General features: G+C 64.1%; 99 protein-coding genes, 1 tRNA gene and 3 pseudogenes (1 of these 103 cut by a window edge). 48 read left to right on the forward strand and 55 right to left on the reverse strand.

Going from position 1 to position 111,987, the window contains the following annotated elements:
* Positions 1-110: 110 nt before the first annotated feature.
* Both nikR and IVB29_RS04250 read right to left on the reverse strand, forming a co-directional pair.
* A complete protein-coding gene (gene nikR, locus IVB29_RS04245) occupies positions 111-557 on the reverse strand; it encodes a nickel-responsive transcriptional regulator NikR (protein WP_247502130.1) in 447 nt (148 codons plus the stop codon).
* A gap of 188 nt (positions 558-745) precedes the next feature.
* Positions 746-3,205 carry a heavy metal translocating P-type ATPase gene (locus IVB29_RS04250; protein ID WP_247502131.1) on the reverse strand — a complete coding sequence of 820 codons (2,460 nt, stop codon included), beginning with the start codon at positions 3,203-3,205 and terminating at the stop codon, positions 746-748.
* Positions 3,206-3,269: 64 nt separating this feature from the next.
* On the opposite strand from IVB29_RS04250, the gene IVB29_RS04255 reads away from it, so the two are divergent.
* Positions 3,270-3,545, forward strand: coding sequence for a metal-sensitive transcriptional regulator (locus tag IVB29_RS04255; RefSeq protein WP_247502132.1), 276 nt, complete (start codon positions 3,270-3,272; stop codon positions 3,543-3,545).
* A 50-nt stretch (positions 3,546-3,595) separates the two neighbouring features.
* Here IVB29_RS04255 and IVB29_RS04260 read toward each other — a convergent pair whose 3' ends face one another.
* A complete protein-coding gene (locus IVB29_RS04260) occupies positions 3,596-4,570 on the reverse strand; it encodes a YiiX/YebB-like N1pC/P60 family cysteine hydrolase (protein ID WP_247502133.1) in 975 nt (324 codons plus the stop codon).
* A gap of 190 nt (positions 4,571-4,760) precedes the next feature.
* Between IVB29_RS04260 and IVB29_RS04265 the strand changes: the two genes are divergently transcribed.
* Entirely contained in the window at positions 4,761-6,149 is a 1,389-nt protein-coding gene (locus IVB29_RS04265) for an NAD(P)/FAD-dependent oxidoreductase (RefSeq protein ID WP_247502134.1), read from the forward strand.
* Between the two features lie 4 nt (positions 6,150-6,153).
* Here the strand turns inward: IVB29_RS04265 and IVB29_RS04270 are convergent, their stop codons facing one another.
* From IVB29_RS04270 to pheS, 4 genes are all read right to left on the reverse strand, one after another.
* Positions 6,154-6,924 (reverse strand): sulfite exporter TauE/SafE family protein, encoded by a 771-nt coding sequence (locus IVB29_RS04270; RefSeq protein ID WP_247502135.1) that lies wholly within the window; start codon positions 6,922-6,924, stop codon positions 6,154-6,156.
* Positions 6,925-6,978: 54 nt separating this feature from the next.
* A complete protein-coding gene (pheT, locus tag IVB29_RS04275) occupies positions 6,979-9,387 on the reverse strand; it encodes a phenylalanine--tRNA ligase subunit beta (RefSeq protein ID WP_247502136.1) in 2,409 nt (802 codons plus the stop codon).
* Positions 9,384-9,854, reverse strand: a complete 471-nt coding sequence (locus tag IVB29_RS04280; RefSeq protein WP_247502137.1) for an endonuclease domain-containing protein — start codon at positions 9,852-9,854, stop codon at positions 9,384-9,386. Before IVB29_RS04280 ends, pheT begins: the two co-directional genes overlap by 4 nt.
* Positions 9,855-9,940: 86 nt before the next feature.
* The gene (pheS, locus tag IVB29_RS04285) at positions 9,941-11,023 is read right to left on the reverse strand and encodes a phenylalanine--tRNA ligase subunit alpha (RefSeq protein ID WP_247502138.1); all 1,083 of its coding nucleotides are present in this window, start codon (positions 11,021-11,023) and stop codon (positions 9,941-9,943) included.
* A 150-nt stretch (positions 11,024-11,173) separates the two neighbouring features.
* Between pheS and IVB29_RS04290 the strand changes: the two genes are divergently transcribed.
* A complete protein-coding gene (locus IVB29_RS04290; RefSeq protein WP_247502139.1) occupies positions 11,174-11,599 on the forward strand; it encodes a hypothetical protein in 426 nt (141 codons plus the stop codon).
* Between the two features lie 8 nt (positions 11,600-11,607).
* On the opposite strand, the gene rplT is transcribed toward IVB29_RS04290, so the two are convergent.
* Both rplT and rpmI read right to left on the reverse strand, forming a co-directional pair.
* A complete protein-coding gene (gene rplT, locus IVB29_RS04295; RefSeq protein ID WP_092027554.1) occupies positions 11,608-11,967 on the reverse strand; it encodes a 50S ribosomal protein L20 in 360 nt (119 codons plus the stop codon).
* Positions 11,968-12,057: 90 nt separating this feature from the next.
* Positions 12,058-12,258 (reverse strand): 50S ribosomal protein L35, encoded by a 201-nt coding sequence (rpmI, locus tag IVB29_RS04300; protein WP_007598540.1) that lies wholly within the window; start codon positions 12,256-12,258, stop codon positions 12,058-12,060.
* Between the two features lie 276 nt (positions 12,259-12,534).
* On the opposite strand from rpmI, the gene IVB29_RS04305 reads away from it, so the two are divergent.
* Positions 12,535-12,951, forward strand: coding sequence for a hypothetical protein (locus IVB29_RS04305; RefSeq protein ID WP_247502140.1), 417 nt, complete (start codon positions 12,535-12,537; stop codon positions 12,949-12,951).
* A gap of 90 nt (positions 12,952-13,041) precedes the next feature.
* On the opposite strand, the gene infC is transcribed toward IVB29_RS04305, so the two are convergent.
* Positions 13,042-13,581 carry a translation initiation factor IF-3 gene (infC, locus tag IVB29_RS04310; protein WP_247502351.1) on the reverse strand — a complete coding sequence of 180 codons (540 nt, stop codon included), beginning with the start codon at positions 13,579-13,581 and terminating at the stop codon, positions 13,042-13,044.
* Positions 13,582-13,831: 250 nt separating this feature from the next.
* Here infC and IVB29_RS04315 point away from each other — a divergent pair, with 250 nt between their 5' ends.
* Both IVB29_RS04315 and IVB29_RS04320 read left to right on the forward strand, forming a co-directional pair.
* Complete coding sequence (locus IVB29_RS04315; RefSeq protein WP_247502141.1) at positions 13,832-14,644, forward strand: alpha/beta hydrolase; 813 nt, start codon at positions 13,832-13,834, stop codon at positions 14,642-14,644.
* Positions 14,645-14,810: 166 nt separating this feature from the next.
* Positions 14,811-15,278, forward strand: coding sequence for a nuclear transport factor 2 family protein (locus IVB29_RS04320; protein WP_247502142.1), 468 nt, complete (start codon positions 14,811-14,813; stop codon positions 15,276-15,278).
* An 11-nt stretch (positions 15,279-15,289) separates the two neighbouring features.
* Here the strand turns inward: IVB29_RS04320 and IVB29_RS04325 are convergent, their stop codons facing one another.
* From IVB29_RS04325 to IVB29_RS04335, 3 genes are all read right to left on the reverse strand, one after another.
* Positions 15,290-16,087 (reverse strand): acyl-CoA thioesterase domain-containing protein, encoded by a 798-nt coding sequence (locus IVB29_RS04325; protein ID WP_247502143.1) that lies wholly within the window; start codon positions 16,085-16,087, stop codon positions 15,290-15,292.
* A gap of 193 nt (positions 16,088-16,280) precedes the next feature.
* Positions 16,281-17,456 carry a tRNA epoxyqueuosine(34) reductase QueG gene (gene queG, locus IVB29_RS04330; protein WP_247502144.1) on the reverse strand — a complete coding sequence of 392 codons (1,176 nt, stop codon included), beginning with the start codon at positions 17,454-17,456 and terminating at the stop codon, positions 16,281-16,283.
* Positions 17,405-18,097 carry a glutathione S-transferase family protein gene (locus IVB29_RS04335; protein ID WP_247502145.1) on the reverse strand — a complete coding sequence of 231 codons (693 nt, stop codon included), beginning with the start codon at positions 18,095-18,097 and terminating at the stop codon, positions 17,405-17,407. The genes queG and IVB29_RS04335 overlap by 52 nt, the downstream gene beginning before the upstream one ends.
* 169 nt (positions 18,098-18,266) lie before the next feature.
* Here IVB29_RS04335 and IVB29_RS04340 point away from each other — a divergent pair, with 169 nt between their 5' ends.
* The 3 genes from IVB29_RS04340 to IVB29_RS04350 all read left to right on the forward strand — a co-directional run bounded on the left by IVB29_RS04340 (position 18,267) and on the right by IVB29_RS04350 (position 21,244).
* Positions 18,267-19,073: an undecaprenyl-diphosphate phosphatase gene (locus IVB29_RS04340; RefSeq protein WP_247502146.1), complete on the forward strand. Its 807-nt coding sequence runs from the start codon at positions 18,267-18,269 to the stop codon at positions 19,071-19,073.
* Between the two features lie 101 nt (positions 19,074-19,174).
* Complete coding sequence (locus IVB29_RS04345; RefSeq protein WP_247502147.1) at positions 19,175-20,500, forward strand: FAD-binding oxidoreductase; 1,326 nt, start codon at positions 19,175-19,177, stop codon at positions 20,498-20,500.
* Positions 20,501-20,503: 3 nt separating this feature from the next.
* Positions 20,504-21,244 carry an SDR family oxidoreductase gene (locus IVB29_RS04350; protein ID WP_247502148.1) on the forward strand — a complete coding sequence of 247 codons (741 nt, stop codon included), beginning with the start codon at positions 20,504-20,506 and terminating at the stop codon, positions 21,242-21,244.
* 168 nt (positions 21,245-21,412) lie between these two features.
* Here the strand turns inward: IVB29_RS04350 and IVB29_RS04355 are convergent, their stop codons facing one another.
* Positions 21,413-24,220, reverse strand: a complete 2,808-nt coding sequence (locus IVB29_RS04355; protein ID WP_247502149.1) for a di-heme-cytochrome C peroxidase — start codon at positions 24,218-24,220, stop codon at positions 21,413-21,415.
* A gap of 179 nt (positions 24,221-24,399) precedes the next feature.
* The gene (locus tag IVB29_RS04360; RefSeq protein WP_247502150.1) at positions 24,400-26,196 is read right to left on the reverse strand and encodes a tetratricopeptide repeat protein; all 1,797 of its coding nucleotides are present in this window, start codon (positions 26,194-26,196) and stop codon (positions 24,400-24,402) included.
* 225 nt (positions 26,197-26,421) lie between these two features.
* On the opposite strand from IVB29_RS04360, the pseudogene IVB29_RS04365 reads away from it, so the two are divergent.
* Positions 26,422-27,053, forward strand: a pseudogene (locus IVB29_RS04365) (LysE family translocator).
* A 37-nt stretch (positions 27,054-27,090) separates the two neighbouring features.
* Here IVB29_RS04365 and IVB29_RS04370 read toward each other — a convergent pair.
* Entirely contained in the window at positions 27,091-27,843 is a 753-nt protein-coding gene (locus tag IVB29_RS04370; RefSeq protein ID WP_247502151.1) for a sulfite exporter TauE/SafE family protein, read from the reverse strand.
* A gap of 90 nt (positions 27,844-27,933) precedes the next feature.
* Here IVB29_RS04370 and IVB29_RS04375 point away from each other — a divergent pair, with 90 nt between their 5' ends.
* Positions 27,934-28,824 (forward strand): LysR substrate-binding domain-containing protein, encoded by an 891-nt coding sequence (locus tag IVB29_RS04375; protein WP_247502152.1) that lies wholly within the window; start codon positions 27,934-27,936, stop codon positions 28,822-28,824.
* Between the two features lie 20 nt (positions 28,825-28,844).
* On the opposite strand, the gene IVB29_RS04380 is transcribed toward IVB29_RS04375, so the two are convergent.
* The 3 genes from IVB29_RS04380 to IVB29_RS04390 all read right to left on the reverse strand — a co-directional run bounded on the left by IVB29_RS04380 (position 28,845) and on the right by IVB29_RS04390 (position 32,089).
* A complete protein-coding gene (locus IVB29_RS04380) occupies positions 28,845-29,810 on the reverse strand; it encodes a tripartite tricarboxylate transporter substrate binding protein (RefSeq protein ID WP_247502153.1) in 966 nt (321 codons plus the stop codon).
* 76 nt (positions 29,811-29,886) lie between these two features.
* A complete protein-coding gene (gene hisN, locus IVB29_RS04385) occupies positions 29,887-30,669 on the reverse strand; it encodes a histidinol-phosphatase (RefSeq protein WP_247502154.1) in 783 nt (260 codons plus the stop codon).
* A gap of 529 nt (positions 30,670-31,198) precedes the next feature.
* Positions 31,199-32,089, reverse strand: coding sequence for an N-formylglutamate amidohydrolase (locus IVB29_RS04390; protein WP_247502155.1), 891 nt, complete (start codon positions 32,087-32,089; stop codon positions 31,199-31,201).
* Between the two features lie 331 nt (positions 32,090-32,420).
* Here IVB29_RS04390 and IVB29_RS04395 point away from each other — a divergent pair, with 331 nt between their 5' ends.
* Positions 32,421-32,780 (forward strand): response regulator, encoded by a 360-nt coding sequence (locus IVB29_RS04395; RefSeq protein WP_028179810.1) that lies wholly within the window; start codon positions 32,421-32,423, stop codon positions 32,778-32,780.
* A 74-nt stretch (positions 32,781-32,854) separates the two neighbouring features.
* Positions 32,855-32,929: transfer RNA gene (locus tag IVB29_RS04400), tRNA-Val, on the forward strand.
* A gap of 207 nt (positions 32,930-33,136) precedes the next feature.
* Here IVB29_RS04400 and IVB29_RS04405 read toward each other — a convergent pair.
* On the reverse strand, positions 33,137-33,658 hold the full coding sequence (locus IVB29_RS04405) for a DUF4440 domain-containing protein (RefSeq protein WP_247502156.1): 522 nt from the start codon (positions 33,656-33,658) through the stop codon (positions 33,137-33,139).
* A 238-nt stretch (positions 33,659-33,896) separates the two neighbouring features.
* On the opposite strand from IVB29_RS04405, the gene IVB29_RS04410 reads away from it, so the two are divergent.
* Positions 33,897-34,148 (forward strand): hypothetical protein, encoded by a 252-nt coding sequence (locus IVB29_RS04410; protein WP_247502157.1) that lies wholly within the window; start codon positions 33,897-33,899, stop codon positions 34,146-34,148.
* Positions 34,149-34,173: 25 nt separating this feature from the next.
* Here IVB29_RS04410 and hisC read toward each other — a convergent pair whose 3' ends face one another.
* Positions 34,174-35,226 (reverse strand): histidinol-phosphate transaminase, encoded by a 1,053-nt coding sequence (gene hisC / locus IVB29_RS04415; RefSeq protein ID WP_247502158.1) that lies wholly within the window; start codon positions 35,224-35,226, stop codon positions 34,174-34,176.
* A 43-nt stretch (positions 35,227-35,269) separates the two neighbouring features.
* Positions 35,270-36,361 carry an enolase C-terminal domain-like protein gene (locus IVB29_RS04420; protein WP_247502159.1) on the reverse strand — a complete coding sequence of 364 codons (1,092 nt, stop codon included), beginning with the start codon at positions 36,359-36,361 and terminating at the stop codon, positions 35,270-35,272.
* A gap of 189 nt (positions 36,362-36,550) precedes the next feature.
* On the opposite strand from IVB29_RS04420, the gene IVB29_RS04425 reads away from it, so the two are divergent.
* A complete protein-coding gene (locus IVB29_RS04425) occupies positions 36,551-38,113 on the forward strand; it encodes an adenylate/guanylate cyclase domain-containing protein (RefSeq protein WP_247502160.1) in 1,563 nt (520 codons plus the stop codon).
* Positions 38,114-38,359: 246 nt separating this feature from the next.
* On the opposite strand, the gene IVB29_RS04430 is transcribed toward IVB29_RS04425, so the two are convergent.
* From IVB29_RS04430 to IVB29_RS04440, 3 genes are all read right to left on the reverse strand, one after another.
* Positions 38,360-39,586, reverse strand: a complete 1,227-nt coding sequence (locus IVB29_RS04430) for an ABC transporter substrate-binding protein (protein ID WP_247502161.1) — start codon at positions 39,584-39,586, stop codon at positions 38,360-38,362.
* 376 nt (positions 39,587-39,962) lie between these two features.
* Complete coding sequence (locus IVB29_RS04435) at positions 39,963-40,892, reverse strand: carboxylesterase family protein (protein WP_346731266.1); 930 nt, start codon at positions 40,890-40,892, stop codon at positions 39,963-39,965.
* Positions 40,893-41,033: 141 nt separating this feature from the next.
* Positions 41,034-41,525, reverse strand: a complete 492-nt coding sequence (locus IVB29_RS04440; protein WP_247502163.1) for a hypothetical protein — start codon at positions 41,523-41,525, stop codon at positions 41,034-41,036.
* Between the two features lie 289 nt (positions 41,526-41,814).
* On the opposite strand from IVB29_RS04440, the gene IVB29_RS04445 reads away from it, so the two are divergent.
* Positions 41,815-41,955, forward strand: a complete 141-nt coding sequence (locus tag IVB29_RS04445; protein ID WP_018321489.1) for a hypothetical protein — start codon at positions 41,815-41,817, stop codon at positions 41,953-41,955.
* Here the strand turns inward: IVB29_RS04445 and IVB29_RS04450 are convergent.
* Genes IVB29_RS04450 through IVB29_RS04460 form a run of 3 tightly spaced genes read right to left on the reverse strand, consistent with a single transcriptional unit; the run spans position 41,952 to position 45,751 of the window.
* Positions 41,952-43,538 (reverse strand): ATP-binding protein, encoded by a 1,587-nt coding sequence (locus IVB29_RS04450; RefSeq protein WP_247502164.1) that lies wholly within the window; start codon positions 43,536-43,538, stop codon positions 41,952-41,954. The two genes, IVB29_RS04445 and IVB29_RS04450, sit on opposite strands and share 4 nt — an antisense overlap.
* Entirely contained in the window at positions 43,535-44,239 is a 705-nt protein-coding gene (locus IVB29_RS04455; RefSeq protein ID WP_247502165.1) for a response regulator transcription factor, read from the reverse strand. Before IVB29_RS04455 ends, IVB29_RS04450 begins: the two co-directional genes overlap by 4 nt.
* A gap of 18 nt (positions 44,240-44,257) precedes the next feature.
* Positions 44,258-45,751: a DUF4173 domain-containing protein gene (locus tag IVB29_RS04460; protein WP_247502166.1), complete on the reverse strand. Its 1,494-nt coding sequence runs from the start codon at positions 45,749-45,751 to the stop codon at positions 44,258-44,260.
* Between the two features lie 187 nt (positions 45,752-45,938).
* Here IVB29_RS04460 and IVB29_RS04465 point away from each other — a divergent pair, with 187 nt between their 5' ends.
* On the forward strand, positions 45,939-47,282 hold the full coding sequence (locus tag IVB29_RS04465; protein WP_247502167.1) for a glycoside hydrolase family 3 N-terminal domain-containing protein: 1,344 nt from the start codon (positions 45,939-45,941) through the stop codon (positions 47,280-47,282).
* Here the strand turns inward: IVB29_RS04465 and IVB29_RS04470 are convergent.
* Together IVB29_RS04470 and IVB29_RS04475 are read right to left on the reverse strand one after the other, a co-directional pair.
* Positions 47,279-48,901, reverse strand: a pseudogene (locus tag IVB29_RS04470) (ABC transporter substrate-binding protein). The gene IVB29_RS04465 and the pseudogene IVB29_RS04470 sit on opposite strands and share 4 nt — an antisense overlap.
* 90 nt (positions 48,902-48,991) lie before the next feature.
* Positions 48,992-49,873, reverse strand: a complete 882-nt coding sequence (locus IVB29_RS04475) for a LysR family transcriptional regulator (RefSeq protein WP_247502168.1) — start codon at positions 49,871-49,873, stop codon at positions 48,992-48,994.
* Between the two features lie 321 nt (positions 49,874-50,194).
* On the opposite strand from IVB29_RS04475, the gene IVB29_RS04480 reads away from it, so the two are divergent.
* Positions 50,195-50,944, forward strand: a complete 750-nt coding sequence (locus IVB29_RS04480) for an SDR family oxidoreductase (protein ID WP_247502169.1) — start codon at positions 50,195-50,197, stop codon at positions 50,942-50,944.
* A gap of 8 nt (positions 50,945-50,952) precedes the next feature.
* On the opposite strand, the gene hydA is transcribed toward IVB29_RS04480, so the two are convergent.
* Positions 50,953-52,407: a dihydropyrimidinase gene (gene hydA / locus IVB29_RS04485; protein ID WP_247502170.1), complete on the reverse strand. Its 1,455-nt coding sequence runs from the start codon at positions 52,405-52,407 to the stop codon at positions 50,953-50,955.
* Between the two features lie 72 nt (positions 52,408-52,479).
* Positions 52,480-53,103 (reverse strand): TetR/AcrR family transcriptional regulator, encoded by a 624-nt coding sequence (locus IVB29_RS04490; RefSeq protein ID WP_247502171.1) that lies wholly within the window; start codon positions 53,101-53,103, stop codon positions 52,480-52,482.
* Between the two features lie 103 nt (positions 53,104-53,206).
* Between IVB29_RS04490 and IVB29_RS04495 the strand changes: the two genes are divergently transcribed.
* The 6 genes from IVB29_RS04495 (at position 53,207) to IVB29_RS04520 (ending at position 57,334) form a co-directional block, all read left to right on the forward strand.
* On the forward strand, positions 53,207-53,902 hold the full coding sequence (locus IVB29_RS04495) for a PspA/IM30 family protein (RefSeq protein WP_247502172.1): 696 nt from the start codon (positions 53,207-53,209) through the stop codon (positions 53,900-53,902).
* Between the two features lie 40 nt (positions 53,903-53,942).
* The gene (locus IVB29_RS04500; RefSeq protein WP_247502173.1) at positions 53,943-54,218 is read left to right on the forward strand and encodes a YiaA/YiaB family inner membrane protein; all 276 of its coding nucleotides are present in this window, start codon (positions 53,943-53,945) and stop codon (positions 54,216-54,218) included.
* A 214-nt stretch (positions 54,219-54,432) separates the two neighbouring features.
* Entirely contained in the window at positions 54,433-55,494 is a 1,062-nt protein-coding gene (locus tag IVB29_RS04505; RefSeq protein ID WP_247502174.1) for an amidohydrolase family protein, read from the forward strand.
* 14 nt (positions 55,495-55,508) lie between these two features.
* Complete coding sequence (locus tag IVB29_RS04510) at positions 55,509-56,621, forward strand: amidohydrolase family protein (protein ID WP_247502175.1); 1,113 nt, start codon at positions 55,509-55,511, stop codon at positions 56,619-56,621.
* Between the two features lie 21 nt (positions 56,622-56,642).
* The gene (locus IVB29_RS04515; protein WP_247502176.1) at positions 56,643-57,056 is read left to right on the forward strand and encodes a Rieske (2Fe-2S) protein; all 414 of its coding nucleotides are present in this window, start codon (positions 56,643-56,645) and stop codon (positions 57,054-57,056) included.
* A gap of 71 nt (positions 57,057-57,127) precedes the next feature.
* Positions 57,128-57,334, forward strand: coding sequence for a hypothetical protein (locus IVB29_RS04520; protein ID WP_092029370.1), 207 nt, complete (start codon positions 57,128-57,130; stop codon positions 57,332-57,334).
* 48 nt (positions 57,335-57,382) lie between these two features.
* Here the strand turns inward: IVB29_RS04520 and IVB29_RS04525 are convergent, their stop codons facing one another.
* On the reverse strand, positions 57,383-58,228 hold the full coding sequence (locus tag IVB29_RS04525) for an SDR family NAD(P)-dependent oxidoreductase (protein ID WP_247502177.1): 846 nt from the start codon (positions 58,226-58,228) through the stop codon (positions 57,383-57,385).
* A gap of 185 nt (positions 58,229-58,413) precedes the next feature.
* Here IVB29_RS04525 and IVB29_RS04530 point away from each other — a divergent pair, with 185 nt between their 5' ends.
* The 5 genes from IVB29_RS04530 to IVB29_RS04550 all read left to right on the forward strand — a co-directional run bounded on the left by IVB29_RS04530 (position 58,414) and on the right by IVB29_RS04550 (position 64,848).
* The gene (locus tag IVB29_RS04530) at positions 58,414-59,910 is read left to right on the forward strand and encodes an aldehyde dehydrogenase family protein (RefSeq protein ID WP_247502178.1); all 1,497 of its coding nucleotides are present in this window, start codon (positions 58,414-58,416) and stop codon (positions 59,908-59,910) included.
* A 203-nt stretch (positions 59,911-60,113) separates the two neighbouring features.
* Positions 60,114-60,977: an outer membrane protein gene (locus tag IVB29_RS04535; RefSeq protein ID WP_247502179.1), complete on the forward strand. Its 864-nt coding sequence runs from the start codon at positions 60,114-60,116 to the stop codon at positions 60,975-60,977.
* Positions 60,978-61,135: 158 nt separating this feature from the next.
* Positions 61,136-62,263 (forward strand): alkene reductase, encoded by a 1,128-nt coding sequence (locus IVB29_RS04540; protein WP_247502180.1) that lies wholly within the window; start codon positions 61,136-61,138, stop codon positions 62,261-62,263.
* Between the two features lie 157 nt (positions 62,264-62,420).
* Positions 62,421-62,924: a GFA family protein gene (locus IVB29_RS04545; protein ID WP_247502181.1), complete on the forward strand. Its 504-nt coding sequence runs from the start codon at positions 62,421-62,423 to the stop codon at positions 62,922-62,924.
* Between the two features lie 262 nt (positions 62,925-63,186).
* The gene (locus tag IVB29_RS04550; protein WP_247502182.1) at positions 63,187-64,848 is read left to right on the forward strand and encodes a thiamine pyrophosphate-binding protein; all 1,662 of its coding nucleotides are present in this window, start codon (positions 63,187-63,189) and stop codon (positions 64,846-64,848) included.
* Between the two features lie 114 nt (positions 64,849-64,962).
* On the opposite strand, the gene IVB29_RS04555 is transcribed toward IVB29_RS04550, so the two are convergent.
* Entirely contained in the window at positions 64,963-66,342 is a 1,380-nt protein-coding gene (locus IVB29_RS04555) for an LLM class flavin-dependent oxidoreductase (protein ID WP_247502183.1), read from the reverse strand.
* Between the two features lie 241 nt (positions 66,343-66,583).
* Here IVB29_RS04555 and IVB29_RS04560 point away from each other — a divergent pair, with 241 nt between their 5' ends.
* The 6 genes from IVB29_RS04560 to IVB29_RS04585 all read left to right on the forward strand — a co-directional run bounded on the left by IVB29_RS04560 (position 66,584) and on the right by IVB29_RS04585 (position 72,269).
* Positions 66,584-67,969 carry a M20 family metallopeptidase gene (locus IVB29_RS04560; RefSeq protein WP_247502184.1) on the forward strand — a complete coding sequence of 462 codons (1,386 nt, stop codon included), beginning with the start codon at positions 66,584-66,586 and terminating at the stop codon, positions 67,967-67,969.
* Between the two features lie 98 nt (positions 67,970-68,067).
* Positions 68,068-68,979 carry an amino acid ABC transporter substrate-binding protein gene (locus IVB29_RS04565; protein ID WP_247502185.1) on the forward strand — a complete coding sequence of 304 codons (912 nt, stop codon included), beginning with the start codon at positions 68,068-68,070 and terminating at the stop codon, positions 68,977-68,979.
* Positions 68,980-69,108: 129 nt separating this feature from the next.
* Entirely contained in the window at positions 69,109-69,840 is a 732-nt protein-coding gene (locus IVB29_RS04570; RefSeq protein WP_247502186.1) for an amino acid ABC transporter permease, read from the forward strand.
* 4 nt (positions 69,841-69,844) lie between these two features.
* Positions 69,845-70,537, forward strand: a complete 693-nt coding sequence (locus IVB29_RS04575; RefSeq protein ID WP_247502187.1) for an ABC transporter permease subunit — start codon at positions 69,845-69,847, stop codon at positions 70,535-70,537.
* 12 nt (positions 70,538-70,549) lie between these two features.
* A complete protein-coding gene (locus IVB29_RS04580) occupies positions 70,550-71,281 on the forward strand; it encodes an amino acid ABC transporter ATP-binding protein (RefSeq protein WP_247502188.1) in 732 nt (243 codons plus the stop codon).
* A gap of 127 nt (positions 71,282-71,408) precedes the next feature.
* Entirely contained in the window at positions 71,409-72,269 is an 861-nt protein-coding gene (locus tag IVB29_RS04585; RefSeq protein WP_247502189.1) for a D-amino-acid transaminase, read from the forward strand.
* 136 nt (positions 72,270-72,405) lie between these two features.
* Here the strand turns inward: IVB29_RS04585 and IVB29_RS04590 are convergent, their stop codons facing one another.
* The 3 genes from IVB29_RS04590 to IVB29_RS04600 form a co-directional block, all read right to left on the reverse strand.
* Positions 72,406-72,867: a carboxymuconolactone decarboxylase family protein gene (locus IVB29_RS04590; protein ID WP_247502190.1), complete on the reverse strand. Its 462-nt coding sequence runs from the start codon at positions 72,865-72,867 to the stop codon at positions 72,406-72,408.
* A gap of 29 nt (positions 72,868-72,896) precedes the next feature.
* Positions 72,897-74,507 carry an MDR family MFS transporter gene (locus IVB29_RS04595; RefSeq protein WP_247502191.1) on the reverse strand — a complete coding sequence of 537 codons (1,611 nt, stop codon included), beginning with the start codon at positions 74,505-74,507 and terminating at the stop codon, positions 72,897-72,899.
* A gap of 115 nt (positions 74,508-74,622) precedes the next feature.
* Entirely contained in the window at positions 74,623-75,804 is a 1,182-nt protein-coding gene (locus IVB29_RS04600; RefSeq protein WP_247502192.1) for an HlyD family secretion protein, read from the reverse strand.
* 297 nt (positions 75,805-76,101) lie between these two features.
* Between IVB29_RS04600 and IVB29_RS04605 the strand changes: the two genes are divergently transcribed.
* Complete coding sequence (locus IVB29_RS04605) at positions 76,102-77,013, forward strand: LysR family transcriptional regulator (protein WP_247502193.1); 912 nt, start codon at positions 76,102-76,104, stop codon at positions 77,011-77,013.
* On the opposite strand, the pseudogene iaaH reads toward IVB29_RS04605, so the two are convergent.
* Together iaaH and IVB29_RS04620 are read right to left on the reverse strand one after the other, a co-directional pair.
* Positions 77,008-78,432, reverse strand: a pseudogene (iaaH, locus tag IVB29_RS38520) (indoleacetamide hydrolase). The gene IVB29_RS04605 and the pseudogene iaaH sit on opposite strands and share 6 nt — an antisense overlap.
* Before the next feature lie 76 nt (positions 78,433-78,508).
* Positions 78,509-81,958, reverse strand: coding sequence for an indolepyruvate ferredoxin oxidoreductase family protein (locus tag IVB29_RS04620; protein ID WP_247502196.1), 3,450 nt, complete (start codon positions 81,956-81,958; stop codon positions 78,509-78,511).
* A gap of 154 nt (positions 81,959-82,112) precedes the next feature.
* Between IVB29_RS04620 and IVB29_RS04625 the strand changes: the two genes are divergently transcribed.
* Complete coding sequence (locus IVB29_RS04625; protein WP_247502197.1) at positions 82,113-82,568, forward strand: Lrp/AsnC family transcriptional regulator; 456 nt, start codon at positions 82,113-82,115, stop codon at positions 82,566-82,568.
* Between the two features lie 88 nt (positions 82,569-82,656).
* On the opposite strand, the gene IVB29_RS04630 is transcribed toward IVB29_RS04625, so the two are convergent.
* From IVB29_RS04630 to IVB29_RS04640, 3 genes are read right to left on the reverse strand one after another with little or no spacing between them, the layout of a single operon-like run.
* Complete coding sequence (locus IVB29_RS04630; protein ID WP_247502198.1) at positions 82,657-83,496, reverse strand: MFS transporter; 840 nt, start codon at positions 83,494-83,496, stop codon at positions 82,657-82,659.
* A complete protein-coding gene (locus IVB29_RS04635) occupies positions 83,493-84,026 on the reverse strand; it encodes a hypothetical protein (protein WP_247502199.1) in 534 nt (177 codons plus the stop codon). The genes IVB29_RS04630 and IVB29_RS04635 overlap by 4 nt, the downstream gene beginning before the upstream one ends.
* 46 nt (positions 84,027-84,072) lie before the next feature.
* A complete protein-coding gene (locus IVB29_RS04640) occupies positions 84,073-84,471 on the reverse strand; it encodes a hypothetical protein (protein ID WP_247502200.1) in 399 nt (132 codons plus the stop codon).
* Between the two features lie 87 nt (positions 84,472-84,558).
* On the opposite strand from IVB29_RS04640, the gene IVB29_RS04645 reads away from it, so the two are divergent.
* On the forward strand, positions 84,559-85,473 hold the full coding sequence (locus IVB29_RS04645; protein WP_247502201.1) for a LysR family transcriptional regulator: 915 nt from the start codon (positions 84,559-84,561) through the stop codon (positions 85,471-85,473).
* A 4-nt stretch (positions 85,474-85,477) separates the two neighbouring features.
* On the opposite strand, the gene IVB29_RS04650 is transcribed toward IVB29_RS04645, so the two are convergent.
* The 3 genes from IVB29_RS04650 to IVB29_RS04660 are packed head-to-tail and all read right to left on the reverse strand — an operon-like array spanning position 85,478 to position 88,718.
* Complete coding sequence (locus tag IVB29_RS04650; RefSeq protein ID WP_247502202.1) at positions 85,478-86,263, reverse strand: fumarylacetoacetate hydrolase family protein; 786 nt, start codon at positions 86,261-86,263, stop codon at positions 85,478-85,480.
* A gap of 15 nt (positions 86,264-86,278) precedes the next feature.
* On the reverse strand, positions 86,279-87,646 hold the full coding sequence (locus IVB29_RS04655; RefSeq protein ID WP_247502203.1) for an LLM class flavin-dependent oxidoreductase: 1,368 nt from the start codon (positions 87,644-87,646) through the stop codon (positions 86,279-86,281).
* A 19-nt stretch (positions 87,647-87,665) separates the two neighbouring features.
* On the reverse strand, positions 87,666-88,718 hold the full coding sequence (locus tag IVB29_RS04660; RefSeq protein ID WP_247502204.1) for an Ldh family oxidoreductase: 1,053 nt from the start codon (positions 88,716-88,718) through the stop codon (positions 87,666-87,668).
* 306 nt (positions 88,719-89,024) lie between these two features.
* Here IVB29_RS04660 and IVB29_RS04665 point away from each other — a divergent pair, with 306 nt between their 5' ends.
* The gene (locus IVB29_RS04665; RefSeq protein ID WP_247502205.1) at positions 89,025-93,146 is read left to right on the forward strand and encodes a GAF domain-containing protein; all 4,122 of its coding nucleotides are present in this window, start codon (positions 89,025-89,027) and stop codon (positions 93,144-93,146) included.
* On the opposite strand, the gene IVB29_RS04670 is transcribed toward IVB29_RS04665, so the two are convergent.
* The 5 genes from IVB29_RS04670 to IVB29_RS04690 form a co-directional block, all read right to left on the reverse strand.
* Positions 93,120-93,461 (reverse strand): hypothetical protein, encoded by a 342-nt coding sequence (locus IVB29_RS04670; RefSeq protein WP_247502206.1) that lies wholly within the window; start codon positions 93,459-93,461, stop codon positions 93,120-93,122. The two genes, IVB29_RS04665 and IVB29_RS04670, sit on opposite strands and share 27 nt — an antisense overlap.
* 230 nt (positions 93,462-93,691) lie before the next feature.
* Positions 93,692-94,684 carry a UDP-glucose 4-epimerase GalE gene (gene galE, locus IVB29_RS04675; protein WP_247502207.1) on the reverse strand — a complete coding sequence of 331 codons (993 nt, stop codon included), beginning with the start codon at positions 94,682-94,684 and terminating at the stop codon, positions 93,692-93,694.
* A 19-nt stretch (positions 94,685-94,703) separates the two neighbouring features.
* On the reverse strand, positions 94,704-95,510 hold the full coding sequence (locus IVB29_RS04680) for a WecB/TagA/CpsF family glycosyltransferase (RefSeq protein ID WP_247502208.1): 807 nt from the start codon (positions 95,508-95,510) through the stop codon (positions 94,704-94,706).
* Positions 95,503-97,812 carry an exopolysaccharide transport family protein gene (locus IVB29_RS04685; protein ID WP_247502209.1) on the reverse strand — a complete coding sequence of 770 codons (2,310 nt, stop codon included), beginning with the start codon at positions 97,810-97,812 and terminating at the stop codon, positions 95,503-95,505. Before IVB29_RS04685 ends, IVB29_RS04680 begins: the two co-directional genes overlap by 8 nt.
* 276 nt (positions 97,813-98,088) lie before the next feature.
* Positions 98,089-98,889, reverse strand: coding sequence for a class I SAM-dependent methyltransferase (locus IVB29_RS04690; protein WP_247502210.1), 801 nt, complete (start codon positions 98,887-98,889; stop codon positions 98,089-98,091).
* Positions 98,890-99,285: 396 nt separating this feature from the next.
* Between IVB29_RS04690 and IVB29_RS04695 the strand changes: the two genes are divergently transcribed.
* Positions 99,286-100,314: a glycosyltransferase family 2 protein gene (locus IVB29_RS04695; RefSeq protein WP_247502211.1), complete on the forward strand. Its 1,029-nt coding sequence runs from the start codon at positions 99,286-99,288 to the stop codon at positions 100,312-100,314.
* A gap of 18 nt (positions 100,315-100,332) precedes the next feature.
* Here IVB29_RS04695 and IVB29_RS04700 read toward each other — a convergent pair whose 3' ends face one another.
* Positions 100,333-101,319: a glycosyltransferase gene (locus tag IVB29_RS04700; RefSeq protein ID WP_247502212.1), complete on the reverse strand. Its 987-nt coding sequence runs from the start codon at positions 101,317-101,319 to the stop codon at positions 100,333-100,335.
* A 236-nt stretch (positions 101,320-101,555) separates the two neighbouring features.
* On the opposite strand from IVB29_RS04700, the gene IVB29_RS04705 reads away from it, so the two are divergent.
* From IVB29_RS04705 to IVB29_RS04720, 4 genes are all read left to right on the forward strand, one after another.
* Complete coding sequence (locus tag IVB29_RS04705; protein WP_247502213.1) at positions 101,556-102,623, forward strand: glycosyltransferase family 1 protein; 1,068 nt, start codon at positions 101,556-101,558, stop codon at positions 102,621-102,623.
* A gap of 54 nt (positions 102,624-102,677) precedes the next feature.
* On the forward strand, positions 102,678-104,030 hold the full coding sequence (locus IVB29_RS04710; RefSeq protein ID WP_247502214.1) for an O-antigen ligase: 1,353 nt from the start codon (positions 102,678-102,680) through the stop codon (positions 104,028-104,030).
* Positions 104,031-104,164: 134 nt separating this feature from the next.
* Positions 104,165-105,310, forward strand: a complete 1,146-nt coding sequence (locus IVB29_RS04715; protein WP_247502215.1) for a GNAT family N-acetyltransferase — start codon at positions 104,165-104,167, stop codon at positions 105,308-105,310.
* An 82-nt stretch (positions 105,311-105,392) separates the two neighbouring features.
* Complete coding sequence (locus IVB29_RS04720; protein ID WP_247502216.1) at positions 105,393-106,277, forward strand: methyltransferase; 885 nt, start codon at positions 105,393-105,395, stop codon at positions 106,275-106,277.
* Between the two features lie 106 nt (positions 106,278-106,383).
* Here the strand turns inward: IVB29_RS04720 and wrbA are convergent, their stop codons facing one another.
* The 3 genes from wrbA to IVB29_RS04735 all read right to left on the reverse strand — a co-directional run bounded on the left by wrbA (position 106,384) and on the right by IVB29_RS04735 (position 108,555).
* Positions 106,384-106,983, reverse strand: coding sequence for an NAD(P)H:quinone oxidoreductase (gene wrbA, locus IVB29_RS04725; RefSeq protein ID WP_247502217.1), 600 nt, complete (start codon positions 106,981-106,983; stop codon positions 106,384-106,386).
* 85 nt (positions 106,984-107,068) lie between these two features.
* A complete protein-coding gene (locus tag IVB29_RS04730; RefSeq protein ID WP_247502218.1) occupies positions 107,069-107,767 on the reverse strand; it encodes a pirin family protein in 699 nt (232 codons plus the stop codon).
* A gap of 35 nt (positions 107,768-107,802) precedes the next feature.
* The gene (locus IVB29_RS04735; protein ID WP_247502219.1) at positions 107,803-108,555 is read right to left on the reverse strand and encodes an SDR family oxidoreductase; all 753 of its coding nucleotides are present in this window, start codon (positions 108,553-108,555) and stop codon (positions 107,803-107,805) included.
* Between the two features lie 117 nt (positions 108,556-108,672).
* On the opposite strand from IVB29_RS04735, the gene IVB29_RS04740 reads away from it, so the two are divergent.
* Both IVB29_RS04740 and IVB29_RS04745 read left to right on the forward strand, forming a co-directional pair.
* Positions 108,673-109,608, forward strand: coding sequence for a LysR family transcriptional regulator (locus IVB29_RS04740; protein WP_247502220.1), 936 nt, complete (start codon positions 108,673-108,675; stop codon positions 109,606-109,608).
* Between the two features lie 57 nt (positions 109,609-109,665).
* Positions 109,666-110,187 (forward strand): transposase, encoded by a 522-nt coding sequence (locus IVB29_RS04745; protein ID WP_247502221.1) that lies wholly within the window; start codon positions 109,666-109,668, stop codon positions 110,185-110,187.
* Between the two features lie 114 nt (positions 110,188-110,301).
* On the opposite strand, the gene IVB29_RS04750 is transcribed toward IVB29_RS04745, so the two are convergent.
* Complete coding sequence (locus IVB29_RS04750; RefSeq protein WP_247502222.1) at positions 110,302-110,559, reverse strand: hypothetical protein; 258 nt, start codon at positions 110,557-110,559, stop codon at positions 110,302-110,304.
* A 148-nt stretch (positions 110,560-110,707) separates the two neighbouring features.
* Between IVB29_RS04750 and IVB29_RS04755 the strand changes: the two genes are divergently transcribed.
* Positions 110,708-111,694 (forward strand): tripartite tricarboxylate transporter substrate binding protein, encoded by a 987-nt coding sequence (locus IVB29_RS04755; RefSeq protein ID WP_247502352.1) that lies wholly within the window; start codon positions 110,708-110,710, stop codon positions 111,692-111,694.
* A 100-nt stretch (positions 111,695-111,794) separates the two neighbouring features.
* On the forward strand, positions 111,795-111,987 hold the 5' portion of the coding sequence (locus IVB29_RS04760; RefSeq protein WP_247502223.1) for a hypothetical protein. Its footprint extends 149 nt past the window's final position; 193 of the gene's 342 nt are visible here — the first part of the coding sequence; its start codon is at positions 111,795-111,797; its stop codon lies off the right edge, out of view.

Below are 111,987 nucleotides of genomic sequence, written 5' to 3' on the forward strand. Positions count from 1 at the left end.
AGCTCGAAGAGGAGTAGTTGCGGAGAGATACCCCTCACCCGTCTCGCCGCTATGCGGCGAGCCACCCTCTCCCACAAGGGGCGAGGGTTTGCACCGTCTGCGCGGCAAGCCTACTCATGTCGATGCCCATGCTTCCGGGCCTTGGTCGGCTTGCCTTCCCCCGTTGGAATCATCACCACGCGCCCATACCGCACACCGCGTTCGGCGATGATGTGATCGGCAAAGTGCTTGACCTCGTCGGCCGAGCCCTTCAGCGCCGTCATTTCCATGCAATTGTTCTCGTCGAGATGCACATGCAGCGTGGCGAGGGCGAGGTCGTGGTGGCCGTGGAATTCCTGCACCAGGCGCTTCGAGAGGTCGCGGGCGGCGTGGTCGTAGACATAGACCAGGCCGGCGACGCATTGGCCGGTCTGCGCGGTGTCCTCGGTGGACTGCTGCAGCCCGGCGCGGGCGAGGTCACGGATGATCTCGGAGCGGTTCTGATAGCCGCGTGCTTCGGCCGCGGCATCGATTTCCGCCAGAAGATCGTCCTCGATCGTGATCGTAATCCGCTGCATCAGGCCCTCTCCGCGTGCCGCTCTTTCTTACCTCGCCCCGCTTGCGGGGAGAGGTCGGAATTCAAGCGTAGCTTGAATTCCGGGTGAGGGGGACTCTCCGCATGTCCAACTGTCACCAGTTATGTGGAGACGCCCCTCACCCCAACCCTCTCCCCGCGAAGAGCGGGGCGAGGGAGCACACCTATGTCTCACAGCCACGTCGCGCGAAGCCGCAGCGCGTTGCCGACCACGCTCACCGAGGACAGCGCCATCGCCGCAGCGGCGATGATCGGCGACAGCAACACGCCGAAGGTCGGATAGAGGATGCCGGCGGCGATCGGGATGCCGGCAGCATTGTAGATGAAGGCAAAGAACAGGTTCTGCCGAATGTTGCTCATCGTCGCCTGCGATAGTTTTCGCGCGCGGACGATGCCGACAAGGTCGCCCTTGAGCAGGGTGACGCCCGCGCTCTCCATCGCCACATCCGTGCCGGTGCCCATCGCGATGCCGACCTCGGCCGCTGCCAGCGCCGGTGCGTCGTTGACGCCGTCGCCGGCCATCGCGACGCTGCGGCCGGCCTTTTGCAGCTTTGTCACCACCGCGCTCTTCTGGTCCGGCAGTACCTCGGCCTCGACCTCGGCGATGCCGAGCCGGCGCGCCACGGCCTCTGCCGTGGTGCGGTTGTCGCCGGTCAGCATGATCACCTTGATGCCCTCGGCGGCGAGCGCTTTCAGCGCTTCCGGCGTCGAGGCCTTGACCGGATCGGCGATCGCGAACAGGCCGGCAAGCCGGCCATCGACGGCCATGTTGATGACGGTGGCGCCATCGCCGCGCAGGCGCTCGGCCTCCGCGTCGAGTGCCCTGGTGTCGACCCCGATCGAGGCAAAGTATTTGGCATTGCCGAGTACGATGGTCTTGCCCTCGACCTTGCCGGTCGCGCCCTTGCCGGTTGGCGAGTCGAACGCGTCGACCTGGCCGAGCGCGAGCTGCTTCTCCTTGGCCGCGCGCACGACGGCGTCGGCGAGCGGATGCTCGCTGGCGCGCTCGACGCTGGCCGCAAGCCGAAGAATGTCGTCTTCCGCAAATCCGGATGCCGGCACGATCGACACCACCTTGGGCTTGCCTTCGGTCAACGTGCCGGTCTTGTCGACGACGAGCGTGTTGATCTTCTCCATCCGCTCCAGCGCCTCGGCGTTCTTGATCAGCACGCCTGCCTGGGCGCCGCGGCCGACGCCGACCATGATCGACATCGGGGTCGCCAGGCCCAGCGCACAGGGGCAGGCGATGATCAGGACGCTGACGGCGGCAACGAGGCCGAACGCCAGCCGCGGCTCCGGCCCGAACCAGGCCCAAGCGCCAAAGGCGATGATCGCAACGGCGATCACAGTCGGCACGAACCAGCCCGCGACCTGATCGGCCAGCCGCTGGATTGGCGCCCGCGAGCGTTGCGCGTCCGCGACCATCTGCACGATCTGCGACAGCAGCGTCTCGCGCCCGACCTTGTCGGCGCGCATGATGAAGCTGCCCGACTGGTTGAGCGTGCCGGCGATGACCTTTGCACCTGTTTCCTTGGTGACCGGCATGGACTCGCCCGTCACCAGCGACTCGTCGAGCGAGGAACGTCCCTCGAGAATAGTACCGTCGACGGGAACCTTCTCGCCGGGACGAACGCGCAGCCGGTCGCCGGCATGAAGCGTATCGATCTCGACCTCATGCTCGCCGCCACCGGCATCGACGCGGCGCGCGGTTTTTGGCGCGAGCTGCAGCAGCGCCTTGATCGCGCCCGACGTCGCGTCGCGGGCGCGCAGCTCCAACACCTGGCCGAGCAGCACCAGCACGGTGATGACGGCGGCGGCCTCGAAATAGACGGCGACCGCACCTTCATGGCCGCGGAAGTTCGCAGGAAAGATCTGCGGCGCAATGGTGCCGATCAGGCTGTAGACATAGGCAACGCCGGTGCCCATCGCGATCAGCGTGAACATGTTGAGGTTGCGCGTCAGCAACGACTGCCAGCCGCGGACGAAGAACGGCCAGCCGGCCCAAACCACCACGGGCGTGGCGAAGACGAGCTGGATCCAGTTCGACAGCACAGGATCGATCCAGTTGTGCGGGCCGGCAAGATGTCCGCCCATCTCCAGCACCACCGCCGGCAGCGCCAGCACACCGCCGATCCAGAACCGCCGCGTCATGTCGGCGAGCTCCGGATTGGGCCCGGTCTCCAGGCTTGCGATCTCAGGCTCCAGCGCCATGCCGCAGATCGGGCAGCTGCCGGGTCCGACCTGACGGATCTCCGGATGCATCGGACAGGTGTAGATCGTGCCGGCGGGCATCTCCGGCTCGGGCGCTTTCTCCTTCGCAAGATACTTTGCGGGATCAGCAGCGAATTTGGTGCGGCAGCCGGCCGAGCAGAAATGGAAGGTCTCGCCGTGATGCTCGAAGCGGTGCTTCGAGGTCGCGGGATCGACCGTCATGCCGCAGACGGGATCGAGCACCTTTGCCGTCGCATCGCCGTGGTCATGATGATGGGTGTGACCTGCATGATCGCCGTGTCCGCCGCAGCACGAGGCGGCTGCCGGTTTCTCGCTCGGCGGTGCCGCGGCCTTGCTTGAACAGCCGCATCCGGAATGAGCATCCGAGTTGTGCTGATGCCTGTGTTCGGCGTCGTTCATTCCCATGCTCCGGCCTTGTCGTTCAGGTCTTGCAACCTATACCCTAGGGGGGTATATAGACCCCATGCGCAAGGACATCAAGGCATCCGTCGGAAAACGTCTCGGCCGGATCGAGGGCCAGGTTCGCGGCCTGTCGAAAATGGTCGAGGAAGACCGCTACTGCATCGACATCGTGACGCAGATCTCGGCGGTACGCGCGGCGCTGCGCCGCGTCGAGGAGGAGGTCCTGAAGGACCACGTCGCCCATTGCGTCGAGCACGCGATATCGAGCGGTGACAAGGCGGGCCAGCGCGAGAAGATCGCGGAGCTGATGGCGGTGATCGGGCGAGTGGAGCGGTAGGGTTCCACTCCCGTCATTGCTTCGCTACGTTCGCAGGGACGACAGCGGGGCTACGCCGCCATCTCTCGTGCGCGTCCCCGCGCCCGGTACATCGCGAGCTCGTTCAGCAGCACGAAATGGTCGGAGAACGTGACCGCCATCTCCGCGGCGGCCTCAACCATCACTTGCTCAGCCGAAGCTTCAGCCGGCGCTTCTTCGTCAACCGCTTCAGGAACGAGCGGCGGCGCACCGAGCGTTTCTGGAAACACCCCGAATGAGCCTGCTACCTCCTCGAGCGGCTTTTGCTTGTCGGCCCAGTGCAGGGCCGTGTAGTCGAATCCATTGACGATGGTCGGCTTGACCACCTCGAAATAGGGCGAGATGTCGAAGTCGCGCGGCATGTACAGCGAGGAATCGCGGATGTGCAGGATCTCGCGGCGGGCGGCGCGGCTGCCGGCCTTGGTGATCTTCGGCAGGATCGGATAGCGCACGGCGTCGAAGGCCTGCGCGATCAGCGCGGAGCAGATGATCTTGGTGGGATCGCCCGATCCGATCGAGATCATGCGCCGCCGCCAGCGCTGCGGGATCGGCAGCGGGAACAGGAAGCGCATCAAATCGAGGATGTTCTTGGTGTCGTAGCCGAAGCCGATGCGGTTGATCGCATAGCGGCAGACCGTGGTGCGGTCCTCATAGGACAGCCCGACCGGACGGCAGACCCGGGTGTGATAGGGAAAATATTTCGACAGCGGCGCCGAGGTGACGCCTTCGCCGATATTGGCCTCGATCAGCACATGCGGCTCGCCATCGGGCTCCGCGGCGCCTTCGACCGGACCGACATAGAGCGCACCATGCGACCAGGTCGACTGCGTCAGATATTTGATGATGCCGGAGATGCGGTTGTTGCCCTCGACCAGCAGCACGTCGCCGGGTTCGATGACGCCACGCAAATGCTCGGGGTCGCTCGGCGTGAACGGCTCATAGCCCGGCACCTCCTTCGAGAGGTACGCGGCAATCAGCTTGCCGACTGAGTCCAGGACCGTCCCCATTTCAAACTCCCCACGGCCTTTTCCGGCCGTCTTTTCTCTTTCTCTATCATGGTCGAAACGTATTGCCATTCGGTTCATCAGTCTGTGAGATCAAGCACGATTGATTCACCATGATAGTTGCCGTGCAACATCAGATGCGGCAAGGTTCGCTGGCTGTTCCCGTTTGCCGCAAGTCTCCGGAAACCATGACATGACAATCACGCGCCGCGGTTTCCTATCGGCGTCGGCGGGCTTTGCTGCGATGCCGGTCCTGCGCGCGGCTGCCGCACCCCTGCCGCGCGAGGTTGACATCGTCGTGATCGGCGCAGGCGCTGCCGGGATCGCTGCGGCGCGGCGCGTCATGGCGGCCAATCGCAAGGTTGTGGTGGTCGAGGCGGCCTCGCAGATCGGCGGCCGCTGCATCACGGATACGACGACCTTCGACGTGCCGTTCGACCGTGGTGCGCGCTGGATGCACAATCCCGAGACCAATCCGATGATCCGGCTGGCGCGCAATGCCGGGTTCGATGTGGTGCCGGCACCATCGGGCCAGAAAATGCGCATCGGCCGCCGCAACGCGCGCGCCGGCGAGACCGAGGAATTTTTGGCGGCGCTGGTGCGCGCGAACCGCGCCATCGACGAGGCCTCGCGCGGCAAGCTCGATACATCTTGTGCCTCCGTGCTGCCGAAGGACCTCGGCGACTGGGCCGGTGCGGCCGAGTTCATGCTGGGCGCGAGCTTTGCGGGCAAGGATTTGAAGGAGCTGTCTGCGATCGACAAGGCCCGCGCGCAGGACCGCAATGCCGCGATCGGCTGCCGCCAGGGACTGGGGACGCTGATCAGCAAGCTCGGCGAGCAGGCGCCGGTGGCGCTGTCGACGCCGGCGAGCCGGATCGTCTGGAGTAATCGCGACGTCAGTGTGGAGACGCAATCCGGCAAGATCGCCGCGCGCGCTGCCATCATCACGGTCTCGACCAATGTGCTGACATCGGGCGCAATCAAGTTCGCACCCGACATCCCCAAGCGCACGTTGGACGCGGCGTCAAAGCTCACCCTCGGCAGCTACGATCACATCGTGATGCAACTGCCCGGTAATCCGCTCGGCCTGTCGCGCGATGACATCCTGATCGAGCAGAGCAATTCGACCCGCACGGCGCTGATGTGCGCCAATATCGGAGGATCCTCGCTGTGTTCGATCGACGTCGGCGGCTCGTTCGGCCGAGACCTCTCCGAGCAGGGCGAGAAGGCGATGGTCGCCTTCGCAAAGGAGTGGATCACGAAACTGTTCGGCAGCGAGGCCGCGGCCGCCGTGCAGAAGACCAGCGTCACGCGCTGGAATGCCTCGCCCCTCATCATGGGCGCAATGTCGGCGTCGTCCCCCGGCGGTCAACTCTCGCGAAAGGTTTTGGCGGAGCCGATCGGCAATGTGTTCCTCGCCGGCGAAGCCACCCACGAGACGCTGTGGGGCACAGTCGACGGCGCCTGGGAAAGCGGTGAGCGCGCCGCGGATGCGGCCTTGCGCAAGATCGGCGCGCTCAAGGACGAGCCGGCCGATGTGCCGACGCAGTCGACCAAGCGCCGCCGCGCACCGCGGCAGTAGGCAATTAGCGCAAGATCCCGTCCAGCACCGGCAATCCGGCGACCACCGCGATCGCAATCAGCACGTAGCAGATGCCACGAAACACCTTTTCGCTGGCGCGGCCGAACAGCGATGCACCGAACGCGACGCCGATCGCATAGACCGGGCCGACGATGAGCGAGAGCACGAGCGACTCGCGCGAGATCAGGCCGGTCGTCGCATAGCTGACCATCGAGAAGAAATCCGACGCACCGAAGAACAGCAGGATGTTGGCCCGCGCGACGATCGATGCAACGGGGCGGCCGAGCCAGTAGCCCACGATCGGCGGACCGCCGGTCTGCGCCAGCCCGCTACAGAAGCCGGAGAGGCCGCCGATGCCGACCGACAGCCAGGCGTGATCCTTGCCGCGATAGCGCCAGCCCGACAGCAGCAGAAGCAGGAGCGCCGCGACGAAGCAGGAGATGATCCAGCGCGTTGTGACGGGCTCGAGCACGCTGAGGAAATAGGTCCCGACGGGCACGCCGACCAGTGCGCCCAGCACGATCACGGCGGTGGCCTTGCGGTCGGCCTTCCGCCACGCGTCCGGCAGCAGCGGCGCGGCCGCGACGAAATCGATCACGAGCAGCAGGGCAGCAACCAGCCGCGGCGCGGCGATGCTGCTTGCCAGCGGCATGAAGATCAGCGCCGAGCCGAAGCCCGAGAAGCCGCGTGCAGTGCCGGAAACAAAGGCGACGGCGCAGAGCGCCATCGCAATGGTGAGGCTGACGTCCTTGGGAAGGAAGTCCGTGAGACTCATGCTTTTATTTCTTGAGCATGATGTTGTCCGAAAACCGCTTCACACTTTTCGGCATCATGCCCGCAAGGTGCCGCCGGTCTTCTTCGTGACCTCGGCGACAATCTTCGTCGCGACGGCTTCGATCTCCTGGTCGGTCAGGGTCTTCTCGCGCGGCTGGAGCGTGACCGCGACCGCGATCGATTTCTTGCCGTCGTCGATGCCCTTGCCTTCATAGACGTCGAACACGTTGACGCCGGTGATCAGCTTCTTGTCGACGCCCTGCGCGGCACGCACGATGTCGCCCGCCTTCACGGCACGATCGACGATGAAGGCGAAGTCGCGCGTTACAGGCTGGAAAGCCGAGAGCTCAATCGCCGGCTTGGCGCGCGTCGGCTTCTTCTTGGCTTCGGGGATGCGGTCGAGGATCACCTCGAACACAACAAGCGGACCGTCGGCACCGAGTGCCTCGAGCGCGCGCGGATGCATCTCGCCGAAATGGCCGAGCACGTTCTGCGGCCCGATCTGGATCGTGCCGGAGCGGCCGGGATGCAGCCAGGCAGGTCCACCGGCGACGATCTGAAGCGCCTGCATCGGCGCGCCGGCGGCCGCCAGCACCGCCAGCGCATCGGCCTTGGCGTCGAACACATCAGCCTGCGCCGAGCCCGTCCAGTGCCGTCCCAGACCTTCCGAGGAGGCAAAACCGCGACGCACGCCGCTTGCCGTCATGAACTGATCCTCCGGACGGTCGCCTTTGAAGATCTGGCCGACCTCGAACAGCGCGACATCGCTCACGCCGCGATTGGCGTTCGCTTGTGCGGCCGCGATCAGGCCGGCAAGAAGGGTCGGGCGCATGTCGGAGAGGTCAGCCGCGATCGGATTGGCCACTTCGAGCTCGCGCTGGCCGCCGCCGAACAGTTTCGCCGCGGACTTGGTGATGAAGGACCAGGTCACCGCTTCGATGATGCCGCGGCTCGCGAGCGCGCGCCTGGCGCGGCGGGTGCGGAGCTGAAGCGTCGTCAGCACAGGTTTGCGCGCGTCCTCGCCGCGCTCGAACGGCGTCATCGGCACCTTGTCGACGCCGTAGATGCGGACGACTTCCTCGACGATGTCGGCCTTGCCGTGCACGTCGGAGCGCCACGAGGGCACCGCGACTTTCACCATCGGCCCCGGCCCCGCCATCATGAAGCCGAGATGGGTCAGGATGCGCTTCATCTCGGGTTGCGGTACTTCGATGCCGGAGAGACGCTTGACCTCGGTGAGCGGAAACTCGATCACGCGATCGTCGCCGAAAGTCTTGCCGACCACGACGTTCTCTGACGGCGACCCGCCGCACATCTCCATCACCAGCCTGGTCGCGAGCTCCAGCCCGGGCACCATGAAGGCCGGATCGACGCCCCGCTCGAAACGATATCGCGCGTCGGAGTTGATGCCGAGCTTGCGGCCGGTCTGGGCGATGTTGATCTCGTTCCACAGCGCCGATTCGATCAGCACGTCCGTCGTGTTCTCGTCGCAGCCCGAGGCCTCGCCGCCCATGATGCCGGCAAGCGATTCGACGCCGTGCTCATCGGCGATCACGCAGATCGAGGGATCGAGATTGTAGGCGCGGCCGTCGAGCGCGAGCAGCGCCTCGCCGTCGCGGGCGCGGCGCACGACGAGATTGCCCGTCACCTTCTTGGCGTCGAACACGTGCAGCGGGCGTGCGCGGTCGTAGGTCAGGAAGTTGGTGATGTCGACCAGCGCGTTGATCGGACGCAAGCCAATCGCGGTCAGCCGCTTCTGCAGCCATTCCGGCGATGGGCCGTTCTTCACGCCGCGCACGAGACGCAGCGCAAAACCCGGACACAGCGCGGCGTCCTCGACCGTGACCTTCACCGGACACGGGAATTCGCCCTTGATCGGCTTGATCGTGGGATCCTTGAACTTGCCCATATCGGCGGCGGCGAGATCGCGCGCGATGCCGTGCACGCCGGTGCAGTCCTGCCGGTTGGGCGTCAGGTTGATCTCGACCACGGGATCGCCGAGCGCGGCCCATTCGGCATAGCCCGCACCGATCGGTGCGTCCGCCGGCAATTCCATGATGCCGTCATGGTCGTTGGAGATCTGGAGTTCAGCCGCCGAGCACAGCATGCCGCGGCTCTCGACGCCGCGGATGGTGCCGACGCCGAGCGTGATGTCCTTGCCGGGAATGTAGGTGCCGGGCGGCGAGAACACGCTGACCAGGCCTGCGCGCGCATTCGGCGCACCACACACGACCTGCACCGGCGCGCCACCGTCGCCGGTGTCGACCATGCAGACGCGCAGCCGGTCCGCATTCGGATGCTGCTCGGCCGAGATCACCTTCGCAATGGTGAAGGGCTTGAGCGCCTTCGCCTTGTCCTCGATGTTCTCGACCTCGAGCCCGATCATGGTGAGCTTCTCGGCGAGTTTTTCGAGCGGCTCATCAGTGTCGAGATGATCCTTCAGCCAGGAGAGGGTGAATTTCATGGCTGCTTGCCTCGGCTCTTGTCGGTGATTTCGGTGTGGTCTTGGGCGGCATCAATGTTCCCTCCCCCCTTGTGGGGGAGGGTCAGGGAGGGGGGTGAGCCGCGGGCTCCGGCCGTAGCTGCCTGGCGGATCGCTTCAACAACACCCTCAAGGTTCGTCATCACCTGCTCATTGCTAAACCGCAGAACTTGAAATCCTTCAGCGGCGAAGAAAGCGTCGCGACGCTCGTCCTTCTTCAGACGTTCCTCGAAATCGTGAGATTCTCCGTCGAGCTCAATGATGAGTTTTGATGAGAAACAGACGAAATCGGCGATGTAGTTTCCGATCGGTGTCTGGCGTCGGATGCCGACGCCATCCATGCGATTGGCTTTCAGGTAGCGCCATAGCAGCGTTTCCGCACGCGTCATCGTCTGGCGAAGCTGCTTTGCCCTGCTGCGTTGACGGTCGTTGACGACTGCGTGCGGCATCCGCGGCTACCCCCCTCCCTGACCCTCCCCCACAAGGGGGGAGGGAACGGAGAGAGTCTTCCTGGAAATGCTTCCGTTGCCGGAGGTCACGAGCTCAATCCTCCCGCAAGCGTCGGCACTTCGAGCGGCTTGAAGCCGTAATGGGACAGCCAGCGGACGTCGTTGTCGAACAGCTGGCGCAGATCGGCGATGCCGTATTTCAGCATGGCGATGCGGTCGATGCCCATGCCCCAGGCGAAGCCCTGGTACTCGTCGGGATCGATGCCGCAGGCACGCAGCACGTTCGGATGCACCATGCCGCAGCCGAGAATCTCGAGCCAGTCCTCACCTTCGCCGAAGCGGATCTCGTCCTTGCCGCGGCGGCACTGGATGTCGACTTCCAGCGACGGTTCGGTGAACGGGAAGAACGACGGGCGGAAGCGCATGTTGATGTTATCGACCTCGAAGAACGCCTTGCAGAACTCGTGCAGGATCCATTTGAGGTTGCCGAGATGCGAATGCTTGTCGATGACGAGGCCTTCGACCTGGTGGAATTGCGGCGTGTGGGTCGCATCCGAATCGATGCGGTAGGTGCGGCCCGGGCAGATCACGCGGATCGGCGGCTTCTGGCTCAGCATGGTGCGCACCTGCACCGGCGAGGTGTGGGTTCGCAGCAGCATGCGCGAGCCGTCCTCCTTGGGATGGAAGAAGAACGTGTCGTGCATCTCGCGCGCCGGATGGCCTTCCGGAAAATTCAGCTTGGTGAAGTTATAGTCGTCGGTCTCGATGTCGGGACCTTCGGCGACCGAGAATCCCATGTCGGCGAAGATCGTGGTCAACTCGTCCCAGACCTGGCTCAGCGGATGGATGCGGCCCGCCTCAGCCGGCGCGTCGCGCAGCGGCAGGGTGACGTCGACGGTTTCCGAAGCGAGCCGCGCATCGAGCGCGGCCGATTTCAGCAGGTCGCGCCGAGCGCCGAGCGCCTCGGTGACCTTGTCCTTGGCCTGGTTGATCGCCGCACCTTGCGTCTTGCGCTCGTCGGGCGACATCTTGCCGAGCGTGGCAAGCAGTGCCGAGATCGAGCCCTTCTTGCCCAGCGCCGCGACGCGCACGGCTTCAAGGGTGGCTTCGTCGCCGGCGGCGGCGATCTGGTCGAGGATGGATGTTTCGAGCGTTGCGAGGTCGGACACAGTCAAATCCTTGCTGCTAAATTCGGCTGGGTTGTCGCCGCCGGAAGGCCGTAACGTCAAGCAAAAAGCCGGTCATTTCGGGCCTGGACCAGCTGGGTTGAACCTCACGCGGGGGCCCGGCACCAAGGGGGATACGAGGAGACTTTCGCGATGCTTTCGAAATCCTGCCTGGCTGTTTTTCTTGCCGTTCCGGCCGTGATCCTGTCGGTCGCCGGCACCCCGGCGCGCGCGATGGTCTGCATGGACAAATCCATGACGCTGGACGAGGTCGTCGACACCATCAGTGCTCAGAAGAGCTGCGAAAGGGCGATGAAAATGTTCAGGGATTGCGAATTGACCGCGAGCGGCGACGTCCAGCTCGGCGCCGCCGTCGAAAAGAAATGCGAGGCGGACTTCATGTCCGGCCTCAATGCCGCGCGGAAGCACGCCTACCAACGCGAGATGCGCGTGTGCGACGGCAAGTACCGGAACAAGTCCGGCACCATGTATCTCTCGTTCACGGCATTTTGCCGGGCGGAGGCCGCCCAGCGTTACTCGCAACGCGCGCTGAAGGCTGCGGGCCGGAAGGCCCGCTAGCGCAGGCTTCAGGCTGCGAGCGCAGCTTTGGCCTTCTCGGCGATCAGCTGGAACGACGCGGGCTCGTTGATCGCGAGATCCGACAGCACCTTGCGGTCCACGGTGATCCCGGACTTGGCCATGCCGTCGATAAATCGGCTGTAGGTCAGGCCGAACGGACGAACGGCAGCATTGATGCGCTGGATCCAGAGCGCGCGGAACGTCCGCTTCTTGCGCTTGCGGTCACGGAAAGCATACACCAGAGCCTTCTCGACGGCCGGCTTGGCGGTGCGGATCGTATTCTTGCGGCGGCCGCGGAAACCCTTGGCGGCCTTGTAGACTTTCTTGTGCTTGGCGTGGGAGGTCACACCGCGTTTGACGCGAGCCATGACAAATTTCCTTCAGAGATGACTTGGTTTTCGGATCGCCGCGCGAGGTGCGGCGGAGATGGCAATGATCTTCGACGATCTTGGACGCGATCAGGCGTTCGGCAAGAAGTACTTCTTGACGTTGTCGCCGTCGGTCTTGAACAGCACCGCGGTGCCGCGAAGTTGACGGATCTGCTTCTTCGTCCGCTTGATCATGCCGTGACGCTTGCTGCGATGAGCGAACATCACTTTGCCGGTGGCAGTCACCTTGAAGCGCTTTTTAGCGCCCGATTTGGTCTTCAGCTTGGGCATTTTGCTCTCCTATGGCCATAACAGAATGCCGCCCGTGAAGGCGGCTGGCCGTCTAAAATGCTCGTTAGAGCGTTGATTGTGCTCAGGTTTTTACGAACTAGCGCAAAACCCGCACGAAACACCGCCGCGGCAGCCCTTAATCAGCCGGGCGATGAAGGCTGGGCTTATGACAGAGGACGGGCGAATTGGCAACGATGAACCGCCGGAACTTGGCTAGCGACTATCCGGAATTGCCACCCCATATGTCCAAGCCGTGTCGCCTGGAGCAGGACCAAAATGGCCCATTCTTCCCAATCGCTTTCCTCTCTAACTGATCTTGCCTGCTCGCGCCGTCTGGCGCGCTTGTTGGCGCCCTTGGCCGTGCTTGCCATGGCCGCACTGCCCTCGACTGCCGATGCCCGCGTCGGCGGCTATGACGGCGTCTGGAACGTCACCTTCGCCACCACCCGGGGCAATTGCAGCTCCGGCTACAGCGTCCCCTTCACCGTGACAGGCAATCGCGTCTCGTCCGCCGGCGGCGGCCGGGTCTCCGGCACTGTCAAGCGCGGCGGCGCCGTCGCGGTCGAGGTTTCGGTCGGCGCGTCGCATGCCCATGGCGGCGGCAGGCTCGCCGGTGTGAACGGCGCCGGCTCGTGGAGAGGCATCATTTCCGGAGACCAGTGCAGCGGCACCTGGCAGGCGACAAGGGGCTGATAGGGCCCGCGGCTCGCATGATCCCTTAAACGAAACGGCCCGCCGGAGATCCGGACGGGCCGTTGAATTCTCAGTCCTGACGAGCTGCGCTCAGCGCGGCGCCAGCACCATGACGACCTGACGGCCCTCGAACCTGGCGTCCTGCTCGACCTTGGCGAGCTCGGCGACATCGGTCTTGATCTTGTCGAGCAGCTTGGTGCCGATCTCCTGGTGCGCCATTTCGCGACCGCGATAGCGCAGTGTGATCTTGACCTTGTCACCCTCTTCGAAGAACCGCTGCATCGCGCGCATCTTCACTTCGTAATCGTGGTCGTCGATCATCGGGCGGAGCTTGATCTCCTTGATCTCGACGACCTTCTGCCGCTTGCGGGCTTCGGCAGCTTTTTTCTGCGCGGAATACTTATACTTCCCGTAGTCCATGATCTTGCAGACGGGAGGGCTGACGTTCGGCGAGATCTCGACCAGATCCATGCCGGCTTCCTGTGCCATGCGGATGGCCGCAACGGTCTCGATCGTGCCTTGGTTATCACCGGCCTGATCGATCAGCTGGATCTGCGCATTGCGAATATCATCATTGATGCGCGGCCCGTCTTTGGCGGCAGTGGGCGGCGCTTTATTGGGACGGCGAATGGGTGGTTCTCCAAGATTGTGAAAGAAGCAGCTATTTTGCAGGAAGATGCGTTTGCCGGCAAGCAATTCGCTCGAGCGGGAAGCGAAAAACCCTCAAATGCGAGGCATTTTGGCCACGCCCATGGGCACGCTGCACGACATAGACACCTTGCTTCTGTTCCGCAAGCGTCCCAAAGGACAATGCCGACGTCCGGTTGCGCCGCGGAACACCCCAAGACGGCTCAAACCGCACAGCCAGGGTAAACGTTCCATGACCAATGCAAGTCCAGGTGCAAGTCCTGATGCAAGTCCCGAGGCCGTGCTCGGCTTCATTGATGTGGGCGAGGGCCCGTCCGCACGGAAAATCGCGGTACGCAGCCGCGCTGGCGGGGGACCGGGTTTGGTCTGGCTCGGTGGGTTCAAGTCGGACATGCAGGGCGGCAAGGCCGTGGCGCTGGACGCTTGGGCCAAGGACCACGGCCGCGCCGTGGTCCGGTTCGACTATTCCGGCCACGGCGAATCCGGCGGCGATTTCGCCGATGGAACCATCGGAAGCTGGCTCGAGGATAGCGTGGCGGTGTTCGAACGGTTCTGCGACGGCCCGCAAATCCTGATCGGCTCCTCCATGGGCGGCTGGATGGCGCTGCTGCTCGCGCGCGAGATCAGGAAGCGTTCCGGCAAAGCGTCGCTGGCGGGCCTCGTGCTGATCGCGCCCGCGCCGGACTTCACCGAGGAGCTGATGTGGAAGAAATTTTCAGCTGAGGTGAAGAAAGAGATCGAGACCAAAGGCTTCTGGCTGCGTCCGTCGGACTATGGCGACGGCTCGCCCTATCCGATCACGAAGAACCTGATCGAGGAGGGCCGCAATCATCTCGTGCTCGGCACCGCCATCGATCTCGGCTGCGCCGTCCGCATCCTGCAAGGCGCGCAGGACCCCGACGTGCCCTGGCAGCACGCCTTCGCGCTGACACACCGCCTGCCGGCCGACGACGTCGTACTGACCATGATCCAGGACGGCGATCACCGCCTGTCCCGCCCGCAAGACATTGCCCGCATTCTTGCCGCGGTGGCGGAGATCGGGTGAGAATGTCTTTCTTCCTTCTCCCCTTGTGGGAGAAGGTGGCGCGAAGCGCGGGATGGGGTTTTCTCCGCGGAGATAGACCCCTCGCCCAAGTGAACGCGTGTCGACGAGCGGAGCTGCCCTCTCCCACACGGGGAGAGGGCGCAATAAGAAACACCGGGAGGCAAGAATGCCCACGAGCGCCATGCTGCGCGCCTTCTGCGACGCCGTCGAACAGCGCAACGGCCGTGCCTTCGCCGACCTGTTCACCGAGGACGGCGTCTATCACGATGTCTTCTACGGCGCCTTTTCAGGCCGCGACGAGATCGCCGCGATGATCGACGAATGGTTCTACCGCACGGCGACCGATTTCCGCTGGGACATGCACGATCCCGTCACCGACGGCACCACGCTCTATGCGCGCTACACCTTCAGCTATCGCTCGACATTGCCGGAAGCAGGCGGTGCGCGGGCGATGTTCGAGGGCGTCGCGATCATGACGCTGCGCGACGGCAGGATCGTGAACTATCACGAAGTCGCCAACACCGCGCCGGCGTTCGTCGATCTGAAGTTCGCGCCGGAGCGCATCGCCAAGATCGTCGGCAAGCAGGGCGCGGAGTTGAAGGCGCGGCCGGAAATGCAGCGGCATCTCGCCTGACGGCAGAGCCATTACGGTGACGCCGGCTTCGCCATCGGCTTGCGCTGCGCCAGCGCCGCGACCGTGGCGGTGCCGATCGGGCCCTGCTCGTCATAGAGCCAGCATTCGCCGATTGCGACGCCGTCGGTGGCCTGGTGGTTCACCACGTCGAACCCGATCCAGTTCGTCACCGGCAGACGGTGCAGATAGATCGTGACGTCGCTGTTGATGTAGCCGAGGCCCTTGTCGCCGGCATTGGCAAACGGGCTGGCGAAGTCGGCACCAACGGCGACATGGACGAACGGCGTCATCGGCACGCCCGCGACCAGCTCGCGCACCTCGCTCATCCAGAGTTTTCGCGGCCCGAGCGAGCCCATGTGGCCGACGATGGGGCGCGTCGTCCATTTCCCGTTCATGCCGAGCCTGGGATCGGTCGGCTTGGGAATGTCGGCGGGCTTTGGTACGTCCCAGTTCGGCGGCGACCAGACATTGCCGTCCGGATTCTGCGTCCGCCGCAACAGCTGGCAGGAGGCACGCGCCATGCTGACGCCGCCGGAGATGAACTCCGCCTCGACCACGCGGATACGCATCCCGTCGCGCACCAGGCGCGTCGTCACCTCGATCGGCTTGTCGATGGTCGGCAGCCGAAACATGTCGACGGTGAGCCGCGCCGGCACGAGTTCAGGGCCCGAATGGCGCTCCTCGATGGCGAAGCCGAGCAGGCCGATGATGACGCGTCCGTGCAGCGATTTCGGATCCCATGGACCATTCGCGACTTCCGTCGGGTGGAATGTGTCGCCGTCGCGGGTGAAAAAAGGCATGTTTGTCATGACGCGCGACTTTGCGGGAACGCGCGGGGAAATCAAGGGTGGCGGCGAGAGGTCAGGGGCGCGCACTGCGCACGACACAACTGCTGTCGTGGTCCGCGAAGGCGGACGATCCAGTACTCCGAGGCAGTTGTGATTGAGTCGAGAAGCCGCGGCGTACTGGATGCCCCGCCTTCGCGGGGCATGACACCAAGAATCAGGAACCTGTCTGCCACTCCTCGCGCACGCTGTCGTCGCGCTCGTCGGCAATGGCATTCGTCCTGATCGCCGCGAACTCTTCATCAGGCAGCAACTGCCCCAGCGCCCACACCGCAGCCCCGCGCACCAGCGCGCTTGCATCATCGAGCAATCGCCGCGCCTCCTGCGCCAATACCGCATCACCGGAGTTGCCGATCGCAATCAGCACGTTGCGCAAAAAGCGGTCGCGGCCGATGCGCTTCACCGGTGACTTCGTAAACAGCGCGCGAAACGCGGCGTCATCGAGTTGTGCGAGTTCGGCAAGCGTCGGCGCACGCAATTCATCACGCGCCGCGAGTTTTGCCTCACGTCCCTCCTGCGCGAACTTGTTCCAGGGGCACGCCGCGAGGCAATCGTCGCAGCCATAGATGCGGTTGCCCATGCTTTTGCGAAATTCGCGCGGGATCGGTCCCTTGTTCTCGATGGTGAGGTAGGAGATGCAGCGCCGTGCATCGAGCTTGTAAGGCGCGGTGAACGCCGACGTCGGGCAGATGTCGAGGCACGCCTGGCACGAGCCGCAATGATCGATCTCGGCGCCGTCGGGCGGCAGCTCGAGCGTGGTGTAGATCGCGCCGAGAAACAACCAGGAGCCGAATTCGCGCGAGACGAGATTGGTGTGCTTGCCCTGCCAGCCGAGACCTGCAGTCTGCGCCAGCGGCTTCTCCATCACCGCCGCGGTATCAACGAACACTTTGACTTCCGATGGCGCGGTCGCGACCAGCCAGCGGGCGAGGGCCTTCAGCCGCTTCTTGATCAGGTCGTGATAGTCGTCGCCCTGCGCATAGACCGAGATCGCCGCGCGCGTGCGCTGCTGCAGGATTTTCAGCGGATCAGAATCGGGACCGTAATTGACGCCGAGCATGATCACCGAGCGCACGTCGCTCCACAGCCCGCGCGGATCGACGCGGCGCTCCGGCTGCGCCGCGAGCCAGTCCATGTCGCCATGACCGCCGGAGGCGATGAATTCGAGAAAATGCTTGCCGGCGCTCTCGATCGTGCCTGGTTCGGTGATGCCGATGCAGTCGAAGCCGAGCGCGCGCGCCTCGCGCGCAAGCGCCGCCTTCAGTTCGGTCGGATCGGAGTTCAGAAATCCAGGTCCACGTAGGTCCGCGACGCCGGCACGCCGGCCAGCCATTCGCTCAGCAGCGGGCGGAACGACGGGCGGGATTTCACCCGCGCGTACCACGCCTTTGCCGCGTCGTCCTCGCTCCATGGCACGTCGCCCAGATAGTCGATCGCCGAGAGATGCGCCGCGGCGGCGAGGTCCGCGTAGCTGATCCGGTCGCCCGCGAGGAAGTTACGCGTCTGCGCCAGCCAGCCGATATAGGCGAGATGATAGCGCACGTTTGCCTTGGCCGCGCGCATCACGTCGGCCGAGGGCGCGCCGCCGCCATTGTCTTCGCTCATGAAGCGCTTGTAGATGCGCTCGGTGACGAGAGGATGCGAGACCTCCTCGAAGAATTTTTCGTTGAACCAGGCCATCAGCCGCCGCACCTCGACGCGCTCAGTGACCGTCTCCGGCATCAGGCGCTTGGGTCCCATCGCGGCGCCATAGACCTCGTCGACATATTCGGCGATGATGGCCGCGCCCGGGATCGGCGGCTGCTCGTCGTCCAACACGACCGGCGTCGTGCCGGCCGCATTGAGCAGCAAAAATGCCTCGCGCCGTTCCCAGCTGCGCTCTTCGACCAGCTTCAGGTCGAGCCCGTATTCGCCCGCGATCAGGCGGATGAAACGCGAATGCGGGCAGAACGGATGATGAAACAGCGTAAACATGAAGCCTTTGACTATTTGATGGTGCTTAAGAATCCATCAATGTTTGTGCGGCGCCACACTAGTCTTTCAAAACCGCGAAGCAAGGGCGTGAGGCCGCATTTTGCGATTGCGAGAGAGGGGGGAATAGGCGAGAAGAGCCCCGCTTTTCCAGCGGAAATGGACCGTAAATATGTCAGATGCAATACGGGCAGTGATCCTCGGCATCATCGAGGGTGTGACCGAGTTCCTTCCCGTCTCCTCGACCGGCCATCTGCTGCTCGCGGAGCGTTTCTTCCATCTTGGTGAAGGCGCGTTCTGGGATTCGTTTACGGTTCTGATCCAGCTCGGTGCGATCCTCGCGATCGTCGTGCTGTACTTCAAGAAATTGTGGGACGTCGCGATCGGCATGTTCACGGGCGACGCCGATGCGCGCCGCTTCGTGATCGGCGTGCTGGTGGCGTTCCTGCCCGCCGTCGTGGTCGGTCTCGTCGCCGGCAAATACATCAAGAGCATGCTGTTCAATCCGTGGGTGGTGTGCTTCTCGCTGATCGTCGGCGGCGCCATCCTGTTGTGGGTCGACAAGCTCGATCTCAAGGCGCGCGAGCATGACGCCACCAAATTTCCGCTGCTGATGTATCTCTATATCGGCATCGCGCAGTGCATCGCGATGATCCCGGGCGTGTCGCGTTCCGGCGCCAGCATCGTTGCCGCCATGTTTCTGGGCGCCGACAAGCGCGCGGCGGCGGAGTTCTCGTTCTTCCTCGCCATCCCCACCATGATCGGGGCGTTCGCCTACGATTTCTACAAGAACCGCTCCGAGATGACGATGGATCACATGGGCATCGTCGCGATCGGTTTCGTGGTGTCGTTCATCACCGCGATCATCGTGGTGAAGACGTTTTTGACCTATGTCACCCGCCACGGCTTCACGGTGTTCGCCTGGTGGCGCGTCATCGTCGGCACGCTCGGCCTGATCGCCCTGGCGCTGGGCCGTTAACCTCTCGAAAACTCACTGACGCGCCTCAACGCAATATAAGCTTTTGATCGGTAGGCAGTTTCCAACGCAAGGCGCGTCGCGCCTTGCACAGGAGCTAGGCCATGACCCTCGTCAGCGGCTGGGGGCGCTTCCCGGTCGTCGATAGCGATGTGCTGCGTCCGCGGTCGTTCGAGGCCGTTGGCGAAGCCGTGGTGACCGGCTCCGTGGCGCGGGGCAACGGCCGCGCCTATGGCGATGCGGGAATCGGCGCTGTCAGGACGATCGGGATGACCGGGTTCGACCGGGTCAGGTCGTTCGATCCGGCAACGGGCCGCATTCGTCTCGAAGCCGGCGTCTTGTTGTCGGATCTGATCGACACCTTTGGCCCGCGCGGCTTCCTGCCCTTCGTCGTGCCGGGCACACGCTTCGTCTCGGTCGGCGGTGCCATTGCAGCCGACGTCCACGGCAAGAACCATCATTGCGAAGGCGGCTTTGGCCGCTACGTCGACAGCATCTTGCTGCGCACCGGTCAGGGCGAGACCATCGAGGTCTCGCGCGAACAGAATTCCGATGCCTTCTTCGCGACCGTCGGCGGCATGGGCCTCACCGGAATAATCCTCGAAGCGACGATGCGGCTGCGGACGGTTGAAACCGGTTGGATCCGCGAGCGGGTGATCTCCGCATCCGATCTCGACGTCGCGATGCGCGCGCTCGATGCGGGCGATGCCGCAACCTATTCGGTGGCGTGGATCGATTGTGCCGCGCGGGGGCGCGATCTCGGCCGCTCGCTGATCTATCTCGGCGAGCACGCCGGCACGGACGAGCTTGCCGACGGCGCCGCTGCATTCCCCGTTGGCAAGAATCCCGGGCTCGCGGTGCCCGTCGATCTGCCGTCGATGACGCTGAATCGTTACAGCATCCGCGCCTTCAACGAGCTCTACTACCGCATGGGCGCTAGGCGCGCCGGCGGCGATCATGTGGTCTCGCTCTATCCCTATTTCTTTCCGCTCGACAGTATCGCCGACTGGAATCGCATCTATGGCCGGCGCGGCTTCCTCCAGCATCAATGCGTGATCCCGGAGCAAGGCGCGCGCGCCGTGCTCGGCGAGATCCTCGACCGCGTCACGCGGCGCGGCGATGCTTCCTTCCTCGCGGTGCTGAAGAAGCTCGGCCAGGGCGACGGCATTTTGTCGTTCCCACTGCCCGGCTATACGCTGGCGCTGGATTTCCCGGTGAAGGGCGACATTCTGAATTTCCTCGACGAGATCGATCGTCTCGTCGTGGCCGCCGGCGGCCGGCTTTATCTCGCCAAGGATGCGCGCCAGTCGCGTGCGACCTTCGAGGCCGGCTATCCGGCTTTGCAGCGCTTCAACGCGATCCGCAAATCGCTCGACCCCACGGGACACATCCGCTCAAAACTTTCACAACGCCTGTTCGATGAGGTTTAAACCGTGACGTCACGCAAGACAGTTTTGGTGCTCGGTGGCTCCTCCGATATCGGCCGCGCCGCGGCGCGTGCCTTTGCGAAAGCAGGTTACGATGTCGGGCTCGCAGGCCGCGACGTCGCCGCGCTGGAGCCTGACGCCGCCGATCTGCGCGCGCGCTACAATATCGAAGTCGGTCTCAGCAAATTCGACGTGCTCGACACCGCCTCGTTCGATGGCTTTGTCGGCGGCCTTCCGGCGCTGCCCGATGTCGTCATCTCGATCGTCGGCCTGCTGGGTGTGCAGGAGAACGCCGAGAACGATCTCGCGCATGCCACCACGATCATGCGCACGAACTACGAAGGCCCGTCGCTGATCCTCGGCCTTTTCGCGGAGAAGTTTTTGGCCCGCGGCAGCGGCACGCTTGTCGGCGTGTCCTCCGTCGCAGGCGATCGCGGCCGCGCCTCGAACTATGTCTACGGCTCGGCGAAAGCAGGCTTCTCCGCCTTCCTGTCGGGTTTGCGCGCCCGTGCGAGCCGTGGCGGCGTTCATGTCGTCACCGTAAAACCCGGCTTCGTCCGCACGAAAATGACCGAAGGCATGAAGCTGATCGGTCCGCTGACTGTGGAAGCGGCTGTGGTGGGCGATGCGATCCTCGCCGCCGTCGAGAAGAAGACCGACGTTGTTTACGTCAGCGGCAAATGGCGTCTCGTGATGCTCATCATCAAGACGCTGCCGGAAGTGGTGTTCAAGAAGCTGAAGTTTTGAGGCTGTCGCGGCAGCGGCAGTGCGCTCCCTCGCCCCGTTCTTACGGGGAGAGGGTTGGGGTGAGGGGCCTCTCTCCGCGGATGAGATCGTCGAGAGACCTGTACCCCCTCACCCGGATCGCAAGAGCGATCCGACCTCTCCCCGCAAGCGGGGAGAGGTGAAAGCCAGCTACAGCGTTTTCAGATACTCGATCAAATCGTAGCGCTCTTGCTCTTTCAGCACGCGGCCGATGGTGCCGTCCTTGCCGGGGCCTGGCGTACCATCGAACGAATGGCCGGCATTGCTGTTGCCGTACATCTCGGTGCCATCAGACGCTCGCGTCGAGAAACGCGACTGCCCGGTCTTGCAGCTCTCGCCGTCGGCGACCGCGAAGCCGACCTGCTTCGGATCGTAGTCGCGACCACCACCCATGCAGAACGATTTGGGGCGGTCGGCCGCAGGCGTCAGCATCCACCAGAGCGAGGGCACCGATCCGTTGTGCAGATAAGGCGCGGTGGCCCAGACGCCGTTGAGCGGGCGCGCGCGATACCAGGGCGGCGGCTCGTTGTTGTCGGCCGGCTGCGGACCGGGGTTCGGACAATTCTGGCGCTTGCCCCACCAGATATCCTGATCCGCCAGAGTGATCTTGGCGTCGTCCATCGCCTTGCGGCTGACGATGTCCACCATCACCATCAGGCCGACCGAGTACGGCATGTCGGTCGAGGAAATGTCAGGCAGTTTGCAGTCCCACCAGGCATTGAGTTTCTGCGTGGGATCGAGCTTGAGAAAGCCCGGTACCTGAACCCTTCGCGTCGCCAGCACATTGGCCTGAGCGGGATCGGTCCCCATGCCTTTGACGCTCTTCTGGACCTCGTTCAGGAATGTCTCCTTGCCGATGGTCTCCCAGCGCGACGAGGACCAGATACTCTGGTCCGGAAATTCGGCGTCGAACTTGGGATCGTTGACCGGACCAAGATGGCATTCGACGCAGATCTCCGCATAGAGCTTGCGGCCGCGTTTGACGCGGTCCTCATCAATCTTCCACGCAGCATCGCCGAAGATGTCCGACGGCCATTTTGGTGATGTCAGTCCGGAGAGCTGCTTTTTCGGAAGGGGCGCCGAGCCCTTCAGCAGATCCTCGATCCAGTTCAGATTCTTGATGTCCATCGACGAGCGGAACAGCGTGTCCTTGGGCGCCTTGTCGGACAGATTGAGCAGTGCGGTGACGCCCAGCGCTTCGCCGGCGTTGCGGATCAGCGGTTGCTCGATGGAGGCGTCATATTGCGCGTATTTGAGCCAGGGCACGGTCCAGATCGGCGGGTAGCTGACCGGGGCGTCCTGGGCATGCAGGTTCTTTTCGAAGCCACTGAGGCCGCTGAGCGTCATGTCCTGGGCGAAGACCTGATTGCCGATGCGGTTGAGCGCGTCGAGACGGCCGTATCCTTCCTCCGTGTTCTCCTGCTTTTCTTCCTGCTTCGTTTTCGGGTTGAGCCTCGTCTTGCCGGCGATGGTTTTCGCGTAGGTCTTCTCCCAGTCGACCAGGAACGTGCCGATCGCACTCAGCTTCTGCTTCAGCGCATCGCGGTCCGCATCGCTGGCGGAGGGGCCGAGCACGCGGTCGGCGAAGCGCTTGAAGCGACCCGGCACGATAAGCGTGTAAGCGATCGACAGGCCGGTCGTGACCTCGAGCTTTCTGAGGTCGGTCATCGCCGGGCCGCCGTCGAAGCGGATGTCGATGCCTTTGTAGTGGATCTGGCCGGTGTGGCAGGCGGCGCAGGTCAGGCCGATCCGGTCCTCGCCGAGTTGGCCGGTCGCAGGATCGCGCACGCCGGTCATGCGCGCAAAACCGACCGGCAGGCCGCCGATATTTTCAGCCTGGGCGCCCCAGTCAACCGGCGGATCCCAAAACCGTGCCGGCACCGGCTTCGTCTTGTCGTAGACGTTGGCATAGCCGAACCGGCGCAGCGTGGTGTCGTCGGTGTTGAGCGTCTGCGGGCTCGGGATGAAGCCGAAGCGCTGCAGATGGTCGCTGTCGTGCAGCATCCCGGGCTTTGCGAAGAAATGAAGCCGCGGCTGCTCGAGCGCCATGAACCAGCTATAGGGCACCGGGAAGGTCGCGGTGCCCTGGCTGGCGTGATGAAACCAGTGCCGGTCCTCCAGCGCCCAGTTTTGCTCGAGCCAGTACGCGGCCCGGGGTTCGACAAGCTTCGGCAGTGGCGGCGCCACCAGGTCGCCGAGAATGCCGGGCAGCATCGGCTGGAATTGATCGGGAAAGCGCAGCGCCAACACGCCAAAGACGAGGAGCGCGGCGACGAGCCCGCCGGCAACGCGCAAGATCAGCGAGGGCGGGGTGACCGGCTGGCTGACGACCCGCTGGGTGACCCTGTCAGGGAATTTGCGCTCGTTGAACAATGTCCTCACCTCGGCCACGCTGAGATAGCGGTCGTCACCCTGGCCCTTGCCCATGATCTTGAGCAGGATCGGCCATTCGAATTTCATCAGGAGCGGGTAGTACCAGCGCGCTTGATTGCCGGCGCGCTTGAGATTGTCCTTCATGAAGGTCTGGATTTGCGAGGCGTTGAGGCCGACCTCGCTGCCGCCATCGGGATCGGCATAGCTGCCACCGAAACTGGCGAGCCGCGCGATCTGCTCCTCGTTGACGCTCCCGTCGACGCCGAGGATGCGCGAGCCGGCACCGAGCTTGTCGAGCGGGCCGCCGCGCAAGCCATTGAGCTGCACACCCCAGAAGATGCTTTGCAGGATGTGACAGGCGCCGTTGGCGATCAGTGCAACGCCGCGGACCTGGATGCGGGCCGAGGTCTTCTTCAGCCCAACCTCGCCGCCTGCATTCGCGATGGTCTGCGACACTGTCCGGAGCGGGACGGTGCCGCCATCGAGGAAACCTTCGCCGACGAGGCCGCGCAGGAACGGGCAGGGGTTGTTGGGGGAGACCTGGATCGAGGGATCGAAGGGCGGCTTCGAAGCGGGGTCATGCATGGCCCAAATTCCTGAAAACAGCGATTCGTGAAAAACCGACGCGCCGATCAAGCGCGGAAAGTCCTAACAAAACGACAGCAGGCTATACTACTTCAGCGTGTAACGAAGTGTGGCTGAATTCACTGTCGTGTCAATAAAAGGCGGCGCGAGATTGCCAAAGGACTGTTGAAGGCTCGCCGTCAGGACTCGGCGGCGCGTTTGACATCGCTCTGGACCAGGGTCAATTTGCCGAGCGGCACGCCGGCCTTCAGCAGACCTTCGCGGTAATGGCCGAGGTCCTCGGGCCGCTTCCAGTGGAAATTGCGCAAATGGCGGTCGACATTCAGGGTCGGGTAGTTGCCCATCAGCACGCCGGCGGCCTCGAAGGCCTCATCGTTCCGCCCCAATTGCGCCAGCGCCGCGGCACGGATCGCCAGCGCCTGCAGGTGGTTCGGGTTGATGTAGAGCTGCTCGCGGGCCCATGACAGCGTCGCATCATATTGGCCCAGCAGATAATGGCTGAAGGCGTTCAGCGCCGCCCATTGGTAGCGCGGGTCGCTGTTGTCGCGCTGCGCGGCCATCGAAAACAGCTCGATCGCCTCGCGATGCTCGCCGATCACGAAATGGCAGATGCCGAGCACGCCGCGCGCGCCCATGTCGTAGGGATTGAGCGCGACCGCGCGCTTGGCGGCGTCCATCGCAGCCTCATAATGTCCCTCCATCGCGTGGGCCCAGGACAGGCTCGAGAACGCGAAGGAGGAACGCGGGTCGAGCCGGACGCTGGTTTCGGCGAGGTTCATCGCCTCGGCCCACATCTCGCGCGTGCCCTTGACCCAGCCGAACTGGATGCTCTGGATCTGGATCGTGGCGAGATAAGCGTGTGCGATCGACAGCTTTGGATCGACCGCGATCGCCTCCCTGAACAGGTCGACGGCGTTGCTGAGGTCCTCCTTGGTCTGCCTGTAGTAATGCGACAGCCCCTTGAGAAAACGGTCCCAGGCGGTCACGTCGGTCGTGAGCCGCGCCGGGGCCGAGGCCTCCGCCCGGACGATCTCGGTGGCGATGGCAGCGGACAAATTGGTGGTGATCTCGTCCTGCATCGCGAACAGGTCGCCGATGTCGCGGTCGTAGCGGCCGGTCCAGAGCTGCTCGCCGGTCTCCGGCGCGATCAGCTCGGCGGTGACGCGGATCTTGGCGCCGGCGCGCCGCACCGAACCCTGGATCAGATAAGTCGCGTCAATCTCGCGCGCGATCAGGCGCGTGCCGGTGTTCCTGCCCTTGAAGGCAAAGGTCGAGTTGCGGCTCAGCACGCGATAGAAGGATTGCAGGGACAGCGCGTGGATCAGATCCTCGGTGAGGCCGTCGGAGAAATATTCGTCCTGGGCGTCGCTGAGATTGGCGAAGGGCAGTACGCCGACGATCGCCGTGCGGTATTGCTGCGAAAGCGCGGACGCTTCCCGGAGCTCGGGCGCGAGCGCCGGTGCGCCTTCCGGCGACCAGGTCCAGATGGCGACCGGATCCTTGATGTTCTTGAAGCGATGGTTGCCGCCATCGACCAGCGGCACGGTGAGATGCTTGCTCGCTTCCCTGTAGGCCTTGGCCGAGATCGCGAAGCCGCCGGGGCTCGCCACGGATTCGAGGCGGACGGCAATGTTAACGTCGTCACCGAACACCTCGTCCTCGTCGGCGATGACGTCGCCCATGTGGATGCCGAGCCGGAACTGCATGGCGCGCTCGGCCGGCAGATGATGGTTGCGCTCCGCCATCAGCGTTTGCATCGCGATCGCGGCCTCGGTGGCCCCGACGATCGAGGGAAACTCCAGCAGGAAGCCGTCGCCGGTGTTTTTGACGATGCGGCCGCCATGATTGAGGATGATGGGGTGGATCGCGCTGCGATGGGCCTTGAAGGCGGCATGGGTGCCGGCTTCGTCGTTGCCCATCATGCGCGAATAGCCGGCGACATCGGCGCAGACGATGGCGGCCAGACGTCTTTCCATATTCCGGAGCTCCAAGGGATCGTGGACCGGCCATGGCGTGGCAGTCGCCTCGAAATCCCGCATTTCAAGAACCCTGCCTTTATAGAGCAGATGAGGCCGAGCGAAAGTATGATCCGCATTGCAAATTCGAGGTAAATCCTACGCGATACCGGTGGTGGACGGGGACGAGCGAACCGACTAAGCCCTCCGCCTTGAGACGAGGAGCGGGGCGGCGGGGCACCTCACATGCTGGGCATTCACGAAATCTGGCTCTTCATCCTGTCGGGCATCTTGCTCAACATCACGCCGGGGCCTGATACGGTCTATGTGATCGGCCGCAGCATGCAGATGGGCTGGAAGGGCGGCGCCGCCGCGGCGCTCGGCATCAGTTGCGGCTGCTTTTTCCACGTCGCGGGCGCAGCGATCGGCCTTTCGGCCCTGCTGATGGCTTCATCCACCGCGTTCTCGATCCTGAAGCTGGTCGGCGCGGCCTATCTCGTCGTGACAGGACTTCAGATGCTGTGGTCGCGGCCGGTGCTGGCCTCAAGCATCGACGAGCCGGAACGGAGCTCGCTGCGGCGGGTGTCCTCCAGGGCGTCTTCACCAACGTGCTCAATCCCAAGGTCGCGCTGTTCTTCCTGGCCTTCCTGCCGCAATTCGTCGCAGCCGATGCCCCGCACAAGCCGCTCGCCTTCCTGACGCTCGGCCTGATCTTCATCTTTACGGGAACGCTGTGGTGCCTGGTGCTGGCCGCGTTCGCGGCAAAGGCCGCCAACCGCCTGCGCAGCTCCGAGGGCGCGATCGCCTGGGTCAACCGCGCGCTCGGCGGCCTCTTCATCTATCTCGGCATCCGCGTCGCCATGCTGGAGACGCGGTAGCTCATCCGAACGGATGACATGAGGCTCCGATCTTCTCTCAGGCAAACTCCTTCAGCAGCGCGCTGCCGGCGAGATACACGCCGAGCAAGATCATCGCGATCAGGAACCAGCGGCGGAACGCTTCCGCCGGCATCCGAGCCCGCACCGACTGGCCGATGAACATGCCGGCAAAGGCCATGACCATGCCGACGGCGCCCGGCACGGCATTGGCCGGCGTCAGCAATCCGCCAGCGGTGAGGTTGAAGGCAAGCGCCAGCGTCGCGGTGGTGAAGAACACGCCAAGCGCCTGCACCAGCTCGTCCTTCTCCATGCCGATCGCCTGCATGAACGGCATCGAGGGGATCACCTGCACGCCGGTCGAGGCCGAGATCACGCCGGTGATCACGCCGACTATGCCGCCGACCCATTTCTCATTGCGAGGGGCGACGCGGAACTGGAATTTGCTCAAGCCGATGATGGCGTAGATCACCAGCAGGATGCCGAGCACCACGGTGCCGTAGCGTGCATGCGGGCCGGTCAGCGCGCCGGCATTGAGCCAGCAGCCGATCACGGTGCCGATCATCAGCGGCCACAGCCTCCTCAGGATGTCGCGCAGATGGGGGCCGACAAAGGTCTGCCAGATGTTGGTGACGATGGCGGGCACGATCACGATGGCGATCGCGCGGCTGGGCGCCATGCTCACGGCGAGCAGGCCCATGGACACGGTCGGCAGGCCGAGCCCGACGACGCCCTTGACGAATCCGGCGACCAGGAAGACGGCAGCGATGACAATGAGAAGCGGGTCGATCATATCGGCCACATTGACCGAAGCAGCGCTCCGGCACAATCTGCAGGTTACGGAGACAGCCTTCGTCTGGAGCGAAAGCTGAGGAGACCTGCCATGCGTTTCGACCTCGTCGACCTCCAGCTGTTCATCGCCGTTGCCGACCAGCGCAGTATCACCCGCGGCGCAGAGCGCTCGAATCTCGCGCTGGCCTCGGCCAGCGCCCGGATCAAGGGGCTCGAGGACGCGCTCGGCGTCGCGCTACTCAAGCGCGGCCGCCGCGGCGTCGAGTTGACCGTTGCGGGCGAGAGCCTGCTCGACCATGCGCGGGTCGTGATGCACCAGATCGATGCCATGCGCGGCGATCTCGCCGGCTTTGCCAGCGGCGTGCGCGCCAGCGTGCATTTCCTCGCCAATACTTCGGGCCTGTCGGAGCATCTGCCCAAGGCGCTCGCCGGCTTCCTGCGCGAGCATCGCGACGTCGCCATCGACATCGAGGAGCGCGAGAGCACCGACATCGCCGCCGCCATCACCGCGGGCGCCGCCGATCTCGGTTTTGCTGCCGAGCACGCGTTGCCGGAGCATATCGAGCGTTTTGTGTTCAGCGAGGATCGCCTGACGCTGGTGACGTCGAGGCGTGGCCCGTTCGCCGGCCGCCGCCAGATCGATTTTCAGGAGGCGAACGATTGCGAATTCGTCGGGCTGACCAGCGCCACCGCGCTCCAAATGCACATATCGAAGCACGCGGCCCGCCTCGGCATGCGCCCGCATTACCGCGCGCGCCTGCGCGATTTCGATGCGATCTGCCAGCTGGTCTCAGCCGATGTCGGCGTCGCCCTGGTGCCGGAAGCCGCCGCCCGCCGCTGCGCAAAACTGATGCCGCTCGCGATGGTCCGCCTGCGCGATGCCTGGGCCAACCGGAAGCTCGTGATCTGCGCGCGCAGTTTCAAGACGCTGCCGCGGCCGGCCAAGATGCTGGTGGAGCATTTAAGGGCAGCGGCAGTGTGAGGTCGTGCGCTTATCGCGCGCTACTTCGCCGTCTCGACCCCGGCGTCCTTGATCACCTTCGCCCACTTCCTGGTCTCGTCGGCGATGAAGCTGCGAAAATGCTCCGGCTCATCGCCGATCAGCGTCGCGCCCTGCTGGGCGAGCTTTTCCTTCACCGCGGGATCCGCCATGGCCTTGGTCGCGAGGCCATGCAGCGCGGTGACGATTTCCTTCGGCGTGCCCTTCGGCGCGACCATGCCGTACCAGTTCTCGATGCGCAGATCAGGAAAGCCCGCTTCCGCGGTGGTCGGGACGTCGGGTGCCGTCGATGAGCGCTCGGGCGAGCCGACCGCGATCGGTCGCAGCGCGCCGGCCTTGACCTGCGGCAGCAGCACGGGGAGATCGAGGAACGTCATCTGCACCTGCTGGCCCAGCAGATCGTTCACCGCGGGCGCGGCGCCGCGATAGGGCACATGCACGATGTCGATCTTGGCCGTCAGCTTGAACAGTTCACCGGCAAGATGCGGCAGGCTGCCGGGGCCGGAGGAGGCGAAATTGAGTTTTCCGGGCTGCGCCTTGGCGAGTGCGATCAGCTCACTGACGTTTTTCGCCTCCACATTGGTGGCGACCACCAGCATTTCCGGCACGGTCGCAACCAGTGTTATCGGCGTGAGATCGCTCGAGGTGTCGTAGGCGACCCGCTCCATGCTCGGGCTGATCGCGAGCGCGCCGGCTGAGGAGATCGCGATGGTGTAGCCGTCGGGGGGAGCCTTCGAGACCGCATCGGTGCCGAGCACGCCGCCCTGGCCGCCGCGATTGTCGATCAGCACCGGCTGCCCTGATAGCTCCGACATGCGCTGGCCGATCACCCGGGCGATGATGTCGTTGGGGCCGCCGGCGGGGAACGGCACGATCAGCTTGATCGGTTTTGCGGGAAAATTCTGGGCGGAGGCGAGGGTGGGAAACAGCAGCAGGAATGCGAGCAGCAGCTTGCGCCGGTTTTTCATGCAGGCTCCTTCAAGCATGATCCGGAAAAGTGTGCAGCGGTTTTCCGAGAGGATCATGCGCAAACAATTAAGTGGCCTAACCGTTGAGCAGTTTCAGTGCTTCTTCGTGAACCCTGGCGTCGCCGGCCGCGATGATGCGACCGCCGCCCTGGGCCGGTTTGCCTTCCCAGGTGGTGACGACGCCGCCGGCGCCTGTCACGATCGGGATCAGGGCTGCGATATCGTACGGCTTCAGCTCGGTCTCGACCACGAGATCGACGTGGCCCGCGGCCAGCATGCAATAGGAGTAGCAGTCGCCGCCATAGCGCGACAGACGCGCGCCCTTCTCGATCCGGCCGAAGATGGCGCGGTCGCGCTCGTTCATCAGCAGCGGGCTGGTGGTGTAGGTCGTGGCTTCCGCGAGCGAAGCACAGCGGCGGACCTGGAGCCGGCGCTCGTCGGAGGGGCCTTTGTATGTGGCCGAGCCGTTGTCGCCGGAAAACCGCTCGCCGATGAACGGCTGGTGCATCATGCCGTAGACCGGCGTGCCCTTGTGCAGGAGCGCGATCAGCGTACCCCAGATCGGAAAGCCGCCGATGAAGGACTTTGTGCCGTCGATGGGGTCGAGCACCCAGACGTAGTCGGCGTCTTCCCGCTCATTGCCGAACTCCTCGCCGACGATGCCGTGCTGGGGGAAGCTCGCCTTGATCAGCCGCCGCATCACCGCTTCCGCGGCGCGGTCGGCCTCCGTCACGGGGTCGAATTCCCTGGTCTTGCTCTTGTCGTCGATCGACAGCGAGGTGCGGAAGAACGGCAGGATGGTCTCGCCGGAGGCGGTAGCGAGCCGTCCGATGAAGGCTGAGAAGTCGATCACCGTCACGGCGCATCCTCAAAACGAAAGTGGGGTGAAGCTCATCTCTGCCTAGCTCAATTCGCCTCTCGCGTGCAGCGCTGTCTTGATTTGCTCCCTGGTATTTTGGATGCCGAAGGCCGCTGCCTTACCTCGGTCATAGGTTGGCCAAATATCGATCATTGAGTTGAAAGCTTAGTTCCGAATTTGCCTTGTTGGTATGCAAATGACTATCAACCCATTGAATTTCCTTATCAAAGAAACTGAATCTGGGTTTCGCTATAAGCAAATGAGCCATGTGCATATTGCATGGGAAACAGCTCAAAAGCTCTTGCACTTTGTGCGTCGCGGCCGCATATTGTTGCGGTGCGGTAGCGCTTCTCGCGTTACTGCTGCCCTCCTTGGGCGTTTCCTCCCTAGACTTGGGCCGCTTCTTCATCAGAAGCGGCCCTTTTTTCTTTTAAGCATCGGTCTTCGTTCAGCGCGCGCAGAAACGCGAAGCGAAAACGCGTTCGCTCCCATCGCAGACGATCCAATCTATCGAAGAAAAGTTTCGCGTCTATTCCGCGGCGGCCTGGAACGGGCCGAGATCGCCGAACGGGATCGTCGTCGCCAGCACGTCGGCAAGCACGCCGAAATCGGACGCCACCTGCGCAAAGCGCGGACCGCGTTCACGCCGCCGCTCGTCCATATAGATCGCGCGGTTGAGCTCGAGCTGCACCGCATGCAGGCCGCTCGCGGGGTTGCCGTAATGCTCGGTGATAAAGCCGCCGGCATAGGGCTTGTTGCGGCCGATCGAATAGCCGAGCCCGGTCATGGTCTCCTCGACCCGGTCAGGCAGCAGCGGCGTGCAGCTGGTGCCGTAGCGGTCGCCGATCACGATGTCGGGCCGGCGCGGCTCGTCTCTGCTGACGCCGACCGAGGGCATCGAGTGGCAGTCCACCAGGACCACGGTGCCGAACATCTGGTGCACCTTGTTGATCAGCCGGCGCAGCGCGCGATGATAGGGCTTGTACAGCGTCTCGATCCGCGCCAGCGCGTCGTCGACCAGAATGCGCTCGCGGTAGATCTCCTGGCCGTCGCCGACCACGCGCGGGATGGTGCCGAGGCCGCCCGCGACCCGCATCGAGCGGGTGTTGGCAAAGCTCGGCAGCCGCCCGGTGAACATGCGCGGGTCGAGCTCATATGGCTCGCGATTGACGTCGACATAGGAGCGGGGAAAGTTGACCCGCACGGTCGGAAAGCCGCGCGCGCTGAGATGGCCGATCAGCTCGTCCATGAAGGAATCTTCGGAGCGCCTTAGCTGCGGCAGGTCGATCCGCGAGGCGCTCAGGAATTCGTCCGGATAGGTCGAGCCGGAATGGGGCGAGTTGAAGATGACGGGCGCGCGCCACTCGGCGGGCTCCATGATCTCGAAGGCTGGCGACACCTCGCCGTCAAACCGGGTCATCTTCTCAGGCTTCGTCCCTTCGCGCCGCACGACCGGGCATGAGCCCTGGATCGAATGATTCGGCCGTCCAACGGCTCTTATGTGTCGTCATTGTCCGGAATCACAACCATTCTGCCAAGCGAAAAGATGTGATCGGCGCTGGAACATGTCTTAACCGTGCGGGCAAGGAGGCGGGGACACGCCAGTGTGGCTCGATTGATTCGGGCCGCATTCGGGTTCACAAGGAGCCGGCAGCGCGAGCCGCGAAGGTAAAGATTTTCACCCCAAATTTACCCTCTGTCGGGCTTAGTGACCTCTGCTGAAATCCTCTGGGGATTCGACGTTTCCTGCCATGGCAAAAATCCTGCTCGCCGAAGACGACAACGACATGCGCCGTTTCCTGGTCAAGGCGCTGGAAAACGCCGGTTTTCAGGTCTCATCCCATGACAATGGCATGGCCGCCTATCAGCGGCTCCGCGAAGAGCCGTTCGAGATGCTGCTGACCGACATCGTGATGCCGGAAATGGACGGCATCGAGCTCGCCCGCCGGGCCTCGGAACTCGATCCCGACATCAAGATCATGTTCATCACCGGCTTCGCCGCGGTCGCCCTGAACTCGGATTCGGACGCCCCCAAGAACGCCAAGGTGCTCTCCAAGCCCGTGCATCTGCGCGAATTGGTCAGCGAAGTGAACAAGATGCTGGCGGCCTAAATCGGCCCCCTTCCGTCCTTGCACCGGCTCACTTGAGCCGTTATAGGGACCCGACCCGATCTAGACGACATCTAGGGCGCGTAGCTCAGCGGGAGAGCACTACCTTGACATGGTAGGGGTCACAGGTTCGATCCCTGTCGCGCCCACCATCCTTCGCTCGCGATAGCCGAGTGAAGGATGCCACGCCGAAGCCCAACGGGCGCAGGCGGGCTGCCGCCGCGAGCTACGGCCAGGCAAGCCACCAAGCAATCTCAACGCGAAGCGTGTCCGGCGTAGCTCGAAGAGCGTAGACGGACTGGAGCGTCACGCTCCTCTCGCTCGAACATGCCACCCCCCCTCCCAACGCCGGACCGCCGCTATTTCAGCTCCGTGTTCGCCACCGGCATGATGGAGGCCACCGACCAGCCGTTCGCATCCTGAACATAGGTCTGGCTGATCAGAAAAATACTCTGTTGTGGTGGCTTGCCGGGAAGGCCGCGCGTGAAGACGATCGGGACGAGGACCTGCATCACCTCGTTCGAGATCACGGCAACGCGGAATTTCGACATGTCGGGTTCGAGGTGCCAGGTACCCTCGTAATAGTCCTTGAAGCGGGCGGCGACCGCATCGCGCCCTCGCGTCTCGATGCCCCTCGCAAACAACAGCGTGGCCGGCGAATTCCAGAGCAGGGCCTTCACGTCATCCGCATTATGCGCATTCTGCGCGGCAATGAACTTCTCGAAGATGGTTCGCGCCTCGGCGTCATTTGCCGCGGCCAGCGCAGGTCCGGCCGACCAGACCGTCGCGCCGAGGAACAGCGCCGCGGCAGTCGCGGCAAGACGACGGCGCCGCGCCAATGGTCGTGGACTGACGCTGCCTGGAGACATCTCGGGTCGCATCGTGCTTACCTCTCGTCGTTTGCCGTCGGCATTTGAATGGTGTTCGTCATACCATTGATGGTCTCGCCGACGTTTCCTGATCGCACGATCGGCGGAAACCGTGACATCACGGATGCGTTGCTTCGGGCCATCGGATGTCGCGGGACGCAACGGGCATCCTCTCGCCGCCGACACCCAGTTGGGTTATGATCTCGTGGCGCCATCCCGGTACGATGTCATCCACGACGCAGGCTCGCCCATGAGTGCCATCCGAACGATCGGACTTGCAACGATAACGCTGGTGCTGATGGCGTCGCGCGCTGACGCTGCGATCATTGACTGGCAAGCCGAGCTCCAGCGCTGCCGTGAGCTGCGGCAGAATGTGGCGCCGCTGCTTCATGCCGGCGAGGGGATTTCCGCCGTCGGTCGCTCCAACCGGTCCGTCCGCCGTTGCATCTGGATCCAGCGCATCGCGGTGCGCAAGAAGATCCCGGGCGCGGAGGCGTGGTAGCACTCCGCCACGGCGCGCGCAGATATCAGACCAGGCCGCGCGCCACGGCGGTCAGGCGACTGCATTGATCCTCGGTTCCGACCGTGATGCGCAGGAAATCCCCGATGCGGGGTTTTGCGAAATGCCGGACCAGCACGCCGTGCTTGCGAAGCCCGGCTGCGAGCTCGGCTCCGCCATGGCCGGGATGGCGGGCGAACACGAAGTTCGCCATGGACGGCACGACCTCGAAGCCCAATCCTGAGAGGTCGCGGACCAGCTTCTCCCGGCTCGCGATGATGCGCCCGCGGGTCTGCTCGAACCAAGCCTCGTCCTTGATCGCCGCGACGGCGCCGGCGATGGCAAGGCAATCGAGCGGGTATGAGTTAAAACTGTCCTTCACCCGCTCCAGCGCCTCGATCAAAGGCCGCTGGCCGACGGCAAAGCCAACGCGCAGGCCCGCGAGAGCCCGCGATTTCGAGAAGGTCTGGATGACGAGGAGATTGTCGTGGCGCGCGACCAGCGGAATGGCGCTCTCGGCACCGAAATCGACATAGGCCTCATCCACCACCACCAGCTGGTCCGGATGCTCACTCAGCAGCGCTTCGATCCCGTCGCGCGGCAGCGCGATGCCGGTGGGGGCATTCGGGTTGGGCAGGAGAATGGCCCCGCACGGCCGCCGGAAGTCGGCAATCTGCACCTGCATCGCGGCATCGAGCGGCACCTCTTCGTAGCGGATGCCGTACAGGCGGCTATAGACCGGGTAAAAGCTGTAGGTGATATCAGGGAACAGCAGCGGTGCGTCCTGCTTCAGCAGGCCCTGGAACGTGTGGGCCAAAACCTCGTCCGAGCCGTTGCCGACGAACACTTCATCGGCCGTCACGCCGTAGCGCGCCGCGATCGCCTCGCGCAAAACGGTCGCGCCGGGATCGGGATAGAAGCGCAGGCGGTCCGTCGCGGCCGCGATCGCAGCCAGTACATGCGGCGAGGGATCGTACGGATTCTCGTTGGTGTTGAGCTTGACGAGGTCGTGGATTTTTGGCTGCTCGCCGGGCACGTAGGGCGAGAGGTCGCGGACGACGGAACTCCAGAAGCGGCTCATGATTTTCAACTCGATTTGGCGGGCTACGCGGTTGTGCTTGTAGTCAGGCGACCAGATACTTCTTCACCGCCGCCTCGTCCCACGCAATCCCGTTCCCCGGCTCGTCGCTCGGCAGCGCAAAGCCGTCCTTGATCTTCAGCCGCGTCGAAAGCACCGCGTCGGCCCAGTCGACATATTCCAGCCAATGCGCAGTCGGTGTCACGCAGAGCAGGTGCGCGCTGACTTCCGAGAACAGATGCGTCGACATCTCGATGCCGGCGGCATGCCCGAGCGCGGCGGCGCGGAGCCAGCCGGTGACGCCGCCGATGCGCTGCACGTCGGGCATTACGTAGTCGCAGGCTTCCGCCGACAGCGCTGATTGCATCGAGAAGGCGCTGTCGAAATTCTCGCCGATCTGGACCGGTGTGCGCAACGCATCCGCAATCCGGGCGCAGCCCTCGTAATCGTCGTGGCGGATCGGCTCCTCGATCCAGGTCAGCCCCTCGTCGTCGAGCATCTCGCCGCGGCGGATCGCTTCGGTGACCGTGAGCGCCTGGTTGTAGTCGCACATCAGCGTGACCTCGTCGCCTACGGCCTTGCGCACCGCGCGCACCACAGCGAGGTCCTCTCGCGCATCGGGGCGGCCGACGCGGATCTTTGCGGCGTGAAAACCCTCGGCCAGCAGCTTGTGCGCCTCCTCAACCGCGGCGCCCGCGGGCATAATGCCGAGCCCCTTCGAATTATAGGCGCGCACCGGTTTCGGCGCGCCGCCGAGCAGGCGGGCGAGCGGCAGGCCGCGTGCGCGGGCGAGTGCGTCCCACGCCGCCATGTCGATGCCGGATTGCGCCAGCCGTTGCAGGCCGGCGAGCCCGAGCAGCGTGAAGCGCTGGGTCAGCTTGCGCTCGATCTCGAACGGCAGCAGCTCGTCGCCGGCGAGCAGCTCCGACATTTCCGTGACCATCGCCGTCAGCGGCTTCAAGGCCGACGGCGTGATCGAGAACAGATAGGCGTGCCCCACGGCGCCCAGATCGGTCTCGCAGTCGATCAGCACCAGCGGTGCCTTGGCGACCACCCCCGTCGAGGTCTTGAGCGGCAAATTCATCGGCGCGATTACGGGCCGCGCGACAAAGCGTTTGATGCGGATGGTCGAGGTCATGGGGGCTCCCGGCGGAGTGAATGCAGGTCAATACCCATCTTAAACATTCGTCATGAAACGAAAAGACGTTTGCGACGACCACCATAAAATGGGGTTGCGCGTACCTGCGTTTATCGGCTCAGTGCCATTGCATGGTTTGCCGCAAATCCCGGAAGTTTGCGACAAAGACGCACACCACGGAGCCACAGCGTGAAACACGAGATCTCCGAAGAACAGCGCAAGAACGGCATTTTGATCGGCGCCGTGATCGCCTTCCTCCTGTTCGCTCTGCCGCTCGCGGTGTGGCTGGACCTGACCGAGCTCTCCAAGACGGCGCTGCGCCGGCAGGCCGTCGACCTCAATTCGGTGATTACGAGCGTACGCAGCTATTACGCGACCAACGTGGTTGGGCGCATCCTCGCCAACCCGAACGGCAGCACAAAAGTCGTGCACAATTACGAATCCATCCCCGGCGCGATCCCGATCCCGGCGACGCTGTCGCTCGAGCTTGGCCGGGTGATCGGCGCGCAGCAGGAGAACATCACCTACCGCTTCGTCTCGGACTTCCCGTTCCAGAACCGCGCGCCGCACCAGCTCGATCCCTTCGAGAAGGACGCGCTCGCTGCACTGCGTGCCGATCCCGAGCGGAAGATCGTCGACACCGAGACCTCGCTGTTCTCTGACAAGGTCCGCCTCGTCGCGCCCGTCATGATGGGGCCGGCCTGCGTCAGCTGCCACAACAGCCACCCCGAGAGCCCGAAGAAGGACTGGAAGGTGGGCGATGTTCGCGGCATCCAGGAGGTGATCATCGCCCAGCCGATCGCCGCCAATATTTTTTCGTTCAAGTTCCTGCTGGCCTATTTCCTGATCGCCGCCGGCTGCGGCCTCTCGTTCCTGTCGCTCCAGCGCCGCCAGGCGAGCCGCATCAAGGGCATGAACAAGGATCTCGAATCCGCCAACGACTTCCTGGCCTCGCTCTCGATGAAGATCTCGCGCTACATCCCGCCGCAAGTCTACAAGAGTATTTTCAGCGGCCAGAAGGACGTCACCATCCACACCGAGCGCAAGAAGCTCACGATCTTCTTCTCCGACATCCAGAATTTCACGGCGACCGCCGAGCGGCTTCAGCCCGAATTGTTGACCCAGCTGCTCAACGAGTATTTCACCGAGATGTCGGCGATCGCCCATGAATATGGCGGCACTATCGACAAGTTCATCGGGGACGCCATGCTGATCTTCTTCGGCGACCCCGAGACCAAGGGCGATCGTACCGACGCGCAGGCCTGCCTCCAGATGGCCTGGCGCATGCAGCACCGCCTCACCGAGCTCAATGCGAAGTGGCGGGCGTCCGGCATCGAGCTGCCGTTCAAGGCCCGCATGGGCATCAACTCAGGCTATTGCAATGTCGGCAATTTCGGCAGCAGCGATCGCATGGACTACACCATCATCGGTGCCGAGGCGAATCTCGCCGCGCGCCTGCAATCCATCGCCGAGCCCGGCGGCATCGTGCTGAGCTACGAGACCTTTGCGCTGGTGAGCGACATCGTCCGCGCCCACGCGTTGCCGGCGATCACGATGAAGGGCATCAGCCGCGAGGTGATTCCGTATTCGGTCGATGCGCTGAACGACACGGCGGCGGAGCGAAGCGGCATCATCACCGAGCGCGCGCCGGGGCTGGAGCTCTATCTCGATCCCGCCGTGGTGAAGTCAGGCGACGCGGCACGGGTGCGCTCGCTGCTGGAAAGCGCGCTGGCCTCGCTGAAGCCGGCGTGAGGCGGCAAGTTCAATTCTGATCGTGCCCGGCTGTGGCCAGGAGGCAGGTGCGTCGCCTCTCCCGCTTGCGGGAGAGGTCGGCGCGAAGCGCCGGGTGAGGGTTCTGTCCTCTTGGAGGTTCTCGATTGCGGATGCACCCTCGCCCCAGCCCTCCCTCGCAAGCGCGGGAGGGAGCGCACCTCCGCCGTCGATACAGTGTAGCATTGAGTACTCGCACTAGCCGGCAACCGCGCTACGTGAATCACCTCACCTCGCCGCCCCCTCCGTGAACGCCGTCTCGATCACGTCACCAAACGGCTGCCAAGAGCGCCCGTCAAACTGAACCAGCCGCATCTGCCTGATCGGCAGATAGCTGCTCGGCGAGGTGTTCATCCTGATGTTGGGCAACGCCACCGAGGGCTGATAGCTCTTCACCGAAGCCGCCTGCCGCATGATGTTCTCGCGCGAAAAATCGTCGCCGCATTGCTTCAGCACCTGCGTCAACGCCTCTGCCGCGGCGTAGCCATAGAGTGCGGCGCTGTTGTTGGTGCTTTCGATGTGGTGGTACTTGTCCATGAAGGCGAACCAGTCCTTCATGGCGGCGTCGTCCTTCCATGCGGGATCGCTTGGATCCTTCAGAAATGCCGCCGAGATCACGCCGGAGGAATTCTCCAGGCCCGCCGGCGCCATCGCGTTGGCGATCGAGGCCGAGGCGTCGTTCACGATGAAGACCGGGCGCCATTTGAGCGACGCCGCCAGCTTGATCACCTTCGCCGCCGTCGACGGCACGCCGAGAAAGACGAAGATATCGGCGCCCGCGCGCTTGAGGATCGAGACGTGCCCGTCGAGATGCTCGTCGTTGATGTCGAAGGCGATGTCGACGAGAACGAGACGGTTCAGATCGCCAAGACCTTCCTCCATGCCCCTGAGGAGCGCGCGCCCGAACTGGTCGTTCTGCCAGAGCACCACGATCTTGCGGTGCGGATAATAGGCCTGGATGTAGTTGGCGTAGATGCGCCCCTCCGAACGGTACGACGGCTGCCAGCCCATGGTCCAGGGAAACGCCTTGGCCTGGCTCAGCTCCTCGTCACCGGAGGCGACGAACAGTTGCGGCACTTTCTTCTCGTTGAGATACCAGCGCGTGGCGAGATTGCCGGGTGTGCCGAACGAGCCGAACATCAGCTGCACGTCGTCCTTCTCGACGAGATTGCGCGTCAGCTCCAGCGCGCTTCCCGGATCGGAATTGTCGTCGCGCGTGATGAAGCGGATCTTGCGGCCGTTGATCCCGCCGCGCGCGTTGACCATGTCGAAATACGCGGCCTCCGCCTGGCCGATCGCGCCGAATTCCGACAGCGGCCCCGAATACGGCATGACGTTGCCGATGCGGATTTCGTTGTCGGTCGCTGGCTGCTCCGAATGCTGTTGCTGCGACATCGCCCCCAGCGAAGCGAAGGCGACGGTCAGGACGAACAGCAGTCTGCCGGTGACGCGCATGCTCGACACCTTGTCGTTGGCCCCCAACGAGGTCGGCTTAATCCGCACCCAGGCGAGTTGATCTACGTCAAGCGTTTGGCAAAGCTGTGGCGTGACGGGCCGCTTCGAAGCGGCCCGAACGAAACGGCAGGCGTGTTGACGCGCTGTCGATTGAGAGAGTGTGCCGTGTGGCACCCCTCTCCCTAACCCTCCCCCGCAAGGGGGGAGGGAACATACCTTTGCTCTGGTGAGTGCACCCTGACTAATTTGTGGAACGATGATGAGCGTCCAGAGCAGCCGCGCACTCCGCTGCGCTCCCTCCCCCCTTGCGGGGGAGGGCGGGGGAGAGGGGTGGCCCAGCAAACGGTGAGAGCAATAGCCGCAGCGCTCGCAACAGCTACGGCAGCCCCCGCGCCTCCAGCTGCCGCACCAGCAGCAGTGTTGGCTCCGCAAGACTGTCGCCCGACCCATCAAGCCCGAACGCGGCGGCGATGCCGTCGCGGCTGCGCAGGAGTGAGGCGCGCGGGCAGTGGCCGGTGCCGCAGAGCGTCTTCTTCAGGGTCTCGCCCTGCGCCACGATGCCGGCGGAATCGTCCGTGGCCCAGGCCAGCACGATCGGCACGTCGACATTGAGGATGCCGGGAAAGGCCGATCGCTTGTCATATTGGTTGGCGTCCGTGCCGAGATAGGCCTTCTCGCCGTCGCTCGCATCCTTGCCGACACGGTAGATTCCGGACACCAGCACCACGCCGGCGACGTCGGCGCGCTCGGTCTGGAACTCGGGATGCGCCAGCAGGGTGGCGACGTGAAAGGCGCCGGCGCCATAGCCGACCGCGACGATCTCGCGGGCATCGCCGTTGAACAGGTCGATGTTGCCGTGGACCCAGGACAGCGCCGCTGCCACGTCGGTGGCTCCCATCGGCCAGGCCGCCGCCGGCGCCAGGCGATAATTGACGCGCACGCCGATCATGTCGTTGCGCGCGGCAAAGCACATGGCCTGGTCCTGGATCTCGCGCGACAGGTCCGGCGCCCCGCGGTCGCCGGTAAAAGTGTCGCCGGCCACGAACAGCAGCACCGGCCGCGGCGTGTCCGCCTTGGTGCTGCTTGCAGCGACATCGAGCACATTGGCTTCGCTCTCGCCGTAGCGCAGGCCGCGCGAGAAGGTGACTTGCTCGCACAGCCGCGCGGTGCCGCCGGCGGTGGTGTCGGAATCGGTGAGGCCTGTCAGGACGAGGTCGGACGGTGCCGTCCGCCTCATGGATACCGGCCCATGCGCGGAAGCTGTCGTGACGGTCAGAACAAGCAAGAATGCGAGATAATTCTTCATGATGTGGGTGGCCTTGCGCGCCATATTGGCTCGCTCTTGAGGCCTGTCTTCTCTATTCGCCTTATTAGTTGGCTGGTCTTGATTAGTTAGCTGGGCTTGGGGCGATTTGACGGCGGCGCGCTTGGTTCTCTGGCGGCCGGCTCAATTCCCCGGCTGGAACATGCAATCCGCCCCGCTGCCGTCCTTCCGTCGGATGGCGTTCGGGTCGATCGTGCAGCTTAATTTGCTCAGGCTCTCGAAATTCGATCCCGCCGCGCCATCCGCGGGAACGCCGGCCAGCGCTTCCGTGGCGAAGATCTCGTTGGCGGTGGAGCCGTTCACGGTCTTCACTTTCTTGCCGAAGGTCACCTCGCAATTGCGAACGGTGATGTCGACATTGCCGGTGCGGCAGACGATCCGGTCGGCGGTCACCACGATCGGCTTCTTGTAGGGAATGTCGGGGTTGGCGGCGAACAGCATCGCCATTGCCTTCTTTTCGGCGCCCGACAGGACCGGTGACAACGGCGCGATCACGCCCGCGAGCGCCAGCGCGGTTGAGCCAGTGACCTTGGCGGGCGCGTCGGCGGCCGCGGCAACGCTGGAAGCGGTTGCGGCAACAAGGGCGCAGGCCAGGATCAGGCGAACGGGTGTCATCGCTTTGCCTTGTCGTCGGCCATGCTTCCCCCTGACTTGGATGGGAACCAGTCTAGCATGCAAGCCGATTCGGAAGACAAGGCGGGGGTGGCCGGCGATGGCGCGAAACGGGCGTTTTGCACCGATCTGTCAAACGCTTGCGCGGCGCGACCTAGCCTCGTGCCGGAACGCGGTTTCTACTGTGCATGGGGTTGTTTTCGCGTTTTTTGTCGTTCGCGCGTCCGTGACGGAACCTTTTGGCCGCTGATGCGACTTATCCATGACACGGGACAACACGTGCGAGGCTGTCATGGCACACAAGCATACCGCCGATCCGGCAGAGATCATGCGGGCGACCGGTCATCCCGAATTGGAATATGCCGCCGGCTGGACCATCGCCGGTCTGGTCACCATCGGCACCATCGTCGCCGCCTGGGTGTTCGCGATCTAGGCTGCCGGAAACTGGAGTTCGAAGGCGACGCCGTCGTCGGTCGGCTTCAGCCTGATCGAGCCGCCATGGCTCGCCATCACCGCGCGCGCGATCGCAAGCCCCATCCCGGTGCCGCCCTGGTCGCGGCGGGTGGTGAAGAACGCATCAAAGATCCTGTCGCGGTTCGGTGCCGAGATCGGCTCGCCGTCATTGCTCACGGTCAGCAGCAGGGTCGTCCGCTCGTCAACCGCCTCCAGCCTGATGGTCCCGGCCTGGTGCCGCATCGCGTTATCAGTGAGATGCGACAGCACGATCAGCGCCTTCTCGCCGGACATGCCGATGGTACGGTCGAGGCTGCCGCTGGCTTCGATAGAGCTCATCGGAAACCGGCTCTTGAGGTCGGCGATGACGGGCGCCAGCTCCGTCCGCTCGTTCTGCGGCAGGCTTTCGGCGCGGGCGAGCTCGCGCAGCCGCTGCGCCATCGCCTCCAGCCGCTGGGTGTCGGACAGGATGTTGGCGATGAACGTCTTTTGCTCGTCGGGCGTCAGGCTACCTGATTTGCCCTGAACCGAATCCTGCAACAGCTCGGCGGCGCCCTTGATCGAGGTCAGCGGCGATTTCAGCTCGTGGGTGAGGTGCGCCGAGAAGGTCGCGATATAGTCGGAGCGCCGTGCCAGCTGCTCGGCCATGCCGAGGAAGCTCTGCGAGAGCTGGGCGAACTCGCGTGTGCCGTAGTGCCTGAGCGGCCGGAACGCCTCGCGGTCGCCGCGGCCGATCCGTGCGGCGCGCTCGATCAGCTCGCGCATCGGCAGCGTGATGGTGCGGGAGAACACGAGGCCGATCGCGATCGTGCCGAGGATCACGGCAAGCCCGGCCAGCACGAATTTGCCGCGCTCCTGATAGAGATGGTCGAAAATGTTGCTCGGCGTTCGCGTGGTGTAGATCACGCCTGCGACGCGGTTGTTGACGATGACGGGCATCGCCGAGAACACGTGCACGCCGAGGCCGCGGCTGAAGGAATAGATCGGCGGCGGCGGCCGATCCGGGACGCGGTTGCGCAAGGTCGCGCGGTATTGCCCGTGCAGCGCGTCGGCGACCTCCTCGATATGTGCGAGCGATTGCCCGACCTCGTAACGCCCGGCGATCACCACGCCCTGCGGATCGAGGATACGGAAGCCCGCCAGCGTGACCTTCTGGGTTTCGCGGATGATCGGATTGAACCTTGCGCCGATCTCGAGATAGGCCGGCTGTGCCGGCTGGGGCGCGGGGATTGCATCCGGCCGCCGCCGCAGCAGATCGTTGGCGGTGAGGTCGAGTTCGGGGCGGATCGGCGTGACCTGGTCGCCGGGGTCAGGCAGCACGTTCGGCGGCACCTCCGCGCCGAGCGTGAGGCCGCTGTCGAGCCTTGCGGTGACCTCCTGCGCATAGATTGTCGCGAGCACGCGGCTCTGCGCGATCAGCTCGGCCTGGGTCTGGCGGATCAGCTGGTTGTCGTAGAGGCGGAAGAAGAACAGGCCGACCAGCGGCAGCACACCGACCGTTGCCAGCACCGTGAAAATCACGAACGTGAGCGACGGCCGCCATTTGTCGGGGGCCGCGCTCATGCCTCTTTCTCGCAACGGCCGAGCTTGAAGCCGACGCCGTGAATGGTCTCGATCACGTTCTCGCAATTCACCGCCGCAAGCTTGGCGCGGATGTTGCGGATATGGCTGTCGATGGTGCGGTCGGAGACCTGGATGTTGAGCTGATAGGCCGCGCGCATCAGCTGCTCGCGGTTGAAGACCGAATTCGGCCGGGTCAGGAACGCGCGCAAAATGCCGAACTCGATCGCGGTCAGTTTTAGCGGCGAGCCTGCAAAGGTCGCCACGTGCTGCTCGGGATCGATCAGCAGGCCGCCTTGCGCAAGCGCCGCCGGCCCCGCCTTGATCTCGCCATTGCGCGGGCTGAGCCGGCGCAGGATGACATTGACCCGCGCGACCAGCTCGCGCGGGCTGAACGGCTTTGTCACATAGTCGTCGCCGCCGATCTCGAGGCCGAGGATGCGGTCGATCTCCTCGTCGCGCGCCGACAGGAACAGGATCGGCACGTCGGAGCTTTTGCGCACCTCGCGGCAGACGTCGAGGCCGTCGAATTCGGGCATGCCGATGTCGAGCACGATCAAATCAGGCCTGTCGGCGGCGAAGCGGGCGAGCGCCTCCTTGCCGTCGCGCGCCTCGATCACGTCCATGCCGGCCTTCTTCAGCGCGACGCGGATGACCTCGCGGATGTGGCCCTCGTCGTCGACGATGAGAATGCGATGCGCCAAGAAATTCTCCGCTACCTGTCAGCCCGCCGGTAGATTTTGCGCCTGCGCGTCCAGCCTGCGCTGGAGCCGCCAGTTCCGGAAGCCCCAGCTCCGCCAGGCCAGATCCTGACGCTGCTGTTCTACAAGGCGGTCGCGGCGCGACACAAGACAGCTCTCGGGGTTGCCGGGTCTGAGCATGATGGCCTTGTCGATGGCGGGGAGCGCCTGCGGCCCGAGCGTCAAGAGATAGTTGATGTCGACCAGCAAGCCTTTGCCCGATGCTTCCCGGCTGTGGGCGACATTATAGTTGGCGATGAAGGCATCGAAGTTCACCAGCGAGCAGCCATAGAGCACGATCGCCAGCGCGATCAGATTGACGCCGACCAGCCATTCGTTGGACCTGTCGAGCACGATGCGGGCGACGATCAGGATCAGCCCGAGCGCCACCAGCCCCATCCAGATGAAGGCCGCGATGCGCCAATAGGTCAGCATGTAGACCTCGACGTAGAGATCGAGCCGGAGGATGGAGGAGGCGACCAGAAGCACGTTCTGCCCCACCCAGAGATAGACCAGCGGTCGGATCACCTTCGACTTTTCGGCCGGCCCGCCCGGTCGCATCGCGACCAGGACGAAGGCGGCGGCGAGCAGTGCGGTGGCGATCAGCGGATAGGCGCCGCGATGGGCGTAGGCGGCATAAGTCATGCTGGTGGGCAGTGCGACGTGGCCCCACAGATAGATGCCGTCGAGAATCGACTGTGCCGCGAACAGCAGATTGAACAGGATCAGCGAGCGCAGGATCGTCGAGGGCCCGAGAAATTCCGCCGAGACCTGGGACTGGAGCGGCGGCGGCTGGGGCACATCGGCAGCGGCGGTGGTGACAGCCGTCTTGCGCCGCCAGCGCACATGGATGAACGGCCAGACCAGCGCCAACATGGTGGCCCAGAACAGCACGCGCGGAATGCTGATAAATTCGAAGACAAGTTTTGGATTGAGCAGGGAGACCCATTGCTCGATCACCGGATTGGCCGCCGCGAAAAGTGCGACGAAGACGGTGCTCAGCACAACAGGCATCAGCCAGAGCGCGATGCCCCGGGTGAAGGCCGACATGTTGAAGACCTGGAGCGCGTCGGGGAAGAACCTGAAGGGACCGAACAGGACAAAGTTTCGCAGCGCCCGGGCGCGATCCGCGAGCCCAGTCGTCTCCGGGTTGGTCGCGAGCAGAAGCGCAATGACCAGCGCCGCGACGAGGATCAGGAATGAGAGCGCGTTGAGCTCTTCCACGGCCGGCACCAGACCGAGCGCGACGATCACGCCGCCGGTCACGGCCCGGCGAAGATCCAATGTCGCATGGTTGACGAGTAGCGAGGCGCAGGCGATCGCGACGGCCAGGATCGCCAGCGACAGCCCCATTCGCTGTCCGTAGAGCAGAAAGTCGGCGAGCGCTGCGAGCACCAGCGCCATTGCGAGCTTGGCCGAGACCGCCGAAGGTCTGATCGGTTGGATGTCCGTCGTCGTCGTAGCCAGGCTCGTCATGTCCGAATGACCTTTCGTGAGTAGCGATACCGTGCAGTCTGCACGGCGCTTGCGCAAAAACCGGGACCTTCGTCAGCACGCTTTCAGGAGTCTTTTGCAGTTTTCGTGCAGGTGCGCTTTTGCCCCTCGCGCAGCGTAAGTCGCGCTGATAGGTGCGATGCGTTCATCAATTTGGACGTGACGCATCATGCAACTCCTCCATCGCATCGGTCTCATCCTGCTCTGGCTTGCCGCGCCTCTCGTCGCGTTCGCGGCCGCGAACAAAAACGATCCCTATCTGCTCGTGTTGCGCGGCGCCGGAAACATCGCGCTTGTCGTCGCAAGCGTCCTGATCGTCATCGTCCTGCTGCGCCAGGGGCGTTGGCGCACGATCGCGGGCAAGCTGCTCATCGTGCTCTGGTGCCTGCCACCGCTGCTGATGTCGGCTGCGCATCTGAAGTTCGAGCTGCGCAAGCATGATGTCCTCAAGGCCAGCGCCACCGAGGCGCGTCAGCTCGGACCTCACTTCATGGTCGGCTATTCCTCCTTTCCCGAGGTCGCGCGCCTCGCCGAGCAAGGCTTGATCGGCGGCGTCTATGTCACCCGGCACAACATCCGGGGCCGGACCATCGAGACGCTGCGGGCCGAGATCGCGGCGCTCCAGGACAAGCGGCGCGCAGCCGGCCTGCCGCCGCTGGTGGTCGCCGCCGATCAGGAGGGTGGCATCGTCGGGCATCTGGCGCCGCCGCTGACAAAACTGCCGGCGCTGGCGACGCTCACCGGGCTCGCCCCCGACGAGCAGCAGGTCCGGGCCGAAGAGTTCGGCCGCATCCACGGCCGTGAGCTCGCCGGCCTCGGCGTCAACCTCAACCTCGCGCCGGTGCTCGACCTCAAGCCGCCGGTTCGGCGCAACCGCCTCGATTTTCACACGCTGATCGGCCAGCGCGCCATTGCGACCGATCCCGCCGTCGTCAGCGCGATTGCAAGCGCCTATGTTCGCGGGCTGGAAGAATCCGGCGTCGGCGCGACGCTAAAACATTTTCCCGGCATCGGCCGCGTGCGCACCGACACGCATCATTTCAGTGCCAATCTCAATACGCCGGTGAGGGAGCTGGAAGTGACCGACTGGCTCCCGTTCCGCGAGGTGCTGTCGCATTCGCGCAGCGCGCTGATGGTCGGGCATGTCACGCTCACCGCCGTCGACCCTGACCGCGCCGCGTCGCATTCGAAGCGTGTCGTCCAGGGCATCATCCGCGACAAGTGGAATTACCAGGGCGTGGTGATGACCGACGACCTCGTGATGGGCGCGATCTACCAGAACGACGTCTGCAAGGCCGTGGTCGAGGCCATCAATGCCGGCGTCGATAGGTTGCTGGTCGCCTATGACGGCGCGCAGTTCTACCGGGTCTTTGAATGCGCGCTGGAGGGATCGCGGCGGGGCAGGCTCGATGCCGCGATGCTGCACGCGAGTGAGGCGCGGCTGGCGCGAGGCTTTCCGATAGAACAGGCGCGAGCCGTCTCAAGCGTGGTTCGTGTCGTCGACCGGCACTAGTCCTTCGCGAACTGGCGGTAGTCCGGCTCGCGATGAAACCAGAACTCGTAGCCGGTGATGGCCTTCTGCATGGCGACGTCGTGGATCGGCTGGTTGAGCGGAACAACAGGGACGTCGCGCATGCAGAGCGCGATGAAATCCTTCACGGTCTTGTCGTACTCCGCCGCATCCGCGGTGAACCGCGCCTTGTCGATCAGGGCATCCATCTCCTTGTTCTGGTAGGAGGAGATGTTGAAGATCGAATTGTTGCCGTGGAAATTCCAGTAGAAGTAATATTCGGGATAATCCAGCCAGCCGCTGAAGCGGTTGAGCGCGAGCGGCAGCTCCTTCTTGTTCAGCGTCGTGCGCCAGTTCGCGCCGGGGATCTTTTCGATCGCCGCCTTGATGCCGATCTTGGCGAGACTTTCCTGGATCAGGATCGCGGTCGGCTCGCCGACCGTCGCAGTGCCGGTGTCGAGCGACAAGGTGGTCTCCAGGCCGGATTCGAATCCCGCCTCCTTCATCAACGCCTTGGCCTTGTCGAGATCGGTGACATAGGGAGACGGCTGCGGCCAGACCGGCTTTGAAACCTCCGCCGCGCCGCCGTACATCGGAACGGCGCGCCCGAAGAACGCGCTGCTCTGGATCTGCTCATACGGCATCGCCTAGGCGATAGCCTGGCGCAGCTTCACATTGTCAAATGGCGGCTTTGCGGTGTTCAGCGCAACGTACCAGAGCGCATTCGGGATCGGCACGCCCGAGACCTTGACCTTGCCCTCTTTGATGATCTGCTCGAAATCGCGCGGCGCAAAGCCGCTGGAGAGGTCGGCATCGCCCCGCTCCAGCATGGCGCGGCGCGTGCCGGCGGAGGGGACGTCGCGCGCGATAATGCGCTTCAGCTTGGGCAGCGGGCCGCTCTTCCAGTCGTCGAACCGCGTGAACACGGTTTCGCTGCCGGGCTTCCAGCTCTCGATCCTGTAGGCGCCGCCGCCGGCCTCGTTGGTCCTGAGCCACGCCAGCGCCCACGGGTCTTCCGCCGTCGCGTTCTTCTTCGCAAGTTCTGAGTTGATGATGAAGGGCACGACGACGGCGACATTGAACAGCAGCATCTTGTCCTTGCGGACATAGTCGATGCGGAAGGTGTGGTCGTCGACGACGACGAACTGCTCGGGCTTCTCCAGAGATCCCGCCGACATCTGGAAAGTCGGAAAGCCGCCGACCTTCACCGCGCGGTCGAACGACCATTTGACGTCCTTGGCCGTGACAGGCGTGCCGTCATGGAATTTTGCGTCCTTGCGAAGCTTGAAGGTGCAGGACATGCCGTCGGCGGCGACCTCAAAACTCTCGGCGAGTTCAGGCGCGAGCTTCTCGCGGTCGTAGGACACGGTCCCATCGGGCAATGTCTTGGACGCATAGGAGAGCAGGCGGTCGTAGCAATTCCAGGACAAGCCATTCACGGTTTGGTTCGAGCCGACCCCCTGCATGTCGAGCGAGTTCGGCCCAAGCTCCTGCACCACAAGCAGCGTCTCGCTGCGCCCCTGTGCCCAGGCGAAGCGAGCAGCGACGGCCGTCATGCCGGCCGCGCCCAGACCGCCGAGCACGACATTGCGACGGTTGATATCGAGCGATGATGCGGTCATTGGCGCCTCCCCGGAGAGTTGTCTCGCGATCGAGAGGCAAGGCGTATGCCATCGGCGCGCCTCAGATTGTCGCAAGCAGTACCCGGCGGCCTATCTCAGCTCCTCAGCCAGGAAGTCGACCAGCGCCCGTACCTTGGTCGAGGGACGCGGACCCGCCGGAAACACGGCGTACACGTCCACCGGGGCGAGCTTGTAGCTCTTCAGCAGCGGCACCAGTGCACCCGACTCGATCTCGCGGCCGGCCATCACCGGCGAGGTCATCGCGATGCCGAGCCCCGCCAGCACGCTCGCGAATACGCCGGAGCCGGAATCGGTGGTGATGCGACCGTGGACATCGACCGAGGTCTCCGCGCCATTGCGGGTGAACGACCAGGTGGTGCGGCCGAACAGGCCGGGCCCGAAAATGCAGTCATGCGAGGCGAGGTCGGCCGGGGTGTTCGGGATCCCGCGCTCGGCGAGGTAGGACGGCGCGGCGACGAGAAAGCGAGGTAGCGTCGCAAGCATCCGTGCGCCAAAGCCGGAGTCGCCGAGCGGGCCCAGGCGGATGGCGACGTCGGTGCCTTCTGCCACGAGGTTGTGCCGTTCGTCGGCGACGGACAGCTCGACGCGCAGCAGGGGATGGGCGCGCAAGAATTTTGGCAGGCGCGGGATGATGTTTCGCGTGCCGTACACGACCGGCATTGTGATGCGCAGCGTCCCACGTAAGGAGTCGACGCCGCGTGCGGCGTCCTCGGCATCCTCGATATCGGCCAGCACGTTGCGCGCGCGAGCGAGAAACAGCGCGCCGGCGTCGGTCACCGTGATCCGGCGCGTGGTCCGCAGCAGCAGCTTGACGCCGAGCCGGCTCTCCAATTCGCCGATGATCCGCGACACGGAGGGCTGCGAAAGGCCGAGCTCGCGCGCGGCCTTCGAGAAGCTGCCGCTCTCTGCCGCCCGCACGAAGATGGTCAATTCCTGGAGCCGGTCGCCCATTTGAAATCCAAATAGATGTTCTCCGAAACCGCCATATACCCCTTCATTCTCAAATGATCCAGATAGGCCGGGCCAACAGCAATTGATGGAGCTACCGTGACGGCATCATCGCCTATGCGGAGGTGAACCGGACTACACACACCGCCCCAACCCGTCCGAACTGTTGCCGGTGCTCGACCGGCCGCGTGCCGGCAAGGCAGCCTGATCAAGAACCGGCCGGCGTGGCTTGTGCGCCGGTCACTCTCTCTTCGTTCTCAAATTCTCATTGAACGGCGTGCAAGCGCTGAGCGCTCCCGCACGCCCGAACCAAAGGACCGTATCATGTCAAAGCTCGCAGGAAAGATCGCCGTCATCACTGGCGGCTCCAGTGGTATCGGCCTCGCGGCGGCGAAGACCTTCGTGGCCGAAGGCGCCTACATCTTCATCGTCGGACGGCGCCAGAGCGAGCTCGACAAGGCCAAGGCCGAGATCGGGCGCAATGTTACCGCGATCCAGGCCGACGTTGCCACTCTCGAGGATCTCGATCGGCTCTACGCCCGCGTGAAGGAGGAGAAAGGTGCGCTCGACATCGTCGTCGCCAGCGCCGCGTTCGTTGAGCGCAAGCTCACGGTGGACGTCACTCCTGATCATTTCGACAAGACTTTCGGCATCAATGCGCGAGGTGCCTATTTCACAGTGCAGAAGGCGCTGCCGCTGATGCGCAAGGGCGGCTCGATCGTGCTGGTGTCTTCCGGCCTGCATCTGAAGGGCCTGCCGGAGCACGGCACTTACGCCGCGACCAAGGCCGCGCTGCGCTCGTTCTCGCGGACCTGGGCGATGGAGCTGAAGGATCGCGGCATCCGCGTGAACACATTGTCGCCGGGCGCGATCGACACGCCGATCATCGACGGCCAGTTCAAGACTCCGGAAGAGGCCGAAGGCGCGCGCGCGTTCTTCGCCTCGATCACGCCGCTCGGCCGCATTGGACGCCCGGAGGAAATGGCCTCCGCCATTCTATTTCTGGCGTCGGACGACAGCAGCTACAGCACCGGCATCGACCTCGCGGCCGATGGCGGCATCACGCAGGTCTGAAGCGACGGTTACGGCGTGACCGCTCCACGTAAGACTGCACGCGGGGCGGTCAATTCCTTCCATGTCGAATTCGCCACATGCACCGGCGAGAACGCCGGACGTTCGACATAGTGCCCGTCGCCAGCCTCGGCGCGCAGATCGCCGTCCTTCCAGACGACACGGCCGCGCGACACCGTCGCGGCCGGCCCGCCGGTGCAGGCAAAGCCCTCGAACACGTTGTAATCGATCCGGCTCATCTGCCGCTTGGCGCTGATGGTTTTCGTCGCCTCGGGATCCCACACCACGACATCGGCCTCCGAGCCGACTGCGACCGCGCCCTTGCGCGGATAGATGTTGAGGATGCGGGCGATGTTCGCCGACGTCACCGCGACGAATTCTTCCTTGGTCAGCCGCCCCGTCGCGACGCCCGCGGTCCACAGCAGTGCGAGCCGATCTTCGAGACCGCCTGTTCCGTTCGGAATCTTTCTGAAATCGCCGAGCCCGAACCGCTTCTGCTCGGTGGTGAACGCGCAGTGGTCGGTCGCGACCACCTGGAGCGAGCCGGATTGCAGACCGGCCCACAGGCTGTCCTGATGAGATCTGTCGCGGAACGGCGGCGACATCACGCGCTGTGCGGAATGATCCCAGTCCTTGTTCTGGTATTCACTCTCGTCGAGCAGCAGATGCTGGATGAGCGGCTCGCCATAGACGCGTTTTCCCGCTGCGCGTGCCCGCGCGATCGCCTCATGCGCCTGGCGGCAGCTCGTGTGCACGATGTAGACCGGCGTGCCCGTCATATCGGCGATCATGATGGCGCGGTTGGTGGCTTCGCCTTCGACCTCCGGTGGCCGTGAATAGGCGTGTCCCTCGGGGCCGGTGACGCCGCGCGCGATCAGCGCTTCCTGCATCAAGGCGACGACCTCGCCATTCTCGGCATGCACCACAGGCATGGCGCCGAGATGGGCGCAGCGCGCGAAGGAGTTATAGAGTTCGTCATCGTTCACCATCAGCGCGCCCTTGTAGGCCATGAAGTGCTTGAAGGTGTTGATGCCGTAGGTCTTGACCACGGTCTCCATCTCGTCATGGATCTGCTTCGACCATGACGTCACCGCCATGTGGAAGCCGTAATCGGCCGCCGCTTTCTCGGATTTGTGCCGCCACTCCTGATAGGCCGCGAGCATCGACTGGCCGGGATCGGGCAGGCAGAAATCCACCACCATGGTGGTGCCGCCGGTCAGCGCCGCCTTGGTTCCCGATTCGAAATCGTCGGCGGTAACGGTGCCCATGAACGGCATTTCGAGATGGGTGTGCGGATCGATGCCGCCCGGGATGATGTAGGCGCCGCCGGCATCGAGGATCTCAGCGCCCGTCGGCGCGTCGAGCGATGCCCCGACCGCGACGATGGTCTCGCCGTCGATCAGCACGTCCGCACGCCGTGAATGATCGTGATTGACGACGGTGCCGCCGCGAATGAGGAGGGGCATGGGAGAACTCCGAAGAGAGGACGAGACGCCGCAAAGGCTAAGCGTGCCGCGCGCGACGCGACAGGCGAAATTTTAGTCAGGCGCCCCGGCTAGCTCGCGCGCGATCAAGCCGTCGATCATCGCGCGTACAAGGCCAGCGATCTCCTTGCGCAGCGCCGGCTGGGGAACGGCGACCAGCCTTTGCTCCAGTCCCAGCGCCACCATGCCATGCACCGCCGAGAACAGGCTGCGCGCGGTGATGCCGAGCTCGTCGGCACCTCGTTTCGGCAGCAGCTCGGCCAGCGGCTTGTAGATGTGGCGAAACAACTGCAATTGGTCATCGACCGACCAGTCGGGCAGGGCCTTGTCGGCCTCCATGCGGTGCTCGAACATTGCGCGCCAGAGCTGGAGATTTTCCGCGGCGAAATCGCAATAGGCAATTGCGATGCGGACCAGCGTCTCCTGGGGCGACGGATTGCCCGCGCGTACCGCCGCGCTGAGCGCCTCATCGAGCCGGAGCAGCGTGCGTGAGCCGACGCGCAGAACCAGCTCGTCCACGTCGGCGACGAGATTGTAGACCGCGCCATTGGCGCAGCCGATCTCGCGGGCCAAATCGCGAGTTTTGAGACCCGCCAACCCCCGCCCAGCAATCATCTGCTCGGCCGCCCGGACCAAGTCGGACCGCAGCTTCTCCCGACGCTCCAAGGTTTTAGTCATTCGTTAACCAAATTCTTGAGCGCCGCTCAAATATTTCTTGAACGATGTTCAAGTTCATTGCTACAAAGTATCTGTGAGCAACGCTCATAACAGGGAGCAGCAGATGTTCAAGACCGTAGTGACACTTTTCCGCGGCAGCGTGGCCGCCGCAGGCGAGGAGCTGGAGGACCGCGCGGCCCTTCTCATCCTCGACCAGCAGATGCGTGATGCGGCCGCGGCCGTCGAGCGCAGCAAGCGGACGCTGGCGCTGGCCATAGCCCAGGACCAGCAGGAGGGCCGCAAGCTCGAGACGACCGTTGCCCGCATCGCCGATCTCGAGACCCGCGCGGTTTCGGCGCTCGATGGCGGCCGCGAGGATCTCGCCAAGGACGCCGCCGAGGCCATCGCGGGTCTCGAAGCCGACCGTGATGCGGCGATGACGGCGCGCGCATTGTTCGCGACCGAGATCATCAGGTTGAAGCGGCACGTTGCAGGCGCGCAGGCCCGCATCACCGAACTCGATCGCGGCCGCCGTATCGCCCGCGCCTCGGAAGCGGTGCGCTCGCTTCGCCGCAGCGGCATCGAGGCGGCGCGTCCTTACGAATCCACGCTGCCCGAGGCCGAGGGCACCTTGAGGCGCCTGCGCGACCGGCAGCTGGAGGCCCAGGCCGCCGATGACGCGTTGGTCGAGTTCGATGCGGCCACCGGTCCGCTCGCGACCGCGGAAAGACTCGCCGAGCAGGGTTTTGGCCCGCGGCTCAAGACGACCGCGGACGACGTGCTCGCGCGGTTGAAGTCCAAGCGCATGCCGATTGCCTGATCTCAAATCGCATCATCATTCGAACCAACAGGAGACCATCATGAACCAGAACGGCCAGCCCCACAGCGGCGCCTGGATGACCTTCACTTACGCGTCCTTCGCAGCCTCCGCCTTCCTCGTCGCCATCGGCATCTTCTTCCTGCCGATCGATCTCTGGATGAAGGGTTATCTCACCATGGGCATCGTGATGCTGATCCAGACCTGTATCACCCTGACCAAGACCGTCCGCGACAATCACGAGAGCAGCCGGATGGTGAACCGCATCGAGGATGCCAAGGCCGAGCGTCTGCTGATGGAAGTCTCCAAGGCGGCTTGAACAAGGGCGTCGATGAACGAGGCTATATGCGATGCAGGGCGGCGGATGCTGGAGCATCCGTCGCCTCATATCGCGACTGCGAAATGCAACCGAGCCATGACGGATCGCGCGGGCGTGTGCTCTTGCGCTGCCGCGGCGGCCGGAGCACTCTGCGCAGGCGGCAAAAAGAACGCCGCCAATAAGACTTGTTTACAAGATCTTGGCGAGGAAGCTCATGGCCGTGACGCGGATCGACTGCGACATCCACCCGGCGGTCGGTGGCACCCGCACGACATTGCTTCCCTATCTCAGCGATCACTGGAAAGAGCAGGTGGTGAGCCGGGCCATCGACGGGCTCGATCTCACCTCCTATCCGCCGAGCATGCCGCTGTCAGGCCGGGCCGACTGGCGGCCGGCGAATGGCACAAGGCCCGGCTCCGATCTTGCGATGGTGCAGAAGGGCGCGTTCGAGCAACTCGGCGCCAGCCACGCCATCCTCAACGTCCTTTACGGCGCGCAGGCCGTGTTCGACGCCTACATGGCGGCGGATTTCTGCAAGGCCATCAACGACTGGATCGCGGCCGAATGGCTGTCGCGCGATCCGCGGCTGCGCGCCTCCATCGTGGTGCCGATGCAGGACCCGGATCTGGCGATCGAGGAGATCGAGCGCCGCGCCGGCGACAATCGTTTCGTTTCGATCCTGGTACTGGCGCAAGGCGAGACGTTGCTGGGACGGCGGCATTTCTGGCCGGTCTATCGGCTCGCCGAGAAGTACAAGCTGCCGCTCGCGATCCACGCCGGCACCCAATATCGGCAGGCACCGAGCTCGGCCGGCTGGCCGTCGCACCGCTACGAATATTACTTCGTCGAGGCGCAGGCGTTTCAGGCGCAGATATTGAGCCTGATCTATGAGGGCGTGTTCGGCAAGTTTCCGGACCTCAAGGTCGTGCTGATGGAGTCGGGCGTCAGCTGGCTGCCGGCCTTCATGTGGCGGGCCAACAAGACCTGGCGCGGTGTGCGCGTCGAGGTGCCCTGGGTCGAGCGCGAGCCCGCTGCGATCATCCGCGACAATTTTCGCGTCACCATGCAGCCGTTCGACGCGCCCGGCGATGCCAAGAGCGTCGAAGACATCATCGACCAGATCGGCTCCGAAAAGATGTTCCTGTTCGCGTCCGACTATCCGCACTGGCAGTTCGACGGCGATGATCCGATCCCGCCGAATTTGCCGAAGAGCATTATCGCAAAAATGTGCGTCGACAATCCGCTGGAGACGTTTCCGCGGTTGTCGATCAACTGATTTTGGAGGCTCGCATGAGTGACGTCATCGACCGCCCGCTGTTGGACGAGGAAAAGACCGCCGCGACGCGGCTGCGCATCGTCGATTGCGACGTGCATCCGAGCTTGCGATCGACGGACGATCTCAACGAGTTCCTGCCAAAGCGCTGGCAGCAGCATCTGAAGGAATATGGCAGCCATCTGCGCACGCCCTATCTCTTCACCACGCCCTATCCACGCTCATCGCCGCTGATCGCGCGGCGCGATGCGTGGCCGCCGACCGGTGGGCCGCCCGGCTCCGATCTCGCCTTCATGCAGAAGCAGCATCTCGATCCGCTCGACGTCGAGTTCGGGATTTTGCAGGTGCTCGATCTCTTCATCTTCTCGCAGCAGAATCTGGAGTTCGGCGCGGCGATCCAGCGCGCCATCAACGACTGGCAGCTGGCGTTCTGGTCACATCGCGATTCCCGCCTGAAGGCCTCGATCCTGGTTGGACAGGACGGCGTTGATCTTGCCATCGCCGAGATCGAGCGCTGCGCCAAAATCGGCGAATACATTCAGATCAACGTCTCGCCGCGCGCCAACGAGCCGCTCGGCCGCCGCCGCTACTGGCCGATCTATGAGCGCGCCCAAGAACTCGACCTGCCGCTCGGCATCCATGTCGGCGGTTATGGCGGCCATGCGCCGACCGGCGGCGGCTGGCCGTCCTACTATGTCGAGGAGCACCAGTCCAATGCGCACACCATCGCGGCGCAGCTCGCGAGCCTCGTCATCGAAGGCGTGCCGGAGCGCTTTCCAAAATTGAAGTTCGTCTTCATCGAAGGCGGCTTCGGCTGGATCCCTTCGGCGGTGTGGCGCATGGATCAGCATTTCGAACGCTTCCGCAGCGAGGTGCCGCATCTCAAGCGCAAACCGTCGGAATATGTGCGTGAAAGTTTCTGGTTCACGACGCAGCCGATCGACGAGCCGGACGAGGCGCGGCATCTGCGCGCGCTGATCGAATGGGTCGGCATCGACCGTCTGTTGTTCTCGTCGGACTATCCGCACTGGGATTTCGACGATCCACGTTTCGCCTTCAAGACGCCGCTGACGGAGGCCGAGCGGAGGAAGATCTTCAGCAGCAATGCCCGTGCAGTCTACAAGTTCTGATCAGAGGCTTTCTGAAGAGATATGGCCCGTCACATCGTCGCGTCCACCTCGGAGATCCCGCCCGGCGGCAACAAGGTCGTCGATGTCGCTGGGCGTGACATCGTCGTGTTCCATGTCAATGGCGAATTCTTCGCGCTGTTGAACCGCTGCCCGCACGAGGGCGCGCCGCTGGAGAAGGCCGCGTGCGTGGCGCGGCTGACCTCACCAGAGCCGGGTGTCTACGAGCGCTCGCGGGTCGGCGAGATGCTGCGCTGTCCCTGGCACGGCTGGGAATTCGACATGCGCAACGGCCAGTCCTGGTTCGATCCGAACCGGGTCAAGATCCGCTCATATCCCGTCGCGGTGGAGCGCGGTGAGGAACTGCAGAAAGGCCCGTATGTGGCCGAGACGTTTCCGGTGCATGTCGAGGACAGTTATGTGATTGTCGAGGTCTGAGCGGCCGTTTCGGATTGTGATTTTGACGCAGGTGCGATAAGCCTCGCCCGCATTCATGGCGGAGACGAGCTTTGTCGAAACAATCCCTGCGTGAGGAGGCCGAACGCCTGATCCGCGAATCGATGGAAAAGAAGACCATCGTCGTGAAGCAGGGCGCGACCCGCATCGAGGCCGTCTGCGGCAAGTGCGGCGCGCCGAACCGGGTCCAGGCGGAAAAGGGCCAGAGCCGCGTTAAGTTCGCCTGCAAGAATTGCGGGCACCAGCAGGAGACGCTGTAGGCTTCTAACCCCTTCCCGTAGGAACAGGGCGAGGGAGTGACAGAGCGCCTACTCCCCCTCCACAAACTTCTTGAACGCCTCCGCATAATCCGGGTGCCAGCGCGACAGCGGCGGGCGATTCTCGACGATGTCGCCGGCGGCCCACAGCATGCGCTTTTCGTCGAGTGCGCGCGTCACGTCGTTGTCCGGGCACAGGATGTAGAAGTCGCCGGCTTCCAGCCGTGCCAGCATGAAATCGACCGTCTGTTCCGGTGTCCAGGCTCCGGCCGGCTTCTCGGTGCGGCCCTTCGCGGTGAGCCCGGTGAAGACGAAGCCGGGGATCAGGAGATGCGCGCTGATGCGGCAATCCCTGGTGTTGCGCAGGTCGTGCTGGAGCGCTTCCGTAAAAGCCTTCACGCCGGCCTTGGAGACGTTGTAGGCGGGATCGCCCGGCGGTGTCGTGATGCCCTGCTTGGAGCCGGTGTTGACGATGAGCCCGCATTTGCCGCGCGCAATCATGCTGGGCGCGAAGATGCGCGAGCCGTTGATGATGCCCCACATGTTGACGCCGATGATGCGCTGCCAATTGTCGGGTTCGCCGAACAGCGCGCTGCCGGGCTGGATGCCGGCATTGTTCATCAGGATATCGGTGCCGCCGAAATGCGCGCCCACCGCGCGTTCCAGTTCCTTGACGCTCTCCGCCTTGCCGACATCGACGGCGAAGGTCATCACATGTGTGGCAGACGCGACGGATGACAGTTTTGTTGCGGCCTCCGCCAGTCGCGCCTCATCGACATCGGCGATGCACACCTTCATGCCGGCGCGCGCGAAGGCTGCTGCGGCGGCAAACCCGATGCCGGACGCGCCACCCGTGATCACGGCAACATTGTCTTTGACGATGGCGGGGTGCGGCATGGTTCGTCTCCGGGCAGGGGCTTGGTCGAGCTATAACATGGCACGCGTGCGACCCTGCACAAGTCGGGATGGGTGGTCTTCGTTCCGCGCCGCCTTTACGCGCATCCGGTAGCGCTGTATTCTATTCCACCTAACGATCCCGCCCAGATCGAACCCAATCAATCACCTGACTAGGGAGTGCAGCCATGGCTGTGTCGCAGGCTATTCCGATCACGCGCCATCCGTTCGCCAACGGGTCCTACAAGCAGATGCTGATCGACGGGAAGTGGGTCGACGCTGCCTCCGGCAAGCGCTTCGAGACCCACAACCCCGCCACCGGCGAATTGCTCGCCACCGTCGCCGAGGGCGACAAGGAAGACATCGACCGCGCCGTTGAGGCGGCCCGCCGCGCCTTCGAAGGCCCATGGAGCAAGGTCAAGCCGTTCGAGCGGCAGAATCTGCTGCTCAAGCTCGCCGACCTCGTCGAGAAGAATTTCGACGAATTGTCGCAGCTCGACACGCTCGACATGGGCGCGCCGCTGAGCCGCACCCGCGCCTATCGCCTGCGCGCCGTCGGCATGCTGCGCTATTACGCCGGCCAGACCACCGCGATCCACGGCGAGACCATCGAGAACTCGCTGCCCGGCGAAATCTTCTCCTACACGCTGAAGGAGCCGATCGGCGTCGTCGGCGCCATCATTCCCTGGAACGGCCCGCTGACCGCGACGCTCTGGAAGATTGGGCCTGCGATCGCAACCGGCTGCACCGTGGTGCTGAAGCCCGCCGAGGAAGCGCCGCTGACCTCGCTGCGCATTGCGGAGCTGGCGATGGAAGCCGGCATTCCCCCCGGCGTCGTCAACGTCGTGCCCGGCTATGGCGAGACCGCGGGTGCCGCGCTCGCTTCGCATCACGATGTCGACAAGGTCGCCTTCACCGGTTCGCATGTCACGGGGCAGTCGATCATCCGTGCCTCCGCCGGCAACCTGAAGCGCGTCTCGCTCGAGCTCGGCGGCAAATCGCCCGACATCGTGTTCGCGGATGCCGACCTTGATGCTGCCGTTCCCGGCGCCGCGATGGCGGTGTTCGCTAATTCCGGCCAGATCTGCAGTGCCGGCACGCGTCTGTTCGTCGAGCAGTCGATCTACGAAGAGTTCGTCGGCCGCGTTGCCGAGTTCGGCAAGAAGCTGCAGGTCGGCAACGGCCTCGATCCCAACACCCAGATCGGTCCGCTGGTCTCCGAACAGCAACTCGAACGCGTCACCAGCTATCTCGACATCGGCCAGAAGGAAGGCGCGAAGGCGCTCGCCGGCGGCGGCCGGGTGACGGAAGGCGCGCTGTCAAAAGGCTTCTTCGTCTCACCGACGGTGTTCGCGGGCGTCCAGGACAACATGCGGATCGCGCAGGAGGAGATTTTTGGCCCCGTCATCTCCGCCATCGCGTTCAAGGACATGGACGAACTGGTCAAGCGCGCCAACAACACCACTTTCGGCCTCGGTTCGGGCCTGTGGACGCGTGACGTCAGCAAGGCGCATGCGGTTGCGAAGCGCTTGCGCGCCGGCTCGGTGTGGGTGAATTGCTACCAGGCGATGGACCCGGCCGTGCCGTTCGGCGGCTACAAGATGAGCGGCTATGGCCGCGAGTCCGGCAAGCAGCATGTTGAAGAATATCTCAACGTGAAGGCCGTCTGGATCAAGACGGCTTAGCGCGCCATCGCGTCCGGACTTCAGCGAACGGTCTTGCTTGCGGCGACGACAGCTTGCTTGCGACGACCAGGAGTTGTTGCCCGGACGCTACAAGCGATTTTTGAAACTGCTGTCGTCCGCGATCTTGCAAGGATTGTTATCCCATTTCCAACGTTGGCCGGTTAGTTCTGGTCGACGTCAATGTTCGGGTCTGGGAATCAAGAATGCTCCGCTTCGCTTCGATCATGCTTGTGGCTGTGGGCGTCGCCTCGGCGCAGCCCGCATTCGCGGCCGATATGGCCGCACGTGCGCCGCTCTACAAGGCGCCGCAATTGCCGGTCGCCTACAATTGGTCGGGCTTCTACGCCGGCGTGAATGTCGGGTACGGCTGGAGCGATGATGCGATCAAGCTCGCGCCGCATGATCCGGTTTTCACCGCCGGTGTGCTCGACATGGCGCTGGCGGGCGGCCTTGTCCCGCCGTCCCTGGCAACAAACCCGCGTGGGGTGCTGGGCGGCGTGCAGGCCGGCTACAATGTGCAGACCGGCTCCCTGGTATGGGGCGTCGAAGCCGATATCGCGGCTGCCGGAATCAAGGGCAGCTCGACGGTCACGCGAAGCCTGCCGGTCTTCCCCACCCTCACGAGCACGCAGGAGCAGAAGGTCGACTGGTTGGGGACCGTGCGCGGCCGGATCGGTGCCACCGTTACACCCGACTTGATGCTCTACGGGACCGGCGGTCTTGCCTATGGACACGTCAAGGCGTCGACCTCGATCATGGATCCCACGCTTCCGGCCGGCACGCAATGCCTCAACGTGATCTGTAGCGCGGGGACGTCGGAAAGCTGGCGCGTGGGCTGGGCCGTCGGCGGTGGCGGCGAGTACCACTTTGCGTCGAACTGGAGCGTCAAGCTCGAGTACCTCTATTATGATCTCGGCAGCCAGAAATACACCATCTTCAATCCGCTGTTCCCGTTCACTCCAGGCCCGGCGCGCGGCCTTGACGCAACCGCGGATTTCACCGGCCACATCGCGCGGGTCGGCCTGAACTACAAGTTCGGCTCGGGCCCGGTCGTCGCGAAATACTGATCCGCCGTTCTGAACGGATGCAAAGCCTCGGGCCACGGCCCGGGGCTTTTTGGTTCTACCGCATCTTTCGGCTGGCCAGCCATCCGCCCAAGCGGCTTCCGAGCTGCCCCTCTTTCTCATATGATCCCCGTCCTCTCATCGATCATTCCGGGGATCACATGAAGTTCGAGGCGTTGTTCAAACCGTTGCAGGTCGGTCCGTACAAGCTCGCGCATCGCGTCGCGATGGCGCCGCTGACGCGCATGCGCGCCGAGCGCGACAGCTTTTCGCCGCGGCCGCTCAACGCCGAATATTACGGCCAGCGCGCTACGCAAGGCGGCCTGCTGATCGCCGAGGCTTCACCCGTGCTTTCGCACGGCCGCGGCAATCCGGCGACGCCCGGCATCTATTCGGAGTCGCAGATTGCGGGCTGGCGCAAGGTGACGGATGCCGTGCACGCCAAGGGCGGCATTATCTTCCTCCAGCTCTGGCATGTCGGCCGAGTCTCGCATTCATCTTATCATGGCGGTCAGCCGCCGGTGTCGGCCTCGGCGATACCCATCAAGGCCGAGGGCATGAAGGCGATGATGGCCGACGGCAAGATCGGCGACTATGAGACGCCGCGCGCATTGGAGACCGACGAGGTCAAGGGCGTCGTCGAGGCATTCCGCCAAGGTGCCAAGAACGCGCTCGCCGCCGGCTTTGACGGTGTCGAGATCCACGGCGCCAACGGCTATCTGCTCGAGCAGTTTTTACAGTCGCGCAGCAACCAGCGCACCGATCAATATGGCGGCTCGATCGAGAACCGCGCGCGGCTGCTGCTCGAGGTCACGCAGGCCGCGATCGACGTCTGGGGCGCGAACCGCGTCGGCGTGCGGCTGTCGCCCCACGGCATTGCCAATGATTCCGGCGAGCCCGATCCGATGCCGCTCTACACGCATGTGGTGAAGGCGATCGACAAGCTCGGTCTCGCCTATCTGCATTTCATCGAGCCGCGCTCCAGCGGCTCGGGGCGAGCCGAAGTCAACTGGCAGAACGTGCCGTCGGCGATGCTGCTGTTCCGCCCGCTCTACAGCGGCGTGCTGATGACCGCCGGCGGCTTCACCGGCGAGACCGCGAATGCGGCAATAAAAGACGGCCACGCCGACATTATCGCCTTCGGCCGCATCTTCATCTCCAACCCGGACCTGCCGCGGCGGCTTGAGCACGACTATCCGATCACGCCGTACAACCGCACGACGTTCTATGGCGGCGAGGAGAAGGGGTATACGGACTATCCTGTTTATGACGAGCTGACGCCGGCGTAAGTCTCTCTCCGTCATTCCGGGGCGGCGCGAAGCGTCGAGCCCGGAATCCATTCCGCCTTGGTCTGCCGCCTGATGGATTCCGGGCTCGCGACTTTGTCGCGCCCCGGAATGACGATCGTGTATTGTCGCACGCGCAATGACGACGGAGAGAGCCACCATGGCCAAAGCCGCAGTCGCCGCAGGTATCGCCACCGGCCAATGCCTCTGCGGCAAGGTCACCTTCGAGATCGACATCCCCGCGCGCTGGGCCTGGCACGATCATTCCGCCGCCAGCCGCCGCGCCCATGGCGCGGCTTACGCGACCTATGTCGGCAGCTGGAAAAAGCGCTTTCGCATCACCGCCGGCAAGACCGCGCTCACGCGTTACGAGGATAAGACGACCAAGACGGCGCGCAGCTTCTGCTCGCATTGCGGCACGCCGATCGCCTATGAGCGCCCGCGCGGCCCGCACATGGTCAACATTCCCCGCGCGCTGTTCAACGAGCGCACCGGCCGCCAGCCGCTCTATCACATCGCGATCGAAGAACTCCAGGAATGGGCTTACACGGGCGAGCCGCTGGTGCCGCTGAAGGGCTTTCCGGGTGTGGTCTGGCAGCGCTCGAAAAAGAAGAAGCGCGCGGGCGGTGAGGACCCGTTCGAGCTGGGGCGCGAGGAGATGTAGCGGAAGCCACTCACTCTCGTCTCGTGCCCCTGACGCAGCGCAGCGCCTCTTCGGCGGAGCGCTGCTGAGCCGGGGCCCATGCAGCAGCGAGCCCGGCGCGAATCTGGGTCCCGGCTCTGCGCCACGTCACTGCGTGCCGCGTCGCGTCCGGGACACGAGACCGTCGCGCGCAACGCAGCCATGACCCCGCTCCATTGCGCGCATCCCAAAACTTCGGCCATCATGCCTCCGCCCTGCGGCAACGCCCGCTCCTGGAGGAAACATGAAGAACAAGATCACCGGCCGCTCCGCCTTTCTCGCGCTGCTCAAGGACGAGGGCATCACGCACCTGTTCGGCAATCCCGGCACCACCGAATTGCCGATCATGCATGCGTTGAAGGACCATCCTGATCTCACCTATGTGATGGCGATGCAGGAGAGTCTCGTGGTCGCGATCGCCGATGGCTATAGCCGGGCCTCCGGAAAACTCGTCGCCTGCAACGTCCATGTCGCGCCCGGCCTCGGCAACGCGATGGGTTCGCTTTACAACGCCCAGTTCACGGGCACGCCGATGATCCTGACGGCCGGCCAGCAGGAGCAGGGCCACGGGCTGATGGAGCCGGTGCTGTATGGTCCGCTGGTGCGCATGGCCGAGCCGCTGGTGAAATGGGCGGTCGAGGTGACGCGGCTGGAGGATCTGCCGCGCATCGTGCGTCGTGCCGCCAAGGTCGCGATGACGCCGCCGACCGGGCCGGTATTCATCTCGCTACCGGGCGACATTCTCAACAGCGAAGCCGGCATCGATCTCGGCCGCTCCACCCGCATCGACGCGCGCACCAAACCGTCGGACGAGGCGCTGAGGGCTTTTGCAGCGCGCCTGCTCAAGGCCGAACGCCCGGTGATCGTCACCATGGATGAGGTGGTCAAGAGCGATGCGCTCAAGGAAGCTGCCGAACTCGCCGAATTGCTCGGTGCAGCCGCCTATCAATCTTCAACACCCTATGGCTCGCACTTCCTCTCGGAGAGCCCGAGCTTCGTCGGCACGCTGGCGCGCGTGCAGAAGGTCGCGCGCGATACGCTCGCGCCTTACGATCTCCTGATCGCGCTGGGCGGCGATCCCCTGCGGATGTCTGTCTATAGCGAGGTCGATGCGCTGCCCGATGGCCTTGGCATCGTGCAGGTGGGTCTGGTCGATTGGGAGATCGCCAAGAATTACGGCGCCGAGATCGCGCTGAAGGCGGATCTCAAGGAAACGCTGCGCGCGCTGATCCCGGTGCTGAAGGAGATGGGCGGCGCGACACTGACGAGCCGCGCCAAGCAGCGCCTCGCCGAACTCGTGCCGAAGAACTGGACCGCACGGCGTGCCGCGCTGGTCGAGCAGATCGGCAAGAGCGCGGGCCGCAACCCCATCGATCCTGACTATCTGGTGCTACAAATGGTCGAGGCGATGCCCGATCACGCCATCCTCGTCGACGAAGGCCTCACCTCTAGCCGCCAGATCACGGCGCTGCGTCCACACCGCGACCGCTACGGCTATCACGGCCTCGCCTCCGGCGGCATCGGCTGGGGCCTGCCGGCCTCGGTCGGCGCCAGCATCGCCAATCCGGATCGGCCCGTCGTGTGCTTCTCCGGCGACGGCAGTGCGATGTATTCGATCCAGTCGCTATGGACCGCGGCGCATCACAAGCTGCCGCTCAACGTCGTCATCGCCAACAATGGCGGCTACCGCATCATCAAGCAGCGCCTGCTCGCCTTCCATGGCGACGATAATTATGTCGGCATGGATTTTATCGATCCGCCGGTGGATTTTGCCGGCGTCGCCAAGGCACTCGGCTGCGAGGCGATCAAGATCAGCGATCCCCGCGAGCTGAAAGCGACCCTGGCATCGGCGTTTGCGCGGCCGGGAACGAAGCTGATCGAGGTGATGGTGGACGGGAAGGTGTAGGCGCGGCTGCCCACCGGCGTCATTGCGAGGAGCGAAGCGACGAAGCAATCCAGAATCCCTCGGCGGTGACATCTGGATTGCTTCGCTCCGCTCGCAATGACGAGGAGGAGGAAGCTACCCCTTCTTCCCCACCCGATACCCCGCCGCCGGATGCGGCGCTCCTAGCCTCGCCCGGCCGTCGCCGAACAGCTTCTCTCGCAGCGTGCCCTTTGCATATTCCGGCTTGTACCGCCCGCGCTTAGTCAGCTCCGGCACCAGCATGTCCGCGATATCCTCGAAATCGCCGGGCGAGATCGCAAAGGCGACGTTGAGGCCGTCGACGTCGGTCTTCTCGAACCAATCCTCGATCTTGTCTGCGACGCTCTCAGGCGTTCCCACCACGACGGGACCGGCGCCGCCGATACCGACATGTTCGATGACGTCGCGCACGGTCCAGACGCGATCAGGATCGCCGCGGGTGACGTTGTCGAGTGCGCTGCGGCCGGCATCGTTCTGGACGTGACGCACCTGCTGGTCGAGCTCGTAGCCGGAGAAGTCGATGCCGGTCCATCCCGACATCAGGGCGAGCGCGCCTTCCGGGCTGATATGCGACCGGTAGTCGGCATATTTGGCCGCCGCTTCGGCTTCGGTGTTGCCGAGGATGATCGTCATCATGTTGAACATCAGGATCTCGGCTGGGTTGCGGCCGAACGCGGCGGCTTCCTGGCGGATCGCGGACACCCGCGGCGCGATGATCCTGGCCGACGGCCCCGACATGAACACGCATTCGGCGTGTTTGGCCGCGAACTGCCGGCCGCGCGGCGAGGTGCCGGCCTGGTACAGCACCGGCGTGCGCTGCGGCGATGGCTCGCTGAGATGGATGGTATTGTTGATGCGCCAGTTCGCGCCCTCGTGATTGACGCGATGAACCTTGCTGGGATCGGTGAAGATGCCGCGCTTGCGATCCCGCACCACCGCGTCGTCCTCCCAGCTCCCTTCCCAGAGCTTGTAGACCACCTCCATATATTCGTCGGCGATGTCGTAGCGGTCGTCGTGGCCGGTCTGCTTCTCCTTGCCGGCGCCGCGCGCGGCGCTGTCGAGATAGCCGGTGACGACGTTCCAGCCGATCCGTCCCTCGGTGAGATGATCGAGCGTCGACATCCGCCGCGCGAACGGGTAGGGCGGCTCGAACGATAAATTGCTGGTGACGCCGAAGCCGAGATTCTTGGTCACCGCCGCCATCGCTGACAGCAGCAGCAGCGGCTCGTTCGACGGCGTCTGCGCCCCATTGCGCAAGGCCGCGTCAGGGCTGTTGCCATAGACGTCGTAGACCCCGAGCACGTCGGCCAGGAACAGCCCGTCGAAACGTCCGCGCTCCAGCGTTTTTGCAAGGTCGATCCAGTAGGGCAGGCGGTTATATTCGGCAGTGCGGTCGCGCGGATGGGTCCACAGGCCCGGTGACTGGTGCGCAACGCAATTCATCGCGAAGGCGTTGAGCCTGATCTCTTTGGCCATGCTAGTCCCCCGGCGCCCTGTACTGAGCGCTCTTCGAATGATAGACGTGCGCCCCAATCTGGCGAAGTTCTTGCATATAACTTGTCATTGGCAAGGCCAAAATCAGCGGCGCTCCCGCTCTTGGCAAGCTAATCTCAAGAGAGCAAGAACGAAATCCCAAGAGTATCGAAGTCCCCGCCACTTTCGAAGGCCCGCCCGTCTCGGGTAAGCTCCTTCGTCTCGAAACCTCGAAAAGCAAATAATGACCAGAGCCGATGCCATCGCCCGCGCCCGGGACGACTTCAAATCCGGTGCGTTCCTTGCTGAACTCGACCGCCGTGTCGGCTTCAAGACCGAGAGTCAGAATGCCTCGCGCGGTCCTGAGCTGCGCGCTTATCTGGAACAGGAGATGATACCTGCCTTCGCCGCGCTCGATTTTACCAGCCGCATCGTCGAATCCCCGAGCGGCAAAGCGCCATTCCTGTTCGCCGAGCATCAGGAGAGCGCCACGGCGCCGACCGTGCTGATCTACGGCCATGGTGACGTCGTCGACGGCATGGAGGGCGAATGGCGCGACGGCCGTGATCCCTGGCGCACGATGGTTGCGGGCACGCGGCTCTATGGCCGCGGCACCGCCGACAACAAGGGTCAGCACAGCATCAACATGGCGGCGCTCCGCGCGGTGCGCGACGCCCGCGGCGGCAAGCTTGGTTTCAATGCCAAGTTCATCATCGAGATGGGCGAGGAGATCGGCTCGCCTGATTTGGGCAAGGTCTGCGATCTCAATCGCGATGTGCTGAAGGCCGACCTGTTCATGGCCTCCGACGGGCCGCGCCTGTCGGCCGACCGCCCGACACTGTTCCTGGGATGCCGCGGCGGCATCCGCATCCATCTCGACGTGAATTTGCGCGACGGCGGCCACCATTCCGGCAATTGGGGCGGCGTGCTCGCCAACCCCGCGACCATCCTGGTCAACGCGATTTCGACGCTGGTCGACGGCCACGGCCGTCTTCAGCTCGACGCGCTGAAGCCGCCGCGCCTCACCAACCAGATTCGCAGCTATCTCGCCGACGTGCAGGTGGTGCCGACCGAGGACGAGCCCGCGCTCGCGGAGAACTGGGGCGAGGAAGGTCTTTCTGCGGCCGAACGGCTCTATGCCTGGAACACGCTCGAAGTGCTGGCGATGTCGTCGGGCAATATCGGGAAGCCGGCGAACGCCATTCCCGGCAACGCCAATGCCGTGCTGCAACTGCGCTTCGTGGTCGGCACCAAGGTCGACGGCCTGATCGACGCCGTGCGTGCGCATCTTGCCCAGAAGGGTTTTCCGATGGTCGAGGTGAGAGCTGCGCAGAGCTTTGCGGCGTCGCGCACCGATTTCGACAGCCCCTGGATCCAATGGGCGGCGGATTCGGTGAGAGAGACCACCGGCAAGACGCCGGCCGTTCTGCCGAATTTCGGCGGCTCGCTGCCTAACGACGTGTTTTCCGAGACTCTCGGCTTGCCGACGATCTGGGTCCCGCATTCCTATCCCGGCTGCTCCCAGCATGCGCCCAATGAGCACATCCTGCTGCCATTGACCGAAGAGGCCTTGACGGTGATGGCCGGGCTGTTCTGGGATCTCGGGGAGCTGCCCAAGCCACTGACCTGAGCCCGTTAACCTGAGCTGCGATCCCGCCGAAAGTCACATTCTAATCCGGCTTGATTTGTGCTTGCATCCAGCCGCATCATCCTGAAGGGAACAAAAAAGTGAAACATCTCCGTAGCATCGGCCTCGCGCTCGCCGCGACCTTTGCCGTCAGCCAGGCTGGGGCCCAGGAGCTGACCGGCACGTTGAAGAACATCAAGGACACCGGCGCGATCACGCTCGGCTTCCGCGACTCCTCGATCCCGTTCTCCTATCTCGACGACAATCAGAAGCCCGTCGGGTACGCGATGGATATCTGCTACAAGATCGTCGACGCCGTGAAGAAGGAGCTCAAGCTCGACAAGCTCGAGGTCAAGCTCAACCCCGTGACCTCGGCGACGCGTATTCCGCTGATGGCCAATGGCACCATCGACCTCGAATGCGGTTCGACCACCAACAACGCCGACCGTCAGAAGCAGGTCGCCTTCGCCCCCACGCACTTCCTGACCGCCAGCCGCTACGTCTTCAAGAAATCGAGCGGCCTGAAGTCGATCGACGATCTCAAGGGCAAGACGGTGGTCTCGACCGCAGGCACCACCAACATCAAGCAGCTCACCGAAGCCAACGTTGCGAAGAGCCTTGGCGCCAACATCATCCCGGCCAAGGACCATGCCGAATCCTTCCTGATGGTCGAGACCGATCGCGCGGTCGCGTTCGTGATGGACGACATCCTGCTCGCGAGCCTCGTTGCCGGCTCGAAGTCGCCGGACGACTACGTCATCTCCAAGGATGCGTTCTCCAAGCCGGAGCCCTACGGCATCATGCTGCGCAAGGACGACGCGCCCTTCAAGAAGGTGGTCGATGCCGCGGTTGGTGCGCTCTACACCTCCGGCGAAGGCCAGAAGATCTATGAGAAGTGGTTCACGGCCAAGATCCCGCCGAAGGGCCTCAACCTCAACACCCCGATTTCGGCCGAGCTGAAGAACGAGTTCGCAAAACCTTCGGACTCGCCGAACCCGGACGACTATAAGTAAGATATAACCTCGATCCAGGGATCGAGACCATGTCCGGCCACTCTTGACACCAGAGTGGCCGGACATTTGCATAGGCGCCAAGGACTTCTTTCGAGCCATCTCTGATGGGCGCGTTCGCGCGGGGGACACGTGAACTACCACTGGAACTGGGGAATTTTCTTCGAACCGAACCCGATGGGGACCGGCAACTATCTCGACATGCTGCTGTCGGGACTGGCGCTGACCCTCAAGACGGCCGTGCTCGCCTGGATCATCGCGCTGATTTTCGGCACGATCGTCGGCGTGCTGCGCACGTTGCCGTCGAAGACCGCGTCCTGGATCGGCTTCTGCTGGGTCGAATTCTTCCGCAACATGCCGCTGTTGGTGCAGCTGTTCCTGTGGTTCTTCGTGCTGCCGGAATTGCTGCCGAAATCGGCCGGCACTTGGCTGAAGCAACTGCCGAACGCGCCGTTCTGGACGGCCGCGCTTGGCGTCGGCTTCTTCATGTCGGCGCGCGTCGCAGTGCAATTGCAGGCGGGCATCGGCTCGCTGCCGCGCGGGCAGAGGATGGCCGCGACCGCGCTGGGCCTGACCACCGTGCAGGGCTATCGCTATGTGCTGCTGCCGATGGCGTTCCGCATCATCCTGCCGCCGCTGACCTCCGAGTTCCTCAACACCATCAAGAACACGGCGGTCGCCATCACCATCGGCCTGCTCGAGCTGACCGGACAGGCACGTTCGATGCAGGAGTTTTCGTTCCAGGTGTTCGAGGCGTTCACGGCCGCGACCCTCATCTACCTCCTCGTCAACGCCGTTGTGGTAACCGCGATGCGCTTCCTCGAGCGCTGGGTCGCGATCCCCGGCTACATCACGGGGAAATAGCGCCATGTTCAGTAATCTCGATTTCGACGTCATCCGCCGCGCGCTGCCCTATCTGTTCTACGAGGGTATGACGTTCACCGTGACGCTAACGGCGCTCGCGGGCCTCGGCGGCCTGATCTTCGGCACGGCGATCGCGCTGATGCGGCTGTCCGGCTACAAGGTGCTCGGCCGCATCGCGGGCTTCTATGTCGACTTCATGCGTTCGCTGCCGCTGGTGCTGGTGATCTTCTGGTTCTACTTCCTGGTGCCCTATATCGGGCAGTGGGTGACCGGCGCCTCGCGGCCGATCAGCGTCGGTGCCTTCGCATCCTCGCTCATCACCTTCATCATGTTCGAGGCGGCGTACTTCTCCGAGATCATGCGCGCCGGCATCCAGTCGATCTCGCGCGGCCAGCCGGCCGCGGCCAACGCGCTCGGCCTCACCTACGCCCAGACCATGCGCTACGTCGTGCTGCCGCAGGCGTTCCGCAACATGCTGCCGGTGCTGCTGACACAAACAATCGTGCTGTTCCAGGACACTTCGCTGGTCTACGTGCTCTCGATCCCGGACTTCCTGGGCGCGGCGAGCAAGGTCGCGCAGCGCGACGGCCGCCTGGTCGAGATGTATCTGTTCGCGGCCGTCGTCTACTTCACCATTTCCTGTGTTGCGTCCTTTGGCGTGCGTCGCCTGCAGGCGCGCATCGCCATCATTCGATAGAGCGTGTCGGTCATGATCGAAATCAGCCACGTCAACAAATGGTATAGCCCGACCTTCCAGGTGCTGACCGACTGCACCACCAGCGTCACCAAGGGCGAGGTCGTCGTGGTCTGCGGCCCTTCGGGCTCGGGCAAATCGACGCTGATCAAATGCGTCAATGCGCTGGAGCCGTTCCAGAGCGGCGACATCAGCGTCGACGGCACCAAGGTCAACGATCCCAAGACCAATCTGCCGAAATTGCGCTCGCGCGTCGGCATGGTGTTCCAGCACTTCGAGCTGTTCCCGCATCTGAAGATCATCGACAATCTCTGCCTCGCACAGCAGAAGGTGCTCGACCGGTCGCGCGACAAGGCGGTGGCGAAAGGCATGCAGTTGCTGGAGCGCGTCGGGCTGAAGGAACAGGCGGAGAAGTTTCCCGCGCAGCTCTCCGGTGGGCAGCAGCAGCGCGTCGCGATCGCGCGCGCGCTCGCCATGGATCCCATCGTCATGCTGTTCGACGAACCGACCTCGGCGCTCGATCCTGAAATGGTCAGCGAGGTGCTCGACGTCATGGTCGATCTCGCCCATGAGGGCATGACCATGATGGTCGTGACCCACGAGATGGGCTTTGCCCGCAAGGTCGCCAACCGCGTCATCTTCATGGACCGCGGCGAGATCGTCGAGGACGCCCCGAAGGACGATTTCTTCGGCAAGCCCCGCAGCGACCGCGCGCAGAAGTTCTTGTCGAAAATTCTGTCGCATTAATTTTCTCTGTCATTCCGGGCTCATTCGCTTTGCGAATGCCCCCGGAATGACGGATCGAGGGTTTATCGGGCTCGCCAAATCTCCTATACGGGTGAGCAATTCCACCTTCGTCCTCAGGAGACCTGCCTTGGACTCGATCGCCTACGTCAACGGCTCATTCGTCCCGCTCTCGGACGCCAAAATCTCGGTGCTCGATCGCGGTTTCCTGTTTGCCGACGGCATCTACGAGGTCTCGGCCGTGCTTGACGGCAAGCTGGTCGACAACGCCTCGCATCTGGCGCGGCTGGAGCGTTCGGTCGGCGAGATCAAGCTCAAGCTGCCGGAGACGGTCGAGCGCATCACCGAGATCCAGAAGGAGCTGATCGCGCGCAACAAGATCGAAAGCGGTCTCGTCTATCTCCAGGTGACGCGCGGCGCCGACAAGGGCCGCGACTTCCCGTTCCCGAAGGGCGAGGTCAAGTCGAGCCTGGTGATGTTCACGTCCGAGAAGGACATCATCGGCTCCGCGGCAGCCAAGACCGGCATCAATGTGATCACGGTGCCCGACATCCGCTGGGAGCGGCGCGACATCAAGAGCGTGGCGTTGCTGGCGCAGGTGCTGGCGAAGCAGGCCGCGGCCGAAGCCGGCGCCGGCGAGGCCTGGATGCTGCAGGACGGCTATGTGACCGAAGGCGGCTCGTCCACGGCGTTCATCCTGACCAAGGACGACGTCATCGTCACCCGCCAGAACTCCAACGCGATCCTGCCGGGCTGCACGCGCAAGGCCGTGATCGCACTTGCCGAGGAGCGCCAGCTTCGCGTCGAGGAACGTTCCTTCACCGTCGCCGAGGCGCTCGCCGCCAAGGAAGCCTTCATCACCTCGGCTTCGTCGTTCGTGCAGCCGGTGGTCGCACTCGACGGCAAGACGATCGGCGATGGCAAGCCCGGCCCGATGGCGACGCGGCTCCGCGAGATCTATGTGGAGTTCGCGAAGGCGACGGCGGTTTAGCCCGCACTCGGCTGTCGTAGGGTGGGCAAAGGCGCGCTTGCGCCGTGCCCACGTCTTCTCGCATTAGCTGAAGAAGTGGTGGGCACGCTACGCTTTGCCCACCCTACAAGACTTGGCTGCGAGGGAGCGTTGCGGTCTACGCCACCGACGCCTTCACCTTCACCGGATGTGCCGCCCTGAACGCGATCGCGATCCTGTTCCAGGCATTGATGGCGCCGATCAGCATGGTCAGGTTCACCGTCTCTGCATCGGTGAACTGCGCACGCACCTGCTCGTAAACATCGTCGGGCGCGTGCGTCTCGGAGATCAGCGTCACCGACTCCGTCCACGCCAGCGCGGCACGCTCGCGGTCGGTATAGAGCGGGGACTCACGCCAGGCATTGAGCAGATAGATGCGCTGCTCGGTCTCGCCGCGCTTGCGGGCGTCCTCGGTGTGCATGTTGATGCAGAAGGCGCAGCCGTTGATCTGCGACGCGCGGATCTTGACCAGCTCGATCAGCGATTTCTCCAGACCCGTCGACTGGATCTGCTCTTCCAGCGCCATCAGCGCCTTCATCGTGTCGGGGGCGGCCTGGTAGAAGTTCATGCGGGGTTTCATGGTCGTTCTCCTTGCTTGCGGGGGTGAGGTCAGTGGGCTCCGCCGGCCGAGGTCTGGCCGGGCTTCTTCAGGAAGAGGACGGCGGCAAGCGCGACGATCAGCGCCATGCCGAGCAGATAGAAGGTGTCGCTGAAGGCGAAGATATAGGCCTGCTTCTGCACGGTATGGCCGATCGCGACATAGGCGCGATGCGCGGCGTCGGCACGATCGAGCACGCCGTGATTGACGAAATACTGCGTGAGCTGCTCCAGCCGCGTCCGGGTCGCCTGCTCGAACACCGAGACCGACTGCATCAGCACGTTGGAGTGATATTGCTCGCGCTTGGTCAGCATGGTCTGGAGCAGCGCGATGCCGACGGCGCCGCCGAGATTGCGCATCATGTTGAACAGGCCGGAGGCCGAGCCCGCATTCTCCGCCTCGATGCCAGCGGTCGCGACCGCGGACAACGGCGCGAGCACCAGCGCCTGGCCGATCGCACGGACGATGTTGGGCAAAAGCAGCTGGTCGGACCCGTAATCGTTGGTCATGTAGATGTTCATGAAATTGGAAGCTGCGAACAAGACGAAGCCGGTCCCGATGATGATCCGCGCATCGAACTTCTGCATCAGGCGCGGCACCAGCGGGATCAGCACGAGTTGCGGCAAACCGGTCCATGCCAGCACCATGCCGATCTGCTCGGCATTGTAGCCCTGGATGCGCGCCAGATATTGCGGCAGGATGAACACCGAGCCGTACAGCGCGACGCCCAGCAAAAAGTTCGCGAGCATGCCGAAGCCGAAATTGCGGCGGACCAGCAGGCGCAGATTCAACAGCGGCTTCTTCACGGTGAGCTCGATGATCAGGAAGGCGGTCAGCGCGACGGCTGCGATCACCGACAGCTTGACGATGAAGGGCGATCCGAACCAGTCGTCCTTGTTGCCTTCTTCCAGCACGGTCTGGAGCGCGGACAGGCCGATGGCCATGGTGATGATGCCGGCCCAGTCGCCCTCACGCAGCAATGCCAGCTTCATCGGCTTGGCGTCGAGCGCGTACCAGAGCATGCCGACCATGATCGCGCCGGGCACGACGTTGACGTAGAAGATGTACTGCCAACCAAAGTTCTCGGTGAGATAGCCGCCAATGGTCGGGCCGATCGCGGGCGCGAATGTCGCCGACAGCGCGAACAGCGCGAGGCCCACCGGCTGCTTGGCACGCGGCAGGAGCGTGATGATCAAGGTGAAGGCCATCGGGATCAGCACACCGCCGGTAAATCCCTGCACGGCGCGCAGCACGATCATCTGCGGCAGGTCCTGCGCCAGCGCACAGGCCGCGGACAGAACCAGGAACAGGATCGCGTTGGCAAGCAGGTAGATCCGGATCGAGAACACTTGTGCGAGCCAGCCGGAGAGCGGGATCACCACGATCTCGGCGATCAGATAGGAGGTCGAGATCCAGCCGCCGTCGTCGATGCCGGCGCCGATCGCGCCCTGGATGTCCGCGAGCGAGGCGTTGACGATCTGGATGTTCAGCACCGCCATGAAGGCGCCGAGGGTGGCGCCGATCACCGCGATCCAGGTTTTTGCAGAGACCGCCGGCGTGGCGGGCGCAGCGGGAGCAGGAAGGCTGGCGGCGGCGTTGACGGCCGGTTGGAGCGTGTTCATGGAAGCCTCGTCTCGGTTACAGAGACAGGATGCATTGGACCGATGGTTTCGATAATCGAGGAAGCCAGGGAAGGATCGTCCGGCAGGACTTGATAATCCCGCCGGTCGTCCGACCTCAGCCGCCGTTCTGGCGGGACGAATTGTCGGCGAGGCGCTTCGCCGTCTCTCGCTCAGCCAGCACGGTCTGCTTGGTATCGACGGTCGGCACCGCCGACATGCCGGGCCGCAGCAGGCCCGTCAGACTGTAATCGTCGAGCACGATCTTCACCGGCACGCGCTGCACGATTTTTGTGAAATTGCCGGTGGCGTTATCAGGCGGCAGCAGTGCGAATTCAAGTCCGCTGGCCGGCGAAAGGCTATCGACATGACCGCGCAGCGTGCGATTGCGAAAACTGTCGACGTGCAGCTCGACCGGCTGGCCGGGGCGCACATGCGTGAGCTGCGTCTCCTTGAAGTTGGCGACCACATAGACCGCATCGAGCGGCACCACCGCCATTAATTGCGTGCCGGCTTGCACGAACTGGCCGACGCGCAAGCTGCGGGCGCCGACCGTGCCGTCGACCGGCGCAGTGATCTCGGTATAGGACAGGTTCAGCTCTGCCTGCTGCGCGACAGCGCGAGCGCGTTCGAGTTGCGCTGTGGCCTGGCCGCGCTGGGTGGTGAGCACGTCGACCTTGCGCTCTGCGGCCACGAGGCCCGACTTGGCGTGCTGCAATTGCGCGCTGCTGGCGCGCAGTGCCGCGTCGGTCTGCTGTGCGCGCTGGATCGTGCCCGAGCCCGACTTCATCAGATCGTCGTAGCGGGCGCGTTCTTCCTGCGCGAATTTCAGATTGGCATCGGCCGCGGTGACATCGGCCGTGCTCTGCTCGATGACCGGCTGCTGCAGTTCGAGCTGGGCATCGATGTTGCGCACCGAGGCTTCGCCGGCGGCGACGTCGGCTTTAGCCTGGTCAAGCGCCGCCTTGAAGTCGCGGTCGTCGATCCTGGCCAGCAGCTGGCCCGCCCGGACCTTCTCGTTGTCGCCGACCAGCACCTTCGCGATGTAGCCGGAGACTTTTGGTGCGATGATCGTGGAGTCGGCCTTCACATACGCGTCGTCGGTCGTCTCGAGGTAGCGGCCGTTGGTCCAGTAGTCGTATCCGTAATAGACAATGGCTGTCGTGCCCAAGAGCAGCGCGAGCGCCAAAGCCGCGCGCCTGACCATGGCCCCGGCCGGGACAGTCGTCGGCGCCTTGGGATAATCATGAATGATTTCAGCTGCTTGCTGGAAATTCTCGGTACGGAGCATCTCGGACATGTCAGTCTCCTGTCGGCGTTCTGAGATGATCGGTCTTTTTGGTTCGAGCGATAATTGGCGAAATGCCGGAAGGATTATCCATCAGGGGTGGATAGTCGGAGGCATCGCCTGCATTTATGATGGTCTACGGGACCGGACCGGCGACTGCCCCAGAGCGATTGCCGCGTCTGTCGAGCGATTGCTGCTAACGCATGCGTTCTGCTCCATGCGCGGCGGTGAGCGACTGTGTGGATGATCTGATGGATAATCGGGGTGAATTCCTTGCGATTATCGATCGAAAGCGGATAACCAGGCAGCATGGACCGATTGACCAGCCTCGAAGTGTTCAGCCGGGTGGTCGAGACCGGTGGCTTCTCCGCCGCAGCCCGCAAGCTCAACATGTCGACCACCATGGTGAGCAATCACGTTCAGGCGCTGGAGGACCGGCTCGGGGTGAGGCTGCTTCAGCGCACCACGCGCAAGGTCAACCTCACCGAGATCGGCAAGGCCTATTACGACCGCTGCATCCAGATCCTCGCCGATATCGAGCAGGCCGACGACATCGCCAGCGAATTGCAGTCGGTGCCCCGCGGCACGTTGCGGGTCCACGTCGCCACGCACATGGTGCCGTTCGTCGCGCCGGTGGCGGCGAAACTGCTGTCGACCTATCCGGAGCTCAGGATCGATCTGCGCATGGGCGAAGCCGAAATCGACCTCATCGAGGAAGGTTATGACATTGCCCTGCGCATGACCTCGCCGCCGGATTCGAGCCTGATCGTCCGTAGCCTTGCCACTTGGCGTCACGTGCTGTGCTGCTCGCACGACTATCTCGAAAGGCATGGCCGCGTGCAGAAGCTCGATGAGCTCACCGCGCACAATTGCGGGCGCCATTTGAATTATCCGTTCGGCGACGATTGGCACTTCTTCGATCGCAAGGGCAAGCCGGCATCGGTACGGATCTCCGGCAGCTTCATCACCAACAGCGGCGAGGCCTTGCGCAAGGTCGCTCTGGAAGGGGCTGCGGTCTGCCTGATGGCCGGATTTCTGATCCGTGACGATCTCGAGGCCGGTCGGCTGGTGCGTCTTTTGCCCGAATACCGGCCGGTGGAGATGTCGATGAACGCGGTCTATCCGCACAAACATCATCTGTCGGCGAAGGTGAGGACCTTCATCGACATGCTCGTGCATCACAGCGCTGAGCAGCAGAAGTTGATCAATCCGTATTCATGAGCGGCGCGGCGGCGGCAATCGCCCGAACACGCCGTCGAGCGCCATTCCGATCGCAAGCAGCCGGCGGTCGCTTCCGGCAGGGCCGTCCAGCTCGAGGCCTACAGGCAATTTGCTTGTGGCGCCGAGTGCAATCGGAATCTGGATGCCTGGAATGCCGGCATTGCTGCCGGGATCGGTGTTCTGGATGAACAGGCCGAAATTTTCGAAGCTGCTGGATTCCGGGTTGGAGGCAATCGCGACGCGCGGCGTGGTCGGAAAGGCAACGGCATCAAGCCGGTTGTCGGCGAAAGTCTTGCTGTACAGCGCCTGAAGCGCGGGCCGTGCGGTCTTGATCGCGGCATCATAGATCGGCTTGGCGTCGACCAGCGTGCCATCGGGGGCGGGCAGTTTGCGCGGGATCACCAGGCCATCATAGGTGCCTTTCACGTCGGCGCTGGAGATGTCCTGCGCCAGCGCTTCGATGCTGAGGCCGGTGCCGGTATGCGCGAGATAGGCGATCAGGTCGTCATAAGCCTCCTACAGTGCGACGGGAAAGCTGACCTGACCGTTGAGCTCGGCCAGCTGCGGCATCTCGATCTCGACGACCGTGACGCCTTGCGCCTTCACGTTTGCGATCGCCGCGCGAAACGCAGCTTCTGTATCGGCATCGAGATTGGTCAGCATCGTTTTGACGAGACCGATCCGCACCTGTTTCAGATCGGCCGGCGCAATGGCGTCGCCACCTGCGATGACGCGGTCGAGCAGCGCGACATCCGGCATGGTTACGGCCATTGGGCCTGCGGTGTCGCGGGTGTGCGAGATCGGCGCGATGCCGTCTTGCGGATAGCGTCCGACGGTCGGGCGCAGCGAGGCGCATCCGTTCAGCGCGGCCGGCACCCGGACCGATCCGCCGGTGTCGGTACCGAGCCCGCCCGCCACGATCCGGGCGCCGATCGCGGCGCCCGTCCCGGATGAGGAGCCGCCCGCGATCAGGGCGCGGTCATAGGCATTGCGGACACCGAATTCGGCGCCGGTCTTGAATGCGGTGTTGTAGCCGGAGATGCCGAAGGCGAGCTCATGCATGCTGGTCTTGCCGATGATCACCGCGCCTGCGGCTCGCAGTTTTGCGGCAACCGGCGCGTCGGCCTTTGGGATATAATCCTTCAGTGCAGGCGTACCGGCGCTGCACGGCAGTCCCGCGACTTCGATATTGTCCTTGATCACGATGGGCACGCCGCCGAGCGGTTTTGTCTTGTCGCCCGACGCGTCGAATGCGGCCGCAGCCTTCAGGGCGCCGGCTTCGTCCAGGGTGACGAAGGCGTTGAGATCGGCATTGGCTTTGGCGCGGGCAAGAGCTTCCGTCGTGAGTGCCGTGCTCGTGATTTTTCCTGCGCGGAGGTCGGCCGTGGCCTGGCTCAGGGTCAACTGGTCGAGATCCATGATGCGTCGCCTGATTGCGGAGGCGCCAACAGGGCGCCACTTAAGGTCCGGAGGGTGAGGCCTCACTGGCGCCGCGTCAACGGAGGGCGTGCATCTTTTGCGTTTCCGATGTCGTCAAATTCGTAAGGACCCGCTCGACCTCCGGCTTCACCTTGGCGATTGCGGTGTCCTTTACTGGTCCGTAGCCGCGAATCTCCATCGGCGCTTTTGCGACGGCAACGAGGTCGGGTAGGTGCGCTGCATCGAGCTGGCCGAGGATGCGTTCGATCAGGTCTTCATACCAAGCGATCAGTTCCCGCTCGGTGCGCCGTTCCGCAGTGTAGCCGAACGGATCGAACGGTGTTCCGCGCAAGCCCTTAAATCGCGCGAGCATGGCGAGCGGCATCTGGATCCATTGGCCGAAGGCGCGCTTGCGTGGCCGGCCGCGCGCATCGCGTTCGGACGGCAGGAACGGCGGGGCGAGATGGTACTCGATACTGAAGCCGTCCTCGAATTCGCGCTTCAGTTCGTCGAGGAATCCGGTCTGCATGTGTAGGCGTGCGACCTCATACTCGTCCTTGTACGCCATCAGCTTGAACAGGGAGCGAGCGACCGCTTCGGTCAGGGCCTCGCTGCTGAGCGGGGCCTCCGTGCGGCGGACTTTCTCGATTACCGACCGATAGTGCGCCGCATAGGCGTCGTTCTGATAGGCGGACAGGAATTCGGCGCGGCGGGCGATGAGCTGGTCGAGCGATTCGGTTTTTGGCGCCTCGTCCGTCTTCGGTAGAAAGTCCGGATCGGCCGCAGCAATCCGGCCCCAGGCAAAGGCCTGCTTGTTGCGATCGACGGCGACGCCGTTCAGCTCGATCGCGCGCAGCAGCGATTGCAGCGTAACAGGCACCAGTCCGCGCTGCCAGGCGAAGCCGAGCATGATGATGTTGGCATAGACGGCATCGCCGAGCAGCCGCTCGGCGAGCGCGTTGGCGTTGATGGTGTCGAGATTGTCGTCGCCGATGACCTGTCGGATCGCGCGCAGGCGGGCGGGCGAGGCGAGGTCGGCGTCACGGAAGCGGACGACGTCGCCGGTCGGCATCTCCGCGGTGTTGACCGTAGCGCGCGTGCCTCTTCGGTAGGTGCCGGACGCCTTCGGCGAGGAACTGACGACGAGATCGCAGCCGATCAGCGCGTCGGCCGCACCCTGGTCGATACGGACCTGATGCAATGCGTCGGGTGACCCGGCGAGGCGAATGAAGCTCAGCACAGGACCAAACTTCTGCGCAAAGCCTGTAAAATCGAGTACCGAGACGCCGCGGCGCTCCAGATGCGCAGCCATCCCGATCAGCGCGCCGACCGTGATCACGCCGGTGCCGCCGACGCCGGTCACCAGCAGGTCATAAGGGCGGTCGAGCGTGACCGGTGCGGGCAGGGGAAGTGTGGCGGCGCGGCCGACTGCATCGATTTGGCTCGCGCTCTTCTTTCGCCGTGTCGCACCCTCGACGGTAACAAAACTCGGGCAAAAACCGTTGAGGCAGGAAAAGTCCTTATTGCAGGACGACAGGTTGATCTGGCGCTTGCGGCCGAATGGCGTTTCCTTCGGCTCCACGCTGAGGCAGTTGGATTCGACCGAGCAATCGCCGCAGCCTTCGCAGACGAGGTCGTTGATGTAGGCAAAGCGCTTGGGATCGGCCATCTGGCCGCGCTTGCGCCGGCGCCGCTTCTCGGTGGCGCAGGTCTGCTGATAGATCAGCACCGAGACGCCGGAGATTTCACGCAGCTCGCGCTGCACGGCGTCCATCTCCTCGCGGGGATGGATGCTCACGCCATCAGGCAGGTCTGACGGTAAGAACTGCGCGGGATCGTCCGATACCAGCGCGATGCGCGTCACACCCTCGGCGCGGACGCTGTGCACGATGGCATGCACGCTGATGGGGCCGTCGACCGGCTGACCGCCGGTCATCGCCACCGCATCGTTGAACAGGATCTTGTAGGTGATGTTGGCCCTGGCGGCGATGGCCTGCCGGATCGCCATCGAGCCGGAGTGATAATAGGTGCCCTCGCCGAGGTTCTGGAAGATGTGCTTGTTGCCGGTGAATCTCGACGAGGCCGCCCAGTTCACGCCCTCGCCGCCCATCTGGATCAGCGAGGAGGTCTCGCGGTCCATCCAGCTCGCCATGAAGTGACAGCCGATGCCTGCCAGCGCCTTCGATCCCTCCGGCACTTTCGTCGATGTGTTGTGTGGGCATCCCGAGCAGAAATAGGGTGTGCGCGTCGCGCCAGCTACGTTGATGGTGCGCTCAGCCTCCGGCATCAGGGCGGCTGCGCGTGCGGCGAGATCGAGCCATGGAAACAGCGGATCGAGCCGGCGCGCCAGCACGGATGCCAGCGCACGCGGCGACAATTCGCCGATCCATGAAATCAACCGCGCGCCGGTTTCGTCATGCTTACCGACCATGCGCTCGGGTTTGCTGCCGGGATAGTCGTAAAAATATTCCTTGAACTGGCTCTCAATGATGCCGCGCTTCTCCTCGACCACCAAAATCTCGCGCTTGCCCTTCACGAAATCCATGGCGTCATGCAGCGCCAGCGGCCACACCATCCCGACCTTGTAGACGTCGATGCCGATGCGACGGCAGGCCGCTTCATCGAGGCCCATCAGCCGCAGCGCTTCCATCAGATCGAGATGCGCCTTGCCCGTGGTGACGATGCCGTAAGTGGCGCCCGGAATGTCGTAGATGTGGCGGTCGATCGGGTTGGCCTTTGCGAACGCGTAGACCGCGTGCTTCTTCGCCTCCAGCCGCTCCTCGATCTGTGGCCCCGGCAGGTCGGGCCAGCGATAGTGCAGTCCATCAGGCGGCGGCGTGAAGTCGGGCGTGCGGAAGGCGCGAGGTGCGCGCAGCGCGACGGAGGCGCCCGACTCCACGATCTCCGAGATCGCCTTGAAGCCGACCCACATGCCGGAGAAGCGGCTCAGCGCGTAGCCATATTCGCCGAACGCCAGATATTCGCCGACATCGGCCGGGTGCAGCGTCGGCATGAACCAGCTCATGAAGGCGACGTCGGACTGGTGCGGCATCGAGGATGACACGCAGCCATGGTCGTCGCCGGCGACCACCAGCACGCCGCCATGCGGCGAGGAGCCGTAGGCATTGCCGTGCTTGAGCGCATCGCCGGAGCGATCGATGCCGGGCCCCTTGCCGTACCAGAGGCCGAACACGCCATCGACCTCGCGATCGCTTTGCGTCTCGACCTGCTGCGAGCCGAGCACCGCTGTTGCCGCAAGGTCTTCGTTCACCGCGGGGAGGAATTCGATGCGGTCTTGCTTGAGCCGTTCCTGGATACGCCACAGCTCGAGATCGATACCGCCGAGCGGCGAGCCGCGATAGCCGGAGATGAAGCCGGCGGTGTTGAGGCCGTGCGCACGGTCGCGCCTGATCTGGTCGAGCGCGATGCGGACGATGGCCTGCGTGCCCGTGAGAAAGACACGGCCCTCCTCGCGATCGTAGCGGTCGGAGAGTTCGTAAGCATCGAGTGACGGAATGGCGTCCATGGCGGACCTCGCGCGGCGTCTCTGCCGAATAGCGGAAGGTTATGCCTGCGAGGCTGGTAGGTCTTACCTAATTGCCCGAAACGGAGCCAAAACCAGGTAGAGTTTTGCATTATAGGCCGCAATTCGGTAGATTTGATCGGATTGAGAGGCTTCCATGATCGAAGAGCAGGACACGCGGATTCTCGTCCACCTCCAGAAGGACGGGCGCGCCACCAACCAGCAGCTGGCCGACGAAGTCGGCATGTCCACCTCGGCCTGCTGGCGCCGGGTGCGCGCGCTGGAGGAGAACGGCGTCATCCAGGGCTATGCGGCGCTGGTCGCGCGAGAGCAGGCAGGTTTTACGATGTCGGCCATCCTCCACGTCTCGCTTGAGCGGCATGACGCGAAATTCGTCGAGGAGTTCGTGGCGAGGGTGACCACTCGACGCGAGGTGCTGGAGTGTTTTGCGACCACGGGCGACGCGGACTATCATTTGCGTGTCGTCGTGCAGGACATGGCGGCCTACAACCGATTCCTCGACGAGTTCATGTTCCGGATTCCCGGTATCCGCTATGTCCGCAGCAACGTGGTGCTGAAGGAGATCAAGGCAGGCGTGGCACTGCCGTTCTGAGGATGCTTCAATCGCGCTCGTTATTGCGAGAGGGCTAACGACGAAGCAATCCAAGATTCTGCGTGCGTCCGCGAGACGCAGCCATGGTTCATACCGTCTCCGCCCGGCTGCGCCGGAATAGTTGGCGCAGCGACAGCGCGTGCAACAGGATCGAGCTTGGCACGACAAAGGCGGGCGTCAGCACATTTGGAAAGGTGTCTACGGCCATGCTCGGGCCGTTCGGAACGATCAGCTGGAAGGGGCCGGGCGACATGACCATCCCCAAGGCGATCGCGATGGCGAAATCCGCGAGGCCGAAGATGTTCCAAAGGATCGCCCCCTTCCGCCCTTCAGTCGTTCCGGTTGCGAGCGCAATTGCCGCCGGTACGGCGAAAAGGCCGGTCAGCACATCGCCGGTTCCTGCCGGCAGCGCCCATAGGCCGGGCAGCTCCCCTCGCAGCCAGAAAGCGAGCCATTGGCTGCCAAAGACGCGATAAACCTGGAGGGCAATGAGCCACGTCGGCGGCATTGCATCGAGCAATAGTCCCACCCGCTTCGACAACAGCAGCACCGGAGCAGCGACGATCACCGGCAGCAGCATCGCGGCGGGAAGCAGCGGCAAGGCAGAGACGCCCGTGCGGAACGCGCCGTTGATGGCCGCCGTCCAGGCGACGGCGGCCCAAAGCGTGAAAGGGACCATGAGAGCCAGCCAGGTCGCTTGGCGTTGTCCTGGCGTTAACGCGGTTCTTTCGAGGCCGAGCCACAAGCCAAGCGCAATCAGCCCATAGGCAATCAGTCGAACGGCAAGCGCAGGCAGGCCGCTCTCCGGAAGCGCGGGCAGCGCATAAATCAACCAGGTCCAAGGCGCCGTGAATGCAACGGCCCATGTCAGACCGAGCCACGCGGGACGCGGCGTAACGACGGCAGTGGAAACAGCATCGGTGTTCATCGGCGTTCCTCGGCTGGGCCGGCTCCCGACAAGATCATGAAGACAAGGACGTGGGTGACGAGCAGCAGTGGCACGTAAAGCGCTGGAATATAGATGCCGGCGCCGAACAGGCCCGGATTCTGGATTTTCGTGATCCCCATGTAGTAGGCATTCAGCAGATCCAACGTGCCCCAGATGTTGAAGATCCAGACCAGGGGAATAGCGATCGACCAACGCCAGGAGAGCGCGGCCATTGACACGAGTGCGAGACTGGCAGCGATGAGATCGCCCCATCCGACCTGGTTGGCGAAATCCGCACTCAAATCTGGCGCGACGAAACCGGCGACCATGAAGTTCATGCCTAAAAACCTGAACGCATGGAAAGCTGCGAGAAGTCTCAGGGCGTCATGGCGCGCCATCGCGCGGATCGCCGGCCAAACATAGATGTAGGACACCACCGAGCTGGTCAGGAAGGCGCCGGCGACGCTGAGGACGAATGGAAGATTGAAGCTCGGTGGCACGTTCGGATGTCCTTGTGATGGTCCGTCCATCGGATGAGATCGAAGCCGGTCTACTCGGCTCGACGTCGACGCGCGCTCAGGGTTTCGTCATGAGCAGGCGGAGTGGCATAAGCGGACCGACTGCGATGTATTCGTGATCGATCAGGTCCTGCCTGGCGAGCGGCAGGCCGTCCATGATCGCGTGCCCTTCGGCGACATCCTTGGCATCCAGCAGGAAGACGGCTCCGCGCCCATCGGACCGCGAATACCATTCGCGAATCTTCCCATTGAGATAGAGCTGTACGGTCTGCCCGATTTCATCGGGCATGACGGTCATGATTTGTTCGCGTGTGATACCCGCCTTGACGGTCAGGATGACCATGACCCCGGTGGTCGGCGGTGTGATTTGTGCTTGGGCAAGGGCTGGATCGGCCATGGAAGTAGCGCCTGTCAGTGTGAGGGTGAGTGCCAGGATGACGTTGCGGATTGCCTTCATCGGTTCGTTTCTCCGGTGCGGCTCATTTGCAATTCGGATGTAAGGCCGCTTTCCGAGAGCGACTATTCGCGATAATGTTGACGGGCTATGAAGCAGAACTTCACAGTCCGGCACGGTGCGCTCGACGGCGTGGAGGCGTTTCTGAGTGTCGCCCAGCACCGCAGTTTCCGCCGGGCTGCGGCTGCACTCGGGGTGACGCCCTCGGCCATCAGTCAGGCGATACGGACGCTTGAGGTGCGCGTCGGCGCCGCGCTCTTTATCCGCACGACCCGCAGCGTCGGTCTGACTGAAGCCGGCGAAAGATTCTCTGCACGCGCAAGACCAGCCTTCGAAGAACTCGTCGCGGCAAGCGGGGCGGCGCGTGAGCTCGGACAGCGACCGGCGGGGCTCCTGCGTCTCACCGTACCGCGCTCGGTCGTGCCGATCCTGTTGGAGCCGCTGGTCGCCTCGTTCTGCCAGGCGTTTCCCGAGATCGAGGTGGAGCTTGCCGCAAGCGAGGAGATGGTCGACCTCGCAGCCGGAGGTTTTGATGCCGGCATCAGGATGGGCCAGTTTATCACCCCCGACATGATTGCGGTGCGGCTGACGAAGCCGCTGCCTCTCATCATCGTCGGCAGCCCGGCCTACCTCGCCCGCCGCGGTCGGCCCGAGCGGCCTGACGATCTGCGTGAGCACGCGTGCTTGCGATTGCGGCGATCGAATGGTGCGCTCGCGTCATGGTCGCTCAACGACAACGGCCGTTCGATGGAGATTGCCGTTTCGGGACCTTTCATCGCCTACGACTTTCCCACGATGCTGGGAGCCGCCGTCGAAGGTGTGGGCCTCGCGCAAGTGCCAGCGCCGCTGGCCACCGGCGCCATGGCGGCCGGAAAGCTCGTCCACGTGCTGGAGCCATTCGCACCGATGACGCCGGGTGTGTTCCTGTACTATCCCGGCCACCGACAAATCATGCCGAAGCTGCGGGCTTTTATCGACCATGTGAAGGGCCGCGCCGCAAGTTGATGTTCTACCGCCTCTCCCGCACAAACCTGTTCCGCAACGTCCCCACACCCGTGATGTCGATCTCCACGACATCGCCGTGCTTGATATCGGGCGAGGCACCATCAGTGCCCATCCAGATCACATCGCCGGGCCACAGTGTGAAATACTTCGTCAGCTCGACCAGGAACGGAATCACGCCAAAAATCATGTCGTTGGTGCGAAAGCGGTTGGTCTCCTTGCCGTTGACCCGGACAATCGTTTCCATCTTCGCAAGATCGGCCTCGGTCTCGATCCACGGGCCCATCGGCTTGAACGTGTCGGCATTCTTCGAGCGCCACAGGCTGCGGTCGGCCTTCTGCCAGCTGCGCTCGCTGACGTCGTTGCCGATGGTGTAGCCGAATACGCAATCCATCGCATTCCCTGCGGTGAGGTGCTTCACCTTCTTGCCGATGACGACAGCGAGCTCGCCCTCATAGTGGATCTTGTCCGTTGCAAAGGACGGGATCACGACATCCTCGTCATGCGCGATCAGCGCGTTCTGCGCGCGATAGCCGATCTCGGGGCGGTCAGGCACCGCCGGCACCTCGCCGCGCTTGTCGGCGGCTTCCTTGAGGTGCTTCAGATAGTTCAGCCCGACGCAATAGAAGGTGCGAGGGATCAGCGGCAACTCGATCTTGATCCCGCCAAGCGGATGCGTGCGCGAGGTACGCTGCCATTCTCCAAAAGGATCGCCGTCGACCGCGATCACCTGGTCGCCCTCGATGATCCCCCAGGATGTCTTGTCCGAGGCGGTAAATTTCAGCCAGCGCATGGTGTGTCCTCGTTCTTATTCTGCAGCGTCGCGCGGCTGCACCTTCCAGGCGCCGGCGGCTGGCCGTCTGAGCCCGAGATTTTCCCGCAATGTCTTGCCGCGATAGTCTTTCTGGAACAAGCCGCGTCGCTGCAATTCCGGTACGACGTGTTGGACGAAATCCGCGTAGGAGCCCGGCACATAGGTCGCGGCGATGACAAAGCCGTCGCAGCCGCGCTCGATGAACATCTCCTCTAACTTGTCCGCGATCTCCTTGGGGCCGCCGACCAAGGCGTCATGGACCTGGCCGCGGCCGGAAAATGTGACGAAGTCGCGCGCGCTCGGATTGCTCTTGCCTGATGTCTTGAGCACGCCGTCGCGGATGCCCAGAATGCCCTGCATGCTCTTCAGCTCGTCCGTGGTCAGCGGCTCGTCGAGATCCTTGGAGGCGAAATCGTAATTGAGCGCTTCGGCGAGCAGCGACAGCGCGTCGATCTCGAGCGGCAGCTTGTTGATCAGCGCCATCTTGTCCTCAGCCTCGGCTTTCGTGGCAGCGCAGACCGGCGTCGTCAGATTGCAGAGGAATATCTGATCGGGATCGCGGCCGGCTTTTGCGGCCTCGTTGCGTACGGAAGCATAACCCTCCTTGGCGGCGGCGAGATTGCGCGCGGCCGTGAAGATTACCTCGCCCCATCGGCCGGCAAAGCGCTGGCCGCGGCCCGATGCGCCGGCCTGGATGATCACGGGATGGCCCTGGTCCGAGCGCGGCACGGTGAACGGTCCGCGCGACTTGAAGGCAGATCCCTTGTGATCGAGTCGCTTCACCTTGGTCGGATCGGCGAAGCGGCCGCTCTTTTTGTCCATGATCAGCGCGCCGTCCTCCCAGGTGTCCCAATGGCCGAGCACGACTTCCATGAATTCGTCGGCCTTGTCGTAACGGGAATCATGTTCGGGATGGGAGTCGCGGCCCATGTTGAGGGCTTCGCCGTCGTTAAGCGAGGTGACGACGTTCCAGCCGGCGCGCCCGCCCGACATCAGATCGAGCGTAGCAAAGCGGCGCGCGAGATCGAAGGGCTCGTAGTAAGTGGTCGAGCAAGTGGAGCCAAGGCCGAGCTTGTCGGTGACCAGCCCCATCGTGGTCAGCACGATCAGCGGATCCATCTTCACGCAGCGGATGCCGTATTCGACGGTGTGGGCATGGTCGTTGCCGTAGCGGTCCGGCATCGCCAGGCGATCGTCGAAGAACGCCATGTGGAATTTTCCGGCTTCGAGGATCCTGGCGATCTCCTGATAGTAATCCGCCGACATCGAATCGTCGCGCGAGTCAGGATGCCGCCAGGAGCTCGGCAAGTTGGTGCAATTCTGCGCCTGCAGGAAGCCGACCAGTACCATCTGCCGATTCATGCTGTTCTCCAAAATTCTGTCAGGCCAGATCGAGGACGGTGTCGAGCCTGTATTCCCGCGCCAGCGTGCGCAGCTTCTCCCAGGTCGCATCCTCGATCTCGATGCCGTCGCGCAGGCGCTGCTGCTCGCGCACGCCCTCGATCTCGCCGGGATAGTAGACGCCCTTGCTGCCCTCGGACGGCGGCGTCGATTTGAGGTAATGCGCGAATTCGGTGACCTCGCGCTTGAACTCCTTCAACGGACGAAATGCCGCGACGTTGAATACCGCCATGAAGCATCCGTCATTGTGTCGCCCCGTGGGCTCGACCCCGAAGCCGAGACCGGTCAGCAGGCCGCACAGCACCTCGACCATGGCCGCAAGGCCGCTGCCCTTGTAGCCCTCGGTGCCGCCGAGCGGCAGCAGCGCGCCGCCCTTGCGGTATTGCGTGGGATCGGTGGTGTGCCGTCCCTCGGCGTCGATGATCCATCCCGTCGGAATTTCCTCGCCGCGGGCAACCGCGAGCTGGATTTTTCCGGCCGCAACCGCCGAGGTCGCCATGTCCAGATAGAACGGCGCCTCGAGATCGGATGGCACGGCGATCGAGATCGGGTTGGTGCCGAGCCGCGCTTCCTTGCCGCCGAAAGGTGCCACATGCTTCGGCGAGCGCCCGGAATCCGCCGTCGCGATCCCAATCATGCCTTCGCGCATCGCCATCAGCGGATAGGCGGCGAGGCGACCGACATGGCTTTGCCGGAACACGGTGCAGGCGGCGACGTTGGCCGTCTTCGCCTTCTCGATCGTCAGCGCCATCGCCTTGGCGTTGACGTGGAAGCCGAACCCCCAATGGCCGTCGATGACGGTCGTGGTCGGCGATTCCTGAACGATGGTCCATGTCGCGCCGGGAACGATGTGGCCGGCCTTGATGCGGTCGATATAGGTGGGGACCGCGATCACGCCGTGTGAATCATGGCCGGCGAGATTGGCGTTGACGCAGCCGACGGCAACCGCATCGGCCTCCTCGGGGGAAGCTCCCGCAGCCTGGAGCAGCGCGGCGCTGATGCGCGTGAGACGATCGGCCTTGACGATGGGCATGGCGTTTCCCCGGTCATCGCCCTTGTCAGGATACCTGGCGGGCGGTTGTTAGGTGCCATCGTCTCAAAGCGCGGGAGCGATATCAATCTCCCGTAAACCAATACAGGGCTGCAAATTCGTAAAGAGCGCGCGCCTTTGGTCGGAGATTCCTCCCGTGAGGCGGCATTCCCGACAGTTTGGCGCCAGTCGTTGGCTGCTCGTTCACTTTGATCGAGGGTTTGCGGCACGCAATAACGACCACTTAGGCGATGGCCGTTCATAAAGGCAGCCGGGAGAAATAGGCAGAAATGCCCGGGAGCTGAGATCGTGCAGACGACCCTCGCGCGCACCTTTGCAGCGTTGAGCGCCATCAACGAAGCGATCCTCTACGCGAAATCGCCGGACGAGCTGTACCAGAAGGTCTGCGACGCCGGGTTTGCGAGTGGGGATTTTATGGCCGTCGCCGTGTTCCTCGCGGAGCCGGACGGCCGTCGGCTGCACTTTGCCGCCGGTCGCGGGGAGGATGTTGCGCGCTTGCGCGCGATCGAGATCACGACGGAAGGCGGCACGGCCGAGGGATCAGGCGTCGGCGGCGAGGCATTTCGCAGTCACAAACTCTGCATCAGCAATGATTTCCTGAATGATCCGCGGTCGCTGGCCTGGCGCGAGGGTGCGGTGAAGGCGCATGTCGGCGCCGCTGCGGCGTTGCCACTTCTGTGCAATGGCAAGAGCGTCGGCGTGCTGTTCGTGACCCGCAGCGAGGCCGGCTCGCTCAGCGATCAGATGGTGTCGCTGTTCGAGCGCATGTCGGCGAACATTTCCTATGCGCTGGACAATTTTGCGCGCGAAACCGCCCGCCAGACCGGCGAGCGCGCGACGCGGCGCCTGAACCGCATGTTCGGCGCGCTTAGCGCGACCAACGAGGCCATCCTGCGCGCCAAGACCGAGCAGGAGCTCTATCAATTGGTGTGCGACGCCTCCGTGAACGGCGGCAAATCGCTTGCGACCTTTGTTCTGCTCAAGGAGCAGGACTCGCATTGGCTGAAGCCTGTCGCCGGCAGCGGTGAGAATTTGGAGATCGTGGCTCGGACCCGTTACTCCGTCGATGCCGAGAATCCCTACGGCCGGGGCATTTCCGGCGAGGTGTTTCGGACGCAGAAACCCTTTGTCGAACGCGATCTCGCGCGCCGCACCAGGGGAACGCCGTGGGAGCAGGCCAATACCAACACCGGCGTTGCCGCATGCGTTGCGGCGCCCCTGATCAGGCGCGGTGAAAGCGTCGGCGTCATCCTCGCCTTCCTCAGCCAGTCCTGGGCGAAGGACGAGGAGATCGTCGCGCTGATGCTGCGCATCGCCGAGAACGTCTGCTTCGCCATCGATAATTTCGATCGTGAAGCCGAAAAGGCCCGGATCGCCGAGGAGGAGGAGCGCCTGGCGCGCATGTATGCGGCGCTCAGCGCGACCAATGAGGCGATCTTGCGCGCGCATTCGAGGGCCGAGCTGTTCGACCTCGTTTGCGAGGCGACGGCGAAGGGCGCCAAGTTCACCTCGGCCAACATCGCGCTGGTCGATCACGACGCCGAACTGCTCCGGGTGGTCGCCTGCTACGGCCCGAACGCGGACACGGTCCGCACCTTCAAGTTTTCCACGTCGGACCAGGTCCCCGAGGGGCGGGGACTGACGGGCACGGCGTTCCGCACGCGCAAGCCCGCCGTCAGCAACGACGTGCTGGCGGACGATCGTATCAAGCCCTGGCAGGCCAGCGCCCGCCGCAACGGTATCGCATCGTCCGCTGCGCTGCCCCTGTTCAACGGTGATCGCGTCGAAGGGGTATTCCTGTTCAACTCGCCGGAGCGCGATACGTTCACACCGGAATTCGTCGAACTGCTGCAGCGGCTCCAGGCCAACGTGGCCTTCGCGCTCGAGAATTTCGACCGCGCCGACGAAAAAGCGCGGGCCGACAAGCAGCGGGACCGCCTGAGCGGAATGTTCGAGGCGCTGAGCGCCACCAACGAAGCCATCATGCGCGCCAAGACCCGCGAGGAGCTGTTCGAGGTCGCATGCCAAGCCGCCGTGCTCGGCGACGTGTTCGCCTCGGCAACCATTGGCATCTTGGACGAAAGCCACGAATTCGTGCGCGTTGTCGCGGTGAAGGGCCGGCTCCAGGAGCGAATGGTCGGGCGTACCTGTGGTGTTTCTGCCGACCATCCTGAGGGCCAGGGAATCATCGGGATATCGCTGCGGACCCGCCGGCCCAGCGTCATGAACGACTATCTGAACGACCCCAGATCGGCACACTGGCGAGCCAAGGCGACCGAGGATGGAACCCAGGCCGCTGCCAGCTTCCCGCTGCTGCGGGCAGGCCAGGAGCCGATTGGCATCTTGCTCTTCCTCGCACCGGAAGCGAATACGTTCACGCCCGATCTGGTCGAACTGCTCGGACGCCTGGCCGAAAACGTCTCTTTTGCGCTCGACAATTTCGATCGCGCCGAGGAAAAGGCCCGCACCGAGGCGCAGAAGGAACGCCTGACCCGCATGTTCGCGGCCTTGAGCGCCACCAACGAAGCGATCATGCGGGCTAAGTCGCGCGCCGAGCTGTTCGACCTCGTCTGCCTTGCGGCGTCGAACGGCGCCAAGTTCACCTCGACCACGATTGCGCTGCTGAAGGCCGGCAGCGACCAGCTCGAAATCCTCGCCTCGGCCGGTCCATCCGCCGACACCACGCGCAATGTCCGCCTCTCCGTCGACCCCGAGCGTCCCGAGGGGCGCGGAATGAGCGGTACGGCATTCCGCACGCGCCAGCCCTGCATCAGCAACGACTATCTCAACGACGATCGCGTCCGCGCCTTCCACGCCGTCGTCCGCGGCGACGGCGCGCGGTCCGGTGCGGCATTTCCCCTCATCGCGCACGATCAGGCCGTCGGCGTCATGATCTATATGTCGACCGAGCCGGGCACTTTCACGACCGAATTCGTGGAGCTGTTGCAGCGCCTCGCCGACAACGTCTCCTTCGCGATGGAGAATTTCGACCGCGCCGACGAGAAGAACGAGGCCGACGAGCGGATCGAGTACCTGGCTTCGCATGACAGCCTGACAGACTTGCCGAACCGCGAGACGTTCAACGGACTGCTGCGCGAGGCGATCGACGAAGGACAGCGCCACGATCACCGTTTTGCGGTGCTGTTCATCGATCTCGACCGCTTCAAGGTCATCAACGATTCGCTCGGCCACGAGGCCGGCGATCTGCTCCTGCTCGAAGTGGCGACACGGCTGCGCGGCGCGCTGCGGGCAAGCGACGTTGTCGCGCGTCTCGGCGGCGACGAGTTCGTGGTGATCCTCGACCAGTGCGGCGAGATCGACGACGTCCAGCGCATCGCGACCGGGTTGCTCGCAGCGCTCGCCGAGCCCATGGAGCTCGCCGGCCACGAGTGCCACACCACGGCCTCGATCGGCATCGCGATGTATCCGACCAACGGCTCCGACGCACAGACGCTGACCAAGAACGCCGACATGGCGATGTATCTCGCCAAGGAAGACGGCAAGAACGGCTATCGCTTCTTCTCCAAGGAAGTGAAGACGCAGTCGATCGAACGACTGTCGCTGGAGAGTGCGCTGCGCCGGGCGCTGGAGCGCGAGCAGTTCACGCTGAACTACCAGCCCAAGGTGGATATGGAGACCAGCCAGATCACGGGCGTGGAAGCGCTGCTGCGCTGGACGCACCCGGAGCTTGGCAGCATCTCGCCGGCGCAGTTCATTCCGCTTGCCGAGGAAACCGGGCTGATCGTGCCGATCGGCCGCTGGGTCGTGAAGGAGGCGTGCGCGCAGGCCATGGCCTGGCAGCGCCGCGGTCTCTTACCGGTGTCGATGGCGGTCAATTTGTCGCCGCGCCAGTTCGTCGACGAACATCTGTTGCAGGACGTCGACGAAGCGCTTGCCGCATCCGGCATGTCGCCGGTATTGCTCCAGCTGGAGGTCACCGAAAGCATGATGATGCGCAATGTCGGACGCGCGCTGAAGGTGCTCGACGCCATCCAGAGCCGGGGCATCCGGCTCGCCATTGACGATTTCGGCACCGGCTATTCGTCGATGTCGCTGATGAAGCATTTTCCGATCGACACGATCAAGATCGATCGCTCCTTCGTGCGCGACCTGCCGCAGGATGCGGAAGATCAGGCGATCGCGCAGGCGATCATCAGCATGGGCAAGGCGCTCGGCATGACCGTTGTCGCCGAAGGCGTCGAGAACGCCGAGCAGGAAGCGTTCCTGCGCACCCATGGCTGCGACGAGATGCAGGGCTTCCTGATTTCGAAGCCGCTGCCGGCCAAGCAGATGGCCGATCTGTTGCGGCCGATGGTTCTGCCGGTTGCGCCACCGCTCCAGCCGGATCCGGAGCCGGATCGCGCGGTGGCCGAAGCCGTGGCGCTACGGCTGAAAAGCACTGTCGTCTGACGGCTGCGGGTGCAGTTCGCGGACCTCATGGTCTGCGCCTTCCGCCTTGCTCGGAAAGTCCTGCGGTCCAGTCAGCGAGGTCTGCTCGACGAACAGCGCCAAAATCGTGCGCGCCCCGTCGGCGAAGCTCGTGCCCTCGTTCAACCCGAGCTCGGCGCACCATGCGCAGCTCATCGGCTCCTGGTCGTCGACCACCGACATGGCGGGTCCCCACCACCAGGCAGGCGCAGGCGAGCGCTCGTCCGCAGGCACGATATGCCAGCGAACGAACTCATCTATCACGCGCTCGAACTCCAGGCGTGCAGCCTGATGCATACTGTCGATACTCCCGGAATCCGCGTCTGATGGCAGGTCGTCACGCGGATTCGATCGTGGCCTTGACGCTCGGAAAAAATCGGCTCGCGCAAATCAGCCGAGCCGCACATGCCGACATCATCGTCGGCAGTGCCCAAAATGCGGCCGTCGGCGATACGCCAATGGCGGCAGTGAAGACCCATTCTAGCCGCTTGGAGGTACGGCAGGCAAGGTGCGGGCGTTACGGTTGCTTAACGGGCCTTGCGCGGATGCGCCGTCTGGTGCCAGGCCCAGGCGGTGCGGATCACCGAGGCGAGGTCGGAGTGACGCGGCACGAAGTTCAGGACTTTTCGCGCGGCGGAGGCGTCGGCGACCAGATAAGTGGGATCACCGGCGCGGCGCGGCTTCATGGTATGCGGCACCTCGCGCCCGGTCTCCTGCCTGATGGCGTTGAGGATCTCGCGCACCGAGAAGCCGGAGCCGGTGCCGAGATTGAAACTACCGCCGGCATGTCCGGTTTCCAGGAGCCTCACAGCCGCGACATGCGCCGCGGCGAGATCTGTGACATGGATGTAGTCGCGGATCGCGGTGCCGTCGGGCGTGTCGTAATCGTCGCCGAACACGGCGAAGTCGACATGGCCTTGCAGCGCCATCATGGCGCGCGGAATGAGATGGGTCTCGTTGTCACGCAGCTCGCCGATGCCGCCTGAAGGATCAGCGCCGCTGGCGTTGAAATAGCGCAGGCAGAATGCGCCGAAGCCATAGGCTGCGCGATAATCGGCCAGCATGCGCTCGATCATCCATTTCGACGCGCCGTAGGGATTGATCGGCGCGCAGGGGAAGTCTTCCGGCAACTCCTTGGAATCGGCGTTGCCGTAGACGGCGCCGGTCGACGAGAACACGATGCGATGGCAGCCCGCGTTGCGCATCGCCTGGAGTAGCGATAGCGTGCCCTGGACGTTGTTGATGTAATATTTCTGCGGGTCGGTCATGGACTCGCCGACGAGGCTGGCCGCGGCGAAATGCATCACGGCCGTGATCTTGTGCTCGGCGAAGGCGCGCGCCAGCGCCGCACCGTCGAGCAGATCGCCCGTCACGAGCGGCCCGGCAACGAAGCTGCGATGACCCGTCGAGAGATTGTCATAAACGACGGGCTGATAGCCGGCGGCGGTCAGTGCGCGGCAGGCGTGCGAGCCAATATAGCCCGCGCCTCCAGTGACGAGGACAGTCGGTCGGTCGGTCATGTCGTCTTCTACTCTTCTCTCAGCGATTGGAAGGTCGTTTGCTTCTGAAGAGAAGATAGAGCGCGCGAGGGTTGGTGGTCAAATAGCGCCAGAACAGGCGGCGTGGTTCGAGCAAGGTGCGCCAGGCCCATTCCAGCCCGATCTTCTGCATCCATTGCGGCGCGCGGGATCGGCTGCCCGATAAAAAGTTGAACAACCCGCCGGACGTCTTGATAACGCCAACATTGGTCATCAGCGGCGTGTATTCCTCGACAAATGCCTGCTCGTTGGGCACGCCGAGCGCGACCCAGAGATAATCGGGCGCGAGCGCGTTGATCTCCTCGACCTTCGCGCGCAGGGCGTCGCCGCGCAGATAGCCGTGGCTGTAGCCGACGATCTTGAGGTTTGGATACATCTTCTGGACGTTCTCGACCGCGGCGGCGTTCTCGGCCTCGCTGGCGCCGAACATGTAGAAGGTGCGGCCGACCGCTTCGGCCTTGCGCGCGACGACGTGGAACAGGTCCGTGGTCGCAACGCGCTCGGGCAGCGGAAACCAGGATTGCAGTTTTGAGGCCGCCACCAGCGGCTGGCCGTCGGCGTTGATCATGTCGGCGCCGCGGAACAGGCGTTCGGTCTCCGGCTCGGTCGAGCAACGCGCCAGCACCTCGCCATTGGCCGAGGTCAGATGCAGCGGACGGCCGATGCGATGACGCGGATCGGTGGCTTCGATCATGAAATCGGCGGTGGCTTCGAGATCCAGCGCGGCCATGCGAAGGCCGCCGATGGTGATCCGCGGCACCTCTGCGGTTGCGGCCCGGCCGTCCAGATTGATGCGGCGCTCAAGCATATTGTCTACCTCGCTGGCGCGCTTGGGTTGCGGGGGTGAGCTCGTCGAGCACGACGCCGACGAGCTTGCGCTCGGCACGGCCGAGCGTGCCCAAAATTTCTTCAAGGCTGTCGTTGATGTCGAGACTGGTCGGCAGCACCGCCACCAGCGCATCGGCGTCATCGAGCAGCTTGCGGGCGCTGGCTGAGAGCGGCATTGCGGGGCCGTCGAGGATCACGAGGTCGTAGCCGCCGGCGGAGCGCGCCTGTGCAATCGCCTTGCGGATCGCTTCAACCGCCTTGCCGGCATCGCCGTCGGCGGCCGGCAGCACCGAGATGCCGTTGACCGTCTTGATCTCGCGGGCAGCGTTGCTGCCGATCGAGAGCCAGCCGCGTGCGCTCGGCTCGCTCTTGCTGGAACGATTGACCTTGTTCGAGAGCGAATGTGCCTGATGATCGGCATCGATCATCAGCACGCGAGCGCCGTCGCGCGCGGCTGCGAGCGCGAAATTTAGCGCGGTCACGCTGCGTCCGACGGTTTCGCCGGCACCGAGGAGCGCAATCACCGGTATCGTCTTGCCGCCGGCACGCCGGGCCAGGGCTGCGCGCATGTCGCGCCAGGTATTGAGCAGGCTCGTCAAGGGGAAGCCGGGGCGCAGCGTCGGCCAGCCCAGCCGTGTCAGGTCGACGCCGCTACCAGTCGCGAGAATGGCACCCAGCGTGTGGATGACGTCGGCTTCCTGGAGGCGCGCGATCAGCGGTTTTTCGATCAGGGGCCTTTCCATCGTCGAAGGTTGCGGCGGTGACGCGGCAAGTTCGGCGCGCGCATGAGCAACTTCCGGAGCCCGGGGAGCCTGCGGCGTTGGCGTGCGTTCACGGCGGGCCGGCGTGGGCGCACCGGCAAACAGCAGTTCGGCTGCGACGAACCAGCTTGAAGCCGCGATCGCACCGAAGACGAAGCCGATCATGGCGAACAGGCTCATCCCCGGCGGGAACGAGCGCCGCTGCGGCACGGTCGCTTCGCCGATGACGCGGGCCGCCGAGGTGTTGAGCGTCTCCTGCTCCTCGGTCTCGCGCGAACGCTTGAAGAAGGACTGGTAGACGTCGCGGCTGGCATCGACCTCGCGCTCGAGCTCGCGCAGTCGCACGGCGGCCTGGCTGAGCTGGACGCTTTGCCGCTTCTGCACCTCCAGCGCCCGGTTGAGCGAGGCTTCGAAGTCGCGGGCGCGCGTCAAATCGTTCTTGGCCGACTGGGCGAAGCGGTCGACCTCCTCACTGATGACGCGCTTGATATCCTCGACCTGCTTCTCGGTCTGGCGCAGCGCCGGGTGCCGCGGCCCAAGCTCGGCGGTCTGCTCTGCATATTTCTTGCGGGCATCGGCATATTGCGCGCGCAGGTTTGCAATCGTCGGTGACTGCAGAACCTCGGCATTCGCACCGGCATCCGCCGCCGTGCGCCGGCTTGCCTCGATCTGGTCGAGCCGCGCCTGCGCGTCCATCGTCGCAGCGCGGGCCGCGGAAAGCCGCTGGTTGCTGGACGAGAGCTGTTGGTCGCTGATCAGCGCGTCCTGGGTGCCGACAAAATTGTTCTGGGCCTTGTAGGTGGCAAGTGCGGTCTCGGCATTGCGCAGCCGCTCGCGCAGTTCCTTCAGCCGGCCTGACAATTCGCTGGTGGCCCGTCGCGCGGCCAGGGCCTGGGAGTTGCGAGACTCCGTGAGGTAGACGTTGGTCAGCGTGTTGGCGAGCATCGCCGCCTTCGCGGGATCGGTCGACCAGACCTCGATGTCGACGATGAAGCTCTTCTCGGTCTTGCGGATGGTGATGTGCCGATTCAGCGCCTCGAGCGCCGCAAGCTGCACTTCCTTCGTCTCCGTGGCGGAGGGCGCGCGGGGCTGCAGGCCGATCAGGCCGAGCAGCGACGTCGTCAGGCTCTTGTCGTCGCCGCCGCCGCCAAATTCGGGATCCTTGTCGAGACCCGCTTGCTCGATCACCCGGAGCAGCACGCTGTTGGAGGTGATCAGGCGAGCCTGGCTCTCCACCACCATGGACATGCCGGAGACGTCCTGCGCGCGCGGGGTGAGTTCGCGATCCACGAGCTGAAGCTCGCGCGGGTCGACATAGAGTTGGGCGGTGGCGGTGTAGCGGGGCGTCAGACTCTTGCCGGCCGTGACCGCAAGCGTCGCACCGAGCAGGGCAGCAGCCGCAATCGCGACCTTGCGGCGCCAAACCAAATTGACCAGCTCCAGCACGCTGAAGCCGGCTTCAAGCCTTTGCTGCGGGCCCTCCGGTCTGGCCCGATCTATCGGCTGGTTATAGTCAAGCATGATCCCCAGCTTCCATTCCAGCTACCGCGGGCTGAGGGGTTACTCTTCGCTTTACGCCACGCACCCGGGATATAGGTGCCCAATCAACGCAACAGGGAAAATTAACCATACTCATTGAGGGACTATTCACCGAAATGGCAAACAAAGCGTTTAAGCGCATGCCACTCTTCGACGCGTCGCAGTGACGCTGAGGCCCCCCAGAGATTAACGGTTCGTTACCGCGCGCAGCGTTGCCGCGAGGCTTCGCTTGTCGTTCGACGAGCTGCGCGCGCATTGTCAGCTTTTCCGCAGGATGACGTGATAATCGCCGCGGCGGACGTCGGTCCCGCGCGGCAGCACGGCGTTCAGCACGGCGGCGCCGACGTCGACCAGGGCCGCGAACAGCGGCTTGCGCCGACGCATCTCGGGATAGCGCGGGCTCTCGACCTCGCGGCGGTAGATCATCTCGAGGCCGTTCGCGTGCGCGAATGCTTCGAGCCGCGGCAGCGTCACCAGCGGATGAAAGAAGGTCGGGAACGGCGGCTCGCCGGGCAGGCCGGCATTCTTGATGCCGCGGATGTGCCGGTAGAACCAGACGTGAAACCAGTGCGGCGAGTATTTGGTGACGACGCCGGACAGCGAGCGCGGATTGGGCGCGCCGATCAGGATCATCCCGCCGCGCTTGAGCGCGTCGCGGAAATTCAGCAGCGCAGCTTCGACATCCGGAAGATGCTCGATCACGTTGTAGCAGATCACGAGATCGAAGCTCTCGGGCGTGGAGCGGTAGGTCTGCACGTCGCCGAGGATCGCCTCGTCCGCATAATTGTTGTTCTTGACCTGGTCCTCGTCTATGTCGACGACGGTGACGTGGCTGCGGCTCAGCAATTCCGTCGGCAGAAAGCTGCACGAGCCGCCGCCGGCTTCATAGGTCGCGAGCCGGCCCTGCGGCAGCTCGCGGCGCAGCAATTCGTGAACGGCGAGCAGGCTGTCGCGGGCTTCGCCGGGGACCAGATCGAGCAGTGCCTGGGTGTGTGCGGTGGCCGCGGGGGTGTTGATCGCCGTGGTTGTCGCGAAATCGATGGTGGCTGGCTTGTTCATATTTTCTGACCGCGCTTGTTCTATTCAAATTTACAGGAAAAATCTCGCAAGCCCGAAGAGCAAATCTGATGCCGCCCTGCTTCACCGGTCGCGGTGCTTACGGTCGGGTTAATGCGCATGGGCGTTAACTACGGCATTCTTCGCATCGCACCGTCGGCGGACGATGGACTGCGAATTGCAGTACCACGCGCGCATGGATTTGCAGGGAAAACACGTGAGAGCGGTTAAGCGCATGGTGGCACGTCTGCATTGTAGGGAGCTCATCCAGATGGTGCCGTATCGCGCCTCGGTCGGGCTGTTCACTTTGGCACGCATCTGTCCCGCCGCACTGTGCCGTCGCGGGACTGCGCGACCGGCGCAGGGCTTTTTCAACATATCTCAGGCATCTAGAACCCCATGACACTGATCCCGACAGACTTGTCCGCGAGCCGGATCTCGGATGCCGTGCGCGATCCCAACCGGGAGATCGCGGCGAGCTCCCGAATCATCGATCTGTCGGTCGGCATCGTCGTCTGCATTCCCTGCTTCCGTCGTCCGCAGCATCTGCGGCTGACGCTGGACTCGCTGGTGAACCAGCGTACCCCGCGCTCCTTCGCGGTGGTGATGGTCGAGAACGACGCCGCCAAGCGTGAGAGCGCGCCGGTCGCCGCCGAGTTTCTCGCCGACGGCAGACTCCAGGGCATCTGCCTCGTCGAGCAGCGGCAGGGCAATTGCCAGGCGATCAACGCCGCCTTCGAGACGGCGCAGGCGCTGTTTCCCGCCGCGACCCACTTCCTGATGATCGACGACGACGAGATCGCGTCACCCGACTGGCTCGAACTGATGGTCCGCACCGCGGAGGCAACCGGCGCCGACGTGGTCGGCGGACCGGTGCTGCCGGTCTTCGACGATGACAGCAAGCCCTGGCTCGCGGGTCACCCCGCCTTCTGCCCGGCCTACGACTACACCGGCGCGGTACCGCTGATCTATGGCTGCGGCAATTGCCTGATCACGCGCGCGGCGTTCGACGGGCTCGAAAGTCCCGTCTTCGATCTGCGCTTCAATTTCCTCGGCGGCGGCGACTGCGACTTCTTCGTGCGCTGCCGCAATGCCGGCATGCTCTTCCACTGGACGGCGGAAGCCGTCATCACCGAGACCGTGCCGCCAAGCCGCACCAGCCTCAGCTGGATCGCAAAGCGTGGCCTGCGCATCGGAGCGATCAACTATCGTGTGCAGTACAAGGCTGCGCCGAGTGCAGCGGCACGCGTGCGGGTGTTTGTGCAGATGCTCGGGCGGCTGCCGCTGTCTCTGCTGCGTGCGGCTCGCCTGCTGCCGACCTCGAAGCCCGTCGTCGCGATGCATCCCGTGATGGTGGCGTTTGGTTCGGCGCTGGCGGCCTTCGGTTTCGATCCGAAGCCCTACGAGGCTTCCAAGATCGTGTCCTGACGTTCTTGAGCCGGGCGGCTAGATTCCAAGATAAGCGAGCGCGATCTTGATTACGGACCGTGGCACCGCTCTGAGCGATCGCTGTCCAACCATGCCGAGATAGGCGAGGGCGTCGCGATACCTGCCGAAGCGGACCGCTTGCGTCGCCGAATAGGTCACGAGATGAATCTCGGCCGCTTGGCGCAGCCGAGGCACAGCGCTTGCGGGCAGCCGGGCCAGGATCAAAGGATCATCGAATACGCGCGCGACCGCCGGGAAGAAGTCCTGTGGTGTCCGCACTGCCGCGTTCATGGTGTTGGCGGTGTGCAGACGATAGTCGAGCAGAAGTTCCGGGACGAATGCGAACTCGCCGAGCGCGGCGAGACGGCACCAGCAATGCCAGTCCTCGCAATATCTGAGCGAGACGTCGAAGCCGCCGGCCGCGCGGAAGGCATCGGCACGAACCAGCATGATGCCGCCATTGACGATGAAGTTGCCGCGGGCAAGCCGTTCCATCACGTCGCCCGACGGCTTGCGGCGGCCCTTGAGAAGATCGCGGCGGCCGATCGGACGGCCATCGCTGGCGATCGTGTTGTAGTCGCCATAGACCAGAATTGCGTGGGGAGCGGCCTTGGCTGCCGTCAGCAGCGTCGTCACCGCGGCGGGGCGCAGGCGGTCATCGGCATCGAGAAAGATCAGCCAGTCGCCGCGCGCGCTCAGTGCGCCGAGGTTCCGCGCAGCCGATACGCCCGAGGCGTCATTCGGCATCAGGCGCAGGCGGGAATCGCGGATGGCACGAACGATCGCCATGGTGTCGTCGGTCGAGCCGTCGTCCACGACGATCACCTCGGTGACGTCGCCTTGCGTCAGTGCGCTTGCAATGGTCTGGCCGATGAACGCGGCAGCATTCTTGGCAGGGATGATCACGGAGACCGGCGTGTGAGATGCCGCCGGCAACGCGGTGCGCGCGCCTGTTGCCGCGAATGCGGCGGCCGGTGAATCCAGAATGTCGTCGGCGGTGGTCAAGCGGCGGCTCGTCTTTAATGGTTCGTTAACCAGGCCGCATCTGGAGTTGCGGAGCGCAGCCTCGGCCGCTGCGGATGATACTCGCATAGCGCCCAGATCGTTGCTGCGAAGGCCTGCGCAAAGCTGGTTTCGTCAATTAGCGTTAAGCCGATGGCATTAAGCCTGTCGCAAACTTGGACGAGTGCGTCAGCCGGTCCCATGCGAGAATACGCATCCGGCTGCCGCGGATGGACCCAGTGCCCGCAAAGACATTCGACTACGATCCCGACGACATGGTCCTCAACCTCTTCTACGAGGACAAGGACGACCGCTGGTTTCCCGGCGATCGCCATCTGCGGCGCATGGCGCGCCGCATGCTGTTCGGCGAGCCGCGCATGAGCGGCCAGCTGCGCGTGTTCCTCAATCTGTGCGCGGGACTCGACCGGCTTGATATCCGCTACCGAGTCAACGATTACGGCTATATCGCGCAGCATCCCGAGGAAGTCGCCTGCATCATCGGCCGCACCTTCCTGCTTGACAAGTTCGCGTGGAAGAACCCGATCCTGCTCGGGGTCGCCGCCCACAATCATCCGCTCGACGATCCCGATCTGTTCAAGCGTCTGCCGGTGAAGAAGGTCGTGGTGCCCGGCCCATGGTACGCCGACATGTACCGGCCGCATTGGCCGGACACCGAGGCCTGGCCGGTCGGCATCGACACCGATCTCTGGGCGCCGTCGCGCGCCTCGCAAAAGTCCGTCGACGTCCTGATCTACGACAAGGTCCATTGGGACCGTGAGCGCTATGCGCCTGACTTGATCGAGCCCGTCCGCGCCCGGCTCCGCAAGGAGGGGCGCTCGTTCACGGAGCTGCGTTACGGCAGCTACAAGGAAGAGGACTATCAGGACGCGCTGGCGCGTTCCCGTGCGATGATTTTCCTGTGCCAGAACGAGAGCCAGGGCATCGCCTATCAGCAGGCGCTGGCTTGCGACGTGCCGGTATTCGCCTGGGATCCCGGCGGCCCGTGGCGGGACCCCGATTATTATCCGCACCGCGTGCAGTTCGCGCCGGTGTCGTCGGTGCCGTATTGGGACGATCGTTGCGGCGCCAAATTCGCTGACACTGCGGCGTTCGAGGCCGGCTGGGACGAATTCTGGGCCGGCTGTGCCGCCAATACGTTCGATCCGCGCGGCTTCGTGCTCGACAATCTCACGCTGGAACAGCGAGCGCTGCAATATTACGAGATCGCGCGCAGCGTGGCGCGGCAGCAGAAGGTGTCCGCCACATCAGGCATGCTGGTTGACGGATGGTTAACGGGGATGGGCTAAGACCTCGATCTTTCCAGGGTTCACCAGACCGCACCTGAGCCACCGCCTTAAGCCATGGATCGCAGCGCCGCTGACATGACCGACGTCGAGGCCCGATCGCTCGGCCACGTCCTGCGCGACGGGCTTGCTGGGCTGAATGCTGTGCAGGCGGCACGCTGCCTCGTCGCGATGGCAGCCCTGCTGCTCGTGCTGGTGACGCTCGATCCGTTTCCCGATTTGCGCAGCGAGGATGTCGCCACTGTTGTCGGTGGACGCATGGCGCTCGGCTATGTGTCCTGGGGCCTCCTGGCTGCGGTCGCGGTGCTGTTCGTCGTCGCCACGGATGCGCCCTCGCTGAAGAGCCTGGTCACACCGCTGCATCTCTGCCTCGTCGGCTGGATGCTGATCAACATCGTCTTCTCGGAGACCCGCGGCGTTTCGATGCAGCGCTTCGCGCTCGCGGCCAGCGTGACGTCGCTTGCCCTGCTGCTGCCGTTGCTGCCGCCGACGCAGCGCAGCTTCAATTTGTGCCTCGGTGCCGCCGCGCTCGTGCTGCTGGTGCTGTGCTTTCTCGGCGTCTTCCTCGCGCCGCAATATTCGATCCACACCGCGCTCGACATCACCGAGCCACAGCTCGCCGGCGACTGGCGTGGCAGCTTTGGCCACAAGAACGTCGCCTCGCCGGTGATGACTATCCTGGTCTATGTCGGCATTTACCTGTCCGCGGTCGGCTCGTTCGTGATGGGACCGGCGATTGCGCTGCTTGCCGGCATCTTCCTGATCTTCACCGGCGGCAAGACCTCCTCGGTGCTGTGCCTTGCCATCTATGCGCTGGCCTCGCTCGTCTACGTCACGCGAAGCCTGTGGCTGAAGCGGATCATCTGCTTTGCGCCGCTGATCGTGATGAACCTGCTGACTGTCGGCAGCGTCCTGAGCCCGGCGCTGGGGTCCGTGACGCGGCTGCTTCCGGTCGATCCCACCTTCACCGGCCGTTCCGACATCTGGGAATTCGCGCTCGCAGCGGTCGCCGAAAAGCCGATCATCGGCCACGGCTATGCGGCGTTCTGGGACGATGTGACCGAGCGCCAGACCGCCAAGGGCTCCGAATGGGCGGTGACGGCGGCGCACAGCCACAACAGCTATCTCGACCTCGCCGTCACCATCGGCTTGCCGGGCCTGCTGCTGGTCATCCTCATCTTCGTGTTCGCGCCACTTCGCAACTTCCAGGCGGTCCAGGGCCACAATCGCAGCAACGCGCTGGGCAAGCTGTTCCTGACCATATGGCTGTTCGGCCTGTATTTCGGGACCACCGAGACCTTCCTGCTCGAGCGGCAGAATCCGGTCTGGTTCATGTTCGTGCTGGCCGCCGCCGGTCTGCACTTCCTGGCCAGGTTCCAATGCGTTGAGCCGATGGAACCCGACCGCTGACAGCTTGTCGCAGCGGCTGATCTGTCGCGGGGACAGGGAAGTGGTATCCGCTTAACGATAAGCAGCGACGTTACTTGTGGTCGACGGCAAAACATAATCTATCTGGAAACATTCAGTAACTGCATGCCCCGCGGATGACGTTCCTCAGCGTCGAGCAACCAGATGATCTTGTGTCCAGCACGTCGGGAATCGCGGTCGATTTCCTGCGTGACTGGCAGCACGCCGCATTGCGCCTGAAGGCTGGCCATCGCACCGCTTTCCAGCATGATTACTGGCTCGGCGCCTGGTATGAGGCGTTTCACGAACATGCCCCGCTGATCGCATTGATCTCCGATGCCGCGACCGGCAACGACGTCGCGGTGGTGCCGATGATGAGCCATGTCAGGCGCGGCATTCGTGTCGTCGAGTTCGCCGACCTCGGCATCTCCGACAACAACGCGCCGATCCTTGCATGCGATGCGACGTTCGATGCGGCGGGCGCGCGCGCAATCGGTGCGGCGCTGGTCGATGCCCTGCGCGCCCAGCCTGACGGCTTCGACCTCTTGCGCCTGAAGAAGATGCCGTCGCATGTCGGCGGCAAGCCCAACCCGCTGGTGTCGCTCGGCCGTATCGGATCCTGCTCGGTCAACGGCAACCTCGTGCTCATGGGCGACGACTATGCCGACTATCGGGCGTCGCTCCGGCGTCTACAATTGCCAAGGTGCTGGCGCGTGTTCAACCGTCTTGGCGACGGGCGGTTCGAGATCGCCACGGATGTCGCACGCGCTCGCGAACTGCTCGATGTGATGGACGTGCAGCAAGAGGAGCGGATGAGGCAGCTTGGCTCGCACTTCGTTCTCAACGATGAAGTTCACGCCGGATTCTATCGCGAGGTGGCGCGGCAAGGTGTTGCTGAAGGCTATGCCGTCGTGTCCGCGCTGGTCTGCGACAAGGGCGTCGTTGCCACCACGCTCGGCGTCAGATACGGCGCGACCTATTTCCTGCTGCGCATCAGCCATACCGGCAGGGCCTTGGCGAACTTCTCTCCGGGGCTGCTCGTGACTGAACGCACCATGGAGGCGCTGCATGCGCAGGGCGTGCGCCGCTTCGATCTCAGCATCGGCAATCAGGACTACAAGCGCCGCCTCGGCGCCGAACAGATGCCGCTGACCGATGTCAGCGTCGCGCTGTCCTGGCGCGGCGTGCCTTACGCCTGGCGCGACCATGCCGCGCAAGGGCTGCGTCGCCATCCAAGGCTGGCCGCCCTCGCGGCGCGCGCGATGGGCAAGGCCGCACGCTAGAGCGTGCAAAGCCGGGGGTTGCCCGGGTCATTCGACTATCGCAATGGTCGTGCTATCGTTGCATCCGGTTCCCGGAGGCGACATGGAAGATCGTTCGAGCAAATATCGCGCGTTCTACGCGCAGTTGATCTGTGCTGCGGCAAGGGCCGCGGATCCCCGTATCGAGGAGGCCTTTCGAACCGTCCGGCGCGAGCCTTTCGTCGGGCCCGGGCCGTGGTCGATCTCCCTCGGTGGCCATCCCTATGTCGTGACGCCCGATGATGATCCTGCGTTCCTCTATCAGAACGCGCTGCTGGCGCTCGACAGCACGCGTGGCCTCAATATCGGGATGCCCGGTGCGCACGCCTATTGGCTCAGCGGCTGCGCCGTGAAGGAAGGCGAGACCGCGATCCAGATCGGCGCGGGCAGTGGTTACTACACCGCGATCCTCGCGCATCTCGTCGGCGCCGGTGGCCGTGTTCATGCCTATGAGATCGACGAACGCCTGGCAGGACTCGCGCGCGACAATCTGAAGGACATCGCCCATGTCGAGGTGCGCGAACGTTCGGGCATTGCGTCCGATCTACCGGCTGCTGACGTGATCTATGTCTGCGCCGGCGCGGCGCAGCCGGCCTCGGAATGGCTCGATGCCCTGCGACCCGGCGGACGGCTGGTATTTCCGTTGGCGCCTGAAGGCATGCTCGGCGGCATGTTGATGATCACGCGCCCTGACGAGGGTGCGGTCTGGCCCGCCAAATTCCTGGGGCGTGCGCAATTCATCGGCTGCGCGGGATTGCAGGATGCGGATGCCGCCCGGCGGCTGGCCAAGGCGTTCGCGGGAGGATGGGACGGCGTGCAGTCGTTGCGGAGAGAGGGCGCTCCCGACGAGACATGCTGGTTCGCCGGTGAGGGCTGGTGGCTGTCGACGGCGCCGGCGCCCGTCGTGACGGATTCAATCAGGCCTCACGCAGACATCACGCAGGCCTAGCGGGTGACCAGTGCGTCACAACGTCAAGCGAGGCGGCATTCCCGAATGAGAATGCCGCCCGCGTCGCATCAGCCATGATGTCGGTCGTAAAGCTTAACTGCGAGGCTCAGCCGTGCAGCTTTTTGGCGGTCTCCGCGATCTGGCGGCCCTGATAGCGCGCGCCGGCGAGCTCGTTGGCACTCGGCTGGCGGCTGCCGTCACCGCCGGTGATCGTGGTGGCGCCGTAAGGTGAGCCGCCGGTGATTTCATCGAGCTTCATCTGGCCGGCGAAGCCGTAGTTCAGGCCGACCACCGTCATGCCGAAATGCAGCAAGTTGGTGATGATCGAGAACAGCGTCGTCTCCTGGCCGCCATGCTGGGTCGCGGTCGCGGTGAAGGCGCCGCCGACCTTGCCGTGCAGGGCGCCCTTGGCCCAGAGCCCGCCGGCCTGGTCGAGGAAGTTGGCCATCTGTGAGGCCATCCGGCCGAAGCGGGTGCCGGTGCCGACAATGATCGCATCGTAATTGGCGAGGTCTTCTATCTTGGCGATCGGCGCGGCCTGATCGACCTTGTAATAAGAGGCTTTCGCGACTTCGGCGGGCACCAGCTCCGGGACGCGCTTGATGTCGACCGTGACGCCGGCTTCGCGCGCGCCTTCGGCAACCGCATTGGCCATCGCTTCGATGTGGCCATAGGCGGAATAATACAGGACGAGAACTTTGGTCATGGTGGTCTCCGTTATGATCGACGTTGATTGAATGTTGGGATCGTCGTGGCCGGGACAAGCCCGGCCATGACGGGAGAGAGTGTCGTTACACCGCGTCGACGAGCACGAGCTCGGTGTCTTCCAAAGCCGTGATCTTCAGCCTGTCCACGTCGCGGATCGCGGCGCCGTCGCGGGCGTTGACACGCACGCCGTTGATCTCGACCGAACCCGCCGCCGGCACCAAATAGAGGTGCCGCGACCTCTCGGGCTCGTACTCCGCGCTCTCGCCGGCCTTCAGCGTGGTGGCGAGCACCCGCGCATCGGCGCGGATCGGCAGTGCGTCCGTGTCACCCGCGATGCCACTCGCGATGGTGATGAGCTTGCCGGAGCGGTCCGACTTCGGAAACGGCTTCGAGCCCCAGGTCGGCTGTCCACCGCGCGTGGTCGGCTCGATCCAGATCTGGAAGATCCGGGTCTGCGTTGACTCCAGATTGTACTCGGAGTGGCGGATGCCGCTGCCGGCGCTCATCACCTGCACGTCGCCCGCTTCAGTCCGCCCCTCGTTGCCGAGGCTGTCCTGATGGGTGATCGCGCCCTCGCGCACATAGGTGATGATTTCCATGTTGGCGTGGGGATGAGCGGGAAAGCCGGTGTTCGGTGCGATCTCGTCGTCGTTCCACACCCGCAAGCTCCCGTGGCCCATGTTGTCCGGTTCATAGTGACCGCCGAAGGAGAAATGATGCTTGGCCTTGAGCCAGCCGTGATCGGCGCCGCCGAGCTTGTCGAAAGGTCTGAGTTCGATCATCTGCGTAATCCCTGTGTGAGTGGTCGGCGCCTTGATCAGGCGCCAAACCCGCCGTCGACGTTGAGCACGGTGCCGGTGACGAAGGAGGCTTCCGGGCTTGCGAGGAAGACGATGCCGGCGGCGACTTCCTCCGGGCGTCCGAAGCGCTGCAGCGCGTGCTGCTTGCGCTGGGCTTCCGCGAAGTCGCGGTCGTCGTCCGGGTTCATGTCGGTGTTGATCGAGCCGGGCTGCACCACGTTGACGGTGATGCCGCGCGGGCCGAGGTCGCGCGCCGCGCCTTTGGTGTAGCCAACCACCGCCGCCTTGGTGGCGACGTAGTCGGCAAGGCCCGGGAACGAGGCGCGATCGGCCAGCATCGAGCCGACGGTGACGATACGGCCGCCTTCACCCATCAATTGCGAGGCGGCGCGGATCGCCGCGATCACGCCATGCACGTTGACGGAGTCCTGACGTTCCAGCGCGCCAGTGTCGGCATTGGCGTCGTCGGTCGCGCCGCCCGCGGCGACGCCGGCATTGTTGACGAGGATGTCGAGATGGCCGAACTCCTTCGCCACGTCGTTGACGAGCTTGGTGACGTCCTTGGCCGAGGCCTGGTCTGCCTTGAAGGCACGGGCCTTGACGCCCCGGGTCTTCAGCTCCGCCACGACGGCCTCGGCCTTGTCGGGCGAAGCGACGTAGCTGATGGCGACATCTGCGCCTTCATCGGCGAGAGCGCGGGCCGAGGCCGCGCCGATACCGCGCGAGCCGCCGGTGACGAGGGCAACCTTGCCTGAGAGCTTCCTGGTCATTGGATTTCTCCATTCCTGAATGTCTGATGACCCTTGGATAAGCCTCCGCCTGTGGTATAGAAATAGAAACTGTTGAAACGTATTGTTTCCTAAATAGACCTTTAGAGGCCGGCCACCATGGCAAAACTCCCCGATTTCGAGGCGCTCGCGATTTTCGCAAAGGTCGTGGAATTACGGTCATTTGCCGGGGCCGCAGGCGAACTTGCGATGTCCAAGGCGACGGTGTCCAAGGCGGTGACCCGGCTGGAGGAGCGGCTCGGTGCCCGCCTGTTCAACCGCACCTCGCGCCGGCTCGCGCTGACCGATGCCGGCCACAAGCTCGCCGATCGCGCGACGCGCCTGCTCGCCGACGGGGAGGCGGCGGAGAACGAGGCGCTGGCGCAATCGGTGGCGCCGCGCGGGCTGGTCCGGCTCGCGGTGCCCATGACGTTCGGCATCAAGGCGGTAGCGCCGCTGCTGCCGGAGTTTTTCGAGGCCTATCCGGAAGTCTCGGTCGATCTGCATCTGAGCGATGCGACCGTCGATCTGATCGGCGAGGGTTTCGACATGGCGGTGCGGATCGCGCGCCTGCCGGATTCTTCGCTGATCGCGCGGCGGCTCTTCACCATGCCGCGCTTCACGGTGGCCGCGCCGTCCTACCTCAAGCAACACGGACGGCCGACGCATCCGATGCATCTGGCCGAGCACAAATGCTTCAGCTACGCCTATCTCTTGTCGCCCAATGTCTGGCACTACACCAATGCGGCCGGCGAGCAGGCGAGCGTCCGCCCGGGCGGACAGCTTCGCGTCAACAATGGCGAAGCCGTCGTGCCGGCGCTGATCGCCGGCCTCGGCATCGCCGATCTTCCTGAGTTCATCGTCGGCGAAGCGATTGCATCAGGCGAGGTCGAAGTGATCCTGAAGGACTGGAAGCAGGCCGAAGGCGCCGTGCATCTCGTGACCCCACCCGGCGGCCCGCGCCCCGCCCGCGTCGAAGCCCTCGGCGATTTCCTCGCAGCAAAGTTGCCGGGCACCTGCAAGCGGCGGCCTAAGAAAGGTGGCAAGACCGGGTAACTATCGTAGGGTGGGCAAAGCGAAGCGTGCCCACGACTTTGTCTGAGGGAATCGCAAGTGTCTCGGTATCGGCGGGCACATGGCAGCACGTTCTTCTTCACCGTCGTGCTCGCGGATCGTTCAAGTACGCTGCTTGTGGAGCAGGTTGATCGCCTGAGACGAATCTACCGAACCGTCTTTGAGCGCCAGCCATTCGAGACGGTCGCAATCTGCATCTTACCAGACCACCTCCATGCGATTTGGACGTTGCCGGAGGGCGACGTCGATTTTTCATCGCGTTGGAATCTGATCAAAGGCGGATTTTCGCGTGGCTTGGAGGCTGGGGTGCCTTCGATGAGCAAACTGAAGAAGCGCGAGAAGGGCATCTCACAGCGCCGTTATTGGGAGCACGCGATCCGCGACGACGCGGACCTGGAGCGCCACATCGACTACATTCACTTCAACCCCGTGAAGCACGGTCTCGTCACACGGGTGCGCGATTGGTCTCTCAGCAGCTTTCATCGCTATGTTGAGCAAGGAACACTTCCCCTGGATTGGGGAGGGGATATGCGGGACATTGCAGGGCAGTTCGGCGAATGATGGTGGGCACGGCGCGCGAAGAGCGCGCCTTTGCCCACCCTACGAGATCTCGCTTGTCTGTCCTCCGAACGGCTATCGTAGGTGGGTAGAGCGAAGCGTGCCCACCATTTCCGACTACGACACCTTCACGCCATCGCGTGCGACAATGCGCAAGGCTGGCTTCAGCGTCCCCTCCAGCTGAGTCTTCAATTCGTGAACGCGCGGATCGGCCGAGCGCGCGGCACACACCGCGTATTGATGGACGGATTGCGCCAAGGCGCGCCGCGCTTCCGGCGTCGGCGTCATCTCGGGCTTCGAAAGCCGCAGGACGATCGCGGCGAGATTCACCAGCATCTCGTCCAGGGCGACGTCGATAGTCGCAAGATTCCGCATCACGCACTCCCTCAAGCGGGCAACAGCGGAGTCACGGATGCGTTCCTGTCAGGGCCGGACATGGTCAATGCTTCGTTAACGCCTTGTTCTTGCCGCGCGACACGTTAGGCTGGTCGAACAGAAGAAAATCGGGGGCGAGGGGACTATGATGGATCGACGCGATCTTTTGCGCGCGGCTGCGGCATTGCCGCTGCTGCGGGCTGCTCTGCCGGACGAGGCCTTCGCGCAAACTTATCCAGCGCGCAACATCACCATGATCGTGCCGTTCCCGGCCGGCGGACAGGCCGATCTCGCGGCACGCCCCGTGGCGATGGCGCTGGAGCGAATCCTCGGCAAGCCCGTCATCGTCGACAACCGCGCCGGCGGTGGCGGCGGATCGGTCGGCAATGCCGCCGCGGCGCGCGCGGAGCCCGACGGCTACACGCTGCTGATGACGCTGTCCTCGCTCGCGGTGCTCCCCGAGGCCGACCGGCTGTTCGAGCGTCCGGTCGCCTATGAAGTCTCGCAGTTCATGCCGATCGCGCGCGTGCTGGCCGATCCCACGCTGCTCGCGGTGCCGGCCTCGGCACCCTGGAAGACCGCGCAGGATTTCGTCGAGGACGCGAAGAAGCGCCCGGGCCAGATCACCTATGGCTCGTCCGGACCTTACGGCACGCTGCATGTGGCGATGGAGATGTTCGCTGCGAACGCCGACATCAAATTGCTGCATGTGCCTTTCCGCGGCGCAGGTCCGGCGCTCACCGCGTTGCTCAGCGGCACCGTGCAGGCGATCGCGGCGGCTCCTGGCACGCTGAAGCCGCAGGTCGACGACGGCAAGCTCCGCGTGCTCGGAAACTCCGGAGCAAAGCGCATCGCGAGCTTCCCCGACGTGCCGACCTTCCAGGAGCTCGGCTACAAGGATGTCGAGATGTACATCTGGGCCGGGCTGTTTGCACAGCGCTCTCTTCCCGCGCCGATCGCCAGCCGCCTGCGCGAAGCGATGGCGCAGGTGATGACGAGCCCCGATGTGCTCAGGGCTTTCGATACCTCGGGCAGTCTTGTTGCCTATCAGGACGCGCCGGCATTCTCCGAATTCGTGGCTGATGACAGTAAGCGGCTGATCGCGGCGGTGAAGAAGATCGGCAAGGTGGAGTAGGTTCCAGTCGCGTTTTCACATTTTTTTGTTGGTCCAGAACCAGCTCCGGTCTCATTGATTGATGAGAATTTGAGAGAGAGAGAAAGGAAGGAATCTGGACATGCGAACAGAGCGGATTGCGCTGGGTGTGGCGCTTGCGATCGGCGGCATCGTTGCGCAGGGCGCCGCGTCCGCCGAGGAATATCGCGGAACCATGGAACAGCAGATGGCTTGCACGCCGGATGTCTGGCGGCTGTGCAGCGACCAGATTCCGGACGTGAGCCGCATCACGGCCTGTTTGCAGCAGAACACGC

The organism is Bradyrhizobium sp. 1, assembly GCF_023073315.1.
In the GTDB taxonomy this organism is placed as follows: Bacteria; Pseudomonadota; Alphaproteobacteria; order Rhizobiales; family Xanthobacteraceae; genus Bradyrhizobium.

What these genes read in the sequence shown, in the direction of transcription:
- IVB29_RS04260 (WP_247502133.1), bottom strand. Translation starts at nt 4,570, where the DNA reads ATGGGGACGGTCCTGGACTCAGTCGGCAAGCTGATTGCCGCGTACCTC.
- IVB29_RS04715 (WP_247502215.1), top strand. Translation starts at nt 104,165, where the DNA reads ATGACGTTCCTCAGCGTCGAGCAACCAGATGATCTTGTGTCCAGCACG.
- IVB29_RS04680 (WP_247502208.1), bottom strand. Translation starts at nt 95,510, where the DNA reads ATGCTTGAGCGCCGCATCAATCTGGACGGCCGGGCCGCAACCGCAGAG.
- IVB29_RS04380 (WP_247502153.1), bottom strand. Translation starts at nt 29,810, where the DNA reads ATGAAAAACCGGCGCAAGCTGCTGCTCGCATTCCTGCTGCTGTTTCCC.
- IVB29_RS04735 (WP_247502219.1), bottom strand. Translation starts at nt 108,555, where the DNA reads ATGACCAGGAAGCTCTCAGGCAAGGTTGCCCTCGTCACCGGCGGCTCG.
- IVB29_RS04305 (WP_247502140.1), top strand. Translation starts at nt 12,535, where the DNA reads ATGGCCCATTCTTCCCAATCGCTTTCCTCTCTAACTGATCTTGCCTGC.
- IVB29_RS04250 (WP_247502131.1), bottom strand. Translation starts at nt 3,205, where the DNA reads ATGAACGACGCCGAACACAGGCATCAGCACAACTCGGATGCTCATTCC.
- queG (WP_247502144.1), bottom strand. Translation starts at nt 17,456, where the DNA reads ATGGCTGGCCGGCGTGCCGGCGTCGCGGACCTACGTGGACCTGGATTT.
- IVB29_RS04505 (WP_247502174.1), top strand. Translation starts at nt 54,433, where the DNA reads ATGGCCGTGACGCGGATCGACTGCGACATCCACCCGGCGGTCGGTGGC.
- IVB29_RS04620 (WP_247502196.1), bottom strand. Translation starts at nt 81,958, where the DNA reads ATGGACGCCATTCCGTCACTCGATGCTTACGAACTCTCCGACCGCTAC.
- IVB29_RS04655 (WP_247502203.1), bottom strand. Translation starts at nt 87,646, where the DNA reads ATGAATCGGCAGATGGTACTGGTCGGCTTCCTGCAGGCGCAGAATTGC.
- rplT (WP_092027554.1), bottom strand. Translation starts at nt 11,967, where the DNA reads ATGGCTCGCGTCAAACGCGGTGTGACCTCCCACGCCAAGCACAAGAAA.
- IVB29_RS04420 (WP_247502159.1), bottom strand. Translation starts at nt 36,361, where the DNA reads ATGACCTCGACCATCCGCATCAAACGCTTTGTCGCGCGGCCCGTAATC.
- IVB29_RS04390 (WP_247502155.1), bottom strand. Translation starts at nt 32,089, where the DNA reads ATGACCCGGTTTGACGGCGAGGTGTCGCCAGCCTTCGAGATCATGGAG.
- IVB29_RS04475 (WP_247502168.1), bottom strand. Translation starts at nt 49,873, where the DNA reads ATGGGCGACCGGCTCCAGGAATTGACCATCTTCGTGCGGGCGGCAGAG.
- IVB29_RS04355 (WP_247502149.1), bottom strand. Translation starts at nt 24,220, where the DNA reads ATGCATGACCCCGCTTCGAAGCCGCCCTTCGATCCCTCGATCCAGGTC.
- IVB29_RS04685 (WP_247502209.1), bottom strand. Translation starts at nt 97,812, where the DNA reads ATGCTTGACTATAACCAGCCGATAGATCGGGCCAGACCGGAGGGCCCG.
- IVB29_RS04270 (WP_247502135.1), bottom strand. Translation starts at nt 6,924, where the DNA reads ATGAGTCTCACGGACTTCCTTCCCAAGGACGTCAGCCTCACCATTGCG.
- IVB29_RS04580 (WP_247502188.1), top strand. Translation starts at nt 70,550, where the DNA reads ATGATCGAAATCAGCCACGTCAACAAATGGTATAGCCCGACCTTCCAG.
- IVB29_RS04545 (WP_247502181.1), top strand. Translation starts at nt 62,421, where the DNA reads ATGGCCAAAGCCGCAGTCGCCGCAGGTATCGCCACCGGCCAATGCCTC.
- IVB29_RS04600 (WP_247502192.1), bottom strand. Translation starts at nt 75,804, where the DNA reads ATGTCCGAGATGCTCCGTACCGAGAATTTCCAGCAAGCAGCTGAAATC.
- IVB29_RS04670 (WP_247502206.1), bottom strand. Translation starts at nt 93,461, where the DNA reads ATGCATCAGGCTGCACGCCTGGAGTTCGAGCGCGTGATAGATGAGTTC.
- IVB29_RS04710 (WP_247502214.1), top strand. Translation starts at nt 102,678, where the DNA reads ATGGATCGCAGCGCCGCTGACATGACCGACGTCGAGGCCCGATCGCTC.
- galE (WP_247502207.1), bottom strand. Translation starts at nt 94,684, where the DNA reads ATGACCGACCGACCGACTGTCCTCGTCACTGGAGGCGCGGGCTATATT.
- IVB29_RS04510 (WP_247502175.1), top strand. Translation starts at nt 55,509, where the DNA reads ATGAGTGACGTCATCGACCGCCCGCTGTTGGACGAGGAAAAGACCGCC.
- IVB29_RS04450 (WP_247502164.1), bottom strand. Translation starts at nt 43,538, where the DNA reads ATGAGCGCGGCCCCCGACAAATGGCGGCCGTCGCTCACGTTCGTGATT.
- wrbA (WP_247502217.1), bottom strand. Translation starts at nt 106,983, where the DNA reads ATGACCAAAGTTCTCGTCCTGTATTATTCCGCCTATGGCCACATCGAA.
- nikR (WP_247502130.1), bottom strand. Translation starts at nt 557, where the DNA reads ATGCAGCGGATTACGATCACGATCGAGGACGATCTTCTGGCGGAAATC.
- IVB29_RS04405 (WP_247502156.1), bottom strand. Translation starts at nt 33,658, where the DNA reads ATGCGACCCGAGATGTCTCCAGGCAGCGTCAGTCCACGACCATTGGCG.
- IVB29_RS04635 (WP_247502199.1), bottom strand. Translation starts at nt 84,026, where the DNA reads ATGGACGGACCATCACAAGGACATCCGAACGTGCCACCGAGCTTCAAT.
- IVB29_RS04430 (WP_247502161.1), bottom strand. Translation starts at nt 39,586, where the DNA reads ATGCGCGTCACCGGCAGACTGCTGTTCGTCCTGACCGTCGCCTTCGCT.
- IVB29_RS04640 (WP_247502200.1), bottom strand. Translation starts at nt 84,471, where the DNA reads ATGAAGGCAATCCGCAACGTCATCCTGGCACTCACCCTCACACTGACA.
- rpmI (WP_007598540.1), bottom strand. Translation starts at nt 12,258, where the DNA reads ATGCCCAAGCTGAAGACCAAATCGGGCGCTAAAAAGCGCTTCAAGGTG.
- IVB29_RS04535 (WP_247502179.1), top strand. Translation starts at nt 60,114, where the DNA reads ATGCTCCGCTTCGCTTCGATCATGCTTGTGGCTGTGGGCGTCGCCTCG.
- IVB29_RS04370 (WP_247502151.1), bottom strand. Translation starts at nt 27,843, where the DNA reads ATGATCGACCCGCTTCTCATTGTCATCGCTGCCGTCTTCCTGGTCGCC.
- IVB29_RS04740 (WP_247502220.1), top strand. Translation starts at nt 108,673, where the DNA reads ATGGCAAAACTCCCCGATTTCGAGGCGCTCGCGATTTTCGCAAAGGTC.
- IVB29_RS04650 (WP_247502202.1), bottom strand. Translation starts at nt 86,263, where the DNA reads ATGCGCTGGCTGAAATTTACCGCCTCGGACAAGACATCCTGGGGGATC.
- IVB29_RS04525 (WP_247502177.1), bottom strand. Translation starts at nt 58,228, where the DNA reads ATGCCGCACCCCGCCATCGTCAAAGACAATGTTGCCGTGATCACGGGT.
- IVB29_RS04375 (WP_247502152.1), top strand. Translation starts at nt 27,934, where the DNA reads ATGCGTTTCGACCTCGTCGACCTCCAGCTGTTCATCGCCGTTGCCGAC.
- IVB29_RS04540 (WP_247502180.1), top strand. Translation starts at nt 61,136, where the DNA reads ATGAAGTTCGAGGCGTTGTTCAAACCGTTGCAGGTCGGTCCGTACAAG.
- IVB29_RS04515 (WP_247502176.1), top strand. Translation starts at nt 56,643, where the DNA reads ATGGCCCGTCACATCGTCGCGTCCACCTCGGAGATCCCGCCCGGCGGC.
- IVB29_RS04265 (WP_247502134.1), top strand. Translation starts at nt 4,761, where the DNA reads ATGACAATCACGCGCCGCGGTTTCCTATCGGCGTCGGCGGGCTTTGCT.
- IVB29_RS04280 (WP_247502137.1), bottom strand. Translation starts at nt 9,854, where the DNA reads ATGCCGCACGCAGTCGTCAACGACCGTCAACGCAGCAGGGCAAAGCAG.
- IVB29_RS04550 (WP_247502182.1), top strand. Translation starts at nt 63,187, where the DNA reads ATGAAGAACAAGATCACCGGCCGCTCCGCCTTTCTCGCGCTGCTCAAG.
- IVB29_RS04605 (WP_247502193.1), top strand. Translation starts at nt 76,102, where the DNA reads ATGGACCGATTGACCAGCCTCGAAGTGTTCAGCCGGGTGGTCGAGACC.
- IVB29_RS04320 (WP_247502142.1), top strand. Translation starts at nt 14,811, where the DNA reads ATGCCCACGAGCGCCATGCTGCGCGCCTTCTGCGACGCCGTCGAACAG.
- IVB29_RS04590 (WP_247502190.1), bottom strand. Translation starts at nt 72,867, where the DNA reads ATGAAACCCCGCATGAACTTCTACCAGGCCGCCCCCGACACGATGAAG.
- IVB29_RS04345 (WP_247502147.1), top strand. Translation starts at nt 19,175, where the DNA reads ATGACCCTCGTCAGCGGCTGGGGGCGCTTCCCGGTCGTCGATAGCGAT.
- IVB29_RS04690 (WP_247502210.1), bottom strand. Translation starts at nt 98,889, where the DNA reads ATGAACAAGCCAGCCACCATCGATTTCGCGACAACCACGGCGATCAAC.
- IVB29_RS04720 (WP_247502216.1), top strand. Translation starts at nt 105,393, where the DNA reads ATGGAAGATCGTTCGAGCAAATATCGCGCGTTCTACGCGCAGTTGATC.
- IVB29_RS04480 (WP_247502169.1), top strand. Translation starts at nt 50,195, where the DNA reads ATGTCAAAGCTCGCAGGAAAGATCGCCGTCATCACTGGCGGCTCCAGT.
- IVB29_RS04560 (WP_247502184.1), top strand. Translation starts at nt 66,584, where the DNA reads ATGACCAGAGCCGATGCCATCGCCCGCGCCCGGGACGACTTCAAATCC.
- IVB29_RS04575 (WP_247502187.1), top strand. Translation starts at nt 69,845, where the DNA reads ATGTTCAGTAATCTCGATTTCGACGTCATCCGCCGCGCGCTGCCCTAT.
- IVB29_RS04445 (WP_018321489.1), top strand. Translation starts at nt 41,815, where the DNA reads ATGGCACACAAGCATACCGCCGATCCGGCAGAGATCATGCGGGCGACC.
- IVB29_RS04625 (WP_247502197.1), top strand. Translation starts at nt 82,113, where the DNA reads ATGATCGAAGAGCAGGACACGCGGATTCTCGTCCACCTCCAGAAGGAC.
- IVB29_RS04410 (WP_247502157.1), top strand. Translation starts at nt 33,897, where the DNA reads ATGAGTGCCATCCGAACGATCGGACTTGCAACGATAACGCTGGTGCTG.
- IVB29_RS04530 (WP_247502178.1), top strand. Translation starts at nt 58,414, where the DNA reads ATGGCTGTGTCGCAGGCTATTCCGATCACGCGCCATCCGTTCGCCAAC.
- IVB29_RS04750 (WP_247502222.1), bottom strand. Translation starts at nt 110,559, where the DNA reads ATGCGGAATCTTGCGACTATCGACGTCGCCCTGGACGAGATGCTGGTG.
- IVB29_RS04335 (WP_247502145.1), bottom strand. Translation starts at nt 18,097, where the DNA reads ATGTTTACGCTGTTTCATCATCCGTTCTGCCCGCATTCGCGTTTCATC.
- IVB29_RS04255 (WP_247502132.1), top strand. Translation starts at nt 3,270, where the DNA reads ATGCGCAAGGACATCAAGGCATCCGTCGGAAAACGTCTCGGCCGGATC.
- IVB29_RS04495 (WP_247502172.1), top strand. Translation starts at nt 53,207, where the DNA reads ATGTTCAAGACCGTAGTGACACTTTTCCGCGGCAGCGTGGCCGCCGCA.
- IVB29_RS04755 (WP_247502352.1), top strand. Translation starts at nt 110,708, where the DNA reads ATGGATCGACGCGATCTTTTGCGCGCGGCTGCGGCATTGCCGCTGCTG.
- IVB29_RS04360 (WP_247502150.1), bottom strand. Translation starts at nt 26,196, where the DNA reads ATGGAAAGACGTCTGGCCGCCATCGTCTGCGCCGATGTCGCCGGCTAT.
- hisC (WP_247502158.1), bottom strand. Translation starts at nt 35,226, where the DNA reads ATGAGCCGCTTCTGGAGTTCCGTCGTCCGCGACCTCTCGCCCTACGTG.
- IVB29_RS04325 (WP_247502143.1), bottom strand. Translation starts at nt 16,087, where the DNA reads ATGACAAACATGCCTTTTTTCACCCGCGACGGCGACACATTCCACCCG.
- IVB29_RS04500 (WP_247502173.1), top strand. Translation starts at nt 53,943, where the DNA reads ATGAACCAGAACGGCCAGCCCCACAGCGGCGCCTGGATGACCTTCACT.
- IVB29_RS04290 (WP_247502139.1), top strand. Translation starts at nt 11,174, where the DNA reads ATGCTTTCGAAATCCTGCCTGGCTGTTTTTCTTGCCGTTCCGGCCGTG.
- hydA (WP_247502170.1), bottom strand. Translation starts at nt 52,407, where the DNA reads ATGCCCCTCCTCATTCGCGGCGGCACCGTCGTCAATCACGATCATTCA.
- IVB29_RS04435 (WP_346731266.1), bottom strand. Translation starts at nt 40,892, where the DNA reads ATGAAGAATTATCTCGCATTCTTGCTTGTTCTGACCGTCACGACAGCT.
- IVB29_RS04460 (WP_247502166.1), bottom strand. Translation starts at nt 45,751, where the DNA reads ATGACGAGCCTGGCTACGACGACGACGGACATCCAACCGATCAGACCT.
- IVB29_RS04490 (WP_247502171.1), bottom strand. Translation starts at nt 53,103, where the DNA reads ATGACTAAAACCTTGGAGCGTCGGGAGAAGCTGCGGTCCGACTTGGTC.
- IVB29_RS04645 (WP_247502201.1), top strand. Translation starts at nt 84,559, where the DNA reads ATGAAGCAGAACTTCACAGTCCGGCACGGTGCGCTCGACGGCGTGGAG.
- IVB29_RS04465 (WP_247502167.1), top strand. Translation starts at nt 45,939, where the DNA reads ATGCAACTCCTCCATCGCATCGGTCTCATCCTGCTCTGGCTTGCCGCG.
- IVB29_RS04340 (WP_247502146.1), top strand. Translation starts at nt 18,267, where the DNA reads ATGTCAGATGCAATACGGGCAGTGATCCTCGGCATCATCGAGGGTGTG.
- pheT (WP_247502136.1), bottom strand. Translation starts at nt 9,387, where the DNA reads ATGAAATTCACCCTCTCCTGGCTGAAGGATCATCTCGACACTGATGAG.
- IVB29_RS04595 (WP_247502191.1), bottom strand. Translation starts at nt 74,507, where the DNA reads ATGAACACGCTCCAACCGGCCGTCAACGCCGCCGCCAGCCTTCCTGCT.
- IVB29_RS04730 (WP_247502218.1), bottom strand. Translation starts at nt 107,767, where the DNA reads ATGATCGAACTCAGACCTTTCGACAAGCTCGGCGGCGCCGATCACGGC.
- IVB29_RS04660 (WP_247502204.1), bottom strand. Translation starts at nt 88,718, where the DNA reads ATGCCCATCGTCAAGGCCGATCGTCTCACGCGCATCAGCGCCGCGCTG.
- IVB29_RS04315 (WP_247502141.1), top strand. Translation starts at nt 13,832, where the DNA reads ATGACCAATGCAAGTCCAGGTGCAAGTCCTGATGCAAGTCCCGAGGCC.
- IVB29_RS04630 (WP_247502198.1), bottom strand. Translation starts at nt 83,496, where the DNA reads ATGAACACCGATGCTGTTTCCACTGCCGTCGTTACGCCGCGTCCCGCG.
- IVB29_RS04440 (WP_247502163.1), bottom strand. Translation starts at nt 41,525, where the DNA reads ATGACACCCGTTCGCCTGATCCTGGCCTGCGCCCTTGTTGCCGCAACC.
- IVB29_RS04395 (WP_028179810.1), top strand. Translation starts at nt 32,421, where the DNA reads ATGGCAAAAATCCTGCTCGCCGAAGACGACAACGACATGCGCCGTTTC.
- IVB29_RS04555 (WP_247502183.1), bottom strand. Translation starts at nt 66,342, where the DNA reads ATGGCCAAAGAGATCAGGCTCAACGCCTTCGCGATGAATTGCGTTGCG.
- IVB29_RS04695 (WP_247502211.1), top strand. Translation starts at nt 99,286, where the DNA reads ATGACACTGATCCCGACAGACTTGTCCGCGAGCCGGATCTCGGATGCC.